We start from the raw sequence: 111,294 nt of genomic DNA, 5'->3' as shown, positions 1-111,294 counted from the left end.
CCTCGCCGGAGGCACGCGAGCCTCCGGCGAGCACAGGCACATCACAGCGCGAGCACGTCTCGGCGGGCCTCTGCGATGTCCTGCGCGAGAACCAGCCCCTCACGAATGGAGACATGTGCGTCCTCGGCCCAGCCTCGTAGTGCCCCTCCGAACGCAACCAGGTGGCGCTGAAGATCCGCGTCACGCTGCGCGACATCCCCGGAAGCCGAGCAGCGTACTGCTCTTGGCGACGCTGTTCGCCCTGTCTCTGACCTCCTCACCCGCCTCAGCGGCCCAGGTGGCCCAGGCGACCCCGGCGGCATGTATGCACGGCCAGAAGGATTCACGGGGCCGCTCGTCGGTGGACGGTGGTGAGATCGCGTGGGAGGACGAGTCCGTGTTCGACGATGCCCGCCGTCACGCTCACCGGGTGTGGTCGCAACGGGGTCTCGATCGGGTGAAGTTCCCTGCGGATGACCTCGGCCGGGTCGCTGATCTGGAATGGTCGGATGTGACCGCAACCCGTCCGCCGTGGAAGGGCGTCCTGGGACGTTGGAAGGGGATTCGCGGCACCGACCTCCTGAAGCTCAACAAGGCGTACCTCGGGCCAGGGAAGCGTTACGGGGACCGCGCATCGCGTCGCATGATCGCCGCGCACGAGCTGGGACACGCTCTGGGTTTCTGTCATAAGAACCCGACGACATACCGCTCACTGATGGCTCCGAACACGTTCGACATGCCCTCCAACGGCGCCCCCACTGCGCGGGACCGCAGGAACTACCACGCGCTGTGGGGCTGAGAGGCAGAACCATGAACTCCCTTCAGCGTCGGTTCGCGCTCGCCGCAGCGGCACTGACCGTCCTGGCCGGCACCGCATGGGGCATCCACCGCACCACGGGTGAGGCGCAGACGACGAGTGCGGGCGAGGCAGTGACGCTGTACGACGTGCGGGACGCCAGGCAGGTCGCCGGTACCGCCGACGATGTGTTCGCCGGCACGGTCGTGGACCGTACCGGACAGCGCGACATCGCCGGCATCCTCTCCGACCTCTACGAAGTTCGTGTCGAGCGGAGGTTCAAGGGCGACCTGCACGGCACGGTCACCGTCAGCAACGAGCAGGGAGCCACGTCACTCTCGCCAGGCAACTCCTACGTCTTCGCGACGGGCCGCGTGCCGGACCACCGCACACACGCCGTTCTGCTGGAGACCAGCCCGAGGCCCTTCACCAGCCTCACCGCTCCGATCCGGTTCGGAGGGGTCCCAGGTGAGGAGGGCGCGGTCCGGACGGTGGCTGAGTACTGGGCCTGGGCCGTCGATCACGAGGTCAACGTGTCCGGTTGAGACGGCTGAGACCCCCACATGCCTTGGTCTGGTCACCCAGCATCCCGGCGAGCCCGTCGCGTGACAACAGCCAGGCCGCCTTGGCCCGGCTGTCAGAGGGGCTACTCATAGATTTGCGCTGCCGAGAGTTGCAGAGCAACTGACCGCCAGGTGACTGGATCGAGTTCGGCGCGGAGTCTCGTGCTGTCCAGCCAGGCGGCCCAGGCATCGAGCACGTTGTACAAGAGGCCATGTGCCCAACTGCCTCCGTCACCCGCCCATTCGCCACGCCTGCGCTTGGCCTCGTATTCCCGCTGGTCGCGAGCGAAGTCGGTGGCGAGCGCAGCGATATACAGCCGCAGGTCGTGTGCGCTGTCCACTTTCTCCCACGCGGTGACCAAGTCGGCGGGAGCCGAGGCCGGTCCGGGAGGGGAAGTGCGAACGCGGTCCAACTGGTAGGCCAGACCCTGCCATCCGGGTCGGCCGGGAACCTGTTCGTGCAGCAGGTCGCTACCGTCGAGCCGGGTTTCCAGAAGCCGGACCCAGGCCCAGAGGAATCCGTCGACGGACTGATTGGTCCAACGCTGCGCCGCAGATGTACGGGGATCTTGCAGCACGGCACACGCGGTCTCGCAGTCGGCCGACAGCATGTGAAGGTAGGCGACGAAGTCCTGGCGGGACTCCACCTGTTGCCAGGAATCGATGTCTCGGGGTAGGGGCACCTCGAGAGAGTACGAGCTCCGCCGACCTGCGTCGACCGGATTGCAGGGCGCGCCTGCGCCCGTCGTTCCCACTCAGGCATGCCACCCATCCCGCGGGGGGGAGGTCAGCTCTGGGCGGTGGGTCGGACGACGATGTCGTTCACGTCGACCGTGGCGGGCTGTTCGATCGCGAAAGCGATGGCCCGAGCGATCGCGTCGGGCGGTATCGCGAGATCGTCCCGCATCTTCGTGATCTCTGCTCTGACCCTGGCTGTTGGTTGACGCCTCGGCGAAGTCGGTCGCAGTCGGACCAGGTGAGACGGTGGTCACCCGCAAGGAGTCTCCGGCTTCCTGGCGCAGTCCTTCGCAGATGGCCCGGACCGCGAACTTGGTGCCGGCGTAGACGGCCATGGTCGGCACGATGCGAAACGCGGCCGTGGAGGCGACGGTGATGAAGTGGCCGGTGCCCTGCGCCCGGAAGACCGGCAGCGCGGCGCCGATCCCGTGCAGCACACCCTTCACGTTGACGTCGACCATGTGGTCCCACTCCTCGACGCGCAGATCGTCGAGAGGCGAGATGGTGCCGACTCCGGCGTTGCTGACGAGGACGTCGAGTTGGCCGAAGCGCTCACGGGCCAGCGCGACCAAGCCCGCAGGTCCTCCCGCCGGGTGACGTCGGTGCGGATCTGCACGGCCGTGCCACCTGCCTTCTCGATCCGGGCCACCAGTTCCGCCAGACGTTCGGACCTGCGCGCGCCGAGGACAAGTCGCGCGCCGCGTTCGGCGAGCAGCAGCGCGGTCGCCTCGCCGATACCACTGCTCGCTCCCGTGATCGCCACCACTTTGCCCTTGATTCCGGACATGAGTTGCCCTCTCCATCTTCGGCACCGGGCCGTGGCCGGACTGCCGAGCGGCAGCAGGCTTGAACGAGCGTCGTCCAGAGCCATTGCGGACCGGACGGCCGGGTGCCGATGTAACCGTTTGAGGCCGTCGGTCATGCCGCGGCCCGTGCTCGCACACCAGTCTCCGAGAGACTTAGCCTGGTATCCAGACCGTGTTTATTCTGGAACTGAGTATTCTGGGCTGATGCCATCCGCCATGCCCACGCAGCCGGACCAACGCCGTCAGCTGAGTGCGTTCCTGCGCAGCCGGAGAGAGCGCCTGACCCCTGAACAGGTGGGCCTGCCCCAGACCGGCCGCCGTCGGACTCCGGGACTTCGCCGAGAGGAACTGGCGCTGCTGGCCGGGATCAGCGCCACTTGGTACACGTACCTCGAACAGGGACGAAAGATCCGCGCCTCCGAACAGGTGCTCTACGCCCTCGCCGCGGCGCTGCGGCTCGACCGGCACGAGCGCGATCATCTTCTCCGGCTCGCCGGTCACGCGTCCCCGGTCGAAACCGAGGAACACGAGCCGCTCACGGCCGAGGCGTGTGCCGTCCCCCTGTTGCTCCAGCCGAACCCGGCGTACATCATCGGCGGCAACTACGACGTCCTCAGCCACAACCAGGCAGCCCACGAACTGTTCCCGAGACTCATCACCGAGGCGGACCGGCCCGCCAACTTCGCCCGCTGGGTGTTCCTCGAACCGGTGGCCCGGGACATCCTGGTCGACTGGGAACCCGAAGCACGCGGCCTGCTCGGCCGGCTTCGGACACTAGCGGCACGTCATTCCGACGACCCGCGGTACACCCGACTGATCCAGGACCTGAACGAAGGCAGCCCTGAAGTGCGGGACTGGTGGCCGCAGTACGAGGTCCAGGCCCGACACAGCGGTCGCAAACGGCTACGACACCCGCAACGGGGAGCAGTCTATTACGCGTACACCGCTTTTCACTTGGCCGAACAACCGGAACAGACGCTGGTCGTCTATGTCGACAGCAGCGACCCCCGCGATGGGAGAGCAGGCGTGACCGGCGAATGATGGAGAAGGGCGGCGGCAGCACCAAGCCTCCCGTCACGGCTGCGGAGGGCCAGTAGCCATACGCCGAGTAACTGCCGAAGACACCGTGCCGGAGGCGTAGACGGCGATGGCGTCGAGCTCGGCCGGGTTCACTACAAGATCCCAACGCAGCTTGGAGGGCACCCACTTCGAGACGTAGCGGCAATGCGCGGCGGGCAGCGGCGGCAACCACTGGGCCGGGACCTCCACCACCACCCCGCCAGCTTCGTCGCCTTCGACTGCCTCATGCTCGACGGCCAGGGCCCTGCGTCCCCGCCCGTACGTCGAGCGGCGAGCAGCCCTGCTCGACGTCCTTGACGGAGTGCAGCCGCCGCTCCAGGCCTTGCCCGCGACCGACGACCGCGATACTGCGCCCGTGTAGTTCGAGCAGCTGCCCGCGCAGGGCATCCAGGGCATCGTCGCCAAGCGCGCGACCAGCCCGTACCGGCCGGCAAGGATCTGGCAGAAGGTCCGCCACAACGAGACCACCGACGCTGTCGCGGTCGGCTACGTCGGCCCCGCTGGCCGGCCGCGCCGTGCGGCCGTGCACCTGCCTGGTGGATCTCACGCGTGCGGCCGACGAGGTGCTGACCGCGATGCCGGACGACGTGCACGAGCACGGCGCCGGGCCGATGGTGGTGGCCGACGCCGTCCTGCGGAGGCGGTGCTGCATCGTCTACGCCGCACTGGGCGGGCTTCTCGTAGTGCTCGACGTCGGCCGGCCAACTGACGTCATCGGCTGCCGGTCAGCCCGAGTGAGAGCTACGAAGCGCGTACACGAGTGCGTCGCGAGAGAGTGTGAACTCGTGGCCGCAGAGGTTGAAGAGAACACGATCTCCGTCAGCATGTATGACGATGAGGTCGGGTGATTCCCCGCACTGGCCGCATACCGGCAGAGGAACGGCTGCCTTTCGTCCACATGCCCTCTCGTCCAGCAGCTCCTGCTGCTGAGTTTCGAATGCGATGAAGAGGCCATCTGCTGCTTGTGGTTCCAGGGCGTGCGCCATGGCTAGTTCCTTCTGTCGGAGCGCTGTTGCACTCACTGCCTTGGCGCGGGCTGAGCCCAAGGTACCGGCGGGCTGGCGATGTCTACGGGCCTCATGGGAAGTTCACGCGGCTACCCCGCCCTCCGTCCAGACCCGTCCACACCCAGAGCAGTGCGCGAGCGGTGGTCGGCCCTCGCCGCGGGCGTAGGCCATCGGGGGCGCTGTACGACGGCGGCGGCCTGGCCGGCGCAGTCGACGAGGGCGGCCTCGACGGCGCGCATCGTGTCCAGGACGGGGGCGGGGCGGTCGCCGAGTTGGTCAGTGGAGCGTTCCAGGCTGCGGAGGTGGGCGGCCTGCTGGCGGTTGCACTCCACCCAGCGGGTCCGCGGATCTCCGCTCCTCCAAGGACTGCCGGGCCAAGGCAGACCCCCGCATCCCGCTCGTTGGCGACTACCTCGGCGCGTCCGGCACCAACGGGGCGCTCCTGTCCGGTGAGGAAGCCGCCCGCCAAATCCTCGCCCACAGGGCACTACGCTCCTTCCATGTGGAGTGAGTCGAACAACTATGGCTTTGAGAACGAGCAGGACTACCTGCGGTCGATCAAGAAGGACGACAGCTATACGTTCACGTACCCGTTCGAGTACATCGCGAAGAACCACGGGAACGACAATTACGACATCGGCACAGCGGACATGGTGGTCCGGGTCCAGTGGAACGACACGGAGGCCGGGTACACGATGGCCTACGACGTCCCCGAGATGGACAAGATCAACCCCGCTGAGGGGAACGGCGATGCAGCGAGCTTCTACGAGAGCGACGTTTACTGGAGGATCGTGAGCGACCTCGACGGCATGGGCATCACCTTCGAGCTTCGTGCCAGCTAGTCACGCTCCGCTTGCCGTCGCAGATGCCAGGCTGTGAGCGGGACGGCAATCGGCTCCGCGGGGTGCCCACCCCCTTGTGAAGCCGGACACTGACACGGGCCCGGCAGCCAGAGCGGTGTCGTCCACGGTGGTTCTGGAGGCCCTCCGGTCGAGAATCGACAGCGGGCAGCTTGAGACGCGGCTGACCAGTTCGTCCGGACGGTCGCTGGCCTTCGTCACGAACACCGAGCGTGCGATGGTGACGCTGCTCGAAGAAGAGGACGATCCCGGCGAGCATGCCGTGGACCCCGGGGCTCAGAGGTCGAGCGGCGGGTTCGTTCTCTCCAACGGGCAGGACGACGAGTACCAGGATGAGGACACCATCCCCATCCGAGAGGCGTTCAGGCTCGTGAAGCACATCGTGGGCACGGGTTCCTGGCCGAGGGACGCGCGCTGGGTGGTCGATCGCTGAGCGGGTTATCGCTGCGGCCCGTTTGTGCGACACCGCTGCGCAGCCGGTGGGCGACCGCCGGCACGGCCTAGCCGCAGCCGATGGCCGGCCGACCTGGTCGGACGGCTGGGGAATGACAGCGCGGATCCCGCGTCGGCGAAGGTGACTCCGGATCGCGCGGGATGAATACGCGCGGTCCGCCAGGACGACGTCCGGGCGAAGCTGATCGAGCGCAGCGCCACATCCCGCGGCACGATCGAGGTGCCGGACCCCGGGCTCGTCGCAGTGAGCGGTGCCCACGGTGGCACATCGCGGTGGGGCTCTGTGCCCAAGTGGACGATGCGGCTGCGTCAGGGGTGATCGGCCGGTCCGGGGTCAGTCGGTGGTGAGGCTCCAGTACTGGGCGTTCAGCAGGAGGTAGCCGGGGCCGGTGACCTTGATGGTTTCGTGGGTGTGATCGGCAGTGGAGAGTTTTTCGCCAGTGCCGGCTTCGGGGCCGAAGAGGGTCAGTGAGCCCGCGTAGTCCCCCTTGTTCCAGGTGATGCGGAGACGCTTTGTGACGCCCTCCTCGATCCGCAGCACCCATGGCCCCTCCCCGGACATCGCACCGGCGACGGGTTCTATGTCCTGATCGGCCAGGCGCCTCACCCGCCAGCCGCCGAAGCCCGTGAAAGTGGCGTCGCCCGAACGTCGGTTCAACCGGAGGGAATTGAAGTCGGCAGGGAGTACGAAGCGCTGACGGGTCCGCCCGTACAGGGTGGATCCGTATCCCGCCGTGTGTGTCGATGCCGTGCGCTGGACCACGTTTGCGGCGAGGGTCGTGCCGAACACCCCTCGTATTTCCAACGGTATGGGCGCGATGTCGCCGGCCTCTCGGACGAGGATCTCGCCGCTGCGCCAGGATGACCATTGCGATGTCGGGTCGTTCACGGAATGCCCTCCCCAGGTTCGTGTTGTCCGGCAGATCATCGCCCGCCGGACCACGCCGCGGGTAGGTCAGGAGAAGAAAGCCGCCAGCTGTTCCGGGGAGGGCATGGGCGGGTCGGGGACGGGGGCGGGGGGCCGACCGGGGTGGGGGAATCGGCGTCCGGTGGGCGGGGGGTGACGGGGCGCGGGGCGGATTTCGTTAGATGTAGCCGCGCTTGTCGTAGCGGGTGGTCACGGGCCCGGGACTGCTTCAGCCCGTTGATCGCTCGTTCAACGGTGTTGCGCTTCTTGTACCGCTCTTCGTCGAAGCCTGTCGGCCGTCCGTCGTGTGAGCTTCTGCGCAGGCGGGTGGCCTGGCTGTCGGTCTTCTCCGGGGATGGTGTGCCGGATGCCGCGGCGCGGTAGGTATGCGCGGCGTGGGCCGTTGCTGTATGCCTTGTCGGCAGCGATGCTGTCGGGTTACGTGCGGGGCCGGCCCGAACCGGTTGTCGGGACGCGGATTTTGCCGGCACCGTCCGGAACTGGGTGCGACCCTGTGGGCATGGAGTTCTTCTGCTACCACCGCGACCGGCCCGGCTCCCTGCCGCTGCGTGACGAGCTGCTGGAAGATCATTGGTCTTACATGGACCGGTACGCGAAGGAGATGATCGCCCGGGGCCCGACCCTCGCCGACGACGGCGACACCCCCACCGGAAGCGTGCACATCGTCGATCTTCCCGATGCCGCCGCCGCCCGCGCTTTCGCCTTCGATGAGCCGAGCTACCAGGCCGGTGCCTACCGGGACGTGCTGCTGCGACGGTGGCACAACGCGCTGGGGCGCACCATGTGGGACTTCCCCGGCGGCCGGACCGGCGGCAACCGGTATCTGGTGCTCGGCCTCGGCACGGGGCAGGCTGCCGACCTCGCGGTGCCGCCCGACCGGGACGAGCTGATCGCCTACGGTCCGCTGCTGTCCGACGACGGCGCCACCTGGCTGGGTACGGCGGTGTTGCTCCGGGCACCGGACCCGGAGACGGCACGGGCGGTCCTCACCCCAAACGGGTATGCCGACATCGAGGTGCACAACTGGCAGTTCGGAGGGCGGCCCTCCTGATGGAGGACGTCCAGTCCGACGTCACCGCGGAAGTCCGTCGGATCGCTCGGCATCCGGCGTGTTCCACCCGAACCCGCAGGTGGGTCGGCCTGACGCATACTGGCGCACCCGTGTCTTCACGCTGAACAACTTTCAGTTTCCCCGGACCTACGGGGATCTCGGCCCCGGAGTCCCAGCCCGGACGCCGAGGGGCATGTAGCCCGCCGGTAGGTTCCGGGGCCCGAATGTCGGCGATGGGCCGTCACCTCGTTGGCTGGCGGTCGTTGGGCCGACATGAGGACTGTCCCGCTGGCCTGGATGCACGAGGTCGGCACAGCGGTGGTGGTCACCGCCCCGTGTCCGGCGTTCGGCGCGTGTGGGGTCGTCATCGGGTACGGCCCGGGCTTCGGCTTTGAGGCCGACTGTGCGGTGGAGATGGACTGTGGGCAGTGCCCGCGGCTGTGTGTAGGCAGTTGGAACCACGACTCCTTGGCCGCCAGGACGGTGGAGGTGAAGGTCCCGACGATCTGCTGCCTCCGCCGGTCGGCCCCGGGGCCGCCATCCGTCTCGCCGTCGAGATCGGCCTGGCGGCAAGAGCGTGGCCTGAACCTCGGGTCCGGGTCGTCCTCGATCGACCCCGTTCGTGCCCGATCCGACCCGAGTGGTCTTTATTCCAAGGATGCAAGTCATGCGAATGCACATTCTGGACGCGGCTTTGGCATTGCAGCAGGAGAACTCTGGCGTTCCATCCACCATCGGGTTGGTGGCTGTCTTTCCAGGTTCTGCGCCGACACCTGAGCAGTTGAACGATCGAGTGCAGCAGCGCCTCGGGCCGATTCCGCGACTGCGCCTACGGATGGAGACCGACGCCAGGGGGAGGCTGCGGCGACCGTACGTATGGCGTCTTGCGGATGAGCTGGACCTTGCCTGCCATGTGACGCACGATCACCTGCGAAGTGACCAGTCCTTGGAGGACTTGGCGGCCGATCTGATCGGCCAAAGTATGCCGCGCGTGGCCGGGGGGCCTTTGTGGGATCTTCATGTCGTGCATGACGCCACACCAGGGCACTTCGCGTTGGTACTCCGCACGCATCACGCTCTGCTGGACGGTTCCTCGATCTTCACCATTATGCGTCTGCTGGGTGACGAGAAAGCGGGCTCCGTGTCGCCCGTACCACGAGAGCTCGAAGCTGAACCGGCGGCCACAGGCGGCGTCCGAGAAATGGCACAGGCACTGCGAGGATTGAGGCATCGCGCGTACCAGTGCAGCGAGCCGGTGGCGGTCTCAGGGCGCACGGTGGTGTGGAGCACCATTCCTGCTGACGTCATGAACGCGGCCAGGAAGGCGCTCCCGGAAGGACGCACTTCGCCCAACAACGTCTTCCTTGCCGCCGTTACCTCGGCGGTACAAGCCTGCCCGGGCATCCTGGGAAGGGCACCGCGTCTGGACCGTGTATATGCGGGGCAACCGGTGGATCTGCGCGGCCCGAAGTATCGTCACGCACTCGGCAATTTCTTGTCAGCTGTGCGGGTGCGGTTGCCGCTGGAGACGATCGATCCGATGATGCGGCTGCGCGAGGTGGAACGCCAGATGGCTGACAACATGCGGCTGCGCGGAGCGCATGGCATGGCACGGTTCATGGATCACCTAGCCGGCCTCGGCGGGGTCGGGGCGCGGGCTCTGGCTCGTAAGTTGCGCCGCCCACTGGCCACCTTCTCCTGTAGCTTTCCCCGGTACGGCAACGGCACCGAGGAATTGATGTTCAATGGCCACAGCGCCGAGTCTCTCCTTGGTGTAACCAACCTCTCTGCGCGCATGGGTATCAGTGTGCTGCTTGTGCAGTACAGGAGGCAGTTTTCCCTGTGCCTCACCGTGGGTCATGCGCAAAGCGCCTCTGCCCGCCCATTTGTTGACGCTTTCATGGCTGAGGTGCGCGCGTTGGCCATGACTGGCTCACAGCGCTCGGCCGGCTCCGCGGCACAGCGGTCATGCGAGACAGAGCCACTCGCCGGCGGGATGCTGGCCAAGGATTCGCAGGTGTAGGCGATCGCCCAAAAGCGGTCAACTCTTTGCCCGGCGCGATGTCGCCGCCCAACTGGGTGTCTGCGCCGTCGGCTGTCTCCAGATCGTCGCCCGGACCGGTGGCCGACGGTGAGCACCGCATCGGCGGCGAGCACGTCGTTCACCGTGGCGACAATCCGAGCAGCAGTGAGCAGCCGTAATGGGGTGGCGTACGTGGGCGAGTCCGGGCACGGGTCCACATGCCCGCGCTCCGGGCAGAAGCCTACGGCCGTTGTGGGGCTCGGCAATTGCGGGGTCCCGGGCCCGGTCGGCTATCAGGTCGTACTGCTGGGCGCTCGCGTCCCACTTGATGGCCCGGCTCGTCAGCGAGCCTTCGAGCGCCAGCCGGCCGGGCAGGGTGTCGTCCAGGCGGCACAGGCGGATACTGCCAATGTTCAATGTTCTATAGCCTCCACAGCCGGCGGAAGTTCAGTAACTCGGCGAAGGCGAACCCGACCACGGGCGCGCCGTGCGTATCGACGTAGCTCGACTCGATCTCGGCGTCCGTACAGTGACGCAAAAAGCCCCTCGATCATCGCCACAACCTCGGCTGTGGACGATCGCGTAATTCCCCAGGCGGAAGTCGCACGAGAAGAACAAGTGCGGGACGGCCTCAAGGGCCGACGAACCAATCCTCTGAGAGGTGCTGCCTGCCCGCCCGCAGAGGTCAGCCGGTGCGGTGGTGAACGTACCGGCGCAGGAGTCCGGGAAGTCGCCGCGATTCCGCGTCCCGTTGCGCTCGCAGGGAGTTCAGCTCGTCCGCGTGCTCGACCACGGCCGCGTTCTGTAGCTCCGACTCGGCGGCGAAGTTGACGCCGAGAACGTTCGTCCGCAGTTTGCAGTCGACGTCGGCCTTGGCGACGGCCGTCTCCCCCCGGGCGGGGGTGGTGTTCTGGAGGTCCCATCGGGGGTCGTCGACCGCGGGGGCGGGATCGCGGTAAGGACGTCCAGCTCATCGTCGGCCGCAAGTTCCCCACGACGGTCCTCGCACGCGGCCAATACCACGTGCGCTGAACCGTCAGCCGCTCCACCCGCCCTCCGCCGGCTCGGCGCATGACCGCCCTGCCGGCGGAGTCACGCGGTCATGCGTTTCGGCGCGGCCTCAGGGTGGACGGCGTGATGGTCCACCGCCGTCGATGCAACAGACGGATCCAGTCCCCCTCCCCCGGCCCGCGCACGCGGAGCGCGCCGACGCGTACGTGTGGCTGGAGGCGCCTCGCGTCGTCCCCGCGTCCGCATGGCCGCAAGCCCTGCCCGGGCACCTGAGCGGTGACGCTCACCTCTGCGTGTCTTGGCGGCCGGCCAGCCGCGAAGCCCTGCCAGGTGTGGGAGTCGCGGGGCGCCATGTGGACCACGGTGGGTCTGCGCCGGTGCCGAGGCGATTTGCAGGGCCTGCCAGTCGAGGGTGAGTTCGCCGACGACCGGGTGCTTGAGGCGCTTGCGCCCGGAGATCACGCCCTGTACGTCCTGACGGTCCCACCAGCGGCGGAAGTCGGCGTCCACGCGCAGGCGCGCCACGAAGCTGCTCGCCACCTCTCCCCAGTCCGCTGACCCCGCCCGCACAACGCCTGCTCCCAGCCGGGTAGTTCGAGCCCCGCTCTGAGTGAGTACCGCTGTCCGCGTGAGTACGCGTACTCACGCGGTCGGCGGCCGGTTGATCAGAAACTGCTCCCATGAGACGACACCTTTCCTCGGCCAACGCGTTCGCCCGCCGCTCACGCCGCCCGTGGCTCGCCTGCGCGGCGACCGGCGTCGCCCTGCTGGCACTCGGCGCGTGCGGCACCGAGAACACTGCGACGAAGCACGACGGTGGAGAGCGGGCCGGGCGCACGGACACGGCCGGGAGCCGGTCCGAAGCGGCATTCCCGGCGATGCTGGAGAGGATCGCGCGGTCGTGCCCCCGGAGCGCACCGCCCAAGGCGCCGCCCGCCGAACCGGTGAAGCCGGCGTCGCCCGCCCCGGGGAAGACACCGTCGGACCGTCCCGTCGAACCCGTCACCCCCACGTCGGGGCCGGAAGTGGAGCTGAACGCCCGCGACTGGTGCGCGGCCGCCCGCCACGAGGAGCGCGTCACCCAGGCACTGTGGGATCTCGCCGACCCCACCCCCGCGAAGGTCAGGACGATCCTGAACGATCTCGGCTATATCGACGAGCGCATCCACGGTCTCAAGCGGACCGGGGCGACCACGCGGTTCGCCCTCGACCTGCGCGACAAGGGCGGACGACTCTGCGTCGAGGGCACCGCGGCCGCCAAGAAGACAATCGTCGAAGCATGCGTGGCCCCCGAGAGCGGCCCGTTCAAGTCCGCGGGGCAAAAGGCGTGAGAGAACGGTGAGTGGGGGGTGGTTCAAGACGCGGCCCGAACAGTTCGTCCTGGACCGCGCCATGGCGGCGAGCAGCTCGCCGCGCGGAACCACGCCGAGCCGCCGAGCCGGGCTCCTCCGCGTGCAGTCTCATGAGACATCGACTGATGTCTGGGTCCCCAGAAAGGATCAAGCATGGGAGGGGACTCATGTAAACGTGCTGGGCAGGCCCGATGTGCGCTGAGCTGCGCGCCCCGGCCGCTCCCGGCCTGCGCCGACGAGGACTCGGACGGAGCGGAGAGCTGACAGGAGCGGGTGCCGCGGACCGCGGCCCACAGCGCCTCCGCCGGCGCGACACCGAAGAAGGCCGCGCCGAGCCCAGGGGGTCAGCCGGTCAGGGTCGCGAGCGTGTCGTCCAGGTCGGCGGCCTTGGGCTGGTTGTGGGGGAGCTTGGCCAGGATCTTGGCCATGCCGCAGGTGTTGGTGAGGGCGGAGAAGACGAGGCCGCCCGCGACGCCGGCGGAGAGCCAGCGGGCCGCACTCCAGCGCTGTCCGGCGATCAGGCCGGTCAGGACCAGGGATCCGGCGGCGAGGCGGACCTGGCGGTCCATGGCCCAGGGGGTGCGGGTGCCGGCGGGGCGGTGGGTGTCGTGGCCGAGCTGTGTCCAGGCGGTGGTGCCGCCGGTGAGGGTTGCGGCGGTGATGCCCTGGTCGGCCAGGAGCCGACAGGCGGCCGCGGAGCGGGCGCCGGAGGCGCACACGATGAGGAGGTCGCCGCGGTCCGCGGCGGTCTTCAGGGCGGGCAGGGCGGCGTCGAGGTGGTCGAGGGGGATGTTGTGGGCGCCGGGCAGGTGGCCGGAGGCGTATTCGCCGGGCGTGCGCACGTCGATGACGGTCAGCTCGTGCAGGCGGGTCTTGGCCTGGTCGGCGGTGAGGGCGGTGGTGGGGGCCACGGGGATTTTCCTTTGCTCGGTTGGCGTTTCCCCCTTCGGTAGGATACCCAAGGGGGTATCTCGAAGGAGTGTGGGTTGTGGAACTGGCGATGGCGGCTGAGGAACTGAAGACGGTGGTCAACCGGCTGCGCCGGGCGCAGGGTCAGATTGCCGGTGTGATCAAGATGATCGAGGAGGGGCGGGACTGCGAGGACGTCGTCACCCAGCTCGCTGCGGCGTCCCGGGCTCTGGACAAGGCCGGTTTCGCGATCATCGCCACTGGTTTGCAGCACTGTCTGACCGATGCGGACATGGCCGCCTCCGGCGACCGGGAGCAGATGCGCACCCGGCTGGAGAAGCTGTTCCTGTCTCTGGCCTGAGCCATGGTGCCGCGGGGGGCGATCGTCCGCCTGACTCCTCAGGTGAGCGCGTCGACGAGCATGAAGGTGGCCACGGCCAGCAGCACGACGGCGAAGGTACGTTGCAGCAGGGTGCCGGTGACCTTGGCAGCCAGGCGTTTGCCGTCCCAGGCGCCGAGGATCGCCGCCCCGGTGAAGGGGCCGATGACCGCCCAGTTGACGCCGACGGTGGTGGCACCGCGCGTGGCCAGGGACGCCAGCGAGTTCGCCGAGATGACCAGCAGGCTGGTGCCGACGGCGGCCTGCATCTCGAAAGCCAGCACGGTCACCAGGGCCGGGACGGCCAGGAACCCACCGCCGACTCCGAGCAGTCCGGTCAGCGCGCCGAGCCCGGCGCCGGTTCCGGCGGCCTTGGCGGGCCTCGCCCCGCCGGTCGCCCGGCCGGTGGAGGTGCGGCCGGGGTGCAGCATCCTGACGGCGGCGAGTGCGGCGATGGCCGCGAACGCGGCGCTCAGTACCGGCTGAGGAAGGCGGGACGCGGCGGCTCCTGCCGCGGCCGCGGGCAGGAGTCCGGCCGCGGCGAACAGGGCGCCGGCTTTCCAGCGGACGTTGCCGGTGCGGGCGTGGGAGTACAGGGCGGTGAGCGAGGTGGCCGTGACGATGACCAGGCTGGCGGTGGCCGCGGCGGCCGGGGTGAAGCCGAGCAGGTAGATCAGCGCCGGGACGGCCAGGACGCTGCCGCCCCCGCCGAGCGCGCCGAGCGCGAGTCCGACCACCGCCCCCGCGATCAGGGCCAGGATCAGAGCACTCACGCTATGACGCCCTCGTCGCCGCTCGGGCCGATGACCGGCAGCCCCGCACGGGCCCAGGCGGTCATGCCGCCGGTGACGTCCGTGGCCTGAACGCCTGGTCCGGCCGGCAATGTGACGGCCCGTCGGGAGCGGTGACCGGAGCGGCAGATCGTGACTACCGGCCCGCCCTGCGCGGTCGTCGGAAGCGGCGCCCCTGCCGCAAGCCGGGAGAGGGGCAGGTGCAGGGCGTCGGGCGCGTGTCCGGCGTTCCACTCCGGGGTTTCGCGGACGTCCAGGAGGACGGCGGTGCCGTCGCTGGTCTGCTGGTGGGCACGTCGGGGGGTGAGGCGGCCGGGGCCGCGGCGGACAAGCGACAACATCAGATGATCACTTTCGTACGGGTGGCGCGGTAGGGCGTGTCAGTCGGTGCCGTCGGGGTGAGTGAGGGTCAGCCCTGCCTCGGTGGCAGCGTCGAAGCCGTCGTCGATGGCGACCACGTCGCGGCCGGCGGCGTCGAGCAGGGAGGCGGCGATCGCCGCGCGCATCCCGCCGGCGCAGTGCACCCACACCACCCCGTCCGGCACCTCGCCGATGCGGCCGTGCAGCTCGTGGACCGGGATGTGGACGGACCCGTCGATGCAGCCGCCCGCGCGTTCCGAGTCCCGGCGCACGTCCAGAACGATGACGTCGTCGCCGCGCCGACGGACATCGGCGAGGTCGGCGAAGCGGGCGCGGGGGAAGGACGCGAGCTGCTCGCCGTCGCGGATCCAGCCGGCCGGGTCGCCGGTGGCGGCGGCGGCCGGGCGGTCGATGCCCACCCGCGCCAGCTCCCGCTGTGCGGCGGCGATCTGCTCCGGAGTCCCGGCGAGCAGGGTGACGGGCTTGCCCCACGGGATCAGCCAGGCCAGGTAGGTGGCGAGCTTGCCCTCGCCTTCGAAGTTGAACGACCCGGCCACGTGCCCCTCGGCGAAGGCCACGCGGCTACGCAGGTCCACCACCCACTCCCCCGCGGCCAGCCGGGAGACGATCTCCTCGGCGTCCGCCCGCCTCGGCGGGGTGAGGTCGACCGGCGCGGGGCCCTCGGCGTTGGCCGGGCCCATGTGCGCGTAGTAGGCGGGCACGTCGTCCAGCCCGGCGAGCATCCGGGCGACGAAGGTGTCCACGTCCAGGGTCAGCGCCTCATTGGTCTCGCGCTCCTTGCCGATCGTGGTCGCGTCCCCCTCGGCCTGGGAGGAGGAGCAGAAGCTGCCGAACCCGTGGGTGGGCAGCACCGGAACCTCGTCGTCCAGCTCGTCGGCCAGCCGGTGGGCGGAGGCGTGCTGGGCGCGGGCCAGCTGATCGGTCAGCCGCGGCTCGACCAGATCGGGGCGGCCCACGGTGCCGATGAGCAGGGATCCGCCGGTGAAGGCCGCCACACCGCGCCCGCCCTCGGTCAGGGCGTAGGAGGTGTGGTGCGGGGTGTGCCCGGGAGTGGCGATGGCGCGCAGCACCAGGCCCTCGTCCACCGTCACCGTGTCGCCGTCGGCGACCGGGGTGCGGTCGTACGACACGTTCGCCCCGGCCGGCACCAGGTACCGGGCGCCGGTGATGCGCGCCAGCTCCAGACCGCCGCTGACGTAGTCGTTGTGCACATGCGTCTCGGCCACGAGAGCGATACGCACCCCACGTCGGGCCGCTGCGGCAATGACTTGGTCGATGTCCCGCGGCGGGTCTATGACCACCGCCGCACTGGGCCCGCCGGCCAGGTAGCTGCGGTTTCCCAGGCCGGCGAATTCAAGGGTGTCGACGAAGAACACGGCTCATGACTCCTTTCGGGCGATGTACCCCGGGGGGTATCTGACACTCAGCCTAACAGGAATACCCGGGGGGGTATTCCGGAGGCCGGAACAGCCCTCAAGGCTTCGCCTGACGCCCGGCAGGTACCCGGTGGCGTAGAGGGGGACCAGTCGTTCCGCACTATCCGGCACTGTCCGTGTCCTACGACCGCACCGTCCGCCTCGACGCCGACTTCGACACCGCCGTCACCGCCGTACGCGAGGCTCTGGCCGATCAGGGCTCGGCGTCCTCACCGAGATCGACGTCAAGGCCACGCTCAAGGCCAAGCTCGGCCACGACATGGAGGACTATCTGATCCTCGGCGCCTGCATCCCGCCGCTCGGCCCTCCAGCGGGTCTTGTCCCAAGCGGGTCGGGCGCGTGATCGTCATCGCCGTTTGCGTCGCACGATTGCAGCGGTCGCGGCGCCGAAGAGGAGCACACCGGTCGCTGTGAGGACCCTGGCCTTGCTCACAGCCGTGGAAGTGCTCGGGCCGAGTGCGTCGCGAAGCCGGTCATAGCAGCTCAGGGGCGCCCCGAGGAGCGCATTGCCGGGCGGCCGCCGAGGCACGGCGGGGTGCGGATGCGTGGGAGCACTCTGCCGTACGGCTTCCCAGGCGGCGCCGAGCCGGCGCAACTGACGGGTGTTCATGGAACTCCGGAGCCGGGGCAGAAGTTCGTCTTCCTCGTCCCGGATGTCCTGCCGTATCAGGGAGAAGAGTCGTCGTATCTTCTCCTCCCGCTCGGGATCGCCGGGGCCGAGTCGCTCGATGTCGGTGGTGAGATCGTTGATCTGCTGGTGCTCGCCCTCGACCAAGGCGGTCAGCGCTTCCGCGCTGTCGACGCAGCGCCGCGCAGCAGGCCACAACACGGTTTCCTCTGCGAACGCGTGGCTGAAGACGAGCTGGATGAGCTGCTTCAACGTGCACTCACGTTGCGTTCCCTCCGGCAGTGACCGATGCCGTGCCATCAGCCGGTCCATCTCGGCGTGGTCCCGGCGTTGCCGTGCCAGGACGCTCGCTTCGCCACCCAGTTCCTCGACGGTGTGATGGCTGATGCTCGTACCGGCATTCGTATGCATGGACATGCCGACCACCACCTCCTCAGTCTTCTCCGTGAGCCGTCTGGCCTTCCTCTTCCGCGTCGTCGCCTTCTGCTTGCGAGGGGGTGGGCAACTCCTGGACCCGGCGGGGCACGTGGACGCTCCAGGCGTGATCGCGAAAGTACCGCTTGACCTCTCCGACGATCGTGGGCATCGCGTACGAGACAAACGGTCCCTGCGCCGGGTCGTAGCGGTCGATGGCCTTGACTGGGCCGAGGGGCGCCACCTGCTCCAGATCCTCCAGCGGCTCACCGCGGTCCCGGAACCTGCCCGCGAGCCGATGGGCCATCGGGAGCCAGGCTTCCACCAAGTCTCGACCAGCCGTTGTCGCTCCGGACCCACCGACATCGCAGCCAGGCGCTCGGAAGCGGCGCTTGTGTGAGGGGTATCCGCCTCTCGGCGCACGTGTGCTGTCCTGCTCGGCATGGGGCCTCCCCTCGAACTGCTGGTGTCCGGCAGCACGGGACCACGACGGAACACACCGCGGGTGACCCCGCTAAGCCGCTCCCGTGAATGTGCCTGACTGCCCAAGCACGTCGAAACGCCGACTGTCCCGGATCGGTGCGGCCAAACGGGTAGGTCCGAGGGAAGGGTGTGGAAGCCATAGTGCGGCCCAAGCACCTTCCGCGCATTTCGGGAGGGGGCCGCCCGGGGGAGAGCCCATGAGCGCCCGGCGCGCCGTGTCCGTTTCCCGGTCGGCGGTCAGCAGTGGCCGAAAGTCTTCGGTTGCGTACAGACTCGTGAGCGGGCCTGTGCTCACCGCCGGTGACTGGGTACCTGGGGCCCTACACACTGCCCTGTTGCAGGAGGCATTTCCATGACGTTCAATCCGCTCGAACAACGAGGCATCCCCCTCGACCGCCAGCTCCGCAGCTGGCGGGAGCTCAACGTGGCGCCCATCGACCCGGATCACTGCGACCCGTACACCCGCTGCCGCATCATCGCGATGAATGGCATCGAGGTCGAGGCGATCATGTTCAGCCACCTGCTGGCCCGCAACACCGTCGACCCCGACGTCAAACGGCAGCTCGCCACCACCCGCTACATCGAGGCGCAGCAGCAGAAGGTCGTCAACTGGCTGCTGCCGGGTGTCTCCTCGGTGCTGGAGACGACCATCGCGTACGAGCAGGTGGCGGTGGACCTGACGGCCTGGGTCGCGCGGATGGAGCCGGACCCGTACCTGAAGCAGGCGTACCAGTTCGGCGTCCTGGAGGACTTCGACCATCTGTACCGGTACGCCAACCTGTACGAGATGATCGAGCACCGCAAGGCCGAGTCGATCGTCGACGGCCTGACCGAGGTCATGCCGGGCCGGCCCACCCGGTTCCACCACCGCGACCCGGTCGACAACGTCCGCGACCCCTACGACAAGGCCGCCACGAACCCGCTGTCCAAGCTGCACGCCCTGACGATCATGTCGGCGGAGCAGCAGACGATGAACTTCTACATGAACACCGGCCCCACCTACATGGAGCCGATCGCCCGGCAGCTGTACCAGGAGATCGGGCTCATCGAGGAGGAGCACGTCACCCACTACGAGTCGCTCGTCGACCCGGGGGAGACGTGGTGGGAGCAGCTGGTCAACCACGAGTACAACGAGTGCTACCTGTACTACTCGTTCATGGAGCAGGAGAGCGACCCCAGGGTCAAGGCGATCTGGGAGTTGCATCTGAACATGGAGCTGGAGCACCTGCACATCGCCTGCGACCTGATGCGCCGCCACGACGGCCGTGAGCCTCAGGAAGTGCTCGCGCCGGAGCTGCCGAACGTGCTCACCTTCGAGCCGAACAAGGCTTACCTGCGTGAGCTGCTCGACACCCAGATGGACCTGACCACGCTCGGTGCCGGATACGTCCGTGAGGCGCACGAGCGGTTCGAGGCGATGCAGGAGCGCATCCATGGCGGCGAGGCCCCGCCGAGCGACCGCGTGATGGTCGAACACGGCGAGATGTTCGGCCGCGAGTACCGGCTACAGACCGAGGGCGAGCACCCCGACCCGTCCCAACGTGAAAAGTGAGGCGGATATGTCCACACTCCACACCCCCCAGGCCGGTGACGACGGGGTCAAGGACATGGATGTGGTTTCCCTGCTGATGCGTCAGCACGGTGACATCCGCAACCTCTTCGACGAGGTTGAGCGGACCACGGCCGAGGAGCGAAGGGACGCCTTCCGCCGTTTGGTGCGGCTGCTGGCCGTACACGAGACCGCGGAGGAGGAGGTCGTCCACCCCTTCGCCCGGCGCGCGCTGCCCGGCGGCGAGCAGGTGATCAAGGACCGCCTGGCCGAGGAACGTGCGGCCAAGGAGACACTCGCCGCCCTGGACGACCTGGACACCGACGACCCGAAGTTCATGCCGCAGCTCCTGAAGTTGCGCAAGGACGTCCAGGAACACGCACGCGCGGAGGAACGCTACGAGTTCTCCCACATCCGGCGCAGCACCGACTCCGCCAACCTGGCGGCCATGGCCAAGGCCGTGAAGGCCGCCGAGGCCATGGCGCCCACCCGGCCGCACCCGGGGGTGGAGTCCGGCGCGGCCAACGTGGCCCTCGGCCCGGTGGCCGCCCTCATGGATCGCACCAAGGACGCCGTCCGCAAGGCCATGGGCAAGGACAGCTGACAGCGCATCGCCATGGCGGCCCGGCACCCTCAAGACGGGGGCCGGGCCGTCGGCTACGCATGGCGCACCGCCTTCCGCGGCTCACACCACAACGCACGCGCGCTGCGGGCCGCACCGAATGAGGGGTGAAGGCGTCGTGCCGAGTTACCGCGGCATGATGAAACGATCACTACAGCAGGGCCTTGTCGCGGGTGCTGCCGGAGGACTCATGATGACGTTGGGCGAGAAGATCGAACAGACGCTCACCCGACGCCCGGATTCCATCACTATGTGAACCACTGCGTCGGCAACGGCTGACGAGCCGCCGCACCCGCACGGAACCGTCGGAGCTCTCCTTCAGGGAAGAGCTTCAAGAGCATCACTCTCGCAACAGGCCTTAGTCCCCCGTCCGGGGGGACAGCAACCGCCCGCCTTCCCACGGCAGTCACCGCGGCGTACGTTCTCCTCATGAGCATCCCCACAGAGCCCATCGGCAGCATCCCCCGACCGCCCGCCCTGCTGGACGCCCTCGCTCAACACGCCCAAGGCCAGCTCTCCGACGCCGACTTGGCGAAGCTCCAGGCACAAGCCGCCGCTGACACGTTGGCGCATCTCGAGCGCATCGGCTGTCCTGTCCTCGTCGACGGCGAGCAGTCCAAGCCGAGCTTCGCCACCTACCCGCTCAGCGGCCTGGACGCGCTCGCGCCCGACGGCGCGGTCATTCCCTTCGCCGACGGGCACACCCGGCAACTGCCCCGCCTGACAGCCGGCCCCTTCCGCTACCAGAGTCGCGCCGACACTTACCTGCGCGAGGCCCAACGCCACACCGACAAGCCCGTCAAGCAGGCCGTCATCGCACCCTCCGCTCTCAGCCTGCTGTACCCGCCCGAGCCCCTTGCGGGCTACTCGCGCGAGGCGTTCCTGGCCGACCTGGTCAACGAGGCCGAGGCCGACATCCGAGGGTGCCTCGAGGCGGGCGCGCACGTCGTGCAACTGGACTTCACCGAGGGCCGGTTGTCGCTGAAGCTGGATCCCAGCGGTGGCCTCCTCACCAGTTTCGTCGACCTCAACAACCAGGTCCTGGACCGCTTCACCGACGCCGAACGGGCCCGAATCGGCATCCACACCTGCCCCGGCGGAGACCACGACTCCACCCACAGCCTCGACGTCGACTACACCTCGCTGCTACCCCACCTCTTCCGAATCCGGGCCGGCAACTTCTACCTCCAGCTCGCCAGCGAGCCCGACCCCGAGCGCGTACTCGACGTCGTCGCCTCCCACCTCCGGCCTGACCTGCGGGTGTTCATCGGCGTGACCGACCCCATCGATCCACGCGTCGAGACCCCCGAAGAGGTATGCGCCCGCATCCTGCTCGCGGCGCAACGCATTCCGGTCGCACAGCTGGGCACGTGCGACGACTGCGGCTTCTCCCCCTTCGCCGACGACACCTCCACCTCACGCGACATCGCCTTCGCCAAGATCGACGCCCGAATCCGTGGCACCGCCCTCGCCGCGCAAGTTCTTGGAAGGCTTCCCTGAGGGGTTCGGCCTGGTTGAGGAAGACCCCTGAGCCCTCTATTCGTAGAGCAGGACCCGCTTGCGGAGGAGTTCGAATCCTGCGCGGCCGAACATCTGCCGTCTGAGCATCTTGATCCGGTTGATGTGGCCTGTGCTGAGCGAATCAGCTGAGGCTGGGCCGATCGGCGGCGGCTCGGGCGGATTCGATCCACTGCGGCGGTCGCTCGCCTTGCAGTTCGGTGACCATGCAGGCAAAGGAGCGCACGTGCTCGGCCAACGCGGCCAGGTCTGGGCGGTTGGCCAAGACCACCTGGAGCTGAATCCGGTCACATTCAGCCAGGGTGTCGGGGTGGGTCAGGATCCAGCAGGTGACGGCGCGGGCCGATGGCGGGCGGGGGCCGACCGGCCGGGGCTTACCGCGGAGGTTCCTGCTGACGTATGTGCGGACGCCTGCGTAACCGCGGGGATAGCCCTGTTCCTTGATCTCCTCCCATGGTTTCCAGGCGTTGGTGCATCCTTCTTGCCAGCGTTGACCGAGGTAGGGCTTGTAGGCGTCGAGCCTGGTCGGACGGTTTTGCCACTGTCCGGTGAACATCTACTCCGGGGTGGGGGCGCGGGAGAAGCGCAGGATCGTGTTGAGCGTCATGCCGAGTTGCCGGGTGATGGACCGCTTGCTGTGTCCGGCTGCGAGGAGCGCATGGATGGCGGCGTGCTTGGCGCGGGTGCGTTCGGCGAAGCGGTGCCCTGTCGGCCAGGGCGATGACGCGGCCGGCTCTGGCTCGTCCTGGGGTCCCTCCGGCTTCGTGGCCCCCAAACAGAGGGCAACCGGGTCCACGTCGGCGTGCCGGACGATCTTCTCCACGGCCTGCTCGCCCCCCTGCCGCGCCTGCCCGGTCACCTTGGCATGCGCCGTCACGGCCGCCTGGAACGCCCCGGCGGCGTCGCCCCAGTGGCGGCACTGCGCCGCGTACTCCTCGCGTCGAGGAAACTTACGCTGGCCCGCTGGGTCGTATGCAGGGAGACTCCTGTGTCGTGAACATGGGAATCTCTGGTTTCGAGCCGTCCTTCCTGGTTGGGGTCGACGCGATTCGCCAGGTGCACGGCTCGCGCCTCGCTGCGCTCGCCGGTAGGCGGCTGGCGGGGTTTGCGCTGGTGCGGTTCGCCGAAGACGGGGACTGGTTTGCCGACTGTCCGGTGCTGCTGGACTTCGACGGGATCCAGGTGGAGGTCTGCCACTGGAAGTTCGACGAGCTCTCGATCAGCTGGGACACCATCGACACGGCAGCGACCATCACCGGGTGGGAGTCCTCGGACCTCACGCCGCGGTGGTCTCACAGCGATGAACGACTCGAACCGTTCGTCGGCCAGGAATTGCGAGAGGTCATGCTTCTGGAGTGGCGGCCGGCTGAACGTGACCTGGCGGCTGGAACAGTGGCTGTGGAGTTCGTCTTCGCCGACGACTGCCTGCGGATCGTCAATGGCCTGGACGAGAACCACTTTGAGGTCGGTACGGCTCACTCGGATTACGTTCGACGCAGGCTGGGTCGCTGAGCACACCCCATGGCCGGGCGGATGTCGACCTCCGTGGTGAGGTCGGGCCTGGGAGTCGACGTCCACGGCCATGACGTGTGCGGAGCCCGTTGTCTTCGGCCGATGGCGGCCCCGAGACCGACCGGCCCGTCTCAGAAGACGACGGCCCAGCCGGCGGTGCCCGCGCCGGAGCGGATCACCCCCGTGATGGGCGACAGTGATGGGCTCGTTCAGTCGGCCACGTGTCAGGGCAGGCAGGTAGGCAGGCAGGCGAACCACATCCCCGCACGCCAACCCCCTCCAGCTCCTCCCCGCTCCTTTCAGCGAAAAGGGGAGATGATTCCGTCATGTCAGACAAGCCGAAACTCCCCCTCAGCGAGCTCCACCCGGGCCAGACAGTGCAGGCAACCATCACCAGCCATCAGCCTTGGGGCATCACAGCGAATCTCGTGGCCCATGAGTCAGTCGGCGCATCACTGGACGTCATCCGTCGAGGCAGCGAGCCAGGTGTGAAGGCACTGGCACAGGACCTCCCACCTGTGGGAACGACCATCGATCTGAGCATCGGTGAATTGCGCTCCTGGCACCACGAACCGTGGGTCTGGGTCGACCTCACATGCCCCTGAACAATGTCGCGATGGAGCTCAGCGCGGCCAGCGACTGCAACTCACTGGCCGCCACGGCACCATGGCGGCCGCCGGACCAGCGATCAGCTGAACTGCCCGACCACCGCTGACCAGATCGGTCCGCTTCAGGACCCGATGCGGCCTGTTGCCGCCCCGTCCGGCGGCTCAGGCTTAGGGACATGACCCGAGCACTGATCGTCATCGACGTCCAGGAGTCCTTCCGCGCCCGTCCGCTCTGGGCGACCACCTCCGACCTGAAGATCACCGATCAGGTGAACCGACTGGTCCGGCTCTCCCGCCGGGCCGGGGACCTGGTGGTGTGGGTGCTGCACTCCGAGCCAGGCACCGGCGATGTCTTCGACCCGGCCCTCGGCCACGTACGGCTGATGGAGGAGTTGGAGAGAGAGGAGGGAGAGCCGCTGATCCACAAGACCTCGCACAACGCCTTCACCACCACCAACCTGCAACAGCTCCTCACCGGGCGCGGTATCCGCGACCTGACCGTGTGCGGCATCCGCACCGAGCAGTGCGTGGAGACCACCACCCGTGTCGCCAGCGACCTCGGTTACCGAGTGACCGTCGCCATCGACGCGACCGCTACCAATCCCATCCCGCACCGCGATGCTCCCGCCGACCAGAGCGTCGCCGAGCTGCTGGCCGACCCCCGCACGCTGCCCGCCGAAGAGGTCATCAGACGGACCGAGTACGCCCTCGCCGGACGCTTCGCCACCATCACGACCGTCGACCAACTGGAGGCCGCGGCAGGGCTTCCGGCATGATGACCGAATCGTGAGCCACGTCGTCTTCTTCCTGGTGCCCGGGGTGCATCTCCTGGATCTGGCCGGACCCGCGCAGGTCTTCTCCACGGCCGCCGGCTTCGGGCATCCCTATACGCTCTCGTACGTCGCGGAGCGGTCACAGGTCTCCACAGCCCAAGGGGTGCCGCTGGTGGCCGGGCTCGACTGGCCCGCGCTCGGGCCCGAGGATCTCATCGTGGTGCCCGGCTGGCGGGCAGCCGCCCTGGCCGATGCCCCGGCCATCGGCGCCGCCTCCCTCCAGGTCATCCGGGACCACCACGCCGAAGGCGGGACCGTGGCCAGCGTCTGTAGTGGAGCCGAGGCTCTCGGTCAGGCCGGCCTGCTCAACGGCCGGCGCTGCACCACCCACCACGACGTGCAGGACGAGCTGGCCCTGCGCCATCCCGGGGCTGTGGTCGTCCGCGACGTCCTGTTCACCGCCGATGACCGGGTGATCACCTCGGCGGGTATCGCCAGTGGTATCGATCTGGCCCTGCACCTGGTCGCGACCCGGCACGGCCCGGCCGCCGCCGCGCAGGTGGCCCGTGACATGGTCGTCTACGCTCGCCGCAACGGCCACGAGCCGCAGTCCAGCGCGATGCTCCGGCACCGGTCCCACCTCGACGACACCGTGCACCGTGCCCAGGACCTCATCGACGCCCGCTTCGACCAGTCGCTCCCGCTTCCCACCCTGGCGTCGGCCGTCGGCGTCAGTGAGCGCACCCTCACCCGCCTCTTCAGCCGTGCCACCGGGCTGACCCCGCTGCGCTACCAGCAGACCCTCCGCCTCGAACGCGCTCAGCATCTGATCAGCCACGGCGCCACGGTCGATGCCGCCGCCCGCTCAGTCGGTTTCGAAGACCCGCGTATGCTGCGCCGACTCCGCGCGCGTACGGCCTGACGGCGGTGGCAGGGAGTCGAATGCTGGTGGAGGGAGTCGAATGCTGGTGGGCAGGCGGCTGGATCGATATTGCATCGCGTGAGGTGGTCGCCCACTGGCACGCTGCCTCCATGGATCACGCGGAAGTGCTGCTCATCGGAGGACGAGCCGGTGTCGGGAAGACGACGGTGGGGTGGGAGGTCTCGGCGCTCCTGCGCTCCGAGGCTGTCGCTCACGCCATCATCGACGGGGACTTCATGGGGCAGGTCCATCCGGCTCCGGAGGGCGACCCTCACCGTGCGGAGATCACCGAGAGCAACCTGACCGCCGTCTGGGCCAACTTCGCCCGGCGCGGCTACCGACGCCTGATCTATACGAACACCGTGAGCGTGCTGGCAGAGACGGCGGGCATGTTTGAGCGTGCCATGGGGGCCGAAGTGCGGATCGTACGCGTTCTGCTCACCGCCTCCGATGCCACCGCCCGGCAGCGGCTGGTGGGACGGGAGCTCGGTTCGGAGTTGCAGCAGGAGCTGGAAGCCAGTGTCCGCAAAGCGCGGCTCCTGGACCAGCGTGCCCCTGCGGGGACCGTGCGAGTGGCTACGGATGGACGGCTCGTCGTCGACATCGCGCGGGAGGTGGTTGGCACCACCGGTTGGGTCGGACCTCACCTGGCTCGAAGATCATGATTGTTGCCGGAATGGCCCGGGTGACCACAACCATCGCCTGACACGCATGTGCCCGCTCACCAGCACTCGTCCGAGCGGCGTCCGAGGGGTTCCTGGGGCTGGAGTGTGGTGAGAGGCCCATGATCGGGCACGTGAAGGGGATGCCGGACGTATCAGCCCCCGTGATCAAACTGGTGCGGCGGACCACCGAGCCCGTCGCGGTGCAGACGCTGCGCTCCACTGCCGCCGCCGTCATCTCCTTCGTCGTCGCCCTGCTGGTCCTGCCCGCACAACCCGCTCCCCTGACAGCCCCACTGACCGCGCTCCTGGTCGTCCAGGTCACCCTGTACGCGACCCTCACCACCGGTATCCGGCGCGTGAACTCCGTCGTCGTGGGCGTCCTCATCGCCATCGGCTTCACCACCCTGGTCGGGCTGACCTGGTGGAGTCTGGGCCTGACGATCTTCACCTCGCTGATCATCGGCCGTTTTGTGCGCGTGAACGAGTTCGTGCCCGAGGTGGCGATCAGCGCGATGCTGGTCCTGGGGGTCGCCCAGGCCACGTCGGCGGCCTGGCACCGGGTGCTGGAGACCCTGATCGGTGCCGGGGTGGGCCTGCTCTTCAACCTGCTGTTCGCTCCCCCGGTCTGGACCCAGTCGGCGGGGACGTCCATCGACGGGCTGGCGCGCGGAATGGGCAACATGTTCCGCACCATGGGCGCGGAGATCGCCGCGGGCCACCTGCCCTTCCCGCACGCGGCCGCCCGGCTGCACGAGGCGCGGCGTCTCGACCACGACATCGTGGAGGTCGACGCCTCGCTGCGGCAGGCGGAGGAGAGCCTGCGCATGAACCCGCGCGTACGGGAAGGGCTCCTGTCCCGGGTGGTGCTTCGGACAGGGCTCGACACCCTGGAGATCTGTGCGGTGGTACTGAGGGTGCTGACCCGGAGCCTGACCGACCTGGCGAAGTTCCGTACGGAGGAGTCGCTGTTCCCACCGGACGTGTCGGCCGGCCTCCAGGAGTTGTTCGAGCAGCTCGCCGAAGCCATCGAGAGCTTCGCGCGGCTGATCACCACCCAGGTGGCCGCCAACGCGGAGCAGGCCGAGGAGCGGCTGACCGCCGCCCTGGCCACGAGCCGAGTCACCCGTGACCGGGTCGCCGACATGCTGCTGGAAGACGTACAGGAGCACCCCAGGCAGTGGCAGCTGCACGGCGCGCTGCTCGCCGAGGTCGACCGGATCCTCGACGAGCTGGACCTCGACAAGCGCACCGAGCGCCTCCTGGAGGAGCTGGACCGCCGTTCGGCGGAGCACAGCGAGCGCTACCCGAGGCTCGCGGCGCTGCGCCGCCGGCTGCGCGGCGACAGCGGTACGGAGCGGCGGCCGGCCGTGGAGACCTGAGTCCCCGTGGCCGCGCGGTACACACCGCCGTGAGCCCGCGCACCTCTCGGCGTGACTGCCGTCAGGCTCCGCTCCAAACCGGGGCGTCCGTCCCCCACCGGCCCGACGGGCGTGCCCAGTTCACCGGGCCCCCCTCGTACCACAGCGGCGGCAGCGCGTGTCGCAGTCGGCCCATGGGGCTGTCGGTCTCGGTCAGCCAGTGCTCGACGTCGAAGCCCTCACTCACCTCCGCACCCACACCCGGAGCGGACGCCACAGGCACCGCAGGCGCCAGACCATGCACCAGCCAGTGCGCCGTCTGTGTCAGCGCCACCCGGACCAACCGCGTGCCCCCCGTCCACTGCTGCTCCGTGAGCGCCCTCAGCACTCCGGCCGCGAGGAGATAACCGGTGCCGTGGTCGAGCGCCTGGGCGGGGAGCACGCCGGGCGAGTCCGGCGAGCCCTCCAGCTCGGCGATCCCGGTGGCTACCTGGACCAGGCTGTCGAAGCCGCGCCGCTCGTGCCACGGACCGTACCGGCCCCATGCGGAGAGCTGGGCGATCACGAGGCCCGGACGGCGTTCGGCGAGCGCCTCGGGCGTGAGTCCGAACCGGTCCAGCGCGCCCGGCCGGTAGCCGGTCACCACGACGTCTGCCTCGTCGAGCAGTTCTTCGAAGCGTCTGCGGTCGGTGGTTTCGCCGAGGTCCAGGGTGGTCGAGCGTTTTCCCATCCCTGTGTCGTTGTGGGCTTCCTGGCTCTCCGGCAGCTGTGGGGCGTCGATCCGCAGCACGTCGGCGCCGAGCAGCGCCAGCGTCCGGGTGGCGATCGGTCCGGCCAGCACGCGCGTCAGGTCCAGGACGCGCAGGCCGGCGCACGGCAGTGCGGCACCACCGAGCGTCCGGTCCGGGGCGTCACCGATGCGCGCCGTCGTCAGCAGCGGCTGCTCCGCGACCGCGATTCCCTGCTCGCTCTTGGCCCACTCCTCGGGGCTGCGTGCGGCGACGGCCAGACCGCCCGCCGCGTATACGGCCTCCTCCACCTCCAGCGCGGAAAGCCCCGCGATAGTCCGGCCCACCGCTTCCACCGCCGCCTCGTCCCCGGTGCCCTCCCGCACTCCGAGAGCGGCGAGCAGCCGGGCCTGGTGGTGCGGGTAGTTGGCGTGCGTACGAACCCATCCGTCGGTCGCCCGCCAGAACCGGGACAGCGGTGAGAAGGTCGACCACGCCTGCCCGTCGACGCGCACCAGCCGGTCGCTGAGGAACGCCGTGGCGACCGCCTCGTCGTCGACCCGGACACGTGGCACGGGGCGCCCCCCGCGTACGGAGGTGAGCTCGGCAGCCGCGAGAGAGCAGACCGCGACGGTGGCCCGTGCCAGCTCCATGACGGGCAGTCGCGCCGGCAGCCCGCCGGACGGACCGCCGTAGGACACCCGGCCGACCAGCGAAGCATCGGCACTCAGTGCCGCCCAAGCCTGCGATGTTCCGGAGGTGATGGGAGAGTTCATCTCCGCACTATGGCACTGAGTGCCACAGGAGGGAAGGTCGCGCCATGCAGCGGGGCGAAAGTCGTCCTCGCATGCATTGACCCGCGGCGCACTCCACGCTTTCATCGCGTGTGCCTCCGCACAGACCGTGCCGGGGCGTTACCGGGAGAGGCACGAGGGGTGGCCCGTTGGCCGTCCTCGGCCGAAGGGGGACCACCGTATGAGACTGAGACCTTCTTTACGCATCTCCGTGACCGCGGTCCTGGCGGCCGCCATCACCTGTCTCGGCCGGCCCGCGGGGGCGGCGATCGACGACCCGGCCCCGCGCACCGAACGCATCAGCGTGGCGCCCGACGGCACCGGCGGCAACTGGCACTCGGTGGATCCGACCGTCAGCGCGGACGGACGCGTCGTCGCCTTCATGTCGTCGGCGAACAACCTGCTGCCCGGCACCGACATGCCCAACAACGTCTTCTACCGGACGGCTCCCGGCGCACCCCTCCAGCGCGTGGAGGTGCCGGGTGAGTCGACGATGCGGCCCCGGCTGTCCGATTCGGGGCGCCACCTGTCGTTCGCCTCGTACTCGACCACGACCCACAAGTACTCCCTCCACGTGATGGACCTGAGCACCGGGCGCATCGAACCCGTGGCGCCCGCGCTGGGCGGCGGCTACCGCCCGTACGCCGGCATGGCCCCGCTCAGTGCGGACGGACGGTACATGGCCTTCGTGGCCCGGACCGACGCCGACGAGAACGGCAGGTTCCGTTGCCGGGTCATGCTCCTGGACCGCCGGACCGATCGGCTGTGGCGGGCCGGACCCTCCACGAGCCGCGAGTGCCAGGACATCACCATGAGCGCCGACGGCCGCAAGGTGGCCTACCGGGTCGGCTACCCGGGACCGTCCGACGACGACCAGGCGGACATTCTGGTGTACGACCGCGTGACCGGACGGACCGTGCAGGCCGATGTCACCCACAACGGAGCACCGGCCGACCGGTCGGCGATCGCCCCGGTGCTGAGCGCCGACGGCTCCAAGGTCGGCTTCAACTCGGTGGCCACGAACCTGGTCCCGGGCACCGACCCCAACGGGGACACGAGCACGTCCTTCAACGCCTTCGTCCGCGACCTGCGCACCGGTGCGCTCAAGCGGTACGACGGCCACTCCCCCACCGATCGCACCCAGGTGTCGGATCTGTCGGCGGACGGTTCGAAACTGCTCCTGAACACGGCCGACGTGAACGGCACGACGCTGGGCCTGATCCTGCGCGATCTGCCCACCGGCCGGGAGGAGTTGCTCTCACCCGGCCAGAACGGCAAGCCCGTCACCGTGGCCCGGGCGGAGTTGAGCACGGACGAATCGACGGCCGTCTTCTTCTCCTACCACCCCGGTCTGGTCCCTGACGACAACAACCTGATCGGAGATGTCTTCGTACGCACTCTGCGCTGAGCGTACGCACTCTGCGCCGAGCGAGCTCTACGGTGTGCGGAGCGGCGGGGGCGCGAGGGCGGCGAGAGCGGCGAACTCCCACGGGTCGTGCGCGCTGAAGACGGTGACCTCATCCCTGTGGTCGCGTCGCAGGGAACGCAGTCGGTCGCGGGTCGCCTCGCGAGCTGCGACGTCGGTCTGCGCTCCCTGCTGGACCGGGTCGAGGACGGGGTGGGACAGGGGCGGCGTGTGGTCGAGCTCGCCGTGGTACATGTACGCGTCGCCCGCGTGCAGCAGCCACCGTCCGTCGCCGTCGCGCACCGCGACACCCGAGTGTCCCGCCGAGTGGCCGGGCAGCGGCACCAGCAGCAGCTCGCATCCCAGCCCCTGCGGCCGTGCCACGCCGGGGAAGCCGAACCACTCCGTGCGCTCCGCCAGAGGCGCGGGTGTGAGCAGCGGGGTGTGCGCTCGGTGCGCCGGCATGAAGTGGTCCAGGCTGTGCCGGTGGTGCGCCGCTGTGGGGTCGGTGACGGCTCGGTACTCGTCGGGGTGCACATGCACCCGTGCGTGGGGGAAGTCCGGCAGCCCTCCCGTGTGGTCGCCATGCAGGTGGGTGAGCACGATGTGCCGTACGTCCTCGGGTTCGTATCCCAGGCGGACGACTTGGCGCAGGGCGCTCTCCTCGGGGTCCAGCGCGGGCCGGGCGTAGGCGACCCACTCCGCGCCCAGTGACCGGTCGGGGTGCTGCACGTCGGCGGTGCCGAGGCCGGTCTCGACCAGGATCAGCCCGTCCGAGTCCGTCTCGATGAGCAGGCAGTGGCAGACGACGGCCCGTTCGCCCGCGCGGTGCACGGCGCCGGCCGATCCCTCTGCTGCCGGCGCTTCCAGTGCTCCCAGTGGTGGAATCTTCCTGAGAGAACCGCAGTTGAGGTGGTGAATACGCACAAGGCCCCCTAGAGGCAAGCTGGTGGGGTGTTCTCGACGGACGTTAGGAGGGGCCTTCGTGACTCACCAAACGGTTGGACACGTCGCGCCGGATGACCAGGGCGGTCCGCTGGCGGACTGTCCGGACAGTGCACTCGTCCCGCCGGGCCACGAGCCGCGGTGCCCTGTCGACATCACCCTCGCCGCGCTGGCCGGCCGGTGGACGCCGCTGCTGCTCCGCGAGTTCCTGCGCCGCGGTCAGGCCACGTACTCCGAACTGTCCGCCGCCCTGCCCGCTCTCTCGGACAAGGTTCTCTCCGAACGGCTGACCCAGTTGACCGGTGCGGGCGTCATCGAGCGGCACCGCACGCCGGGCTGGCCTCCCCGCGTCCGCTACAGCCTGACGAGCCAGGGCCGGGCGCTCGAACCAGTGGTGCGCAGCATGTGGGAGTGGGGGACGGCACGGCGGGACGCCCTCGACTGAGAGAAGTCCCGTAGTTGAGGGGACGCCTCGGGCCCTGCGGCCCGCGCCCCGACATCGTTGTCGGAGCGCGGGCCGCGAGGACGGTTTACGGCGTGTAGACGGCGTTGCTGCCGTACAGCTCCCTGGTGAACGCGGAGACGTCGGCGCTGCGGTCGGAGCCGTCGAGGTTGTACGTCAGATAGACGCCGTACCCCTCGGCGACGGTGCGGCGGGCGAGGGCGGCGGAGGTGCTCTGCGCGGTCCGGCCGATCTCCACGGCCGCGGGCGACAGCTTCGACTTGGGCAGGGCGATGCGCGGGACCTGCCAGGTGCCGTAGTACGGGTTCCAGGCGTAGTCGAACTTGGAGGAGATGTCGACGCCGCCGTAGGAGAGGCGCGAGGCGGACGGGCCGATGTTGTAGAGGCTGATGATCTTGTTCGGCATGTTCGCGCGGAGCGCCGTCACCAGGTGGACGAACGAGCTGGCGTTGGGCTGGCCGGTGCCGTTGTTGCCGTACTCGGCGTACTCGTCGTCGAAGTCGATGCCGTCGAGGCCGTACTTGGACACGGTGCCCGAGAGCTGCTTCGCGAAGGCGGAAGCCGCCGCCTTGGTGGGGAAGTTGGCGAAGCCCGCGCCTTGGTGGTTGCCGAGCACCGAGAGGACGACCTTGATGCCCTTCTCCTGGAGCGGCCGTATCTCGGTGTCGGCGTTGTCGAGGACGCGCTGGACGTTCTCGTTGAAGTGCAGGTACGCCGCCTTCTTGGTCGTGTCGTAGTTGATGTTCGCTGCGAAGATCACGGCGACGTCGAAAACGTTGTCACCGCCGTTGGCGAGGGTGTATTTGCCGACGTTGCGCATGCTGTTGTCGTTCACCTCGACGTACGCCACCGAGGTCGGCCCCTGCTTCGCGGCTGCGGGGACGGGGGCAGGGGCGGGAGCGGGGGCCGCTGCCGCGCCGGTCGTGGCGGTGGTGCCGAAGGCGAGGGCCGCGACGGCCGAGAGGGCGAGCGCGGCCGTCCGCGCTCTGCTCCGTACCAGACTGAACATCGTTGATCGGTCTCCCATCGTGGGGTCGGCGCCCGGTCTGTTCGAAATGCCGAGCGAGCCTCAGAGTTTTCCGCGCTCGTGACCGAATCCTGAAGATCCAGGGCCAACTCTTCACGAGTCCCACGCAGTTGCGCCGCCGTCCGGCGGCCAGGCCGGCTCAACGAAGATCATTTTGTTGCGGCCGCATTGCGAGCCCTACCGCAATGTTGCGGGCTCGACGACAGCATTGCGAGCTCATGGCGGAACCGGGCACAACCTGGCGCGAGCGCCCAGTACGGACCAAGCTGACATTCGCCCCTTCGCGGCACCGTTCCCTACCCGTACGCAGGCAGAAAGCTCCACCACCCATGCACTCGACCTGTCTCTCCGACGCCGTCCCGGCGCACCTCACACATGCGGTGAGGGGGTGGACCGCCCCGTGCGTTATGTGATGCGCAAGGCGGGCGGCTGGCTCTTGATGATCGTGGTCGCGACCAACGCGACGTACTTCCTGTCCAGTTGGTTCCTGGACCCCCGATCGAACTTCAAGGAGCTGCGCCCCGCCCGCACCGAGGCACAGATCTCGCGGGCCCTCGCCCCGTACCACCTCGACCCCGGCGAGCCGCTGGTGCACCGGTGGTGGAACTGGCTCACCTCCGTGACCCTCCACTTCGACTGGGGGAAGTCGCCGACCGGCGTCTCCGTCAACGGCGAGGTGGGCTACCGCGCGCTGGTCAGCGCCCAGCTGGTCATCACGGCGACCATCCTGTCCGTCGTGATCGGTGTCGCGCTCGCCGTCTACACCGCCGCGCGCCAGTACGGCCTGGCCGACCGCGTCTCGCAAGCCATCTCCATCGCGGTGTGCAACGTCCCCACCTCCGTCGCCGCACTCGCCGTCGTCTTCGTCGCCATCTGGCTCAACGAGCACGCCGGCCTCGACTTCCTCTACGTCGCCGGGGAGAACTCCCCCGACGTCGAGGGGCTGCTCCCGACGATCGGCGACCGTCTCCTCCACCTGCTCCTGCCGACGCTCACCCTGACGCTGATGGGTTACGTCGGCTACCACCTGACGCAGCGTTCGCTGCTGCTCGACACGATCAACGCCGACTTCGTGCGCACCGCCCAGGCCACCGGCCTCACCCGCGCCCAGGCCGTCCGCAGGCACGCGCTGCGCGCCGCGCTGATCCCGACGGCGGCCTCCGTGGCATTCAGCGTGCCGGCCATCTTCACCGGAGCCGTCATCACCGAGACGATCTTCGGCTGGAACGGCATGGGCCGCTACTTCATCCAGACCATCAGCAAGAACGACGTGCACGGCACGGTCGCGACCGCCGCGTTCGCCGCGGTGCTCACCGCGATCGGCGCGATCCTCGCGGACATCGCCACCGTCTTCCTCGACCCGAGAGTGCGGGTGAACTGACATGGCACCCGTGACCGACACGAAGCCCCTGACCGACACGACGAAAGTGACCAACACGACGACAGTGACCGATGCCGCGACCGGCAAGGCGCACGCGGAGCTCGGGCGCGGCCGGCTCTACCTGCGGCGCTTCCTGCGCAACCGCCTCGCCGTCGGCGGCGTCGTGATCTTCGCGCTGCTCGTGCTGTTCAGCGTCTTCGGCGGCCTGTTCACGTCCTACACCCACACCGACGCCGACTTCACCGCCCTCACCCAGCCGCCGAGCGACGCGCACTGGTTCGGCACCAACCAGGGCGGCAACGACATCTACGCCAGTGCGGTGCACGGACTGCGCCGCTCGCTGGTGATCGCCGTGAGTGTGTCCGTCCTGACGGTCGTCGTCGCCGCGGTCATCGGCTCCAGCGCCGCCTACTTCGGCGGCCGCGTGGAGAGGCTGACACTCGCCGTCATCCACTTCCTGCTGATCGTCCCCTCGTTCCTCATCCTCGCCCTGGTATCCAACCGCCTTGCCGGTGACTGGCGCGTCCTCATCGTCGTCCTCACCGTGTTCGGCTGGATGTCCACCGCCCGCGTCATCTGGTCCGTGTCGACCTCACTGCGCGAACGGGACTACGTGACGGCAGCGGAGTTCATGGGCGTACGTCCCCTGCGCATCATCCTGCGCCACATCATCCCCAACCTCAGCTCCCTGCTCATCGTCAACCTGACGCTCGGCGTCGTCGCGACCGTACTCAGCGAAACCGCGCTGTCGTTCCTCGGCTTCGGCGTCCGGACCCCGGACGTCTCCCTCGGCACGATGCTCGCCGACGGAGCGACCACCGTCACCAGCGCTCCATGGCTCTTCGCCTTCCCCGCGGGTCTCGTCGTCCTGCTCACCGTCTCGATGACCTTCATCGGCGACGGGCTGCGCGACGCCCTCGACCCCACCTCTGTGACCGGCGCGGCGGGAGGCCGACGATGACACTCACCACCACCCCCCAGCGCGACACCGAGGCCTCCTCCGCCGGCGCCGCCCCCGTGCTCTCCGTACGCGACCTGCGCGTCTCCTTCCCCTCCGAGGCGGGGCCCGTCGAGGCGGTGCGCGGCGTCAGCTTCGACCTGCTGCCGGGCCGCACCCTCGGCATCGTCGGCGAGTCCGGATCGGGCAAGTCGGCCACCGCGATGGGCATCATGGGCCTGCTGCCACCCACCGCCGACCTGCGCGGTCAGGTGCTGCTCGGCGGTCAGGACCTGATCGGCCTCGACGACCGGGCCCTTTCGCGCGTACGGGGAAAATCCATCGGCATGGTCTTCCAGGACCCCCTGTCCGCGCTCACCCCCATCTTCTCCGTGGGCAGACTGCTCTCCGACGCGCTGCGGGTCCACCAGGACCTGTCCAAGAAGGCGGCCCGGGAGCAGGCCGTCGAACTGCTCGACCTCGTCGGCATCCCCGATCCCCGCAACCGCGCCTCTGCCTTCCCCCACGAGTTCTCCGGCGGCATGCGTCAGCGCGTGGTCATCGCCCTGGCGATCGCCAACCGGCCGAGCGTCCTCGTGGCCGACGAGCCCACCACCGCGCTCGATGTCACCGTGCAGGCGCAGATCCTCGACGTCCTGCGCCTCGCGCAGCGGGAGACCGGCGCCGGACTCGTCCTCATCACCCACGACCTCGGCGTCGTGGCCGGCCACGCGGACGACGTCGCGGTCATGTACGCGGGCCGCTTCGTGGAGAAGACGGACGTGCGCTCCCTCTTCCGTCGGCCGACGATGCCGTACACCGCGCGGCTCCTCGCCGCGGTGCCGACCGTGGACGGCGGGGTACGCCGCCCCCTCGTCCCCATCGGCGGCGAGCCGCCCGCCCTCGCGGGCCTGCCGGACGGCTGCCCCTTCGCGAGCCGCTGCGCCCTCGCCCTCGACGCGTGCCACGCCGATGAGCCGGAGCTGCGCCATGTCACGGGGCACGGAGATGTGGCGTGCCTGCGCGCGGCCGAGATCGCCGACGGCACACTGGACCCGGCCGCGGGTGCCGCACCCGCCGACTGGCGGACGGGCACGGCGAGCACCGAGCTCGGCGATGCCGATGACGACTGTGACTCCGATGGCGATGTTGTGCTGCGTGTCGAGGACCTCGTCAAGACCTTCCCCGTCACCAAGGGCGCGTTCGTCAAACGCCGGGTCGGCACACTGCACGCGGTCAACGGCGTCAGCTTCGAACTGCGCACCGGGGAGACGCTGGGCCTGGTGGGCGAGTCGGGCAGCGGCAAGACGACGACGCTGATGGAGGTCCTGCGGCTCAGACGGCCGGAGGGCGGCCGCATAGAGATCGCGGGGAGGGAGGTCGGCGCGCCGCCAGCCACGGACGCCGGTGCCGCTGCCAAAGCCGCGCCCAGTACCACGGCCGACGCCGGCACCAGTCGCCCACGCACCCTGCGCCACGACGTACAGATCGTCATGCAGGACCCGCTCGGCGCCCTGGACCCGCGCCTCACCGTCCACCAGCTCCTCGCCGAACCCCTGCAAGCCATCGGCCGCGACCGCGCCGCGATCCGCTCGCGCGTCCACGAACTGCTGACGCTCGTCGGTCTCGACCCCGCGGTGCGCGACCGCTTCCCCGCCGCGCTCTCGGGTGGCCAGCGCCAGCGCGTCGGCATCGCCCGCGCGCTGGCCACGGACCCGAAACTGCTCGCCCTCGACGAACCGCTCTCCGCCCTGGACGTATCGGTCCAGGCCGGGGTGATCAACCTGCTCGGCAGGCTCAAGCGGGAGTTGGGCCTCGCCTATCTCATGGTCGCGCACGACCTCGCCGTGGTCCGCTACATCTGCGACCGCATCGCGGTGATGTACCTGGGACACATCGTCGAGACCGGCGACACGGAGACGCTCTTCTCCGACCCGAAGCACCCCTACACACGGGCGCTGCTGTCGGCGATCCCCGTCCCCGACCCGGAGCGCGAGCGCACCCGCGAGCGGATCGTCCTGAAGGGCGAGCAGCCCAGCGCCACGAACCTGCCGAGCGGCTGCGTGTTCATCGACCGCTGCCCCTTGTACCGCCTGGCCGACGACGACGTCCGGGCGCGCTGCCGCACGGAGCACCCCGCGCCCAGGCCGGTGCCGGGACAGCCGGGCCACGCGTACGCCTGCCACGCCGCGTGACCGACTCCCACTCCCATCCCATCCCCCACCCACTCTCAACTCTCAACTCAAGGACGCCTTTCCATGCGCGCAAGACTGGCCCTGTCCGTCGCCCTCATAGCAGCCATCTCCGTCACCGCCACCGCGTGCCAGTCCTCGTCCGGGCCCGACGCGGCAGGCGGGAAGGGCACCCCGTCCGCCGCGTCGGGGGTCGCCGACTACAACCCGACGGCGTACGACAGGCTCAAGGACGGCGGGACCTACACGACGGCGGGGACGTTCGACGAGCAGGGCAACCCGTTCAACGTCAACAGCACTCTGACGGCGTCCCGGGTGTGGTCCTGGTACAACGCGAACGCGATCACCTTCTCGCCGACCGGTGAAGTGCGGTACAACCCGGACTACATCAGCGATGTGAAGGTGTCCGTGAAGGGCGGCAACCAGAAGGTCGTCCTGACGATCAACAAGAAGGCCACCTTCAACGACGGAACTCCGATCGACTGGACCGCGATCCAGGCCACCTGGAAGGCCAACAACGGTTCCGACAAGGACTACGCGGCCTCGACCACGGACGGCTACGACCAGATCACCGAGGTCGCGCGGGGCAAGGACGACAAGCAGGCCGTCATCACCTTCAAGGGCGTCAACGCCTCCTGGCCGAGCCTGTTCTCCACGTTCCTGCACCCGAAGGCCGCGAAGGTCGACAATTTCAACAAGGCGTACGTGAAGAAGGCGCACCCCGAGTGGGGCGCGGGCCCGTACACCGTCGGTAAGTGGGACACCCACTCGGGCAACATCACCTTCGTACGCAACCCGAAGTGGTGGGGCAGGAAGGGCAAGCTCGACAAGCGCGTCTACGTGAACCTGGAGTCGACCTCGGCGGTCAACGCCTTCAAGAACGGCCAGCTCGACTATGTCTCCGCGGTCGACGCCGAGAGCCTGAAGCAGGTGAAGGGCGTCAAGGGCACCGAGATCCGCAGCGGCGGCAGCCCGTTCGTGTACTCGCTCTACTTCAACACCAAGTCCTCGGTCCTCGGGGAGAGGGCGGTGCGCAAGGCGATCCAGGAGAGCATCGACCGTAGCCAGATCGCGAGGATCCAGTTCCAGGGCCTCGACTACAAGGAGCCGCTGCCCGGCTCCGGCCTGCTCTACAGCTTCCAGAAGGGGTACGAGGACAACGTCTCGGCCGTTCTCAAGTACGGGCCCGACCGGGCGAAGAAGGACCTCGACGCGGCGGGCTGGAAGCCCGGCGGCGACGGGATACGGGAGAAGGGCGGCAAGAAGCTGGAGGTCGGTTACACGCTGCTGGGCGACGACCCGCTGGACAAGGCCACCGCCGGCGCCCTCACCGCGATGCTGAAGCCGGTCGGTGTACGCCTCACCGTCAAGAAGGCCGACGACGCGGACTTCTCCAGCATCCTCAGCGAACGGAAGTTCGACCTGTTCCTCTCGGGCAACCGCTCCATGGACCCGTACGGGGCCCGCTACCTGTGCGAGATGTACTGCTCCGACCGCGACTCCAACCTCACGGGGGCCGGGTCTCCGGCGCTCGACAAGGAGATCCGCGCCACGTCGGACATCGCCGACCCTGCCAAGCAGGCAGCGGCCGCGAACAAGGTCGAGCAGAAGGCCTTCAAGGACTACGCCCGGCTTCCGATGTTCAGCGGCCCGTCGACGTACAGCGTCAGGAAGGGCCTGGCGAACGTGGGGGCGACCATCTTCCACAACCCACTGCCGGAGACGGTGGGCTGGGAGAAGTAGGCCTCCCGCGGGCGGACGGGTCCGCTCACTCCCGCGCTCCGCTTACTCCCGCACTCCGGGCGCCCCCGGCCCGGGCGGTGCCGCCGTCCCCGGCGCCATCGGGTCCGGGGGCGGCGGGGCCGGCGGGCCCACCGCCCCCTCGCGGAGGCGTTCGAAGACGAGGTCGAAGGTGAAGCCCGCCGTGAAGCCGAGCGGGATGGTGAAGAACAGCAGACGGCGCACGTCGAGGGCGTCGAGGAGCGTGGGCACGCTGAGAAGCTGGGAGGCGAAGTACAGCATGACCGAGACCAGGCCCGCGCCCAGCCCCCGCACCGACGCCCGGCCCCACCGCCCGTCGCCCTCGAACGAATTCCGGATGATGGCGCCCGCCGCCGCGGCCACCAGCGGGGCGCCCACCAGGACCACCAGGTCCTGCACGCGAGCCGGGCGCGGCGGACTGGCCGTCACCAGACCGGTCAGCGCCGTCATCAGGCAGACGGCTGCCGCGGCCATCCCGGTCGACGCTCGCCGTGTCGCCGCGCGCTGCTCGCTCTCGGCCTCCGCGAGGCGCCGCAGCTTCCGCTCGCGCTGGCGTTGCAGGCAGGCGACGAGCCGGGCGGCGGAGTCCGAGGACCAGTTGTCGCCCATGAGGCGGATGTCGGCGTCGTCCGCGTCGTTGCGCACCCGGTCGAAGTTGACCCACACCTGGCCCGCCCCGCCGCCGAAGGCCGCGACCGGGACCAGCGGCAGCCGCTGCGACAGGGCGACGATCCCCGCCACCCTGGTGGACTGCCCCCCGCCCATCAGCAGGACCCCGTCACACACCAAGAGCGTGCGGTAGAAGGCGACTTCCCACTCGCCGCTGGTGTCCCGCAGGATCTCCACCCGCACGTGCGCGCGCGGCGAAAGACCGAAGTCCACGTCACGGTGGCGCGGCGGGTACGCGGCCACCCGGCCCGGCAGCGCCTCGGTGCAGGCGTCCGCGTACCCGCGTACGACGTCGGTCTCGATGTACTCCGGGCTGCTGGAGAAGACCGCGACATCGCATCCCGCGCGGGCGAGCTCCGCGCCCAGCCGGCGGCAGGCCTCGGGCGCGAGGTGTGCCGCGACGAGCGGGTGGGCGAACGTACGGCCCGGGTCCACGCTGCCGATCACAGCGATGAGCGGACGCGGCGCGTGCGACGAAGGCATGCTCCAGTCTAGCCACGCGGGGTCGTGGGGAACCGTACGGCGGCAGGGCGCGTGAGCGGTTCACGAGCGTCCTCGACCCCCGTGCGCCCATGGTGTACTCCGCGCCGGAAACGGGGAGGGAAAGGAACATGTCCGGCAGTAGCCGCATCAGTCAACAGGCCCGTATCCCGGCCTATTTCAGCCACAGCTACTGGGCAGAGGACCGGGAGCTGAACGAATACTTCTGGGATGTCTTCTGGGACGAGGGCTTCACGTTCGCCGTCGACCCGAAGACCAATCCGCTGTCCCCCACCCACCTCGAACTGCTGATGCGGCAGAGCGCCTGCCTGGTGGGGGTGGTGACCCGTCGCGAGGAGGAACGACGGTACCGGGCCTCGCCGTTCATGGTCCACGAGCACGACCTGGCCCTTCAGGCGAGGAAGCCGCGCCTGGTCTTCATGGAGAACGGCGTCTCGGCCGGCTTCTTCCCGGTCGCCGACGAGCAGCGCATCGTCTTCAACCGGCGCCGTCTGCCGGACCCGGACGAACTGCGGCCCGCCATCGCGCGGTTGGCCGCACGCAGTGGACCGGAGGGCCATACGGCCAAGGGGCTGATCGGCACGGTCGGGCTGATCCTGCCGGACGATCCGGCGTACCGCGCCGCCCTGCCGCACATCCGCGAATCGATCGCCCTCGCGGGATACGCGTCACGGGAGATCCCGCTGGACTTCCAGGACGTGTTCGAGTTCCTGCTCGCGGTCGACGCCTGCGACTTCGTCATCCTCGACGTGGCCTCGCCCCGCGCCGCGGAGTGGGTCTTCCCCCTGCTGCACGGCCGGTTCGTCCCCACGCTCAAGCTCATCCACGAGCCGCCGGACGGGAGTTACGTGCCCCGTCCGTCGCCGCTGCTGAGCGGCGCCGCCCTGCGGGCCGTCGAGCAGGCCGACCGCATCGCCGTGTACTGGAGCCACCCCGAGCAGCTCGAGGGCCGGCTCCAGGAACTGGTGGACCGCTTCTACCGGCCGCGCCTCGAATTCGAGACGTACGAGGAGGGCCTCGGCTACTTCCGCAGCCTGGGCCGCGCCGAAGGCAGCGTCTTCCTCAGCAACGCCTTCGAGGACAACGCCCTCGCGCAGCAGGTGTGCCGCGCCTTCGAACTGCACAACCTCCCCTACTTCCACTATCTGCGCCGCAACTCCATCGAGCTCGGCGCGGACTGGCACAGCCAGCTGTCGGCGAACGTCGCGGCGTGCCGCGTCTTCGTCCCGTTGATCAGCCAGCGCTACTGGGACAGCAAGTACTGCCGGGAGGAGTACCGCATCGCCGAACGGCTGCGTGCGGATGGCCAGTTGGTGATCCTGCCGTACTTTCTGGAGGCCGGGGTCGCCGGGCAGGTCAGCTTCCAGGGGCGGTCCGTCGATCTGCTGAGCCGCGACGAGCAGGTCTCCGTCATCGGCCGGGACGTCGACCGCGAGTTCGTCGAGCGCCGCAGGCTCCGGGAGCGTCTGGATCCCGGGCGCTCCGTGGCGCCGGGCGGTGCCGTGGCCGGGCGGCACGCCGACATCGCCGTCATCAGCCTCCTGCCCGAGGCGCATCAGGCGGTGCGCCGGCATGTGGAGACCGTCGGTGCGCGTGTGGAGGATGTGCGGCGCGGCGCCGGTCGCACCTGGCTGCGGGCCGGGGTCGAGGCGGTCGGCCGCAGTACCGCGTACGAACTGGTGCTGACCGAGCCCTGGGGCGGCCCGGACGGCGTGGGGGCCGCGTTCGCCGCCACGATCGAGGAGTGGCGGCCGGCGGCGGTGGTCTTCGTCGGTGTCTGCTGCGGGCTCGCGGCGAATCTGGCGCCGGGCGATGTCGTGATCTCCAGCCGCGTCCACGGCTACACCCTCGACGAGCTCGACCAGACCTGTGTGCCGCGCACCGACCGCAGCCACCTGGCCCACGAGGGGATCATGGCCCTGGGTGAGAGCATGCACCTCAACCACGCCTCCTGGGCGGCGAGCATCTACGAACAGGCGCCCGCCGTGCCGCTTCGGGAGGGCGGGCCCGGCATCCTCGTCGGCGCCGTCGCCTCGGGCGGCGCCCCTGTCGGCGGCAGTGCGGACCCGGCGCTGCGCCCGCTGCTCGCCACCTGGCCCGAGCTGGCCGCGGTGGAGCTCGACGGCTCCGACGCGGCGGGGGCCATCACCCAGGTCCGCCGCGCCGGCCGCACCCATGTCCCCGTCTCGCTGGTGTGCGGGGTGGCCGGTACGGCCACAGCCGGTGCGGGGGCCGGTTCGCCCCGTCCGGACCAGGACAAACTGTGGAAGGCGTACGCCTCCGATGCCGCTGCCACGCTGCTCGTCGAAGCGATCCGACGGGCGTGGCCGAGCCCGCCGAGGAGGGCCGGATGAAATTCCGCAGGCGCGACACCCACAGCACTGGAGAGGGGAATTGGGCGCCCCATCCGGCGAAGACCGACGGTGTGGAGGTCCCCGAGAGCCTGCACGCGCTCGTCGAAGTCCTGGCGGAGCACGCGCACGACAACTGGGCGCGGCAGCGCCTGGCGGAGGGCTGGCGGTACGGCCGTCGCCGCAGCGACCGCCGGCGCACCCATCCGCTGCTGGTGCCCTACGCGGATCTGACACACGAGGAGCAGGAGACGGACCGCCTGCTGGCCCTGGAGACGGTCAAACTGATCCTGTTGTACGGCTACACATTCGAAGAACCGGACCCGGACAGGAAGTGACCTTGCGCAGTCTGACCTTCGTCATCGGAACGGGCAGAAGTGGCTCCACCGCGCTGTCGGGCATCCTCAACAGCCACCCCGACGTGCTCAGCCTCAACGAGTACATGGCGTCGATCGGAGACGCCGCCTTCCCGGAGGGCTCCGTGTCGGGAGCGGAGTTCTGGGAGGCCCTGTACCGGCCCACTCCGTACTTCGCGGGCATGATCCGCAGCGGGGTGCTGATGCCGGAATTCCTCTACACCCGCAGGCCGGGCCGGTATGCGGCCGATACCACGGGCATCCCGGCGCTCTCCCTCATGGTGCTGCCCCACCTCACCGACGACCCCGACGGTCTGCTCGACGAGATCCGTGCGGTGGTGCTCGGCTGGCCCGACCGCACCGCCGCGGCACACCATGAGGCGCTCTTCGCGTGGCTCGGCGGACGGTTCGGCCGCTCCCACGTCGTGGAGCGTTCCGGCTACTCGACGGGGTGGGCACCGGGGCTGCGCGCGGCCTTCCCGTACGCGAAGTTCGTGCACCTCTTCCGGGACGGGCCGGACTGCGCCCTGTCCATGAGCCGCCATCCCGGATACCGCGTGATCACCTTGATGCGTGAGATCCGGGAACGGACGGGTGTCGACGATTTCGCCGACCTGACGGCCGAACAGGTGCGGGCCCTGCCGTCGGATCTCGCACCCCTGCTCGGCGATCGCTTCGACCCGGCGCTCGTACGAGACCGTGCCATCCCCCTGCGCCGTTTCGGCACCCTGTGGTCCGAACTCATCACCGACGGGGTCCGGTTCCTCGACGACCTGCCGCACGGCCAGCGCATGGCGCTCGCCTACGAGGATCTCATCGACGCGCCGCGCGAGGAACTCACGCGCCTGGCCGCGTTCGTCGGGGTCGAGCCGTCCCCGCAGTGGCTGGACGGCGCGTGCGCCCGGCTCGACACGGGCCGCCGCGGCTCGGCCGAGAAGCAGCTGACGGCCACCGAACTCGAGGAGCTGAGGAGCAGCTGCGCTCCGGGCACCAGCGCCCTGCGGGAACGGCGGCCGGGCCGGCCGTGACCACCGCTCCCGTGAAGGAGCGGTGGTCACAGGGGCATGTGCCTGATTACGGCAGGCGGACCGACTGGGCGTGCCGGAAGATGTCCTTCGGGTCCCAGGCCGCCTTCGCCTTTTGCAGGCGGGCGTAGTTGCCCTTGTAGTAGAGGCTGTTCCACGCGGTCGACGAGGTGTTCCAGGCGGCGTCGCCGAGGTCCTTGTCGGGGTAGTTCACGTAGCAGCCGTCGTTGATGTCGTTCGGCACCGGAACTCCGCCGGTCTCCGCGTACACGTCCTTGTAGAAGTCGCGGATCCAGGCCAGGTGCCTGGCCTCGTCGGCCGGGTCGGTCCAGTACGTCTGGTACTGGAGCTTGAGCACCGAGTCGCGCTGCGGCACCGCGGTGTCGCCGGGCTTGACGCTGTTGATCCGACCGCCGTACGAGTCGACCTGGAGCAGCGCGTCGCCGTTGCTGTAGTCGGTGCGCGTCAGGTGCTTGTACATCGCCTGGATCTGATGGGCGGAGAAGCCCTTGCGCGCGTACGCCGACTTGTACTTGCCGTACAGCGTGGGGTTGCCGCCGCTGAGGTAGTCGGTGGCGATGTACCACGGCAGCGTGCGCGGCTTGGCGAACTGCGGCATGGCGGCGTGTTCACCGGAGCGCTGGGTCATCGCCCGGCGGGTGACGCCCACGCCCGCGGAGACGGCGGCCAGGTAGTCGTCCAGGAGGGCCTGGGCGTCGGGCACGGTCGCGTCCATCTGCGTGAGCAGGACGATCTCGGACCGCTCGGGGTTGGCGCGCTGGTTCAGCTTCAGCAGGCCGAACAGCGAGTTGTACTTGGAGTCCGGCGCGCTGTTCTGCTCGTGCCAGGTGCCCCAGTTCTGGAGGAGCCGGGTGAAGGACGCCTCGGTCATGTCCTTCCACGGGAAGGCCGTGGCGTGCACGAAGACCTCGGACGGCGGCTTCGGCAGGAGTTTGGAGGGGTCGCTGCCGGTGGCGCCGGGCGTGCGCAGCCAGTAGCGGGTGATCAGGCCGAAGTTGCCGCCACCGCCGCCGGTGTGGGCCCACCACAGGTCCCTGAGCGCGGCGTCGGTGGAGTCGCGGGTCGCGACGACGGCCTTGGCCGTGCCGTTCTTGTCCACCGTGACGACCTCGACGCCGTAGAGGTGGTCGACGGTCAGGCCGTGCAGGCGGGAGAGCAGGCCGTAGCCGCCGCCGGATATGTGGCCGCCGGCGCCGACGGAGGCGCAGGAGCCCGCCGGGAGCGTGACGCCGTACAGCTTGTAGAGCGTCTCGTAGATCTGGAGGTTGGAGGCACCGCCCTCGACCGCGAAGGCGTTCTTGGCGCTGTCGTAGTAGACCTGCGTCATCCCGGACATGTCGATGACGACTTGGACGTCCTTGTTGAAGACGAAGTCCTCGTAGCAGTGGCCGCCACTGCGGACGGTCAGCCGCTTGCCCGCGGCGACCGCGTCCTGGACGGCCCGCACGGCCTGGGCGGTGGTGGTGACCAGGCGGACGTAGTCGGGCTTGGCGACCCAGCGCTGGTTGATGCCGCGCACCAGGTCCGGGAAGCGGGCGTCACCCGGGGCGACGGTGATGTAGTCGGGCGTACCGACGGTGGTCTGCGCGCCGGTGGCGGCGGTGGCCGCGGCCACTCCCCCGGGGCGCGCGGGCGTCTGGGCGGCCGCGGGCGGGGCCGTGGTCAGGGCCGCTCCACCGGCGACCGCGGCGGCGCCGGCGAGAAGGGATCTTCGACCCAACGCTCCGCCCTGGTTCGCCGCACTCGGGTCGGTTGTCTTGTTTGTTCTTCTCATGGACACACTCCTCCAACAGGTCTGGCCGCAAAGGAAGTTGAAGACGCATCGAACGATGATCGATCACGACAGTAGCCCAGTGGGGCTGGGGTGAAGCAATAGCTTCATTGAGAAAACTGTCCGAACTGCCGGTCACGCCATGGTTGGTTGCAACATGTGCAACTATGCGCGCCCGACCGGACGTTCAGTCGCCTCTCAGGACGGGTCCCGGCCGGATCTGCGCCATGCCAGGGGCGGACTCCCTGCGTGCATTACCTCGCAGGTAATCGTCCCGGCGTGCCCGCACGGGCAGGCTTGGCGATCTCTCCGCGTCACGTGACGCGGGTCAGGACGGAAGGGCCAGTCATGTCCATAGCCGCGCCTACGGACACGCGCACCGTGGTGGAGGAGCTGCTGCGCAGAATTGCCGAGGGTGATCCTGAGCGCATCGCCGAGATCTATGCCGAGCAGGGCGATTGGAAGCTCGACTGGCCGGAGGCCGAGCACGGCCGTACTGCCACGCCGTGGATTCGCCACCGGTCCTCCCGGGCCGACGCGGCCGCCCACTATCGCGAGCTTGCCGAGTACCACGTGGCGGAGGAGGTGGCGACCGAGGTCGAGCGCATCCTCGTCGACGGAAACGACGCGGTCGTGCTCGGCGAGATCCGTCAGACCGCCCGGCCCACCGGACGTGCCTACAAGGCGCGGTTCGCTCTGCATCTCACCGTCGAAGACGGCCTCATCACCCGGCACCATGTCTATGAGGACAGCCTCGCCGTCGCCCAGGCTTTCGAGGCCGATCCTCGCTGAGGGGCACCGGAGTGGGCGAGCCGCTGGTGCTGTGCGTGGTAATCCATGATTCACGCGGCCTTGGACAAGGTGGACCGGTCCGGGCTCGGCGAAGGCCGGACGGGTGTCACAGGACTGGCGCCTGTTCCTTCTGCGTCGTGGCGCGGCCACAGGAGGAGCGCGCCGGTCGCTCCTCCTGTGGCGAGGACCGCGAGGACGGACCAGGTGAGGGCGAGGCCGGCGTTCGTCCCGAGCCACCCCGCGACGGGATAGGTGAGCAGCCAGGCCAGGTGCGACAGGGAGAACTGGGCCGCGAACACCTCAGGGATGGCGTTCCGTGCGACGGAGGCGCGCAGGACCTTGCCGGTCGGGGTGATGACCAGCGCCATGCCGATGCCGATCACGGTCCAGATGATCGCCGTACCGGCCCAGGTGGCGAGGCCGGTCGCGATGAGGGTCGTCGCGGCGGCCGTACCGGCGACGAGGACCATGGCGCCGGTCATCATGACGGCGCGGGCGGCGATCCGGTCGAGCACGCGGGGCAGTACGAGAGCGGCCACGAGGGTGCCGGTGCCGGAGGCGGCGAGCATCCAGGCGACGTCCGACTGCGAACCGCCGAGCCCGTCACGGACATGGTTGACGGTGTTGACGACGACGATCGAACCCGCCGCCGCGACCACGAGGTTGAGCGCCATGATGCCGCGCAGCCGTGGCGTCCTGAAGAAGGTCCTGATGCCTGATGCCGCCTTGTCCCAGGCCTTGGTGTGCGTGCTGGGGCGGGCGTCGGGGACGCGCGTCGACAGGACGAGCAGGGCGGAGATCAGGTATCCGGCGGAGGTGCCCAGGAACAGCAGGTCGAAGCTCATGAAAGTGAGGGCGACTGCTGCGAGCACCGGGCTCAGCAGGCTTTCCATGGTGGAGGCGACCTGGGAGGCGGAGAGCGCGCGGGTGTAGTCGGACTCCTCGGTGACGATGTCGGGGATGACGGCCTGGAACGTCGGGGTGAACGCCGCGGAGCCGGCTTGGAGCAGACCGATCAGGACGTAGATGTGCCACACCTCGGTGACCAGTGGCAGCGCCAGGACCACGGCGCCGCGGATCACGTCGAGGAGGACGAGGAGCGTTCTTCTGGGGAGCCGGTCGACGTACGCGGCGGCCAGCGGGGCTATGACCACGTACATGACCATCTTGATGGTCAGTGCGGTGCCGAGGACCAGGCCGGCGCGCGGGCCCGCGAGGTCGTAGGCGAGCAGTCCGAGGGCCACTGTGGTCAGGCCGGTGCCGAACAGGGCGATGACCTGGGCGCCGAACAGGTGGCGGTAGTCGCGGATGGCGAACAGTCGCATGGCGGGTTCCTTCCGTGTCCATGCGGCGGGGCACGGCCCCGGGGCGGCGGCCGTGCCCCGCGCGTACAGGCGGGGGTGTCTTTGCTACGCACGGGGGTGCCTTTGCTACGCATCGGTGTCGCTGTCCGGTGTGAGGCCGGCGAGCAGGTTGAAGGCGCCGGTGAGGACGTTGAGTGCGACGACGCCGACGACGTCGGCTATCGCACGGTCGCTGTGGCCGTGCTCCCGCACCGCGTCGACCTGGTCGTCGGTGATCGATGCCGGCTCGCGGTAGACCTGTAGGGCAAGGGCGACGACCGCCGCGATCGCGGGGTCGGCCGAGGTACCCGCGTGGGCGCGCTCGATCTCCTCCTCGGGCACTCCCAGGGCGCGGGCGGCACTGACGTGCGCTGCGAGGCACAGTCCGCATCCCTGGAGGGCCTGGACGGCGATCGAGATCCGTTCGCTGATGCGGCGGTCGAGTTTGGCGCGCCCCATGGCCCGGCTGAGCTGGAGGTAACCGCCGAGCACGGCTGGCGAGTGCGCCATCGTGGAGACCATGTCCCCGATCCGGCCGTGGCGTGAGACCAGGTCGGCGAGGAGGTCGCGTGAGGCGCCGACCGCCGTATCGGGAGTGAGTCGGGTCAGGCGTGGCATGACGCTCCTTCCGCAATTCCGCACTGTCGACAGGACGGTCAGTGGTGGGCGTGGTGGCTGCCGTACTCGGGGGCGGCTCCCTTGGTGCGCATCGTGAACTCGGCCGTCCGGACGACACCGTCGTGCTGAAAGTCCAGGTAGAGGCGGTAAGTGCCGGCCGAGGGCGCGACCGCCAAGAACGAGATCTCGGGCCCCGGCGCGGTGGTGCCGTCACCCGGTTCGCCCTCCGGGTGTACGTGGAGGTAGCCGAGGTCGCCCACTCGCAGGGCGACCAGGTGCCCGTACGCGGCCAGGTACGGCTGGAGGTCAGTGACGGGGCGGCCGTCGCGACTGACGGTGAGGGTCAGCTCGCTCGCCTCGCCGACCAGGAGTTCACCGTCGAGCACGACGGTGTACTCGCCGATTTGCGTGATCGCGGTGGCCTCGGGGAGCGGCTGCGGGACGTACTGCCCGGCGACCGCGACATCGATGCCCAGCGTCATGCTTCCCTCGTGGCCGACCGGGTGGATGTCGGTGAAGAACCTCCAGTCCCCCGGCTCCAGGGCCAGTTCGGTGCTCCAGGTGCCCTGCTCGTCCCGCACCGGGTGTACGTGCTGGAAGCCGGCTGTGTCGCGCCGGACGGCGATGAAGTGCAGTTCTCGCTCGTGCTCGGGCGCGAACTCGGTCACTGCCTGGCCGTCGGGACCTATCACCCGGAAGGTGACCCGCTGCACGCCTGCGGTGCGGATCGTCGAGTCGAGCTCAAGGGTGTAGCCGTGCGCGGAAACCGACAGCCCGCCGGGCTGAGCTCCGCCGTGACCGGCGTGGTGGGTCTTCATGACATCTCCCCTGTGTGATGTGCCTTGTTGGTGCTGCCCGTTCGGGCCGCTGATCGCCACCATATACCCCCCGGGGGTATATGGGAAGCCGTCGAGAAGGGCAGTCGGCTCATCCAGGAAGAAGGCTGCGCCTAGGCGCGCAGCGACCCCGTTTTCGGCGCACCATCGCCATGGAGAATGTCGATACGCGGATACAGATGCCGCCGGGAGGCCGTTGAAGTTGCGCGTTCTGCCCGGTAACGGCGGCGTCCGCCCCCGGTCACATTCAGCAGCACGCACGCGTCTGTGGGGAGTTGCCGCCGCAGGACGGCCTCACGCAGGCAGGCCAGGGCCACGGCTGCGGGACGTTCGATGTCAATGCCCTCCAGCGCCTCGAAAACCGACGCGGCTTCGTCGGCCTCGCTCGCTCCGGCGACCAGAACGTCCCCATGACTGTGCGTCAGGATGTCGCGGACACCTCCGTGTGCTTCATACGGAGGTGTGTCGTTCACCAGTTCCGGGGCGTAGATGTCCAGCGGCGCCCGCGCACCGGCATCCGCACGCGTGTGGTTCCACCGGTCGTGAAGCGGGGCGTATGCGGCGTTCTGGCAAAGGAGCAGCCGAGGCGAGGCGGCGGCGCCGTCCGTTGACCGGATGATGCGGAGGGCGGCCTCATGGGTGGCGATGGCGCCCGCCCCGCTGCCCACCGCTTGGACGTAATAGTCGGGAAGCCGGCCCATTTCCTCGTACGCCGCCAGAGTCACGGTGCCCAGCCCGTCCCGTCGGCCGACGTTGCGCACACCGCCCTCTTCGTAGAACTCCGGGCCCGCGTCGACGATCCGCCTGCTGTACGCGATGGCTTGGTTGTACGTGGCACCGGCCAGGGCGATGACACGGGCGCCGGGACCCGTCGCGATGCCGCTGACCGTGGGCAGGGCGCTCTCGGGGACGACGAGGACGCTCGGGGTGGGGAGGCCCCGGAAAGCGGAGAGGAACGCCGCGGCGGTATTGCCGGCGGAGGCAAGCACCATGGTCCCGGGGTTCTGCGGGAGCCGCGCGAGCACGCTGTACGCCTCCAGCTCCTTGAACGTACCGCTTTCCATGCGGCATCCGCGTTCGGGCCAGTAGCCGCTGAAAGAGACCCACAGGTCGCTCAGGCCGATGGCCTCGCCGAGCCGTGTGCTGCGATACACGTGGGGCGCGCTCGAGCCGGGTACTTCGCGGCGGGCCGGCAGCCAGAAGCCGTATCTGAAGATGCCCTCGGCGGTGGGCCGCGGCCGGAATCGCTGCGGGCCGTAGTCGGTCCGCAGGAGGGAAGCGTCCGCGCATGCCGGGCACCTCAGGGCGGTACCGTCGTCGCCGAGCCGCAGCCCACATCCCGTACACACGAGTCGGTACGCTTCCGCGCCCTTGGCGGCTCCGGTCGTCATCGAGCGCTCTTCGGCGCGGTCACCGGCGAGGCAGGTGCGCTGCCGCCGATCACATGCTCCGGATAGACCCGACGGACACTGGTGCCGAGGCGGCTGATGTCCGCTCCGTATACATGAATGGAGATGGCCCGGCCCGGCCCGGGGTTGTGCACCCGGTGGATGTCGCCCGGTGGGGTGAAGCCGTTCGCGTGCCCGGTCTCATTGACCGACTGCTCGGTGGCGGCCAGTTGCCGACGGCCGCCGCAGGACACGGCCCGGTAGCGCTGCTCGGTCTCCCGGCCCTCGTAAACACCGCTCACGCACCAGGAGACGTGGTCGTGCACAGGGGTCTGCTGTCCAGGGCGCCACACGAGCGCCACGATGGAAAACAGCCCGTCCGAGTCCACATGCAGCAAGTGCTGCCGGTAGCCGTCGGCGCTCGTCCGGCGCTGGTGCGCTGCCAGCAGCCCCTGGTCGGCCAGGAAGGGCCGCAACCGTTCGCAGATCGCGGCGACTTTGCGCGCGGCGGTGCCTTCTGCGCCGACCGCCTCATGTACGGCTGCCACAAGTGACGCCAGGGGCGTGTCCGCTGCCGCGGAGTCAGGTGAGGATCCCGAACCGATCACTCATGTCACGTTAGACAGCCTGGTGACAGCGCGCCCGTGTTGTTCGACCGAGCGAGGGCCACTACGTACGCTCCCCCGGATGGTCGAGGCGGCGCGCGATGCAGCGGACGATCGCAGGGACCACCGTCGTCATGTCCGGCCGCCATCCGGGCACCGCGTTGACCTCACAGATCACGTCCGCTGCCGCGGAGGAGAACATGAGGTCCACACCGGCGACGGCGAGCCCCATGGCCCGGGCGGCCTCGACGGCCAGGGACTCCGCCTCCGGGAAGCGCCCGGGGCACACCGTGGCCGTGCCGCCACGGGCGAGGTTGGAGGCAAGAGCGCCGTTGGCCGAGGTGCGCACCTCCGCGGACACGGGTTCGCCGTCGACCACGATCACCCGCAGATCGCGGCCGTGCGACGTCTTCACGTACTCCTGGAAAAGAGCCGGCACGTCCTGTGCGAGAGCGCCGACCATGTCACGCAGCAGATGCCCGTCCGGGGCGAGGAAGACCCGTCGGCCTTTGTAGCCGTTCACGAACTTGACCACGCACGGCGTATCGAGGCCGCGCGAGCGCACCACGCCCTCAAGTGGCGCGGTCGCGTAGGAGAGGGTATCGGGGATCGGCAGCCCGGCCAGGGCCAGCTCCTGCATCTGCCAGACCTTGTTGCGGCACCTCATGTGCGCTTCGAGGGGGTTGACGAGGACGGCTCCCATGCGCTCCAGGTGACGCAGCAGAGAGACCTCACGGTCGTAGTGCATCGTGCCCGGTAGCTGGCGTACACAGACCACTTTCGGGACGGGTACGTCAGCGCCGCCCAGCGTGCGCAGGAACAGCCGTCCGTCCTGGACACCGAGAACGAATTCGTCGGTATGCCAGACGGCGAACCGCTCACCGTAGACCGCCCTGAGCGCGTCCGCGAGTTCGTTGGTCGGGCGCACGAGAGGGGCCGGATGCTGGCGCACCAGCAACCACACGTCGGCACCTGTGGGCAGCACGTCAGATGACACGCGCTTTCACCTTTCGTCCGCGAGGTCGCTCACGCCTGGCCTGCGCCGCCCCATGTACCGCTCAGCTCGCCCGCCCCAGGTTGCACGTGTGTTGATTGTAGGTACGCCTCCGCCGCTGTAGGTACGGCTCCGCCGCGGTGGTCTTCACCCTCCCCGAGGTGGACCGCCCCGAGCAACAGAGCCTGGTCACTCCTTCGGGTGCAACACCCACACACATCGTGCAGCAACGACACCGACAGGGGCGGCGCCCAAAACGGACGCCGCCCCTTTCTTGGTCGGCCGGGAGTTACTTGACGTTGACGCCGGTCCAGGCGGCGGCCACGCGCTTGTACTCCGTGGAGTTCGCGCCGTACAGGTCCTTCGCGGCGCGCAGCGTGCCCTTACGGGCCGCCTTGTAGTTGGTGGTCGACGTGAAGTACGTCGTCAGGGCCTTGTACCAGATCTTCTCGGCCTTGGCGCGGCCGATGCCGAGGACCTTGGAGCCGTCGGCGGTCGGCGAGTTGTAGTTGACGCCGTTGATCCGCTTCTTGCCGCTGCCCTCGGAGAGCAGGTAGAAGAAGTGGTTGGCGATGCCCGACGAGTAGTGGACGTCGACGTTGCCGGCGTTGGCGCTCCACTTGTCCAGGGAGCCGCCGTCCTTGCTCGGCTTGTCCATGTACCGCAGCGGAGTGCCGTTGCCGTTGATGTCGATCTTCTCGCCGATGAGGTAGTCACCGACGTCCTTGGGGTTCTTGGCCTTGAACTCCACGGCGGTGGCGAAGATGTCGGAGGTGGCTTCGTTGAGGCCGCCGGACTCGCCGCTGTACTCCATGTTGCCGGTCGCCGAGGTGACACCGTGCGTCATCTCGTGGGCCGCGACGTCGATCGAGGTGAGGGGCTTCTTGTTCCCCTCGCCGTCGCCGTACGTCATGCAGAAGCAGCTGTCGTCCCAGAAGGCGTTGACGAAGTTGTTGCCGAAGTGGACGCGCGACGTCGCGCCCTTGCCGTCGCCGTTGATGCCCTTGCGGCCGTGGACCGACTTGTAGTAGTCCCAGGTCAGCTGGGCGCCGTAGGCGGCGTCGACGGCCGCGGTCTGCGCGCTCGACGGCTTGCCGTTGCCCCAGACGTCGTTGGCGTCCTTGAAGAGCTTGCCCGAACCGCTCTCCGCGTGCTTCAGGTCGTAGGTGCGGTGGTTGCCGCGCGCCTTGTCGGTCAGCTCGTAGCCGCTCGCGACCTTCTTCGAGCCGACCGTGACCTTGCCGCTGTACTGGCTGTTGCCCTTGCCGTTCTCGATGGCCTGGTACTGGTACAGCTTCTTGCCGGTCGCCGCGTCGGTAATGACGTGGAGCCGGCTGGGCGTGCCGTCCTTCTGCACGCCGGTGACGACGGTTTCGTACGCGAGGACGGGCTTGCCGGAGGCGGCCCAGATCACCTTGCGCGGCGACTGCGCATCGGCATCCGCGGTCTTCGCCTTCGCGGCGGTCGACTCGGCGGACCTGGCGACGGAGGACTTGCCGAGCTTCGCGTCCGTCGAGGCGACCTTCACGGTGGCCTCGGTCGCCTTGGTGACGCTCTCCACCTTGCCGCTCTTGGCGGTGTGCACGACGAGGTCGCCGCCGAGGACGGGCAGGCCGTCGTAGGTGCGCTCGTAGCGGGTGTGGGTGGTGCCGTCGGCGTCCTTGACGACGTCGCGGACGACCAGCTTCTCCTTGGCGCCCAGGCCGATTCTGTCGGCGGTCGCCGATCTGTCGGCGTTCGCGTCCTGGAGGAGGTCCGCGCGCGCCGACGCCGACAGGGCGACGGGAGAGCCCGACGGCTCGGTGTCGTTGTCCGGCTGGGCGGAGGCGCCGGTGGTCAGTCCGGCGGTGAGCAGCGCTCCGGCGGCAACGGCGGTGGCGATCGTGAGCGTCGAACGCTTACGGGATATGTGAGAGGTCACGCGGGCTCCATCTGTGGGGACCCGGGAGGCAGGAACGACCCCCCGGAGTAGAAAAAGACGCGATGCGGGCGTGCAGCGAGTTGCCGTACGTGCAGCGTGTTGCGTGGAAGCGTGTCATTCGAGCCAGGTACATGTCAGCATTTGGGCTGGATGTTGGCTGAATATGGTCCGTTGAGCGATGGTCGACATACGCAATGCGAACAGGTCGTGAACGCGGGCGGCGTCGACAACGCGTGCGCCGCCCCGGGGAGTTGGGATCCGGGGCGGCGGCGTGTCTGGGTGAGGGCGGATCCTTCGCGCGAGGCGAGGTTTACGAAAAGGTGACCTTCTGGCTACTGATGCAGCCCGCGCCCGAGACAGAAAGGGACGAAGTGGCCGGAAGCCCCTGCTCGGTGGGGGTGGTTCAGTCCTGGTGGAGTTCGTTGCGGCCCGGCCCGCCGGACAGCGTGTCCGTGCCCGTGCCGCCCCACAGGACGTCGTCGCCGCTGTTGCCCCACAGCGTGTCGTTGCCCGCCTCGCCGTACAGCTTGTCGTTGCCCTTGCCGCCGTAGAGGACGTCGGCACCGCCCTTGCCGCGCAGGACGTCGTTGCCGTCCTCGCCGTGCAGCGTGTTCTCCTCGCCGGTGCCGGTCAGGGAGTCGTTGCCGGGACCGCCGAAGCAGTCCTGGCTGCAACGGGTGAGGGTGTCGTTCCCCGCGTCGCCCCACGGGCCCATGCCCATCGGACCGCCGCCGCCGTCGAGGCGGTCGTCGCCGTCGCCGCCGTGCAGGAGCGCGGACGCCGACGCCGTGATGACATCGTTGCCCTTGCCTCCGTAGACCCCGGCCCAGGCATGGCTGTCCGGTTCGAGGGTCGCGGTGTCGTTCATGTCGCCGAGGTCGATGTCGTAGCTGTCGGAGTCGTCCGAGTTCTCCGGGATCTTGACCGCGCATCGCACGGCGGTGCGGTCGCCCTCCTCGGGGTACACACACTCGTCCCACTCCGCCGCCTCGGCGGAGATGGCGATGTCGTACTGGTCGTGGAAGGTGAGGACGTAGTACGAGTCGTGGTCGCCGCGGGTGTCGATCTCTTCGTCGACCGTCACCTTGTTCTCCTGACCGGGCGCCGCCTTGTACCAGAGCTCGCCGTCCGCGACGACGACGGAGGCCGGGGCCGGGGCCGGAACGGCGGACGGGGCAGCGGCTTGGACGGTCGACGCCGTTAAGGCGGCCGTACCGAGCGTCAGGGCAAGGGTGGCGGTGGCTGCGATGGTCCGGTGAATGCGCATACGGAAGTGGCCTTTCAGCATGTTCGTGTGCGGTGGTGCTTCTGGTCACCCGGTTAGACAGGAGGCCCTAGAAGGGAGTTGCCCGGCGCCTCGTGAACAGCGGTGGACAGTGTGGTGACCGGTACGTGGACGACGCCGCCGCGAGGACCGGCCAGAGCACCACCGGCAGGTCGGCAGGAGCAGTTCTGGAACGAGGAGCTGGACGGCTCTTTCAGCTTTTCTGATCTCGCAGGCCTCGCGCGGAACGCTTCTGCTCAACAGGCTCTCTCACTACCTGTACGGCTGTACCACTTCGGCCGTACCCCTGTGAGAGGAGTTGTTCCGCACAATGCGTCGCTTTCGTGTACTGCTGCTGACCGCCTTGGTGTTGGTCGCGGGCTCGGTGCTGTCGTCCCCTCCGGCCTTCGCCGTCATCGGCGGAGCGAAGAGCACGTACGGTCCGTGGGCGGTACGCATGCTCGTTGACGGTGAACCGGCGTGCACCGGGACCGCGGTCGCCCGCCAGTGGATCCTCACCGCCTCGCACTGCTTCTACCAGCAGGCGCAGCCGGTCGCCGACAAGCGGATCTCGTTCCGGGTGGGCAATCTCGACATGCGGAGGGGCACCACGGTCCGCCCCCTCCGCGGCAAGCGCGTGGGCAGCGCGCACGCCGACATGATGCTCGTCAAGGTTCCGCCGATGAACATCCCCACGGCACGCCTGGCCACGGTCGGTGCCAAACGCGGCCAGGCCGTGCGGGTGTACGGGTGGGGCGCCACCTGCACCACGGACGAGAGCGCCTGCCAGTCCCCCGTCCTCAAGCAGTCGAACCTGAAGGTCGTCCGGCACAACGACCCACTGTGCGCGGGCCACACCCCGCCGGGCGGCCCCGACTTCTGCATGAAGAAGGTGTCCGGCATCCCCGCCGGCGGCGACTCCGGAGGCCCGGTGATGACCGTCGGCCCGCGCGGCACGGAAACCCTCCTCGGCGTCTTCAACGGCTCCGACCGTGAGAAGGGCGCCCAGGCCGGGGAGGTGTCCCAGCAACTCTCCTGGATCCGCTCGGTCATTCGCCGCTAGCGCGGCGCGTGACGCGGCGCCGGCATGACACCGGCGCCGCGTCGAGGTCTTCGGCCAGCCGTTCCCCGAGCCGCTGCCCCGATGGGACGACATCACCGAGCGCGGCACCGACATGTGGGCCACCGAGTACGAGACGCGCGAGGAGATCATCGGCCGCTACCGCCGGGTTGGGGAGCACTCCGACGCGACGATCACCAGTCTCGCCATCGACTCCCCCGGCCACGTGCCCTGGTGGCCCCGCCCCGACGTGCAGCTGTTCAACATCCTGGTCCACATGCTCACCGAGACCAGCCGGCATGCCGGGCACGCCGACATCCTGCGTGAACAGCTCGACGGCGCGACAGGGACAGCAGCCGAATACGCGGCCCAGCAAGGCGACGCAGTCTTCTGGGAAGCCCACCGAGCGACGATCGAGCGAGCCGCCAGAGCCGCCGAGGCCACAACAGCCGGCGTCGAAGGCTGACTGCCGCTGTGGTCCTAGGTCGTCGGACGGTGGGCAAGAGGCGCGGTGGCGTCACAGGATGGGTGGCGTGACTTCTCGTAGCAGCTTCGACGTGGACACGTTCTTGCAGCGGCCGCTCACCGCTCGCTTGGCGACCGACGGGCCCACCGTGCGCCCGGTCTGGTTCCTGTGGGAGGACGGCGCGTTCTGGGTGCTGACGGGCCCGTGGACCCGCTTGTTCGACCGGGTGAAGAACGACCCCGACGTCGCGCTCGTCGTGGACGAGTGCGACCTCGCGACGGGGCGCGTTTAGCAGGTGATCGCCCGGGGACGGGCCGAGCTGGTGCCGTTCGACGTGCCGAGGGGCCGGCGTAAGCTGGCCCGCTATCTGGGGGCGGACGAGGCTCTGTGGGACTCACGGTTCGTGAGCTATCTGTACGACGATCCGAGTGAGCGAGGCACGACGTGGCTGCGTCTGGTGCCCGCCTCGCTCACCGCCCAAGACCTCAGCTATGCCGTCGCTCCGCCCCGAGACCGATCGGCTGCCATGGATCAGGTGCCCGGCTTGCGGCCGTAGACGAAGACGTCGTCGCCCTTGCGCAGCATGTTCCAGTACTTCACGGCGTCCTTCTTCGTCATGTTGACGCAGCCGTGGGAGCCGGGCGGCGACCAGACGCTGATACCGACCGAGTGGAATGCCTGGCCGCCGTCGAAGAACTGGCTGTAGGGCATCGGCACGTGGTAGATGCTCGACACGTGGTCGATGTTGCGCCAGTAGACCTTCTTCAGGCCCGTGCGGGTCTCGTGGCCGTTGCGGCCGGTGCGCACCGGGACCGGGCCGTACTTGAGGTTCTTGCCGTCCTGGATCCAGCTGAGCTGGAGGGTGAGGTCGACACAGGCGATGCGCCCCTTGTTGGTCGGGCACTTGCCCGCCTTGTTGGGGTTGTCGCCCACCGCCTTCTGCTTGTTCATGAGATTCATGACGCCCCAGGTGACGCTGCCCGCGTACCCGGCGTTCGGGCTGATCTTGTGCTTGGTCTGGAAGGCCTTGATGGCCTTGCAGTCGGCCGGCGACTGCTTGCCGTCCACCGGGCGGCCGAGGAACTTCTCGACCTGCTTCTGGTACGGCCCGGTCTGCGTCGAGCACGATGCGGCCTGAGCGCTACCGGTGCCCACCGCCATCGTGAGCGGGGCCACCAGCATGGTGATCCCCAGTGCCACGGCGCCTGATCTGCGTATGTCCCCCACTGCTGCCCACTCCTCGTTTGTCATGCGTCACTCGTCCTGCGTCATTCGTCCATGGGTCGGACTCCACCTGCTAGACAGGCCGGGGCCGAAGTTCGTTGCAGGGCAAATTGACACAGGTGTGTAACGAAGGGCGATTTGCGCAGATGTCCCGAACCTGTACGGCGTCCGGTCTCGGTGCCCCCGAACTACTCGCGAGTTCCACGTATCGGCGGCTGCCGGGGGACGACGGCGGAGCCACCCTCGGCCTGGCACTCGAAGTCGTACAGGAGGCAGCTCGCCGCCGGGGACGTGGCGGTGGGCTCGCGGGACGACTCGGGGGCGGGCGTGGTGCCGCCGCCGAACACGGCGATCGAGGCGATGACGACGCCGACTCCTACGATGGTGAGCACCGCGCCCATCAGTAAGCCGACAGTGCGGCGGGAGGGCGGTGGGAGGTTCACAGCGTTCCTCTCGAGGGGGTGGCTGGGGCGGAGGGCTGGGGTGCCGGGTGTCCGAACCTACGACGGAGTCGGCGGAGAGGTCACCTGCCGGAGAGGAGCGATACAGGCGGCCCTGGCCGGTTTTCGTTCCCCTGGTGGGGGCGCGCCAGGCCACAGGATGACGTAATTCCGCAACGTACGTGATTCCGCAACGGCCCCGCGCCGGGACCTGCCATGCTGAACACGTTCGAGTCGATCCTCACGCCCTGGAGGTTTGATGCGTGCAGGCGTCGTCGTCGCCGCGCAGCCCGGTGTGGAGGAACTCGCCGTGCGGGCCGAGGAGTTGGGATTGCACAGCTTCTGGGTCTACGACACCCCGATGGTCCATGGCGACCCCTTCGTCGCTTTGAGCCTGTGCGCGAAGGCCACCAGCCGCATCAGGCTCGGCATCGGTGTGACCTCACCGGCGCTACGCTCGGCCCCGGCCGCCGCGAGCGGCCTCGCCAGCCTCAACGCGCTTGCACCGGGCCGGCTCAGTTGCGGAGTCGGCACCGGGAACACCGCACGGCGCACCCTGGGCATGCGGCCGACCACGGCGGCCAGGCTGGAGAACTTCACCGCGGCGCTGCAAAATCTGTGCGCCGGACGTTCGACCGAGTACCGCGAGGGTGACCGGGTCCGGGACATCCGGTTCCTGCACGCCGGGGCGCAGGTGAACACCGCCGACCCGATCGAGTTCGTCGTGGCCGCGCTGCTCGGGCCGAAGGCCGCCGCCGTCGCCGGCCGACGCGGCACCGGTCTCATCTCCGTCGGCCTGCTGGACCCCACCGCCTGGCAGGCGCTGCACGAAACCCGCCACCACGCCGCCCAGAGCACCCCCTGCGCCCCCACCGACTCCCGGGCGAACTCCTACCTGGTCACCGCGCTCCACCTGCTCGACGAGAACGAAAACCCCCACGGCGACGCGGCCCGGGACGCGACGGGCCACCTCGTCCTGTCGCTGCTCGCCTTCGCCGCCGACACGGCCGCCGAGGCACCCGCCTTCTCCGAGCAGCTCGGCCCCGAGGAACGCGACGCGGTGCGGCGGCTCCTCGACCGGCGCGGGACCACCGCCACCGCGCCGGACCGGCACACCAAGCTCTATCCCAACTACCTCGGCCACATCGCACCGCAGGACCGGGACCTGGTGCTGCCCTCGCTGATGGACGCCTTGGCTCTGGTCGGCACGCGTGACGACGTCCTCGCCCGCATCACCACCCTGGAACAGGCAGGCGTCGACGAACTCCTCATCCAGCCGGTGATCGACCCACCCACCGAGATGGCCCGGCTCGCGAAGCTCCTCACCTGAGCAGAGGACGACGGGGTGGACGGATCGACAGGTTGATCATCAGCAAGCTGAACAGCCCGTGCGAGAGAGGTCGACGCCGCCGTCGACCGTGTCCGGCTGATCCAGCAGCTGTACGCCGCCGGGCTGCCGAGCAAGTCGATCGCGGAGCTGTTGCCGTGCGTGGTGGACGGCGAGGCCACGCCCGAACTGCTCGACCGGCTTTCGGCGGAACGGGAGCGCATCGACAGCCGGATCGGCGATCTGGTGGACGCGCGGGACAGGCTGAGCACTGTCATCGCCGCCGCCTCCGCGAACTTGCGGACAGGCCGGCACTGCCGACCGCGGTAGTCAGCGCCTTCTGTGCTGGTTGGCGTTGAAGCGCGCCTTCTTCTGGCGATTCCCGCACGTGTTCATGTCGCACCATTTGCGGGTGCGACTGCGACTGGTGTCGAAGAAGGCGGCTCGGCACGTCGGCGACGCGCACAAGGCCAGTCGTCCGTCCCGCTCGCCCGCGATGACGCTGACCGCGTCGGCGGCGATCACGCCGAGGGCATCCTCCAGACGGGAAGCCGAGCCGAGCTGCCAGCGCCGCTCGCCCTCGGGTGTCAGGATCGCCGCGGCCCGCCCCTGAGCGCTGCGGGCGTTGATGACTTGGACGGCAGCGGCAGGAAGAGCGTCCCCGGTCGCGGCCGCCGTCGCCGCGGCGTGGATCGACTCCCTCAGTTCCCGCGCGAGATCGAGCTGGGCCGGGGTGCAGGAGTCCACGTCGAGGCCGCTCACCGCCAGCCAGTCGACGAGGCGGCCCGGCGTGGGAATGCGCTCCACGGCGTCGCCATGACGCTCCGACAGAGTGCCCGTGAAGCTGGTCGCCAGCACATTGCCGAGACGGAAGTCGGGGAACGCGGCACTCATGGAACCACCTTAGCCGGTTGCGGTGCGGCTCGAAGTGCTGCTAGAGCTAGAACCGTCATTGCCGGTTCCCGTGATGGATGCGATGGATCCATGGGATGGATTTCGATGCATCGGGGCCGGTTCCGCGCCGGCCAGGAGGTCTCATGCCCCGTCCGACCAGCGACGTACAAGCATTTGAAGCCCACGCAACCGACGCGGAGCTCGACGATCTCCGCGCGCGGCTGGCCGCGGCGCGACTGCCGGAGGCCGAGACGGTCCAGCGCGCCGCGCCCGGCCCTCGCCGATGGGAACAGGGTGTTCCGCTCGCCGACCTCGTCGATGTCGTCGACTACTGGCGTACCGAATACGACTGGCGCCCTTTCGAAGAGCGCCTCAACCGAATCGGTCAGTTCCGTACGACCATTGATGGCCTGGGAATTCATTTCCTGCACCGCCGGTCCGCCCGCGCGGATGCCACTCCCCTGCTGATGACGCACGGCTGGCCGGACAGCATTGTCCGTTTCAGCGATGTGGTGGACGAGTTGGCGGATCCGCGGGATGCGGACGCGCCGGCGTTCCACGTCGTGGTTCCCTCGCTGCCGGGATTCGGCTACAGCGACAAGCCGACCACCACCGGGTGGGGCACCGAAAAGATCGCGGCCGCCTGGGTGGAGCTGATGGGAAGGCTCGGCTACCGCAGGTTCGCGGCCCACGGCGGCGACTGGGGAGGCAATATCACCACGATTCTCGGCGGCAGGTTCCCGGCGCACGTACTCGGCATCCACAGCACGTTCGCGGAGGCGCCGCCCGGGGTGACGACCGACGGGCTGACAGCGGTCGAGCGCGAGTGGGCCGAGGAGACCCGCGATTTCTGGCGCCACCGCGCGGCGTACGCGAAGCAGCAGGCGACCCGGCCGCAGACCATCGGCTACTCGCTCGTCGACTCACCGGTCGGGCTTCTCGCCTGGATTCTGGACAAGTTCGCCGAGTGGACGGACACCCAGGACAGCCCGTTCGAGACGATTTCCATGGATACCATTCTCGACAATGTCACCCTGTATTGGCTTACGCGAACCGGTGCGTCTGCGGCCCGCATCTATTACGAAAGCCACAACTCGCTGGACCCCGATCTCCGGGTCGATGTCCCGTCGGCACTCACCATGTATCCCCGCGACGTCGAGAAGTGTCCGCGCCCCTGGGCGCAACAGCGGTACCGACAGATCGTCCGATGGACGACGCCCGAAAGCGGCGGGCATTTCCCGTCGCTGGAGGTTCCCGAGTATTTCGTCAAGGATCTGCGTGAGGGCCTCGCGGCAGTGCTGGCTGCCCATCGGTGAACGGGCGACGCACCCTTGCGGCGCGTTGGAATGTCCATGACCATGGGCCGCATGTCGCAGCAGACGGGCACTTCCCGGCGTACCGTCCTGGCCGCAGCAGCGGCCGCCACCACGGCCGGAGCCGTCGGCCTGCAAGCGGGCCCCGCCGCCGCGCACGACGGCCCCGGCCCCACAGCCCAGGAACCGCCACGCGAACTGCGCGCCATCCTGCGGGAGATCGACCACCGGCGCATCGAGGCGACGGTGCGGCGGCTCGCCGCTTTCGGGACCCGGCACACGCTGTCCTCGCAGGACGACCCCGTACGCGGCATCGGCGCCGCCCGCGACTGGATCCTCGCCGAGCTGCGGCGCCACGCGCGGCGCTCGGGCGGGCGGATGACCGTCGAGCTCCAGTCGTACGTCCAGGAGCCGGGCCCGCGCATCCCTGCTCCGACGCGCATCACCAACGTCGTGGCCACCCTGCGCGGCTCGGCGTCCCCCGACCGTCTGTACGTCGTCTCCGGGCACTACGACTCGCGCGCCAGCGACGTCATGGACTTCACGAGCGACGCGCCCGGAGCCGACGACGACGCCTCCGGGGTCGCGGTCGTCATGGAGCTCGCGCGGGTCATGGCGACCCGGCGCATCGGCGCGACGCTCGTCTTCGCGGCCGTCGCGGGCGAGGAACAGAGGCTGTTCGGCGCGGCGCACATGGCGGAGCAGTTCAAGCGGCGCAAGGCCGACGTCCAGGGGATGTTCACCAACGACATCGTCGGCAGCTCCACCGCCGACGACGGCACCCGCGACCCGCGGACGATCCGCCTCTTCGCGGAGGGCGTGCCCTCGTCGGAAACGCCGGAGGAGGCCGCCGTCAGGCGTTCGGTGGGCGGTGAGAACGACTCGCCGGCACGCCAGCTCGCCCGCTTCGTCAAGGACGTGGCCGCGAACGACGCCACCGGGATGCGGGTGCGCGTCGTGTACCGCCGCGACCGCTATCTGCGCGGCGGAGACCACATCCCCTTCCTCGAACGCGCCTACCCCGCAGCCCGGTTCACCGAGCCCGCCGAGGACTTCGCCCACCAGCACCAGGACGTCCGCGTGGTGGACGGCAAGCAGTACGGGGACCTGCCGGAGTTCTGCGACTTCCCGTTCGTCGCGCGCGTCGCCCGCGTCAACGCCGCCGCCCTGTGGAGCCTCGCCCAGGCGCCCGGCACCCCGCGCGGCGCGAAGATCCTCACCGCTGCCCTGACCAACGAGACCGAGCTGGTGTGGGAGCGCGGCACCGAGGCCGATCTCGCCGGGTACGAAATCGTGTGGCGCGAGACGACCGACACCGACTGGACCCATGTGATCGACGTCGGCGACGCCACCCGTCACACCGTCGACCTGTCCAAGGACAACGTCTTCTTCGGCGTACGCGCGGTCGGCCGCTCCGGCCTGCGCAGCCCCGTGGCGTTCCCCGCACCGCAGCGCTGAGGCGCCGCGAGGGCGGCCAGAGCCGCGTGGGACGGCGTGCCCTGTTCGGCCGCGTACGTGACCAGGACCTGGTCGCCCTCCTCGGGCAGACTCAGCGTCTCGCGGCGCAGGGTCAGCTCACCGGCCGCGGGATGGCGGAGCCGCTCGATGCCGTGGGCGTGCGCGCCCACGTGGTGCTCGGCCCACAGCGCGCGGAAGTCCTCACTGCGCACCGACAGTTCGCCGAGGAGGTCGCACAGCCGGTCGTCGCAGGAGTGCCGGCCCAGGTCCATCCGCAGGGCCGCGACGGTGCCGCGCGCGGTCTCCTCCCACGCCTCCCGGTCCGGGTACAGGCCGCGCACGGCCGGGTCGAGGAAGAGGAGCCAGGCCGCGTTGCGCTGCCCGGGCGGCAGGGCGTCGAAGTCGGTGAACAGCGCCCGGGCCGGCCGGTTGGAGGCCAGGATATCCAGCCGCCGCCCCAGCACGTACGCGGGCACCTCGCCGAGCGCCGTGAGCAGCACCTGCACGCCCCTCCTGACCGGCTGCGGGGCGGAGGGCGTGGACGCCGGGTGGCGCAGGGCGCGGGTGAGGTGACCCAGGTGGGCGCGTTCGGCTTCGTCCAGGCGCAGGGCTCGGGCGACGGCGTCCAGGACGGTGTCGGAGACGTTGTGGGTACGGCCCTGTTCGAGCCGTACGTAGTAGTCGACGCTCACCCCCGCCAGGTCCGCCAGCTCTTCCCGGCGCAGGCCGGGCACGCGTCGACGGCCGCCGAACGGGCGTACGCCGAGGTCCTCGGGGCGCAGCCGGGCGCGGCGGGAGCGGAGGAACGCGGAGAGCTCGGTGCGGAAGTCCATGGGTCAAGTGTCCGTCACAGGGTGGTTCTGCTGGACCCAGGGTGGAGCGGAGCCCTGGGTCGGTACGTGGATCTCCTTCAGAGTCAGTACCGCAAGGCACCGCGGGACCCGCAGGGGACCGCGGAGGCCGCCCGCAATGACACGACGCACTTCCGTGGAGACCACCATGACCATCACCACCGAGACCACTGGGACCACTGGGACCACCGAGCCCGCCCGGCAGGCGGCCTCCCTCACCCGCCCCCTCACCGGCCGGGTGGCCGTCGTGACCGGAGCCTCCAGCGGCATCGGCGAGGCCACCGCGCGCCAACTGGCCGCGCAGGGTGCGCGCGTCGCCCTGCTGGCCCGGCGCGCCGACCGTCTGCGGGAGCACGTGGCCCGGATCGAGGCGGCCGGCGGCACCGCCCTCGCCGTGCCGACCGACGTGACCGACCCGGCCTCGCTCACCGCGGCCGCCGCCGGCATCCGCGCCCGCCTCGGCCGCGTGGATCTCGTCGTCAACAACGCCGGGCTCGCCCTGCCCGACCTCCTGGACGGGGACGGGTCGGTCGGCGCCAACTGGCAGCGGATGATCGACGTGAACGTCACCGGCGCGTTCGCCGTCGTGGAGGTGTTCGTCCCCGACCTGCTCGCGGCGGCCGCCGAGCGGGGCCACGCGGACCTGGTCAACATCTCCTCCGCGGCCGCCCAGTCCGTCCTGCCCGGCTTCGCGGGGTACGCCGCCTCCAAGGCCGCCTTCAGCCACCTCTCCCGCAATCTGCGGGCCAGGCTCAGCCCTGCCGACGTACGCGTGACGAACATCGAACCGGGCACCGTCGACACCGAGTTGCGCGACCACATCGACGACCCGGCCATCAGCGCCGCCGTCCAGGAGGCCGTGGGCTCCATCGAGGGCATCCCCTCCGGAGACGACGTCGCCGAACTCATCGCCTTCGCCGTCGGACGCCCGCGGCACGTCAACCTGTCCCAGATCTCCGTACTCCCCACTCGGGAGGCGTAATTGGCGGTCCGCTCGTCCGCACCGACTGCTGGGGTTTTCCCCCGGCCGGTTCGGGCGGACAGCACCAGCGCGCCCTGCCACCCGTCCGAGCCATGATCACTTCGACGCCCCTGCGGACCACCGAAGCGAGGAGAGATCATGACGCCCGTTCAGAGGTCGGCGCCAGGCCGACGGAAGGTGCTGGCCGCGGCGGCCGGAGTCGCCGCCACCGCCCTACTGGCTCCGGCAGCCCACGCCGAAACCATCGCCGGCTCGAAGCGTCCCGCACCCGGCGGCCCGAAGCGTTCCGCACCCGGCGGCCCGACGACGAAGAGCGGCCGGGCCGCCGCGGTCCGGGCGCTGGAGCGCGCCGCGCGCCCCCTGAGGTCGACGGAACCGGGCGGGCGCGCCGCGGACCTGCGCGCGCTGGGCACGATGATCGGCGATGCGGAGGTCGTCGGCCTGGGCGAAGCCACCCACGGTTCGCACGAGTTCTTCGCCATGAAGGAGCGAGTCTTCCGGTACCTCGTCGAGGAGAAGGGCTTCGGCACGTTCGCTTTGGAGATGAGCTGGACGGCCGGTCTGCGCATCGACGAGTATCTACAGGGCGGCCCCGGCTCCGCCCGGCAGGTCGCCAAGGAGGCGCTGGCCGGATCCCCCTGGGAGCGCGAGGAATTCGTCAGCCTCCTGGGCTGGATGCGCAGGCACAACGACCGCCACCCCCGTCGCCGCGTCCACTTCATGGGCAATGACGTCGGGGCACCCAGGCTCGGCAGCGCCATCTTCGAGCGGGTCCTTTCGTACGTCCGCGTGCACCGTCCCCAGGACCTCACCCGCCTCGAAACGCTGTACGCCCAACTGCCTCCGCTCGACGACATCTTCGCCTACCTGAGCAGGCCCCTCGCCGAACGGCGCCGCGCCGCGGACATCGCCCAGCAGGCGTTCGCCCTGGTCGCCGCGGTCGCCGTGGGGAAGGGGGCGGGCGGTGACGCCCACGAGTGGGCCGAGCAGCACGCCCGCAACATCCACCAGACCTTCGCGTTCGCCTCGCTCGACCTGTCCGACCCGGAGTCCGTCTCCGCGGCGGAGCACCTCCGCGACAAGGCCATGGCCGCCAACACCGCCTGGTGGCACCGCCGTACCGGCGACAAGATGCTGCTGTCGGCGCACAACGGGCACGTGGGCTACCTGTCCACCGACCCGGTGATGTACCCCACGACGCAGGGCGTCTACCTGCGCGACACCCTGGGCAGCCGCTACGTCGCCATCGGCTTCACCTTCAACCGCGGGTCCTTCCTCACCGCCACCACCCTCGGCAGCCCGTGGAACAAGGTCACTGTCCCGCCCGCCACCGCCGACATGCAGGAGTACACCCTCGACCAGGTCCACCACCGCGACTACTACGTCGACCTGCGCACACTCCCGGCAGCGGCCCGCGACTGGCTGGACACACCGCGTCCCGTGTACGACGCCGGCTCGTCCTTCAAGAACGACCCACTCCCCACTCTCGCCATCAAGAAGGCCTACGACGTGCTCATCCACCTCCACCGGGTCCACGAGGCCGTCCCTGTCTGATGCCTCTGATCCCTCTGATCCCCCCCGTACTGCCGTGCGCCCGGCAGAATGTTGCGCAGTTCGGTGGACCGGGGACGAAGGAGAATCCAGCATGGCGATTCAGCGGATGGACAACGTCGGCATCGTCGTCGAGGACATGGACGCCGCCATCGCGTTCTTCGTGAAGCTCGGGATGGAGCTGGAAGGCAGGTCGGAGATCGAGGGCCCCGTCGCCGACCGGTGCACCGGACTCGACGGCGTCCGCTGCGACATCGCGATGATGCGGACGCCGGACGGGCACAGCCGACTGGAGCTGGCGAGGTACCGCAGCCCCGCGGCGGCCGGCGCCGGGCCGCGCGACCGGCCGCACAACATTCTGGGCACGCACCGCGTCATGTTCGCCGTCGACGACCTCGAGGACACCGTCGACCGGCTGCGCCCGCACGGGGCCGAACTCGTCGGCGGGATCGCCCGGTACGAGGACAGCTATCTGCTCTGTTACGTCCGCGGCCCGGAGGGCATCATCGTCGGGCTGGCCGAGGAGCTGCGCTGAAGAACTGCGCTGACCGACTGCGCTGGACAATCGCGCCGAGCGCACTTAAGGGCGGGGCGGGGTTGACCGATGGCTGAGGTATGCACTCGCTTTCCGTGATCAGAAATCGCCGCCCTCTCGCCCGGCGCATGCTCGGGACGGCCGCCGGGCTGTCCGCCGTCCTGCTGTGGACCCTCGAGCAGGGTCCGGCGGCCGGACCGGCCCAGGCGACCACGCCGCGACCGGCGGCGACGGCGGACAGCAAGGGGCTACGAGCGCTGTTCGGCTCGGAGAACCGGGTGATCCGTACGCGCGAGCGGGTGGTCGCCGTGACGTTCAACGCGGCCTGGAACGAGGCCGGCCTGGACAGCATCCTCGGTGACCTCGCCCGCCGTCGCGCGCCCGCCACGTTCTTCCTGACGGGTGACTTCGCCGACCGCCACCCCGCAGCGGTGAGGAAGATCGCGACAGCCGGCCACGGCCTGGGCAACCACTCCTTCAGCCACCCCTACTTCAAGGATCTGGACAAGGCGGGACGACAGCGCGAGGTGATGACGACGGACGCGGCCCTGCGCGCGGCCGGGGCGGGCCGCGCGGTGACGCCGTTCTTCCGGTTCCCGTACGGCGAGACCAGTCCCGCTCACATCAGGGAAGTCAACGCCCTCGGGTTCGCCGACATCGAGTTCACCACCGACACCAACGGATGGAAGGGGACCGAGGGCGGCATGACGGTGGGCCGCGCGGTGCAGAGGGCACTGGACGCCCTGCGTCCGGGAGCGATCCTTCAGATGCACGTCGGCGCGTCACAAGGGCGCAAGGAGGTCATCGACGCCCAGGCCCTGCCCCGTATCCTCGACGCGATCACCGCGCGCGGCTACCGCGTCATCGACCTGCGCACGCTGCTCACGCCCTGAGACCCCACGCTCGCGTCGGGGGAAACCCCCGACTGCTCCGGTGCCGAGTCCAACCGCTCCACCGGGTAGAAGATGTCGATGTCGACCTCCTCGCCGCCCACGATCTGTGTGTCCCACGCACCGCTGCGGACCAGTGTGTACAGGGTCTGACTGTGCAGCGTGTCCAAGTGTTTCAGCAGTGTCGCGTCGTCCGGCATGCCGGGGACCCGGGGCGCCAAGCGGCCCCGTATCGCACGCAGTTGACCCATGAGCGCTTCGAGGTCGGCTTCGCGGTCCAGGTCACGCCCCTGCTCCAGGGACTCGGAAATGCTCTCCTGGATCTTGTCCTTGATGGCCCGCGTCACCCCGTCCTCATCCGTGGTGATCATGGAGTTCCAGGCGCGGCTCTTGTGCCGGTACTGGAGCATCGACATGGCCGCCTCGTGGCGGACGAAGTCCGCGTCGCGGAACGGGCGCCCGCGCCAGGTGCCGCTGAGGGACCGGGCGAGGGAGATGACCGATCCCCAGCCGCTGTTGAGGCCGCGCCCCGGCCAGAAGTGGATGGCGTTGGCGGCGTCCCCGAGCAGGAACCCGTACGTACCGGGGCCGGCGGATGTCCTCGGATACAGCCGTGCGGTGAACCGCGGCCGCTGCACCATGTCGAGCCGGAACGCCGTGACGGCAGTCAGGTCCGACTCGGGCACGGCGAAGAGCGCCAGGCCCTCCTTGACCCGCTTCCACAGCGCCGACCCTTTGATCAGGGCGGGCAGGAAGAGGGTGCTGTGGGTGTCGCAGCAGAAGTCGCCGTCCTCGCTCCGGTTCATCACGCACGGGCGTGAGGCGATGCACTGCTCGAACACCTGCCGGACGGGGTCGATCCCCACGACTTCCTTGGCCTCCTCGTCGGTCAGCCGCATGTTGAGGAAGCCCTCACCGCGCAGGGAGTTGAGGAGGAAGCGGTTCTGCGCCACTGTCAGCAGTACGGACATCGGATCCGGAAGCCGCGACTTCACCTTCAGGCCGAGCACTACGTCCTGGAGATGTGCGCCTTCGAGGGAGTAGATGGACTTGTCGGCCTGTCCGAACTTCTCGGCGAAGTGCTCGCGGGTCCGGGAACGGCCGCCTTCGCAGATGGCGAGCACGTGGTCCGCGGACACCGTCTTCTCGTGCTGGAGCGCGTCGAACCGCTCCGGGACCAGGCGGATGCGGTCCGGCTTCTCGTTGGCCATCTCGAGGAGGGTGTCCTCTACGTAGGCGATGCGGATGTTGCGGGGGTTGTGCCCGTCGATCGAGTCGGGGCCCGCCGGCCACATCTCGCTGTACGCGCCCTCCTTGAACAGCCTCGCCTGGACGTCCTCGGGCAGGCCCAGATACTGGCGGCTCTGGACGGTGACGACCTGCTGCCGCCGGACGTTCCCCTGCTTCGCGTCCTTCCAGACGACCCTGTCTCCTCCGGCCCGGGTCCAGCGACCGTCGTAGACCGTGATGGCGACCCGCGGGCCCAGAAGGGATTCGAGCAGCAGGGCGAAGGCCAGCCCGACGGGGCCGCCGCCCGACACCGTGACCTTCAGCACCGGCACCGGCTGCTCGGCGGGGGGAGGCGTGAGCGCCTGCAACACGGAGAGGTCGATGATGGTCTCCATCGGATCCGCCGCCTCGAAGCGGAAGGTTTCCTTTCCGATGGTGATCAGGTCACCGGGTTGCAGAACGTGGGAGGTGGCGCGCTCCCCGTTGACGTAGGTGCCGTTGCTGCTGCCCAGGTCGTACAGCATGAAGCCGTGCCCCTCACGGCGCACCTCGGCGTGGAACCGCGAGATGCTCACGTCCCGGATCACCACGTCGTTCGTCGGTTTGCGGCCGAACGTGAGGGGTTTCGTACCGATCCGGAACCGCTCTCCGGCCAGGGCGCCTTGACGACTGACGATCTCAGGAGGCATGGGTCCTCGGATTCCCTTCACTCGACGAGCCGGGACGGGCAGCAGCGAAGGCGGCCGAACGGGGCCGCCGTGTGTCACTGAGTTCATACGGCTATACGGCAGGGTGCGGTAGTGCGTTCAACGGAACATTTCGATTGCCCGAGAACCGAGGCCATGCCCCTTGTAGGTTGCGAGGATGTCTGAGCAGAGCGAGATGGAGCAGGTCACCGCAGTGTGGGGCCGACTCACCGGATGGCTGGCGGAGCGGGCGCCTCTCTCGTACGCCTCGTTGCTTCCTCCGGCGGCTGCGGAGGCCGTCTCCGCTGCGGAGGCCGTCTCCGCTGCGGAGGCGAGCCTGACGCATGCGCTCGACTTCGGCTTCCCTCCCGAGCTGAAAGCTCTCTGGCAGGTGTGCGGCGGTGTCCAGGATGTGGAGGTGCCGGGCAACAAGGACTCGGCACTGTGGGCGGGCGCGTTCCTGCCCGGGGGGATCTTCCTCGGCCCCGAAGCCTCGCTCTGGCAGCGTCTGCGCTTCGGGCCGGACGAGGACGACCCGTGGGAGGGGGCCGACTTCGTGGCGTTCCTCGACGCCGAGGAGCCGAGCGGTGCAGGTGAGTTCGGCATGTACGTCTCGTCCTCGGCGGATCCGACACTGCGGGGTGTCGGGCGCTGGTCGACCATGACCGGCCCGGATCTGTCACCTCCGGCCTGGCCTTCCGCGGCCGCATACCTGGAGGCGGTCTGCGAGCTGCTTCAGACTGGCGATGGCCCCTTTCTGGATACGGCCGACTGGCGACGACCCGCGCTGTCGCTGGGGTGCTTGGTGTGGATCGACCCGGAGGACGGTCTGGAGGTTCCCTGGCGGCCCCTCCACCCGTGACGGGCCACATTGGAACGGTAGACGTCTTGTAACGGTAGACGTCTTGTACTCGCCATCAGGGGGAATGGGGCTGTGAAAGTCGGGGCGGCACGTTCCGCCGCAAGCCAATGGGTCGAACGGTATGCCCGATCCGAGGCCGGCTATCGAGGTGCGTTCTTCAGCGGCTCGACCGTCGGGCTGCCGGACGACGTCGAGTTGCCGCCCTCCTCCGACGTCGACATCTCCGTCGTCACCGCCGCCGAATGCCCACCGGCCAAGCCGGGGAAGCTTCGCCACCAGGGCGCCCTGCTGGAAGTCAGCCATCTGCCGTGGGCCGAGCTCGCCTCCGCCGACGCGGTCCTCGCGTCCTACTACCTGGCCGGCAGCTTCCGCACCGACACGGTCATCGACGACCCCACAGGCCATTTGCGCAGGCTGCACGGACACGTCTCGCCCCGGTTCGCCGCCCGGCCCTGGGTCCGTCGCCGGTGCCAGGATGCCCGCCGCCGGGTCGAAACCCGTCTCGCGGCGATCGACACCTCGGCGCCGTTCCACGAGCAGGTGGCCGCCTGGTTGTTTCCCACGGGCGTGACCTGCCACGTGCTCCTCACCGCCGCCCTGCGCAACCCCACCGTCCGCCTGCGCTACCCGGCCGCGCGCGACGTCCTCGCCACCTACGGCCACCTCGACCTCTACCCGGCCCTCCTCGACCTCCTCGGCTGTGCACGCCTGTCCGCGCACCGCGTCCAGCACCATCTGCGCGAACTCGCCGCGACATTCGACGCCACCGCCCGGGTGGCGAAGACGCCGCACTTCTTCAGCAGCGACATCACGCCCGCCGCACGGCCGATCGCCATCGAGGGAAGCCAGTCCCTCATCGATGCCGGCGACCACCGCGAGGCGGTTTTCTGGATCATCGCGACCTTCGCCCGCTGCCACACCATCCTGGCCGCCGACGCTCCCCCGCTGCACGAGTCTCTCGCCCCGCCCTTCCGGGCAGCCGTCGCCGACCTCGGCATCAACTCCACCGACGACATCCTTCACCGGGCCGGCGAAGTCACCCGGTTCCTGCCGCGGCTTTGGCAGACCGCCGAGGACATCCTGGCCGGAAACCCTGAGATCCCGGCGCCTCCGTGACCGACGGGACGAGAATCGGCACGGTCAGCGCAGCCCGAAGCGTTCGGACCAGGCGGTCACATCGGCGGTCGTCGCGTTGCCGCCGCAGACCACCAGGCCGAGCCTGGCGCCCTCCCCGACACGCTCCAGCACCTGGCGTGCCGCGGGCAGCAGACATCCGGCGGCGGGCTCGGCCCAGACCTTCGCGTGGTCGGCCAGGTCGAGGGTGCCCTGCACGGCCTCGGCGTCGGTCACCGTGAGCACATCGGTGACCAGCGCCGAGACATGTTCGTACGTGAGTTGTGAGGCGCTGGGCGCGCTCAATGTCGAGACGATCGAGGACAGTTCGGCCCGCACCGGCCCGCCGGCGGCCAGGGCCTGCGACATGGCTCCGGCGCCTTCGGTCTCCACACCCCAGACCCGTACACCGGGACGGCGCGCGTGGAGCGCGGCGGCGACCCCGGAGATCAGCCCTCCGCCGCCGATACTGACGAGTACGTCGGTGACGTCCCCGGCGTCGTCCGCGAACTCCAGGCCGACCGTGCCCTGGGCGGCGATGACGACGGGGTCGTCGAAGGGATGGACCGGGGTGAGCCCTTTGGCCTGCAAGTCGTCCACCAGGGCGAACGCGCCGTCCATGGTGTCGGCGACGATGACGCTCGCCCCGGCGGCCTCGGCGATGTCCACGGCGTGGCCGGGGGCGGACCGTGGCATGACGACCGTCGCCTTGACGTCCAGCGCACCGGCCATGACCGCGACCGCGATGGCGTGGTTGCCCCCGCTCACGGCCACGACCCCCGCGGCGCGTTCAGCCTCGGTGAGGGTGAGGAGCTTCGCCACCGCACCGCGCGCCTTGAAGGAGCCGGTGCGTTGCAGGAGTTCCAGCTTCGCGGTGACGTGCGCGCCCAGGAGCGCGGACAGGCCGGGGCTCGGCACCGTCGGGGTCCGTATGACGTGCCCGTCGATCTGCTCGGCTGCGGCTTCCACGTCCGCGACAGTGATCAGCACCTTCGCCTCCGTCACATCGTCCGAGCCGCAGGGATGTCGGGTTCTACGTATCTTCCACGGCAGCGGGGCGGCGACCGCGTGGACGCCGCGCGCACGAGCGCACGACGATCAACCGCGCGCCGGTTCGATGATCCTACGCCGCCCGCGCCCTGGCCGACACGGGCGCCGCGATCCAGCTCGCGAAGGCGCGCGGCACCCGTGTGATCACGAGCGCCGACCGGGGGCAAGCAGTAGGTTCGTGCCGCTGAAGGCCTGAGTGGGTGGGGGTACTGAAATGTTCACGCTGCGGAAGATCGCCGATGATCCGTCACTTCTGACACGCCGCTTGCCACGGATCGACGGTGCGGATGTCGTCTTCCGACCTCTCACGCGAGCCGACCCTGAGCTTCTCGCAGGTTTCCTCGCCGGCCTGTCGCCCGAATCGAGGCGACTGAGCACCTTCGACGGATACGGCCTCGCAACCGCGCAGGAGCTGTGTGACGCGATCGCGCGCTACGACAAGCTCAGGCTGGTGCTGGAGGAAGTGCCGTCCGGCAGGATCGTCGGCCTCCTCGAGTTTAGTCTCGATCTCCACCCCGACGACATCGCGCGCTATCACGAGGCCGGCATTCGGCTCACTGCGACCGATTGCCGCTTCGGCCCTACTCTGGCCGACGACTACCAGGGAAAAGGAGTGGGCACGCAGGTCTTCCCTCTCCTCGCGGACGTAGCACGGGGTTTCGGTAAGAGAAGAATCATTCTGCTGGGCGGCGTTCTCACCGACAACGCTCGCGCCATTCGCTACTACAAGAGGAACGGGTTCCAGGCGGTCGGCTCCTTCACCGGGACCAACGGTTTGGAATCGCTCGACATGATCCTTGACCTCGATCCGCCGCTCGGGCCGTGACGGCCATCGCTCACGATGTCCGGGAAGGCAGTACGTCGTGTGAGGCCGGGGGCATCGTCGAACGTGGGGGTGGGCGGGACCTCGTGTCGCCTCGTGACGCCTGGCGCCGTTTCCCTTGCAACGGTTGTGTCGTTGGCCGGTTCTGGATCGTGTGGTGGGGTCGGGCTTCCGTAGGCTCGGCAGGACAGGACTCGCCTGTCACACGAGTAGCCCTGGGGGTTGTCGTGCTGTACGCATTCGCCTTTGAGCGGGTCGGCGTCGTGGTCAGTGACCTCTACTTTCTGAACCCGAAACCGCTGCACGGCCAGGAGTCCCCCGAGCGCGGAGTGCGGTTGGAACTACGAGTTTTCGAGAGCGGCGAGTTGCCGGGTTCCATGTACTCGGCACGTCCCATCACGATCGGCCGCCCCCTGTGGCGGGTGGATCTCCTCCAAGACGCGAACGCCGCCCCGAACACCTTCGACCGCACACACCATCACCCCGACATCGTCGGCTGGGAGCCCGGCCCGCGCACTTTCGTCGAGGAGTTGTCCGACGAACCGCTGGGCTGGCTGACCGGGAAACTTACCGATATCTCCAGCCTTTTGGACGAGGCCGGCATCTCTCCGGATGAGATTTCGGCAGCCGATGCGGACGGTCTCCGCACAGCTGCCCCCGAGATCGTGGGAACCATCAGCCGGATGCTGGAGCGGGTATGGGCCGGCGAACTGGGTCTTCCTGCGGGCGACGTGGACGCCGGAGCGGTGACCAGCATGCGAGCCGGCTGGCTCTAGTAGCTCCAATCCGCCTGGGAGGGGCGAGGCACGGAGCCGGGTCCGAGTTGCTCCGGAGCCGAGCCGGCGGCCGAAGTCAGTCATGCTGCGGCTGAGCCGTCCACAGACGGAGCTTGTGGGGGTTGCGGATTGCCCAGATGTGCGTGATCCGGTCGCCGGTGCCGTCGAACGCCACCACCGTCACGGTGACGCCGTCCCGCTCCGCCACCAGGCCGGGCCGGCCGTTGACCATGCGTTCCAGGATGGTCAGGCCCGAGAGCCTGCGGGCGACGTCGATGAAGCCGAGCGCGATGCCTTCGGCGTCCTCGACGGGACCGGAGGTGCCGACCAGGCCGCCCGTGTCGGCGATCGCCTTCACGTCGGGGTCGAGAAGCGCGACGAGCGCCTTGATGTCCTGGGCCTGCCATGCCTGCTTGAACGCCCGTACGAGGCTTGCCTGTTGCGTGATCGGGGCGGCGGGAGGCTGCGCGGCCCGGATCCGGCGGCGGGCCGAGGATGCCAGGTGGCGGCAGGCCACCGGCGTACGGCCGAGGATCCCGGCGATGTCGGCGAAGGGGTAGCGGAAGACGTCGTGGAGGACGAACGCGACACGTTCGGCCGGAGTCATCGAGTCCAGGACCACGAGGAAGGCCATGCTGACCGACTCGTCCAGCGTGACGCGGTCGGCGGGGTCGACGGTGACGCCCTCGATCGGCCCCATGTCCCTCTCGGTGAGGCCGGGCAGCGGCTCGGGCAGCCAGTCCCCCGTGTAGCGCTCACGCCGGACCCGGGCCGAGCGGAGCACGTCGAGGCAGATGCGGCTGGCGACCGTCGTCAGCCAGCCGCCGACCGACTCGACGTCGTCCCGCTGCTGCTGGGACATGGCATACCAGCGTACGTACGTCTCTTGCACGACGTCCTCGGCGTCGGTCAGTGAGCCGAGCAGCCGATAGGCGAGGTTCGTCACCTGTCGCCGCTCGCTGATGAGCGCGTCCAGGCTCTCGTCGGTGTGCTCGTGCCCCGGCTCGGATGTGGTGGTCATGGTTCCGTCGACTCCCTCGATGGCAGATGGAAGATGTCAGGTGGCGGATCGCGGTCGCGGATCGCGGAGGTGGCTTGCAGGTGGCGGCTGTCTTACCCCTACGACGAGACGCCGCCCCGAACTGTGCCGTCGCCCACCCCCATCCCTCTCCCCGTCGCACATTCCGCGACCCCGCCTCGTCGGAAGGCCCAGACACCGACCAGCCACCCAGAAAGGGATGATCATGGCAACACAGAGCGCGGCTTCCGCGCCTGGAACTGGGCCGTACTCCGGAGGAACCGCGGATCCGAAACCGAGCGCGCACCCCAGGCGCTGGCTCGTCCTCGCCGTCATCTGCTGCGCCTACCTCATGGTCGGCCTCGACCTGGCCGTGATGAACCTCGCGCTTCCGGACGCGCAGCAGGATCTCGGCTTCACGGACGGCGACCGGCAGTGGATCGTGACCGCGTACGCGCTGCCGCTGGGAAGCCTGCTCCTGTTCTGCGGGCGGCTGACCGACTTGATCGGGCGCAAGCAGGCCTTCCTCGTCGGCCTCGCCGGATTCGCGGTCGCCTCCGCCGTCGGGGGTGCCGCGGACAGCTTCGGCACGCTGGTGACGGCCCGGGCCTTCCAGGGAGCCTTCGCCGCACTGCTGTCGCCGGCCTGCCTGTCCGTGGTGTCCACCACCTTCACCGACCCGAAGGAGCGCGGCAAGGCCTTCGGTGCCGTCGGCGGTGTGATGGCTGCCGGTGGCGGCCTGGGGCTGATCATCGGCGGTGCGCTGACGGACAGCCTCGACTGGCGCTGGTGCATGTACATCAACCTGCTCTTCGCCGGTGTGGCGTTCGTCGGCGGCGTGACGCTGCTGACCAGGCAGCCCGGGGTGGGGGCCCGGATGGACATCCCGGGTGTGGTCACCGCGTCCGGCGGTATGTTCTGCCTGGTCTACGGCTTCGCCAACGCCGAGGACGGTTGGGGCCGGGCCTCGACGTGGGGCTTTCTCGTAGCCGGTGCCGTACTGCTGTGCGTCTTCGGGGTGTGGCAGACACGTGCCGGGAATCCGCTGCTGCCGCCGCGGGTCGTCGCGGACCGCAACCGCGGCGGCGCCTATCTCACCATGCTGTTCGTCGGGGCCGGCTTCTTCAGCCTGCTGCTCTTCCTCGTCTACTACATGCAGACCGTGCTGGGGTACTCGGCGGTCGTCGCGGGCTGCGCCATGCTGCCGATGGTCGCGTGCACCATCCTGGTGACCGGCGTCGGGGGCTCGAAGCTGGTGCCCAAGTTCGGCCCCAGGCCGCTGATTCCCGCCGGTCTGGTGGTCAGCGGTGTCGGTATGGGGTGGCTGTGGTACATCGAGGTGGACTCCAGCTACGCCGGGGCTCTGCTCGGACCGCTCGTCGTGATCGGCGTCGGCACGGGTTTGATCTACTCCGCCGTGGCGAACACCGGCACCTCCGGCGTGGCGCCCGAGGACGCCGGGGTCGCCTCGGCGTGTGTCAACACCGGGCAGCAGATCGGCGGGGCCGTCGGTACCGCGCTGTTCAACACGATCGCCGCGGACAAGACCACCAGTTGGCTGACGAGCAACGTCCAGGGCCGCCCGTCCGCCGGTGAACTCCGCCAAGCGGCGCTCGAAGGCTACGCAGCGGTGTTCTGCTGGGCCGGTTACGCCCTGGTCTTCGCCGCCATCGTGGCCGCCGTACTGCTGCGCAGCGGTCCCCTGCCCACTCCGCCGGACCGTTCCGGGGAGCCGTCCGAGCCGCTTGCACCAGAACGAGTCTGACCGGCTGCACCCGCTTACAGACACCCGCTCACAGACACCCACTCACCGACATCCATCACAGTCGGTCGGTGAGGGTGAACGCTCCGTCGACGAGGACAGGGACCGCGGCGCAGGCGTCCACTTCTGTGGCGACGGCGACGTCCTCGGCGTACCCCTCTCTGATGAGCTGGCGCCCGGAGGCGCTTGCGGTGACCGCGGCGGCGACATCCGGTGTCGTCCGGAAGGCGGCCGCTGCCATGGCCGCCTCCGGCGACAGCGCTTCGCCGAGTTGGGACAGCAGTCCGGAGATGACGGCTCCCGCGCCCAGGAAGTCCTCCATGGCGGGCCTGAGGCTCCCGTCCGGCCAGCGTTCGCCGGCGGCGATCACCGCGACGGGGCGCTCGGCCGTCCCGTAGCCCTGGTGGCAGAGCCACCGGCTCACAGCTGTCGCGTTTCTGAGGGATCCGGCTATCACGGGGGATTCACCGGCCGAGGCCGCGATGGCGGAGCCGTTGGGTGAGGGAAGCACCAGGCGGGGGGTGAAGGGGGCACGTCGCAGAGCGGCGGGAGAGAGGGACCAGGGGGACGACTCGGTGGTCATGCGGCGTCCGACCGCCAGGTCCGCCCCCACGCGCTCGGCGAACGCGGATGCGGTCGCGTCGCGCCACCGGTAGGGGAAGACCCGTGTCCCCGCCTCAACGGCGACCGTCACCGAGGTGGTGAACGAGAGCACGTCCACGACCACCACGCAGGCGACATCCGCCGCCAGCCGTTCCGCGCCGGCGGACCCCCACTCGAACCGGACCCCGTGCCCTGTCTGTAGATACCAGTCGTCGCTGTCCATGGCCGACGATGATTGCAGCGGAGCGGCCTGCCGGCCCTCCACCCGGATCCAAACCGGATCTAAAGGGGTGGAGGATCAGAGCCCGGTGAGGCAAGCTCGCCCCATGGTCTCAGAGTTGCAGAACGTGGCGATCGACTGTGCGGATGCCTATCAACTGGCGTTGTTCTGGAGCGAGGTGACGGGGCGTCCGTTGCATCCGGAGGACAAGCCGGGCGACAAGGAAACCCAGGTGATGCTGGAGACGGGGCCTGTGCTGTTCTTCAATCAGGTGCCCGAACCCAAGACGACGAAGAACCGGCTCCACCTGTGCCTGCGCCCGGACACCACGCGTGAGGCGGAGGTCGAGCGGCTGCTGGGTCTCGGCGCCACCCTGGTCGGCGACCATCGGGAACCGGACGGCTCGGGGTGGGCCGTCCTCGCGGACCCGGAAGGCAACGAGTTCTGCGTCCTGCGCAGCGCGTCCGAACGCGCGGCCGCCGCTGTCTGACGTCAAGCGGCGGGCATCAGGCTCACCCGATTCCTTTGCCCGTAAACGCACCGGTGAAAGCGCACTGGTCAAATCGCACCGGAGAAGTCGAACGAGAACCTACAAACCGTGACACCGGCCTGCACCGACGTCTTCCATCGGCAGCCCGACGGACCATACTGGTCGGGCCCCGATCGCCTACAGAACGAATCCATGGCCAAGAACAGCACCTCATCGACCGTCGTCCCCGACACCGCGTGGCTCGGGCGCGGGCGCCACCTGGGGCCCGAACCCGAGCAGGACGTCCGGCGCAACCTGATCGCCCTACAGGCGGCCGGGGTGCTCGACGACTTCCTGGACCTCGACCCCGTGGAGGCCGCCACCTCCACCGTCCTGCACCCGCGCGACGAGTCCGCCGACCCCGGCCCGTCGGCCCGCCGCCTCTTCGAGGCCCGCTGGCGCGTCGCCGACGACGTCACGGTGCGCGCACAGCTGACCACGTACGACCCCGAGACCCGCCGCAAGGAAGACGAGGGCGTCACGTGGGTCCTCGCGGCCGAGGCGGAGCAGGCGTGGGACGACCGGTGGCCCTCCCCCGCCCTCATGTTCTGGCCCGACAGCGATCAGGTCGCCTGGGATCACGACACGGTGGCGGGCGTGCGCCTGCGGTCGACGAATCACCTGCCGAAGGACGACGACGAGCTGCGCCACCTGCTGCGGGACTGCACCCGGCAGAGCTGGTTCATCCACGTCGTGGTGCACGAGGCGATGACTCCGGACGCGAAGGGGCAGCAGCCGATCTCGACGTTCCTGCCGCCGAGCCTGCGACACCAGGTGGTCGAGCACCGGGGCACGCCGGAGCAGGCGCAGATCGCCGACTTCGCGATGAAGCGCGAGCTGAGCGTGCGGATGCCGCGCGGCGGTGGCGTCGTCCTGCCCACGGAGCCGCGGAGTCCCGAGTACGACCCGGAGCGTTTCACGGTACGCACGGTCTTCCTGGACGGATCCGAACCGACCGAACTCCTCGACAGGGTCCAGGACTTCGCCGCGCTCCCCCGGCCCATGCCGCCCGAGGCCGAGCGGGCCCTGACGCGGCTGCGCCAGGGCTGGCATCTGCTCACCCCCGAGGAGGAGCTGGCCCACGCCCAGGACATGGTCACCAAGTACGCCGAGGCGCTCGATGCCATGACGACCTCCCGCGATCTGTACCGGGAGGCGGCCGAGGCGGCACAGGCGGCACTGGCCGAGGTGACCGGCGGGGACGGGGTGCCCGGGCCGCCCGCGGCGGGCCAGACCAAGGCGGAAGGCTCACCGCTGAGCGCGCTCACGAAGGCTTTCGGCCGCTTCCGGGAGCCGAAGAAGTAGGGCCCGCCAAGACGTAGGGCCCATCAAGACGTAGGGCCCGCCAAGACGTCGGCCCGTCAAGAAAAGCCGGTGCGGGCGGGGCGGCCTGCCTTCGTATACTCGTGCGAGCTCAGAGGGCCGGGGGGCTCGAAGGAAAGGACGGGGGGAGACGGTGAAGCTTGCCGAGGCGCTGGCGGAGCGCGCGGAGGCGACGCGCCGCGTGGAGCAGCTGCGGGCGCGCGTCGTCAGCAGCGCGCGGCACCAGGAGGGTGAGACTCCTCCGGAGGACGCGGCCCAGTTGCTGGCCGACACCGGTGAGGTGCTGGACACGCTCGAGTCGTTGATCCGGCGCATCAACCGGACCAACGCGTCCGTGCACCTGGGAGAGGACGGCACGCTCACCGACGCGCTCGCGCGCCGGGACGTGCTGCGGCTGCGCCACTCGGTGATCACCGCGGCCGCGGACGCCGCAGCGGGCACGGGCGAACGGGGTTACGGGCGGCAGCTGCGGTCCGAGCTGGTGATGCTCTCGGCCCTCCCGGTCGCGGAACTGCGCGGTCAGGCGGACGCCCTCGCCCGCGAGATCCGTGAGATCGACGTGCGCATCCAGCGCGCGAACTGGGAGGCCGACCTCCTGGACTGAGCGGACGGTCCGGCCGTACACCGTACGGACGATGGGGAGCAGGTAGCTGTTCCGGAGGCGTGCACACACCGAGGGCCGGCGGTTCCGGCCCACTCCTGGCGCGTGAAGAGCAACGCGGGGGTTCGACTCCCCGATGACAGTGCAGCTCAGCACCGCGTACAGGTGACAGTGCACATCGCACAGCACATCACCACGTGCAGATCCGGGCGGTGAGGGCGGGTTCGGGGTCTCCCCCATCGCACGTCTCCGGCCGTCGCCGCGCAGGCATCAGACCTCTCCCACCTGCGTGATTCGTTCGTCCCCGAGCTTTTTCTGGACGTCTTCGAGGAGCAGTCCCAGCAGCTCGGTGAGGTGTGCCTGCTGGTCGGACGTCAGGCCGCCGACCAGGTCGGCCTCCCTGCCCAGCACTTGGTCCACCGTCGCCTCCACGAGGGCGTGGCCCGCCTCGGTGAGGGTGACCTCGACCGTACGGGGCCGGCCTTCCCCGGGGCGGCGGGTGACCAGGCCCTCGCGTTCGGCACGGGCCACCCGCTGGGAGACCGCGCCCGCCGTGACCATCGACAGGTGACCCAGTTCGCGGGTGGTCAGGGTGTAGGGCGCGCCGCTGCGGCGCAACACGCTGAGCAGGTCGAGTGTCGCCGTGTCCACGCCGGCGCGGGCGAGGACGCGACGGCGGTCGTCGCCGAAGAGCTTGGCCAGTTGCCAGATCGGCGTGACGATGCCGATCGAGGTGGCGGGGGTGCCGGGGCGTTCGCGCTGCCAGGCGGCGGCGATGTCCCGTGCGGTGTACGCGGAGGTCCCGCCCGGGAGGGCGCCGCGCTCCTTCTGTGCGGTTTCTTCCACTCGCTCCGAGCCTGCACCTGCTGTGCCTGCTGTGCCTTCCGTCTGCACGTCCAGCCTGTCCCCCATGTCCCGCCTCTCCAGTGATACGTTACGTTTAGCTCTAAATTTAGGCCTCAATGGATGTTCGGAGTTCAGCTTATGACACGCACCATCCTGATCACCGGCGGCGGCACCGGAATCGGCCGCGCGACCGCCCGGCACTTCGCGGAGCGCGGCGAGACCGTGTTCGTCACCGGCCGCCGTCCCGAACCCCTCCACCTGCTGGCGACGGAGACCGACGTACGCGGCGTGGTGTGCGACCACACCCGCCCCGAGGCGCTCACCGCGCTCCTCTCCGAGTTGCCGGAGCGGATCGACGTCCTCGTCAACAACGCCGGCGGGAACACCGACTTCGACGCCGGTCCGCAGCAGGACCTCGAAGTCGGCGAAGAGGCCGATCTCGTCGCGTACGGGCAGGCCTTCCGCGACAACCTGGACGCGAACCTCGTCGGCGCCGCGCTGACGACCAGGGCGGTGGACAGCCGGCTCGCGGCGGGCGGAGCCGTCGTGCACATCGGGTCGATCGCCGGCGCCCGGGGGTCGGGGGCCGGGGCCTACGGCGCCGCCAAGGCCGGACTCGCCGCCTGGAACCTGGACCTCGCCCGTACGCTCGGGCCGCGCGGCGTCACCGCCAACGTCGTCGCGCCCGGCTACATCGCGGACACCGAGTTCTTCCGGGACCGCCTCGCGGACGAACGGCGCGAGCAGCTCGTGGCCGCGACCTCGACGGGGCGCGCCGGGTCGCCGGAGGACATCGCGGAAACGGTCGCGTTCCTCGCCTCCCCCGGCGCCCGTCACATCACCGGTCAGGTACTGCACGTCAACGGGGGCGCGTACATGACCCGCTGAGAGCGGGGGGTTTCCTCGTGAACTGATGTGCGCGACACGGCTGTTGCGACGTAGGTTGTGCGTCGAACAGTCCACGCCACGGTTGAAGACGGACGGTACCCATGACCGACCACGCCACGACGCCCGGTCCGGCGGCGCACCAGAAGATCGACACATCGGTGCCGCACTCGGCCCGGATCTGGAACTACTGGCTGGGAGGCAAGGACAACTACCCCGTCGACGAGGCGGCGGGCGACGCGTACAGTGCCGTCTTCCCCGGCATCGTCACCGTCGCCCGCAGCAGCCGTGCCTTCCTGCGCCGCAACATCACGCACCTGGTCTCCGAGGCGGGCATCCGGCAGTTCCTGGACATCGGGACCGGGCTGCCGACGGTGGACAACACGCACGAGGTCGCCCAGCGCCTCGCCCCGGAGGCCCGGATCGTCTACGTGGACCACGACCCGATGGTCCTCACCCACGCCCGCGCGCTGCTCACCTCCACCCCGGAGGGGGCGACCGCCTACATCGACGCCGAACTGTCCGACCCCGACCGCATCCTGGCAGCCGCCGCCGACACACTGGACCTCGGCCGCCCCACCGCTCTGATCCTCAGCAACATCCTGGGGCACATCGCCGACTACGACGAGGCACGCGCGATCGTCGCCCGGCTGATGGACGGTCTGCCGTCCGGCAGCTACCTCTCCGTCAACGACGGCTCCCGGGGCATCGACGCGGCGTACGAAGCGGCCCAGGACGCCTACAACGCGTCCGGTGCCGTCCCGTACTTTCTGCGCCCCGTCGACAAGATCGAGGCGTTCTTCGAGGGCCTGGAACTCCTGGAGCCCGGGGTCGTGTCAGTCCCCTTCTGGCGCCCCGACCCCGGCTCCCCCGCCCAGGAGCCCATCGGTGAGCATGGGGGCCTCGCCCGCAAACCGTGACGCCCACCAGGTCACACAAAGAGGCAGACGGAGCCTCAGACGGCCCCCAAGCCTTCAGACGTTACCCAGGTCCGACGAGTACCAGTGCTCGGGCCGCAGGTAGTAGACGGCCTGTTCGCCGTGGTCCTTCCAGGCCGTCTCCACGTACGACTCGACCTTCTCGGCCGGAAGGTAGCGCGCCGACATCTCCCGCAGCCGCTCGATGGTCGCGTCCTCGGAGCGGACCACCGGGCCCTCCACGGAGACGTACCGGATGGTCGGCTCCAAGCGCTCCACCATCAGCGAGAAGCGTCCCGCGGCGGCGATCAGCCGGCCCTTCTTGGAGTGCCGGCCCGTCATCACCCACAGCTCACCGCCGGGGGTGTACTGGTACCAGATGGGCAACGTGAGCGGCCCCCTGCCCTCACCCGCCACCACGGCCAACGCTCCGATGTGCGGCTCGGCAAGGAACTGTTCACGCTCTTCGACGCTGAGCGGCATGGCATCTCCTTCGACGGCTTCTACTGGTGGTGATCCCCAACTCGCCTGTGGGGGTGGGTATTCCGCGGGCATGCGAAGCATTGCGGTTCGGGTGGCGCTCCATCACCAGGTCGGTGACATTGAACCTGGTCGCACCACGCTGCCGTGGAGCGACAAGTCCTTCGCGGACGTGTTCACCTCGTCCGTCCCTGACCCGGAGCGTCTTCGCCAAAACGACCCTCCTACTTCGACACATGTCTATGTTGACGTTCATCGAATCAGGTGGGACCCTTGTAGCACAGCACATCGACAGACGTCGAAACAAGGGAGTCACCGTGACCGCGCCGCTCAACCCCGTGACCGCCTCCACCGAGCTGCCCGTCGTGGTTGTCGGGGCCGGTCCCATCGGTCTGGCTGCCGCTGTTCATCTCGTCGAGCGCGGTATCACGCCGCTGGTCCTGGAGGCCGGGGCGTCCGCGGGTGCCGCGGTGCGGGAGTGGGCGCATGTGCGGCTGTTCTCGACCTGGGGGGAGGTCATCGATCCGGCCGCCGAGAAATTGCTGGCACCCGTCGGCTGGGCCAAGCCGGACGCGGGCTCCTACCCCTCCGGTGGCGACTGGGCCGAGCGGTATCTCCAGCCCCTCGCCGAAGCCCTCGGCGAGTACGTCCGGTTCGGCGCCACCGTCACCGGCGTGTCCCGCGCCGGCCGCGACCGCGTCGTCGACGCCGGCCGCGAGACCCAGCCCTTCGTCGTACACGTCACCACCGCTGAAGGCCGGGAGGAGCGCGTCTTCGCCCGCGCCGTCGTCGATGCTTCGGGCACCTGGGCCACGCCCGGCCCGGCCGGCGGCAGCGGTCTCCCCGCCCTCGGCGAGAAGGCGGCGAGCGACCGGATCTCCTACCGCGTCCCCGACCTCAAGGATCCCGCCGTCCGCGCCCGGTACGCGGGCAGGCGCACCGCCGTGATCGGCTCCGGCGCCTCCGCCTTCACCGCGCTCGCCTACCTCGCCGACCTCGCCACGTCCGAGGACGGCGCGGGCACGAAGGCTGTGTGGATCCTGCGGCGGGGCATCTCGGGCGCCACCTTCGGCGGCGGCGAGGCCGACCAGCTCCCGGCACGCGGCGCCCTTGGCCTGGCGGCGAAGGCCGCCGTCGACGGCGGTCACGCGGACGCGGTCACCGGCTTCCGCACCGAGGGGATCGAGCGCGCCGCCGACGGCCGCCTCATCCTGATCGGCGAGGACGGGCGCCGCCTCGACGCGGTCGACGAGGTAATCGTGCTGACCGGCTTCCGCCCCGACCTGTCCTTCCTCGACGAGCTGCGCCTGGGCCTCGACGAGCGCCTCCAGGCGCCGGTCGATCTTGCGCCGCTGATCGACCCCAACCAGCACTCCTGCGGCACCGTCTACCCCCACGGTCACCGCGAGCTGTCCCACCCCGAGGCCGACGTGTACCTGGTCGGGATGAAGTCCTACGGCCGCGCCCCCACGTTCCTGGCCATGACCGGTTACGAGCAGGTCCGCTCCGTCGCCGCCGCGATCGCCGGTGACCTCTCCTCCGCCGATCGCGTCGAGCTCACCCTTCCCGAGACCGGAGTGTGCGGCGGAGCCGGTCTGTTCGACGGCGCCGACGGCCTCGAGGCCCGGCTGGAAAACACAAGCGGTTGTTGCGGCTCGTGACGCGGCAGACTGCGGGCATGAGCCGATACGCCGAGGTCATCGTCCTTGCCCGCGATGCCGAGGAGGTGATGGAGCCGCTGACCCGCCCGGCCTCCGAGCGCGAGTGGTACCAGTGCTTCACCCCCGTCGACAACTCCGTCTTCGCGGGCGCCGAATCCAGCTCGCGAGAGTGTTACGCCTGGGTCGTCCAGTTCACCCGGCACAACTGGTACGGGCTCCTGCCCCATCTGGAGTCCCTGCCGTGGCCCGACCCGTACTCCGTCCAGGTCCTCGTCCGCGACGAGGAGGACGACTGCTTCGGGCTCTGGATGCTCCACGACGGCAGGCTCACCGAGGTCCCCCTCCCGCACACATCCCGACACCTCGCTCCCGGCATCAGTGTGACCGGGACGCTGAGCAGAACCGACCGGAGCCGGACCGACCGGAACTGAACCGGACCGTGCCGTACCCACCACCGACTCATCCTTCTGGTCCAACTGGCCCAACTTTGCCTGCGTGACGTGCGAAGCACGGTGTATGCATCACCCCTGAGAAGAATGTCGCGTAAGTGCAACGGGGGGTGCGGTCGGGCATGTGTCGACGACGGAACGTGATCCGGCCCTGGGCAAGTTCCCCGGGACGTCGGCGCCGGGCAGCGCTGCTGGTGGTGGTCGCCGCCGCCGTCGCTGCCCTGCTCGGCGTCGGATCGGGGACGGCACCGGCGGCCCACCGCGGCCCCTCGCCCACCCCGCCCGAGTTCACCGAGTACGGCCCGCCGCTCACGAAGACGACCATCGGCGGCGACGAGTTCATCATCGACGCGAACGGTGTCCCACACCGCATCGATGAGGAAGGGGACAAGAACTCGACCCCCGCCCGCGACTTCATGAACGAGCAGTTGAAGAAGGCAGGGCTGGCCTACGACAGGAGGACGAGGACCGGTTTCGATTACATCTTCCAGGACGACCACAAGAAGCAACCACTGGTCCCCAAGGGGCGGATCGCCTCGGGCGCACTCGCCGGAACGACCAGCGACCTGCTGAAGCTCGCCTGGAGCGATGGGCGGCTCGTGAGTGTGGACATCGTCGACGCGACGGGCACCTCCCGCGACTCCATCGACCCCACAGACATCCGCCGCCACATCGGAACCATCAACAAGAAGCTGCCCGGCAACGACAACCAGGCCGACAACGTGGTGTTCGTCGCGAAGAACAGAGCACAGGCCGAGTTGCTCGCCAAGGTGTACCAGGGCAACCCCCATGTCCGGATCATCCACCCCGACTCCCAGTTCGACACCGGGGAATTCGAAGCCGGGACCGCTGCGCTGAAGCAAGCGGCCGGGCACCTGTTCACCGCTCGGCCGTCGGACTGCCCGCCGACACCGGCGCACGGCGTGCGACACCCCGCCACCGGCTCCGGCGTGCAGCGAGCCGCCTTCACAGTGAGCCGCGTCGCAGGCTGCGGCGGCGAGCAGAGCCCGCAGAAGCCCGGTGGTCTCGCGCAGGAGCTCGCGGCCGGCACCCGGGACGCAGGCGGGATCGACTTCACCCGGCTCGAACTGCGTTACCTGGCCGATCCGGGCCCGGGCAACGGCCTGCGGTACGCCTTCCAGGCACCCGTCGAAACTCGTGGTGCGTCATCCGGCGAAGCGTCCGGCAAGGGCGGTTCACTCACGGGTCTCGCCAACGCGCGGAAGGCGTCCGACTCCTTCTTCACCTGGCTTCAGCTGAACCCGTCGACGTTCTGGGTCAACCTCAACCCCAACGAACCCGACCGCATCATCGACTCCCGGCTCGGCCGCACCGACACAGGGCGGGTGCTGCTGGAAGCGGACCTCATGCTGAAGAGGACCACCGGCAAGCTGATCCACCCGGACACGGAACGAGGCGCGGCATACTGGCGGTCGCTGTCCGGCTCGTGCACGTCCTTCCGCACCTGGATCGTGCCTGCACCCGCGACGGTGTACACCAGGGGCGACCAGCTGCACATCCTCAAGTCGCCGCTGGACGTGCAGATGGAGACGCAGTACCTCAAGCGGCACGACGGCTCGGGCAAGGCCACGTGCCCCCAGCAGTCCGCACAGGTACAGGAGCACAACGAGTCCCAGTTCCGGCAGAGGATCCTGCCCCACGTGGTCAAGGCGGTGAACACCGCTCCCGACTACGCCGAGCTGCGGCGCGTGTACCTGAGCAGGGTCGCCGCCGAGTGGTACCGGGAGCTGAGCCTGCGCAAGAGCACGGCTTACGGGTCGTTGATCGACGAGGGCGACGTCGACGCGTACGTCACGCGAGAGAAGTGGAAGCCGAGGGACACCTTCGACGCGTACGTGCGGTCGTACACCAAAGGCGAGTTCAAGGTGGTGCACCGTACCCGCGAGGACGATCGCGAGTACACGAAGACGTACATCTACGGCGGCGTCGACTTCACCGACGTACGGCTCACCTCCCTGAGCTCCGACCGAGTGAAGGCTTCCTGGCCCGGGCTGACCCGAAGCGTCAGCCAGTCACTCGACGAGCCCATGAGAGACCGGGTGAAGGGACAGGCCTGGCTCGGCGGGGGCGTCCCGGCAAGGGGTGGCGGCGGCGGTAAGGACAAGAACCGCGAGGACGAGGGCGGTGGCACGTCCGAGGCCCTGGTGTCGCCCGTGCGGGAGGACGACGAGGGCTTGGTGGCCGTGGTGGGGCGGTGGCTCGGAGTCGCGGGCCTCACGCTGTTCGGGGTGATGGTGCTGAGTTTCCTGATCCGTCGGCGACGCGCGAGGCGACGCGTCGACGGATGGGACTTCCGACGATCCGCGCGACGAACAAAGGACAGCGCATGACAGTGGCTCAGGGCATCTTGGTGGCGATCGTGACAGCCCTGATCGGGGTGCCCTTCGTGGGAGTGGTCGCTGCATGGGCGACCGGGGAGAAGGAGACCATGGCGGGCGTCACGTTGGAAAAGGACACGACGGACACGCCCAACGGATGGGACAGTGAGGCGACAGCGGGCTGCTGCGTCCTCCTCGTCGTCACCCTGGCCATCGTCCTGGTGGAAGTGGCGGTGGCCGACCCGGGCCCCAACAACGGCTATGTATGGACGATCACCGCATGCGCCGTGGCGATGGTGGCGGCAGTGCCGGTCGTGCGGTACCGCAAGGGCGTACGCGGGTTGCCGCTGGCACAGCACGTGTCGGGCGCGCTGACGCTGGCGGCGGGCTGCCTGAGCATCGGTGCTTTCGTCATCGAGCCGTGGGCCTTCGGACTCGGGCTGGCCATGCTCGCCGTCGTCGTGGCAGGCGCGGCGACCGCTTCCGTCCTGACTCTGGTCCGGGCCGAGGTGACGCTCACCGTGGTACCGGTCGCTGTCGCCGTGCTCCTGGCCGTGTTCGGTGGCATCGCACACTCCGTCTACGACTCGGCCGAATACGCGATGCGCTACGGACACCCGGTGCGTATGGGGCTGCCCACCAACTGCGTGGGAAATGAGGGGATGACCTGCGGCATCACGTGGAACCAAACGGACCACGAGCCGACCCCCGCCTTCGAGTACGGCCAGGGCGTCACCGTCCACTTCAGCCCCGAGGCCCGGTCCCGTTACGCGCAGTACTACAGGCTCGGCGGTTTCTACAAGCCGGGCGACGAGAACGACCCCAACCTGGTCTCCCTGGACACCCGGGCCATCGAGGACAACGCGTACGTGACCATCGGCTACGAAGCGGACTCTCTGACGCCGTTGGGCCGCTTCCGTCTGCCGTGGCCGGTCTGGGCGTCCCTGCCCCTCCTCCTGGTCCCGCTGGCGCTGCACCTGTACCTCGTCAGGGAGAGGGCGTCGCATCCGCTGCGGCGCCGGACGCGCGGGGTCGATCAGACCATGTGACGCGTTCGCTCGTCCCGTCCGACAGAAAGGCCGCCACCGCCGCGCCCTCCTCCTCGACTTCGGCGTGCTCCGCGCGGGAGAAGCGCCGCAGCGCGGTCACCAGCACGGTGTCCTGCTGCACGGTCCACGTCGCCGAGACCCGGCCGTCGACCAGGACCACGCGCTCTCCGGCGACGGACAGGCCGCGGTGGGCGTCGTCGATGATCCTGCTGCGGTCGTCGTAGCCGAGGATCGCGTTGTCGAACGCGGGCAGGAAGCGCACCGGCGCGGGGGTGTCGGGGTCCGGTCGCGGGGCTTCGGGCAGGTCGAGGAGTTCGCGGCCGCGCTCGTCGCGGAAGGAGACCAGTTCCGCGCGGGTCTCGGCGACCGCGGCCGGGAGTCCGGCGAGACCGCTCCAGGCGCGCAGGTCTGCCGTGGCGGCGGGGCCGTAGGCGGCCAGGTAACGACGCACCAGGGTCTGGCCCACCGGATCGGAACCGTCCGGGGAGGGCGGGTCGATGTCTCGTCCCAGCCAGGAGGAGAGCGGGGCGTTGCGCACGCCGCCCTTCGTGCGCCACAGGCCGCGTGGCGGCACTTGGACCATGGGCACGAGGCCCGCGATCAGCATCTCCCCCAGTGCGCGCGGCGCCGTCGTCGGCCAGCGGTCGGCGACGGCTCGCGTGAGCTCGGCCATGGAGCGCGGCTCCCCGTCGGCCAGCACCGCCCGGCCCGCGGCGGCGAGTTCGTCGAGGTCCACGCCGTCGAGGTCGCGGCGGTACACCCCGAGCACCCGCTGGCGCAGCATCGCGTCGTGCCGGGAGCGCCAGGCCAGGGCGTCGTCGGCGGTGACGAGGTGGACCGTGCGGCGCATGAGGTGCGTACGGACCACACGTCGCTCGACGAGCAGGTCGGAGAGGGTGCCGGGCGCGAAGGCGCGCAGCCTCGACCAGAGTCCGACGAACGGCTCCTGCGGTTCCTGCGCCTGTAGGCCGCAGAGGTGCGCGACCGCGTCCAGGGCCGGCATGGCGGCGCGGTCGAGGAGCAGTTGACGGGCGAGCGTGGCGCGGCCGAGGGTTCGGGCGTCGAGCACGGTGGGGGCGTGGGTGGGCATGGGCCGCTCCTGGGGTCTCTCGGGTCGAGGACCACCCTCGCAGGAGACGCGGTCAGGTTCTGTCCTCCACTTGCCGTTTCCGCCGCCGGAACGCTGTACGCCAAGAGGGTGCGGGCGGAAGCACGCGGGGGTCCATGTGCGGGCACCGCTCCCCCTTCGGCGGGAAGGCGACTCCCGTCTCGTCCTCCATGGCGGCGAAGAAGTGGCGCCCCTCGCACGACTGCCGCGACGTGGACCAGGAGTACTCCGCGCCTGCGGTGAGGGCCGTGTGGACGGCGTGCCGTCCGAGGCCCTGGCCCTGCCAGTGGGTGGCGACGGCGATGTTGCCGATGTGGCCGAGCCTGCACGGGTGGCAGATCTGGTACTCCAGGCTGCCTACTTGGCGGTCGTCCTGGTCCAGCATGGTGACGGCCCGGCGGCCCGCCGGCAGCGTCTCGACGACGTGCTCGAAGTGGATGGCGGGCGGCCGGGCCGGACGACTCACTCGACTCTGCCCTCTCGCCCCGGCTTCTTTATACGCGTCCTGGCGTGGGCCCTTCTGTTCGGCGCACCGGCCCCTGCGGCGAGCGCGGTGGCGTCCTGTTTGAAGGCCCACGTCATCTTCGGCTCCATGGCGAAGCGGAACATCCGCTGTATGGGTGACGTACACAGAAGGGTGATCACGGTTCCGGCGATGAGGGTCACCGTGATCTCACCGAGCGGCCGGTGGATCCAGTCGGCCTCGTACCAGTCCCAGAAGCGGGAGCCCTTGGCGAGGAAGCCGTGCAGGAGGTAGCCGTAGAGCGTGCCGGCGCCCAGGGCCGTGAACCACAGCTTGCGCCCCGGCACCCAGGCGAAGAAGCAGGCGACGAGTACCAGGGAGCAGCCGAAGAGCGCGAGCGTCATGACGGCGCCGGTCCAGCCGGGCGCCGCCAGTTCCTGGGCGCTGTCGCGGCGGTAGAACCACGCCGCGTTCATGCGCGGGGCGGCCCAGTAGGCGAAGGCCAGCGCCGCGGCGAAGACGGGTACGGCCAGGATGCGAGTCTCGCGGCGGCGCACCAGCTGGAAGTGCTCCGGCTTGAGGACGAGGCCGAGGACGAAGAAGGGGAGGAATTGCAGGACGCGTTGCAGGTCGAGGTCGTCGCCGATGTCCGGGGAGACGGAGGCGAGCGCGGCGATGGCCAGCGCGAGCGGCAGCGGCCAGCGCACGATCTGCCAGAGCGGGGTCGTGAGCCGCCAGATGAACAGCGCTGCCAGGAACCAGGTGAGGTACCAGGGGTCGAGCAGGCTGATGGGGTGGCCTGGGTCGCCGTCCGCCCACCGCTTGAAGAGCGTGTACGCGACTTCGAAGATGACGTAGGGCACGGCGATGCCGGTGACCAGGCGTCTGATCCGGTCGGGGCCGGCGTCGAAACTGCGGGAGAAGTAGCCGGAGATGACGATGAACGCCGGCATGTGGAAGGTGTAGACGGTGATGTACAGGGCGGCGGCGGCCCTGCTGTCACCGCGGAGCGGTTCCCACGCGTGCCCCATGGCGACGAGGACGATCGCCAGGTACTTGGCGTTGTCGAAGAACGCGTCGCGCTGCTTGGCGGGCTTCGCCACCCGCCGGGACGCGGTCGGGGCCGTACGCGCGGCCGGGGCGGGCGAAGGGGACGGCGGGTGCTCGATGGGCCGCAGGGGAGGCAGGGGCATCGCATGCCGATGGCGACCCGTCGGCCGTGAGGTCTCAGTCAAGGTGCCTCCCCCAGGGAACCCGGGACTGCGAGATCGCGTCTAACGTCAGATGCGGGTGTTGCGCCGTCGCAGAACATCTCGGGCACCCTAGCGACACTTCTACAGTCGCGTAAAACCCCACTGGTCATGGCCCTCCCCGCCCGGTGCAGGCGTCACGAGTACCCAGAAAGCCAGGCAAAGAACAGGGCCGGCCCGACACCTGAGGTGTCGAACCGGCCCTGTATGCCCGCGATAAGAGGCATCAGCCCCTCACGAGCGAGGTCAGTCCGTGCCGAACTCCATCGCGGCGCGATCCAGCAGCTCGTCATCCGCGGAGACCCGGCCGCGGGAGGCGATGGCCTCGGCGCCGCCCTCCGGCATCTCCGGCATCGTGCCGATCAGGCCCGTCGCGGCGGCCTGCGCGGCGCCGATGGGCGTGCCCGCGGCGGTGCCGATCAGCCCGAGGCCCGCGTACTGCTCCAGCTTGGCGCGCGAGTCGGCGATGTCGAGGTTGCGCATGGTGAGCTGGCCGATCCGGTCCACCGGGCCGAACGCCGAGTCCTCGGTCCGCTCCATGGAGAGCTTGTCCGGGTGGTAGCTGAACGCCGGTCCCGTGGTGTCGAGGATCGAGTAGTCCTCGCCGCGCCGCAGCCGCAGCGTCACCTCTCCGGTGACGGCCGCGCCCACCCAGCGCTGGAGCGACTCGCGCACCATCAGCGCCTGCGGGTCGAGCCAACGGCCCTCGTACATCAGCCGGCCGAGGCGCCGTCCCTCGTTGTGGTACTGGGCGAGGGTGTCCTCGTTGTGGATCGCGTTGACGAGGCGCTCGTACGCGGCGTGCAGCAGGGCCATGCCGGGCGCCTCGTAGATGCCGCGGCTCTTGGCCTCGATGATCCGGTTCTCGATCTGGTCCGACATGCCCATGCCGTGGCGGCCGCCGATGGCGTTGGCCTCCATCACCAGGTCGACGGCGGAGGCGAACTCCTTGCCGTTGATGGTGACCGGGCGGCCCTGGTCGAAGCCGATCGTGACGTCCTCGGCGGCGATCTCGACCTCGGGGTCCCAGAACCGCACGCCCATGATGGGCTCCACGGTCTCCACGCCGGTGTCCAGGTGCTCCAGCGTCTTGGCCTCGTGGGTGGCGCCCCAGATGTTGGCGTCGGTCGAGTACGCCTTCTCCGTACTGTCGCGGTAGGGCAGCTCGTGGGCGAGCAGCCACTCCGACATCTCCTTGCGGCCGCCGAGCTCGGTCACGAAGTCGGCGTCCAGCCAGGGCTTGTAGATCCGCAGCTGCGGGTTGGCCAGCAGGCCGTAGCGGTAGAACCGCTCGATGTCGTTGCCCTTGAAGGTGGAGCCGTCGCCCCAGATCTGCACGTCGTCCTCGAGCATCGCCCGGACCAGGAGGGTGCCCGTGACGGCGCGGCCGAGCGGCGTGGTGTTGAAGTACGCGCGGCCGCCCGAGCGGATGTGGAACGCGCCGCAGGTGAGCGCGGCCAGGCCCTCTTCCACCAGCGCCGCACGGCAGTCGACCAGGCGTGCGATCTCCGCGCCGTAGGTCTTGGCGCGGCCGGGCACCGAGGCGATGTCGGGCTCGTCGTACTGCCCGATGTCGGCCGTGTAGGTGCACGGGACGGCACCCTTGTCGCGCATCCACGCGACCGCGACCGAGGTGTCGAGACCGCCCGAGAAGGCGATGCCGACGCGCTCGCCGGCGGGGAGGGAGGTGAGGACCTTAGACATAGGAAGAGTATGCATCATCGCGCATGGTCATGCAAAGATGGGCGTGGCCGGCCGTCACCGGAGCAGGTGCCCGGGTGCGTAGGCGCGTAGGCGCGCGGGTGCGTGCGTGCGGGGCGGGGGTCAGGCCGCGCCGTCGAACGGCGTGATGCGGCGGTACGCGGCCCGGGCGTACCACACCCGGGCCGTCGCCGTGCCGATGAGGGCGGCGGCCAGCAGGCACGCCACCCAGCCGGGATCCCGGTGCCCGGCCCAGGAGAGCTCTCCGACGGGGTGGGTGGCGAAGACGTTCAGGAGGGCCCAGCACAGCAGGGCCGTGCCCGGCGCCGCGACGAACCTGCCGAGCATGCCGACCAGCGCCGCAAGCACGGACAGCGCTGCGAGGGCGAGGCCGGTGCGGTCGAGCGCGCCGAGCAGGTCGAACGTGATCACCAGCACCAGGGAGCCCGAGCAGGCCGTCGTCCAGACGAACGGTGTACCCATGGGTTCGGGAACGGCTCTTGCCCCCTTGGCGATGTACCGCCACTCCAACACCGTCGATCCCTCCCCACACCGGGCGCCGGACGTGTCACCGGCCCCCGGCCTCTCCCCGGCCGAATCCTCGTACGACGCGACCGTCGCGCCGCACCGGCAAGGAGCGGGGCGGGGGTCACGGTCCGTCGGCCGATTCTCCCACCCCTTTCCGGAAAAGCCGAGGTCGGTCCCGGCGGCCGATGCCGTGCGCGGGGTCCCGCCGGGACCGAGGAGTGGTGGAGATGTCGATAAATCAGTACAGCTTGTTCACGGCCGTGGCGGTCGTGGTCTTGAAGTCGGCGACCTGGGCGTTCGCGAAGTCGCCCATCTGGCCCCACTGCACGAGCGTCACGGTGTTCCCGTCGCGGCCGACGGAGAACATGTTGATGTCGGAGGCTCCCCAGGTGGCGGTGGTGTGGACGCCGTAGACGTGCGCGCCCTCCTCGGCGTTCACCTTGCCGTAGTACTTCTGCTTCGCCGTGATGTCGGGGTACTGCTGCATCACCTTCTTCGCGCAGCCGTCGAGGTTCTTGCGCAGGAGGGCGGCGAAGTCCTTGGCCCGCTGCTCGCTGCGCTCGACCACGGTCACCTGGAGGGCGCCGGTGTCGAGGTCCGTGCGGTAGGCGCGGTGCACGGAGATCGACGGCAGCGCCTCGCCGACGCACATCGGCAGCGGGTCCGGCTGCCCTGCCGTCACCGGGCCCGCGGTCCACGCGGACGAGGAGTGCGGCGGCAGTTCGGACGGCGACAGGAAGCGGGGGGTGGCGGCTGCGGCAGCCGGCACCGTCCCGGCGGCGACGCCGGCCGCCGCCAGCACGGCCCCCATGACGAACATCCCCCTGGTGCCGCGCCTGTTCATCTTCTTCATCTCCACGGTTTGCCCCATCTCACTTGGTCAGAGTGCCTGTTCGGGCGATCGACGCCGCCCTTTGGTCCCACGCCACATACGACCAGCGACCCCACACGCTCGTTGCCCTCCCCGACGTCACAGCTCTGTCCGCCATGTCACCGAACGGCAACAGCCCGCTGCCACAAGGGAGTCACCCCGCACGCAGCCACTCCTCCAGCGCGAGGAAATCCGCGTCCCGGAGGCCGTACCGCGCGTCGACCCGGCACAGCAGGGCTCGCCCGGGGTGACGCGCCGCGACCCAGGCATCATCGACATCGCCGATCTCGTCGTCGACCCACGCGAAGTCCCGGCCCGCCGCCCACTCCACGAGCGTCGGCGTCTTCCAGTGCAGCCCGCCCCGTCCGTCCGCTTCCGACGGCTCCGGCCAGTCCACCAGCGGCAGCCGGGGCAGGCCGAGCCGCGGCGCCACGTACTCGTTCGCGTCCGTCATCCAGGTCGTCGCCCACACCAGGTCGAACGGCAGCCTCAGCAAGCGGGCGCCCAGTCCCGGATCGACCCTTGCCAGCAGCGGATTCGCCCCGGCGTCCCGCGCCGCGGGGGTGACGGGATACGTCGGATAGCCGCCGGGCATTTCTTGCGGCGTGGCGCCGAACGGGATGAGGGGGCCGTCGACGTCCAAAAAGAGGAGGGGGCGCTGTTCCGGGCTGATCACGGGGGCACGTTACCCGTGGGTCCCGGCGGGCGGGAGTGGCGGGCGGGAGGTGCGCCGCGGAGCGGCGGGTCAGGCTGCTCGGCTGTGACCATCGGAGGATTCACTCGTTTGACGTAGGTCAGGACGTCACACCGTCAGCCTTCGGAAGGCCCTTCGATCGATGAGCACTTCGCAACGGCGCCGGGCGAAGGGATCCGAGCCGGTGACCCTCGAGCGTGCCGAGGCCGTCATCGTCGACCAGTACACCCGGCTCGTACGCCTCGCCTATCTCACCCTGCCCAGCGCTCTCAGCCGGCACCGGCGCGTCCTCGCCGCGCATGCCCTCGTGCAGCGGGCGCTGCCCGGCTTCGGGCCGTGGCGGGCGCCGTCGCCGGTGCCGCGGCCGAGGGCGGCCGACCACACCCGGGAGACGGCGTGGATGACCGCTCGTGTGCTGGGCGCGGCGTTGGCACGTGAGCGCCGGCCGCGGGGGTGGCCGAAGCGCCTGCCGCCACCCCGTGCGCTGCGCCCCACGCTGCCGGTCGTCTGGGGCCTGCGGCTGTTTCCCCGCGCCGGTGGTATGGAGGAGATCGCGCTGGCGCAGACCCTCTCCCGGGTCTCCGCGCCCGCTCGCGCCGCGTTCGTGCTGGGCAGCCTGGACGGCCTCGCCCGCTCCGAGGTCGTCGAACTGCTCACGGCCGCCGAGGTGTCCGATCCGGAGGAGGCCGTGCGTGCCGCCTGCCGTGTCGAGGAGGCCGTGGGGGACTCGGCGGCCGCGCTGCTGCGGTCGCAGGAATTCGACGCCTGTTCCGTCCAGACGCGCCCCACCGATCTGCTGCGCCGCAGGCGCCGGTGCCGGCTGGGCTGGTGCGTCGCGGGGATCACCGCGCTCAGCTGCGCGGTGCTGACGACGCTCGACTCCGTGCCCGTGCCGGGAGGCGACCCGTCGCGGCCCCCGGGTGGCCGCCCCGCGATCAGCGCCGACGCGTTGCTGCGCACCTCGCCCGACGTGTGGGCGGACACCTCGCGGGTGGACTTCACCGCGTGGCCGGCCCGCGGTTCCCGCGTCGGCGACCGCGCCCTGCTCACGCGCGCGCTCTCCGCGTGGACCGACCCGCCGCGCGGCACCCGTGTCCGCGCCGCCCGTGCCACGACCACCGAACCGCCGCTCAGGACGACCCAGTTGCTGTACGCCGGTGTCGTGGGCGGAGAGGCGGTCGTGCTGTTCCACGACGGCCGGCGCGTGGTCCGGTACGGCGAGCCGCTCTCCGTGACGGAACCGGCGTCCCTGGATTTCTCCCGCGCCGACGACGCCGACGTCACCACCGCGGCGGCGCTCGCCGTCAGCCGGGCCGGCGGCAGGGCCCGCTATCTCACCGCTCCGTGGATCGCGGAGGCCCGGACACGTGACCTGCTGCGGCCCGACGCGCCCGGCCGCCCGCTCGACGTGTCCGGTGAGGGACTCACCGACGCGGTCGCCGCCCCGTCGGCCGCGGGTCCGTGCGACAGCCTGCCCGTGCTGCAATTGCGGTCCTCCGCAAGGATCGTGGAGAAGCACGCCTTCCTCGTCGCCGACCTCGGCGAGCTCACCCCTGCCCACCTCAGTTACACCCCCTTGCCCGATACCGGGGCGCCGGCCCGTCAGCCGCGTGAGGCCACCAGCGGTACGGCTCTGGCGGCCTGGGCGCGGGGCGCGTGCCACCTCGCCGAGCTGCGGGGCGACGGGGTACGGGCCGTCAATCAGTGGGACTTCGCCGCGCAGGAGCTGCCCGAGGACGGCGGTCGCGCCGTCTGGTCCTGCACGCGCGCGTCGACGTGGCGCGGACCCGGCAGCGTACTGCTCGGGTTCCGCACGCCCTCGGAGTCCGGGCCGTCGCGGGTCGTCGGGCGGGCCGGACCGACCGCCGCGTGCAGCCGGTTCGGCCGGCACGTGGTGGCCGGCACCCGGTGGACGGCGGACTCCGGACACCGGTACGTCCTCGCCGCGGGCAGCCGCGAGGTGACCCGGATCTCCGCGACGTCCGTCAGAGGTGAGGTCGACGCCGAGAAGCGCGGCCGCTTCCTGGCCGTGCGTGCCCCCGAGGACGCCCGGGTGACGGTGCGGGCGCGTCTGGCGGACGGCGGGACGCTGGCCGAGGTGGGCGCCGGCGCGCCCCGGGGGCAGGGGCGGGCCAGCGCGGGTGGCGGGCGTCGATGACGTAGTCGTGCGCGTGCCGCCAGCCGTGCGGTCCGGCGTGGGCGTCGGCGAGGTGGGGGTCGTCGGCCGGCAGGGTCGTGTGCAGGTGGTCGAGGCGGGCCGGGTCCCGGGCCGGCCACAGCAGCGCGGCCACGGTCGCGGCGGCGAGCGCGATGCCGGTGAGCGCCGCGGCGGCCGTCGTCATTCCGGCGGCGGAGGCCAGCCAGCCCGCCAGGGGGTAGGTGAGCAGCCAGCAGCCGTGGGTGAGGGCGAACCGGGCGGCGAACACGGCCGGCAGGTCGGCGGGCGCTGCGGACCGGCGCACCAGCCGCCCCGCCGAGGTCAGGACCATGGAGGAGCCCATGCCGAGCAGGCACCAGGCGATGAGGAGGCCGGTCCAGGACCGCGTGCCGTGCGCGAGGCCGATGGTGGACGACGCGAGGACCGCGCCGAGCACGAAGCCGCCGGGCAGCATCACCGGGCGGTCGCCGAACCGCTCCACGGCGCGCGGCACGAGCAGGGCGGCCACCATGGAACCGGCGCCGAACGCGCCGAGGGCCAGCGACACATCGCCCGCCCCGCGGTGCAGGTGGTCACGTACGAGCACCACGGTGTTGATGACGACCATGGAGCCACCGGCGGCCGCGGCGAGGTCGAGCGCCAGCAGCGCGCGCAGCCGGGGTGTGGCCCAGTGCAGCCGCGTGCCGAACGTCGCCCTGCCGCGGCCGCCGCCGCGCTCGACCGGGAGCGGCGCGGGCAGGACGACCGACATGACCAGTGCGGCGGAGGCGAGAAAGCCGAGGGCGGTGCCCGCGAACAGCCAGTTGTAACTGATCAGCACGAGCAGCCCGGCCGCGAGGACGGGGCTGAGCAGACTCTCCAGTTCGTAGGCGAGCCGGGCGAGGGACAAGGCGCGGAGGTAGTCGCGTTCGGCGGGCAGGATCTCGGGGAGGGTGGCCTGGAAGGTGGGGGTGAAGGCGGCGGACGCGGCCTGGAGCAGGAAGATCAGGACGTACACCTGCCCCACGTGGCCGACGAACGGCAGGACGAGCGCGACGCCGGCCCGGATGCTGTCCATCGCGACCAGCAGGGCCCGGCGGGGCACGCGTTCGGCGAAGGCGCCGATCACCGGGGCGAGACCCACGTAGGCGACCATCTTGATGGCCAGCGCGGTGCCCAGGACCGCGGAGGCGTTCCCGCCCGCGAGGTCGTACGCCAGCAGGCTGAGGGCGACGGTCGCCAGGCCCGTGCCCACCAGGGCCATGACCTGAGCGGTGAACAGACGGCGGTAGACGCGGTTCTGGAGCACTGAGCGCATGGGGGTGCCCCCTGGGTCGGTGGCCCGGACCCCCTCACGGTAGACGACGTGTGCGCACGTGCGCACACGTTTTAGGGATCAGGGGTGCCAGGGTGCCCCGGTGACCTGGTGGTCCGCGTGGTTCAGCGCCTCGGTGACCAGGCGGCGCAGATGGCCGTCGCGCAGGGAATAGACCATGCGGCGGCCGTCCTTGCGGGCCTGGACGAGACCGGCGAGCCGCAGCTTCGCGAGATGCTGGCTGACGGCGGGCCGCGCCGCCTCGCTCACCCTGGCCAGTTCGGTCACGTCCGCCTCTCCCCCGGCCAACAGCCACAGCAGATGCAGCCGGGTCGGGTCGGCGAGCAGCGCGAACACGGTCGTGGCGGTCTCCAACTGTTCCTTGCCCGGACTCTGTTGGTGCCCATGGTGTGCAGGTGAGGATGTGGCGCGCTCCGGCATGGCCTCATCGTAGGGGGGATTCGGACGTGGCGGCTCTGGCGCCGATGCGGTCGTAGATGCGCGCCGCCTTCCGCAGATCGGCCATCGCGCCCTCCAGGTCTCCCATGAGGAACCGGCTGCGCGCCGCACCCTCCAGCGCGGTGGCCTCGTCGAGCGGGCTGCCCGCCCGGCGTGCGAGGTCCAGCGCCGTGCGGTGGGCGGCGAGCCCGTCCGCGGCGCCGCCGGCAGCGGTGCGGAGGGCGCCCACGCTGTTCCAGACCTCCGCCTGGCCCTGGGGGTCGCCGACTTGCTGGAAGAGTGCGAGGGCCTGTTCGTAGAGGTCGGCCGCGGCCGGGTACTCACCGGCCGCGTGATGGGCGCGTCCGAGGTCGTGCAGGGCGTTGCACCGGCCGTGGGCGTTTCCGATCTCCTCGAAGAGGGCCAGTGCGTGCCGGTGGAGTTCGGCGGCTGCCGCGTGGTCGCCGGTCGCGTACCGGACGCGGCCCAGGTTGTTCAGTCCGTTGGCCCGGCCGTGCCGGTCCGCCAGTTCCTCGAAGAGGCGCAGCGCCCGCTCGTGCAGCGCCGCGGCCGCCGCGTAGTCGCCCAGTACGAAGCGGACGCGGCCCAGGTTGTTCAGTCCGTTGGCGCGGCCGTGCCGGTCGCCGAGCTCCTCGAACAGTTCCAGCGCCCGTTCGTGCAGCGACGTGGCCGCGGCGTACTCCCCCACGATGAAGCGGACGCGCCCGAGGTCCTGCAAGGCGTTGGCCTGTCCGTGCCGGTCGCCGAGTTCCTCGTACAGGGTCAGCGCACGCCCGTGGAGATCGGCCGCCTCCTTGTACTCACCCGTCAGGTACCGGACGAAGCCGAGGCTGAGGAGCGTGCCGCTCTGTCCGCGGCGGTCGCCCAAGGCGTCGAAGAGCGCGAGTGCGCGCCCGCTGAGGTCGGCCGAGGCCGTGTAGTCCGCGGTCATGTACCGGACGCGGCCCAGGCCGTGGAGGGCGTTGGCCTGGCCGTGCCGGTCGCCCAGTTCCTCGTACAGGGTCAGCGCGCGCTCGTGGTACGCGGTGGCCGCGGCGTAGTCGTCGGCCGTGGCGCGGACGCGGCCCAGGCCGTGGAGTGCCTGTGCCTGCCCGTGCCGGTCGCCGATCTCCTCGAAGAGGGTCAGCGCGCGCTCGTGGAAAGCGGTCGCCACCGCGAAGTCGCCGGTCGCGTACCGGACGAAGCCGAGTTCGTCGAGGGCGTGGGCCTCGCCGTGCGGGTCCTCTGTCCGGCGGGCCGCCTCGACGGCCCGCTCGTGGAGCGCCACGGCCTGCGCCCAAGGGCCTTCGCGGAGCAGGAAGGGGGCCATGGCCGCGGTCAGGCCGACGACCTGTCCCGGCCGGTCGTGGTCGGCCGCGTGGTCGAGGCAGGCGAGGACGTTGGCCCGCTCGGTCCGCAGCCAGGTCACGGCGCGCGTCGCGTCGGGCAGTCCGGGGGCGCCCGGGCGGCGTGCCGAGATGATGTCCTCGGCCAGTTCGACGGTGTGCCGGTAGTACGCCGTCAGGCGTGCGAGAGCGGCGTCGCGGTCGGCGTCGGCGTCCTCCGCGGCGCAGCGGCGGGCGGCGAACTCCCGGAGGAGGCCGTGGAGGCTGTACCGCCGCGGAGCCATCTCCTCCAGCAGATGGTCGGTGTACAGGGCTTCGAGGCCGTCCCTGGCCCGGGCTTCGGAGATGCCGTCGAGTGCCGCAGCGGCACGCGGGTCGATGTCCGGCCCCGGATGCAGGCCGAGCCCTGCGGAACAGTCGCCTCCTGGCCGGGGGCAGGTCGCGGTAGGAGAGCGTGAAGGCGGCGTCGACCGCGCGCTTGCCCGCGACGAGGTGGACGAGCCGGTCCGCCGTGGCGGTGAACTCGGCGGCGAGGTCGGCGGGCGTCCAGGTGGGCCGGTGGGACAGGCGTCCGGCGAGCAGCACGATGGCCAGGGGCAACCGGCCGCACAACTCCACGATGCGGTCGACCACTTCGGTGTCGGCGGGGTCGTCGGGGGTGCCGTGCGCGGCGCGCTGCGCCAGTCGTCCGAACAGCGTCATCGCCTCGGCGTGGGACAGCGTGCCGAGGGACCAGGGCGTGCCGCCGTCGAGGTCGACCAATCGGCTGCGGCTGGTCACCAGGGTCAGGCAGCTCGGCCCGCCGGGCAGCAGCGACTCGATCTGGTCGCTGTCGGCGGCGTCGTCCAGGACGAGCAGGACACGGCGTCCGGCGAGCCGGTCGCGCCACAGGCCGCTGCGTCCGTCCAGGGAGGTGGGCAGGCTGCGGGGGTCTATGCCCAGTCCGGCGAGGAGCGTGGCGAGCACGTCCAGCGGGTCCGCCGCGGCCTGTCCCGGTGAGTGGGCGCGCAGGTCGACGAAGAACTGCCCATCGGGGAACCGGTCGGCGAGGAGGTGCGCGGCCCTGGTGACCAGGGCCGTCTTGCCGACCCCCGGCATCCCGTCGACGGTGTGGATCCGCGCCTCGCCCGACGTGGTGGCCCCGAGCAGACGCCCGAGCTCCTCGTCACGGCCCGTGAAGCAGAGGGTGTCTCTGCGCAGCCCGTGGATGACGGTGGGCCGCACGGGCGCCGGGGCCTCGTGCACGTGGGTGGTGCGATGGACGTCGCGGCCCGCCTGGGTGGTCTCCCCCGCGCCTTCCGCGGTGGCGTGCTGGCCGATCCGCGGATCCATCTCCCACCCCCACCGGAGAAGCGCACCGGAGAAGCCCTGTTGCCACTGTAGAAGGCGGGAGGGGGCGGCGGGAGCGAACGGCCGGATGCGCCCCTCGGTTCAGGCGCTGCGCGCCGGTTGTCCGCCGGACAAGCGGGCCGTCTCAGCTTTTCATCCTGAGGTGGCCCGCGATGATGTCGCGGGCGACGTCCTTCAGCGGCCGGTCGTGGCGCCAGGCGTAGGCGCGCAACCGCAGCAGGGCCTGGTCGATGGGGAGTTCGAGGTGGACGCTGCGCATGCCGGCCGGCGGCCTGGTGGACCTCGGCGCGGTGGATGTGACGACGCCCAGGCGCAGGGAGGTGGTGATCACGGCGCGGGCCGGGGTGCGGGCGGCTGCGGGGTGAAGGCGGGCCAGCGGGTGTCGGGTACGGCTTTCAGGTCGGGGACGGGGACCGTTTCGCTGGTGCGCAGGGCGTCCCAGGCGGGGCCCTCGCCGAGGGTGTACTGAAGGTCGTCCAGGGCGGGCCGAGGGTGTCGGTCGGGTCGTACCACAGCAGTTCGAGGCTGCCCTGGGCGGAGTGCAGGCTCAGCGTGAGGGAGTGCAGCTCCAACAGTGGCGCGAGCCCCGCCGCCCGTGCGGGGCCGTACAGCTGGGTCAGGGGCATCGGCCGCCGGGTGCGGGAGGCGTCGAGGCAGGGGCCTTCGTTCAGGTCGATCTGGGTCTCCACCAGGTGGCGGGAGCGTTCGTCGGAGGCGGTGACGTAGGTGACCTCGTCGTCGCCGTTCATGGGTTCCAGGACGGTGATGCTGCCGCCGCGCACCGGAAGCAGGGCGCACGCGTGCGCGGTCAGGCCGTGCAGGAGCTCCAGCGGGTCGAAGCCGGGAGGGCGGCGGGCCAGGTCCAGGACGGCGTCGGCGATGGTCAGTTCGCGGTCGGTGGTGGGCATGAGGAGCCTGCCGATCGGCTGGCTCCCGCCCTCGTGAAGGGCAGCGGTCCAAAGGCCCTGTCCGAAAGGCGGGAGGGGGAGATCGGCTTCGAAGCCGGGAGTCACGCCCGCTGACGGGGGGAGCGCTGCTCGCCTCTTTCCCGGGGAGCCCATCCGGGGCCGTGGTGCTGGCCGGTTCCGCCCGGGGATACGGCCCTACGGTACGACCGGCGACCACCCGCCTCGCCGACGCTGCAAACACGAGCTGCCACAGGGGGCTTTCCGGTTACGCCCGGGGTGTTGCCGCGGGTGAGTCGGCGGGCCATGAGCGGTGACGCGGCCGATGGGAGCAGCGGAAGCTGCTCGCGGAGTCGGGGGCGCCGGTGCCGGTGTATTCCGGCCAGGAGGGGTGGGCGCACAAGGGCCGGGTCCGGCCGTGGGCGGTGGGGTTGGCGTCGGTGACGACCGGTCGTGAGGGTGCTGTGCCCTTCTCCGCCCAGTCCTCCAGGGCGCTCAGCGAGTCCCAGCTCGCCGCGAAGGCGGCGTCGATGTTGACGTGGTTGGCGCCGGGGACGAGGTAGAGCCGGGCGAAGTCGTTCGTCGCGTGCTTGCCCATGCGCTGTCGCATGCGCTGGAAGTAGTCGACGGTGGAGCGGTGGCTGACGAGTTCGTCGGCCGTGCCGTGCAGGAGGAGGAGTTTGCCGCCTGCTTCGGCGAACGGGGTGAGGTCGGCGTCGCTCGCGTCCTGGAGCGCGGACAGTTCGCTGACGCGCTGTCGCCAGGCGCCCGGGTGGCGGGGGTCCACGGTCAGCGGGTCGTGCCCGGGGTCGCGGGTGACGAAGTACCGCACCCACTGGTCCCAGAACTGGACGCCGTAGCCGCTGTCCTTCGGCATGGGGTGGCCGGGGGGCCGAGTGCCCATGCCCAGCAGGGGCGTGGTCATGTCGGCGCCGGAGAGGAAGGGGAACCCGGGGTGGCCGGTCTCGCCGCCGGCGAGACGTTGGCCGAAGCGCAGCGGGGAGGACAGGGCCCGTACGGCGTGGATCTGGGCGTCGGACAGACAGTGGTCGGCGGTCTCCAGGCCGTGCGGGCAGCGCAGGGTGCGCGGGTCGAAGCGGCAGCCGCGTTCGTCGGAGATGACGCCGTCGCGCAGCCCGTCGTCGCCGTCGCAGGCCTCGATGACACGGCGGTGGAGCAGACGCTGCTCGGCGGTGTTCAGGAAGGCTCCGGGGCGGGAGAGGACGCGGGCCTCGTGGCCGAAGAACAGGTTGAGGGCGACGGCGTTCCAGGCCGGGTAGACGGCGATGACGCCGTCGAAGTCCGTGGGCCACCGCTGGGCCACGGCCAGTGCTTCGCGGCCGCCGCTCGACCCACCGGCGAAGTAGCTGTGGGTGGGGGCGGCACCCGCGTAGTGGCCGCGCATGATGAAGCGGGCGGCGTCGCTGGTCTTCTTCAGCGCGTCACCGGCGAAGTTGCGTACCGCTTCGTCGTTGACGCCGAAGGACCCGTCCAGCGAAGGGACGGGCTTGAAGTCGGGTGCGGCCTGATGTCCGGAGTCGCCGGCGAAGGTGGCGTATCCGCGGCTCAGTGGCCGGGGCGCGTCCGTCGGGCCGAAGGGGACGTTGCCCGTGATGTCGGGGATGGTGCCGTCGTAGCCTCCGCCGCCGAACATCATCGCCTTGCCGTTCCACCGCTCCGGGAGGGCGACCCGCATCCTGATGTCCGGAGCGTGGGGGTCCACGGAGTGCAGGGTGGCGTCCGCCCGGCAGTAGGGGCCGGTCGCGGTGGTGCCGCTGCCTGTCGCGGGGACCGGGTGCGCCGCGGTCACCTCTCCCCCTCTCGTGGCCAGGCCGATCGCCGAGGCGGGGATCTTGAGGCCGAGCAGGTCATTGCAGGCCGCGGTGGGGGGCGTGGCGGCTGCGGCCGGCGGACAGGTGCCACCGACCAGGGTGAGCGTGAGCCCTGTCGCTGCGACGAACTTTCTCATGGGCGTCTCCATGGGGTGCGCCTGTGACTGCGGGCGCACAGGCTATGGAGTCCGTCACGCGGGAGGGTATGGCCCTGAGCCACACTCGGACGGCCCGCGCGGTGTGTGTCCGACGCTCCGACATCGCCGCTAGGAGTTGCTGACCTTCAGCAGTCGCAGGGCGACCTGGATCTCCAGCAGTCTCTCCGGGGCCCGCCAGTCGTCGCCGAGGAGGTGACTGACGCGGGCGAGGCGCTGGGAGACGGTGTTGACATGCAGGTGGAGCATGCGCGCGGTGTTCCTGGCGTGCTGACCGGTCCGGCAGTACACATCGAGCGTACGCACCAACTCGGAGCGGCGCCCCAGGTCGTAGTCGAGCACTGGGCCGAGGACGGAGCGGATGAAGGACTCGATGGCCGGCCGGCCGCTGAACAGGGCACCGACGAATCCCAGACCGCGGGTGTCCGCGACCTCTCCGGTCCTGCCCAGGGCGATCAGGGCGCGCAGGCAGTCGTCCGCCTCCCGGTAGGCCGCGGCGATGCCCGCGATGTCGCCGGCCTGCGCGGTGCCGGCGGTGAGGGAGTGCCGTGCGGGGCGCGCCAGTTCACGCGCGGTGGTGCGTGCCGCTTCCAGGGCGTCTTCTCCGGGCAGCAGCAGGATCACGGTGTCGCGTCGGAGGGTCGCCAGGCCGTGGGCGCGTCGGGCGAAGGCCGCGGTGGAGGCGTACGTCCGCTCCCGTGGCTCGTCGTGCAGTTGGGCCACCACGACGATCCGGCACGCGTCGAGGTCCACGTCGATCAGAGCCGCTCGTTGCCGCAGGAGGTCGTAGTCCTTGGGGTGGGCCGCGAGCAGGTCGCTCAACAACTCGCCGCGGACGCGGGCCTCCGCCTCGGCCATGCGCCTGCGGGTGACGAGGACGAGCGAAGCGACCAGGGCGGCCCGCTCCAGGATGCGGCGGTCGGTGGTGCTGGTCTCGGCCCCCGCACCGGCGAGGACGATGGTGCCGAGCGCCTCGGTTTCGGTGACCAGGGGGACGGCGCACTGTGCGCCGCGGACCACCGTGCCCCCGGCCTGCCACGCGTCCGCACCGATCGCCCGCAGCTCTTCGACCGGCGTCGCTCCGGGGCCGTGCGACCGTGCCGCGACGTCGCCGTCCTCGTCGAAGACGACGACGGTGCCGGACAGGGAGGCCGCCGTCGCCTGTGCCACCTCGTCCACTCCCTTGCCCTGGATGACCAGTCGGGTCAGACGTTCGTGGACATCGGCGGTGCGCTCCAGGTCGGCCATGTGGGCGCTGATCGTGTCGTGCGCGACCTGCACTTCGGCGACGGCAGCCCGGGCGGCGCCGAGCAGGCGCGCGTTCTCGATGGCGACGGCCGCGTGGGCGCCCAGCATGACGAGCACGCTGATGTCGCGGCTGCTGAATCCGCGTTGGCTGCGGTGTGCGGCGAGCAGGACCCCGATGACCTCCTGGTTGCGTTTCACCGGTACGCCGAGCAGGGATTCGATCCGTTCCGCGGCGACTGTCCTGTCGATCTCCGCGGTGTGCGTGAACGAGTCGTCGTCGAGGTAGGAGGTGACGGCGCAGGGCTCGCCGGTCCGCGCGACGATGCCGCCGACGCCGGTCCCGACCGGCAGCCGCAGCTCGCGCAGGAGACCGGAGATGTTGCCTGCCGCCGCCTTGATGTAACTGTCGCCCCGCCCTTGGTCGCTGAGGCTGATGTAGGCGAGGTCGCACTCCAGCAGACGCCGTGCGCGATCGGATATCGCCTGGAGGATGGAGTCCAGGTCCCGGAGGGAGGCCAGGTCGTTGGCGGTGTCGTTGAGGAGCTGGAGCTCTGCCTCGTTGCGACGGTGCCGCAGGTGTCGCTCGCGCAACCGCAGGGCGACCGCGCGTTCCTCCTCCAGCTCCGCGAGCCGGTCGGGCGGCTCCCCCGCGGCCCGCGCCGCCGCCAGTACGTCCTCGAAGGCGCTGATGTCGGCGTCCTTGAGCAGCAGGTCCAGGAAGATACCGCCGTTCGTCCCTGCCATGGCTCCTCCGTCAGACAGCGTTACGGCGTCGGCCTGCCCTGCGGCGAGGCGAGATTGTAACGGATGCCGGTGTCCAGACGTTGGGATACTTCCTCGTCACGGCCGGCCGGCCAGGGCAGCAGCCCCGCTCCGGCGGCGCGGCCCAGGTGGCCGGCGCGGATGAGCTTGTCCAGGACGGGGAAGTGGTCCGACCGCTCCGCCAGGTGCGGGCTGAGGCTGCTGAGGATGTCCCTGGTCAGTTCCAGCCCGATGAAGTCGGCGTTCTCCATGGGGCCCACGGACGGCCAGCGCAGGCCCAGGCTCGCCCGTACGACCGTGTCGATCGTCACCGCGTCGCACACGCCCTGCTCCAGGAGGTGCAGCGCTTCGCGTACCAGCGCGAACTGGAGCCGGTTACCGATGAATCCGGGCACGTCCCGGGTGAGCCGCACCGTCGTCTTGCCGAGACCGTCCAGCACTTCGCAGGCCTCCTGTACGAACCGGTGGTCGGTCCTCGCTCCGGGGGCGACCTCGACCAGCGGGATGACATACGGCGGGTTCCACCAGTGGACTCCGACCAGGCGCTGTGGATGCCGCATCTCCATGGCTGTCTCGGTGAGCGACAGCACCGACGTGTTGGTCCAGATCGGCGTCGCGGCAGAGACACTTTCCTCCAGCGCGGCCAGTACCTGGTGCTTGACCCGCAGACGCTCGGAGACGGCTTCCACGACGATGTCGGAACGCTGAGCGAGCTCCGGCAGGGTCGGTGCCGCGCTGACCCGTTCCGCCACGGCCCGCATGTCGTGCGGAGCCATGCCGCAGCGCTCAAGCGCGTGGACGACCCGTTCGCCGAGACTGGCCAGTGCCGCGGGATTCGTGTCGTGGACGACCACGCGGTGGCCGGCCTCGGCCAGGGCGACGGCGATCCCGTGCCCCATGAGCCCACCGCCGACGATTCCGAACCGGAACATTTCCCATCCTCCCGAGCTGCTGGACATCAGCGTCTTCAGGCCCGGCGCAGCGGACGAGCCGCCATGACGCTAGGGCGCCGCCGAGAGCGGGAACGAGGGGAGCAGCGCACATACCCGGGCCGGTCCGTACGTGCGCGGCGCACTGTCCGCGCATGTGGCGGCGGAGGGGGGGCGGCCCCGGTCCCCGCGAGCGAGCGCAGCAGTCCCCTCTGACCCTCCCGAGCAACTCAGCGGGAAAATGGGTGGAGTTGACACACAAGCGACACAACTATGTGTGCGCCTCCCATCAGATGGCCGCAGGACGCGGTTCTACGGTGCTGCCGTCCAGACCCCCCGAGGAGCTCGTCGGCAGCCGCTCGGCGCGAGCCGCACCACATCGCCGGGCACACCGCACGACGGGCAAGGAGGCACCATGCTGTTCCGCTCTTCACCATCCGCTGTCACCACGCCGTCCGGGACGACACGGGCATCGGCAGGCGTACGACGGTGCTCACGGTCCCGTCGGACACTGTCCGCCGCGATCGCGGCCGCACTGACCACCGGCCTGCTGGGGCTGGCGTCCCAGACCTCCGGCGCCACACCACACTCACCCCACTCCCCCGCCACAGCGGCAGCCGGTGAGCACGACCCCGTCATCATGATCCCCGGAATGACGGGATCGACGAGCTCCATGAACTCGATGAAGTCCAACCTACAGACCAACGGCTGGCCGGCGAGCAGGCTGTTCACCTGGACCGACACCAGCAAGATGACGCAGGACCTGGCCAAGGCCGCGCAGGAACTCTCCGCGAAGGTCGACGAGGTCCGCAGCCGGACCGGAGCGTCCAAGGTCGTCCTCGCCACGTGGTCCGCCTCCACCCTGGCCGCCCGCTACTACATCAAGAACCTCGACGGCGCCGACAAGGTCTCCCAGTACATCGGCTTCGCCGGACCCCAGCACGGCACCACCAACAACGGCTGCCAGTGGTACGTCTCCTGCCAGCAGTTCGCCTCCCCCAACACGCCCTTCCTCAGGGCGCTCAACTCCTCCACCGAAGTCCCCTTCAACGAGAAGATCGACTACCTGACGATCAGGTCGACCAACGACATCAACGCCGTTCCCGTCGACACCGCCATGCTCGCCGGCGCGGACGAGAACTACCTCATGAGCGGCCCCATGGCCCCCAACCACCTCCAGATCGTCTCCAACAGCACGGCTCTGGCCAAGATGCGCTCGTTCATCACGGCGCACGAAACCGCCTGATCCGGAGCCGCCGCGCAAGACGCTCCCTAGTCCGGCGCGGTCAGCCGGTCGAGTTCACCGGTGATCTCCGCCCGCAGCCGGCCGTGCCGTGACGTCAGCGCATACCGTTCGTCGTGCCAGTTCTCACGGGGGTGGAGCCAGACCGGCATCCGCTCCAAGGAACTGGACGTCCCCGATCGCCGCGAACCCCGCCGTCAACCTCCGCAACACGGTGGGGTTCTCACCACGCAAGGCACTTCCGATGCGGTCCGTACGCCAGTCAACCGTCATGACGGCAACCTATGCCGTCGCCTAGGTGATCCCGGCATCGGGCCGGCCGCCGCGGCCACCGCGGTCAGCGGTGGTGCGCGATCAGCATGCGTGCCATCGACTGGGCGCGGAGGGCCGCGTCCGTGTCTCCTTCGGCCGCCGAGATGATCGCGCCCTTCATCAGGATGTGCCACGACCGGGCGAACGATTCGGCGTCGCGCAGCTCCGCTTCCTCGGCCATACCGCGTACGAAGGAGCGGATGTTCCCCAGGTATGTGATGCAGGCCAGTCCCAGCGGGTGCTCCGGGCCCATCTCCAGCAGGACGTTGATGAACGTGCAGGCGTCGAACTCGTCGCTGCGGAACCACTCGTCGAAGACGTCGAAGATGGCGAGCAGCCGCTCCTCGGGCGTGCCGCCCCTGCCGTGGGCGCCCGCCGCGACGAGGCCCAGCGTCCACTGCTGCTCCCGGCGGGCGAGGAAGGCGAGCACGAGGTCGTTCTTCGACGGGAAGTGCCGGTAGAGAGTCGCCTTGGCGACTCCGGAGCGCGCGATGACCTCCTCGACGCCGACATCACGAATACCGCGTCGCGAGAAGAGCTCGTACGCGGTCCTCAATATCCGTTCACGAGGCGACAGTTGGTCCGCCCCCGTCGGCGATTCACTGTCCATCACCGTCCAGAATAGCCCTGGACAGAGCCTCCGCCCGCTGCCATGGTCTAGGCAGTAGCCACGAGACAGACCGGTCTTTCTGTCCCCTCTGAGCCGTGGCGTTCCGCCCTGACCACCACCCCCGGTCCCGGTGTACGCACCGACCGGCAGGACAGCCGACGCGGGAGAGACCGGCGCCTGCCCTTCATCGGGACCCGGCCC

105 protein-coding genes and 9 pseudogenes are annotated in these 111,294 nt (G+C 69.9%); 57 read left to right on the top strand and 57 right to left on the bottom strand.

Going from position 1 to position 111,294, the window contains the following annotated elements; all coding sequences use genetic code 11:
- The first annotated feature begins 223 nt into the window (after nt 1–223).
- Together ACZ4Z4_RS35810 and ACZ4Z4_RS35805 are read left to right on the top strand one after the other, a co-directional pair.
- The gene (locus tag ACZ4Z4_RS35810) at nt 224–778 is read left to right on the top strand and encodes a hypothetical protein (RefSeq protein WP_468337121.1); all 555 of its coding nucleotides are present in this window, start codon (nt 224–226) and stop codon (nt 776–778) included.
- A gap of 11 nt (nt 779–789) precedes the next feature.
- Nucleotides 790–1,320, top strand: a complete 531-nt coding sequence (locus ACZ4Z4_RS35805; protein ID WP_468337118.1) for a hypothetical protein — start codon at nt 790–792, stop codon at nt 1,318–1,320.
- A 101-nt stretch (nt 1,321–1,421) separates the two neighbouring features.
- Here ACZ4Z4_RS35805 and ACZ4Z4_RS35800 read toward each other — a convergent pair whose 3' ends face one another.
- Nucleotides 1,422–2,021, bottom strand: a complete 600-nt coding sequence (locus ACZ4Z4_RS35800; protein WP_468337115.1) for a hypothetical protein — start codon at nt 2,019–2,021, stop codon at nt 1,422–1,424.
- A gap of 104 nt (nt 2,022–2,125) precedes the next feature.
- Nucleotides 2,126–2,863: pseudogene (locus tag ACZ4Z4_RS35795) on the bottom strand (SDR family oxidoreductase).
- Between the two features lie 235 nt (nt 2,864–3,098).
- Between ACZ4Z4_RS35795 and ACZ4Z4_RS35790 the strand changes: the two are divergent.
- The gene (locus tag ACZ4Z4_RS35790; protein WP_468337113.1) at nt 3,099–3,923 is read left to right on the top strand and encodes a helix-turn-helix transcriptional regulator; all 825 of its coding nucleotides are present in this window, start codon (nt 3,099–3,101) and stop codon (nt 3,921–3,923) included.
- A 575-nt stretch (nt 3,924–4,498) separates the two neighbouring features.
- On the top strand, nt 4,499–4,810 hold the full coding sequence (locus tag ACZ4Z4_RS35785) for a hypothetical protein (RefSeq protein WP_468337110.1): 312 nt from the start codon (nt 4,499–4,501) through the stop codon (nt 4,808–4,810).
- A gap of 248 nt (nt 4,811–5,058) precedes the next feature.
- Here ACZ4Z4_RS35785 and ACZ4Z4_RS35780 read toward each other — a convergent pair whose 3' ends face one another.
- Nucleotides 5,059–5,301 (bottom strand): hypothetical protein, encoded by a 243-nt coding sequence (locus ACZ4Z4_RS35780; protein ID WP_468337107.1) that lies wholly within the window; start codon nt 5,299–5,301, stop codon nt 5,059–5,061.
- A 168-nt stretch (nt 5,302–5,469) separates the two neighbouring features.
- On the opposite strand from ACZ4Z4_RS35780, the gene ACZ4Z4_RS35775 reads away from it, so the two are divergent.
- Nucleotides 5,470–5,811, top strand: coding sequence for a hypothetical protein (locus tag ACZ4Z4_RS35775; RefSeq protein ID WP_468337104.1), 342 nt, complete (start codon nt 5,470–5,472; stop codon nt 5,809–5,811).
- 76 nt (nt 5,812–5,887) lie between these two features.
- Entirely contained in the window at nt 5,888–6,262 is a 375-nt protein-coding gene (locus ACZ4Z4_RS35770; RefSeq protein ID WP_468337101.1) for a hypothetical protein, read from the top strand.
- A gap of 32 nt (nt 6,263–6,294) precedes the next feature.
- Here the strand turns inward: ACZ4Z4_RS35770 and ACZ4Z4_RS35765 are convergent.
- Nucleotides 6,295–6,463: pseudogene (locus tag ACZ4Z4_RS35765) on the bottom strand (IS5/IS1182 family transposase); the annotation flags it as partial.
- Nucleotides 6,464–6,616: 153 nt separating this feature from the next.
- Nucleotides 6,617–7,171, bottom strand: a complete 555-nt coding sequence (locus tag ACZ4Z4_RS35760; RefSeq protein WP_468337098.1) for a hypothetical protein — start codon at nt 7,169–7,171, stop codon at nt 6,617–6,619.
- 538 nt (nt 7,172–7,709) lie between these two features.
- Here ACZ4Z4_RS35760 and ACZ4Z4_RS35755 point away from each other — a divergent pair.
- On the top strand, nt 7,710–8,261 hold the full coding sequence (locus ACZ4Z4_RS35755) for a YciI family protein (protein WP_468337096.1): 552 nt from the start codon (nt 7,710–7,712) through the stop codon (nt 8,259–8,261).
- 667 nt (nt 8,262–8,928) lie between these two features.
- Nucleotides 8,929–10,284, top strand: coding sequence for a wax ester/triacylglycerol synthase domain-containing protein (locus ACZ4Z4_RS35750; RefSeq protein WP_468337093.1), 1,356 nt, complete (start codon nt 8,929–8,931; stop codon nt 10,282–10,284).
- Nucleotides 10,285–10,705: 421 nt separating this feature from the next.
- On the opposite strand, the gene ACZ4Z4_RS35745 is transcribed toward ACZ4Z4_RS35750, so the two are convergent.
- Together ACZ4Z4_RS35745 and ACZ4Z4_RS35740 are read right to left on the bottom strand one after the other, a co-directional pair.
- Nucleotides 10,706–10,822: a Tn3 family transposase gene (locus tag ACZ4Z4_RS35745; RefSeq protein ID WP_468337090.1), complete on the bottom strand. Its 117-nt coding sequence runs from the start codon at nt 10,820–10,822 to the stop codon at nt 10,706–10,708.
- Nucleotides 10,823–11,376: 554 nt separating this feature from the next.
- A complete protein-coding gene (locus tag ACZ4Z4_RS35740; protein ID WP_468337087.1) occupies nt 11,377–11,865 on the bottom strand; it encodes an MmyB family transcriptional regulator in 489 nt (162 codons plus the stop codon).
- 110 nt (nt 11,866–11,975) lie between these two features.
- Between ACZ4Z4_RS35740 and ACZ4Z4_RS35735 the strand changes: the two genes are divergently transcribed.
- The gene (locus ACZ4Z4_RS35735) at nt 11,976–12,626 is read left to right on the top strand and encodes a hypothetical protein (protein WP_468337084.1); all 651 of its coding nucleotides are present in this window, start codon (nt 11,976–11,978) and stop codon (nt 12,624–12,626) included.
- A 365-nt stretch (nt 12,627–12,991) separates the two neighbouring features.
- Here the strand turns inward: ACZ4Z4_RS35735 and ACZ4Z4_RS35730 are convergent, their stop codons facing one another.
- Entirely contained in the window at nt 12,992–13,558 is a 567-nt protein-coding gene (locus tag ACZ4Z4_RS35730; RefSeq protein ID WP_468337081.1) for a rhodanese-like domain-containing protein, read from the bottom strand.
- Between the two features lie 77 nt (nt 13,559–13,635).
- On the opposite strand from ACZ4Z4_RS35730, the gene ACZ4Z4_RS35725 reads away from it, so the two are divergent.
- On the top strand, nt 13,636–13,917 hold the full coding sequence (locus ACZ4Z4_RS35725) for a metal-sensitive transcriptional regulator (protein ID WP_010358257.1): 282 nt from the start codon (nt 13,636–13,638) through the stop codon (nt 13,915–13,917).
- 38 nt (nt 13,918–13,955) lie between these two features.
- Here ACZ4Z4_RS35725 and ACZ4Z4_RS35720 read toward each other — a convergent pair whose 3' ends face one another.
- The 3 genes from ACZ4Z4_RS35720 to ACZ4Z4_RS35710 are packed head-to-tail and all read right to left on the bottom strand — an operon-like array spanning nt 13,956 to nt 16,483.
- Nucleotides 13,956–14,708, bottom strand: coding sequence for a sulfite exporter TauE/SafE family protein (locus ACZ4Z4_RS35720; protein ID WP_468337078.1), 753 nt, complete (start codon nt 14,706–14,708; stop codon nt 13,956–13,958).
- A complete protein-coding gene (locus ACZ4Z4_RS35715) occupies nt 14,705–15,067 on the bottom strand; it encodes a rhodanese-like domain-containing protein (RefSeq protein WP_468337075.1) in 363 nt (120 codons plus the stop codon). Before ACZ4Z4_RS35715 ends, ACZ4Z4_RS35720 begins: the two co-directional genes overlap by 4 nt.
- Before the next feature lie 39 nt (nt 15,068–15,106).
- Entirely contained in the window at nt 15,107–16,483 is a 1,377-nt protein-coding gene (locus ACZ4Z4_RS35710; protein ID WP_468337072.1) for an MBL fold metallo-hydrolase, read from the bottom strand.
- Nucleotides 16,484–16,659: 176 nt separating this feature from the next.
- Between ACZ4Z4_RS35710 and ACZ4Z4_RS35705 the strand changes: the two are divergent.
- A pseudogene (locus tag ACZ4Z4_RS35705) lies at nt 16,660–16,844 on the top strand (DUF302 domain-containing protein); the annotation flags it as partial.
- A gap of 45 nt (nt 16,845–16,889) precedes the next feature.
- On the opposite strand, the gene ACZ4Z4_RS35700 reads toward ACZ4Z4_RS35705, so the two are convergent.
- Both ACZ4Z4_RS35700 and ACZ4Z4_RS35695 read right to left on the bottom strand, forming a co-directional pair.
- Nucleotides 16,890–17,588, bottom strand: a complete 699-nt coding sequence (locus ACZ4Z4_RS35700) for a hemerythrin domain-containing protein (protein WP_468337069.1) — start codon at nt 17,586–17,588, stop codon at nt 16,890–16,892.
- 16 nt (nt 17,589–17,604) lie between these two features.
- The gene (locus tag ACZ4Z4_RS35695; RefSeq protein WP_468337066.1) at nt 17,605–17,892 is read right to left on the bottom strand and encodes a sigma factor; all 288 of its coding nucleotides are present in this window, start codon (nt 17,890–17,892) and stop codon (nt 17,605–17,607) included.
- Between the two features lie 528 nt (nt 17,893–18,420).
- On the opposite strand from ACZ4Z4_RS35695, the gene ACZ4Z4_RS35690 reads away from it, so the two are divergent.
- The 3 genes from ACZ4Z4_RS35690 (at nt 18,421) to ACZ4Z4_RS35680 (ending at nt 21,739) form a co-directional block, all read left to right on the top strand.
- Nucleotides 18,421–19,620 (top strand): hypothetical protein, encoded by a 1,200-nt coding sequence (locus ACZ4Z4_RS35690; RefSeq protein ID WP_468337063.1) that lies wholly within the window; start codon nt 18,421–18,423, stop codon nt 19,618–19,620.
- Nucleotides 19,621–19,627: 7 nt separating this feature from the next.
- Nucleotides 19,628–20,221: a hemerythrin domain-containing protein gene (locus ACZ4Z4_RS35685; RefSeq protein ID WP_468337061.1), complete on the top strand. Its 594-nt coding sequence runs from the start codon at nt 19,628–19,630 to the stop codon at nt 20,219–20,221.
- 447 nt (nt 20,222–20,668) lie between these two features.
- Nucleotides 20,669–21,739, top strand: coding sequence for a cobalamin-independent methionine synthase II family protein (locus tag ACZ4Z4_RS35680; RefSeq protein WP_468337059.1), 1,071 nt, complete (start codon nt 20,669–20,671; stop codon nt 21,737–21,739).
- A gap of 142 nt (nt 21,740–21,881) precedes the next feature.
- Here ACZ4Z4_RS35680 and ACZ4Z4_RS35675 read toward each other — a convergent pair whose 3' ends face one another.
- Both ACZ4Z4_RS35675 and ACZ4Z4_RS35670 read right to left on the bottom strand, forming a co-directional pair.
- The gene (locus tag ACZ4Z4_RS35675) at nt 21,882–22,313 is read right to left on the bottom strand and encodes a hypothetical protein (protein ID WP_468337217.1); all 432 of its coding nucleotides are present in this window, start codon (nt 22,311–22,313) and stop codon (nt 21,882–21,884) included.
- Nucleotides 22,314–22,634 carry a hypothetical protein gene (locus ACZ4Z4_RS35670; RefSeq protein ID WP_468337057.1) on the bottom strand — a complete coding sequence of 107 codons (321 nt, stop codon included), beginning with the start codon at nt 22,632–22,634 and terminating at the stop codon, nt 22,314–22,316.
- Nucleotides 22,635–22,756: 122 nt separating this feature from the next.
- Between ACZ4Z4_RS35670 and ACZ4Z4_RS35665 the strand changes: the two genes are divergently transcribed.
- The 5 genes from ACZ4Z4_RS35665 to ACZ4Z4_RS35645 all read left to right on the top strand — a co-directional run bounded on the left by ACZ4Z4_RS35665 (nt 22,757) and on the right by ACZ4Z4_RS35645 (nt 27,616).
- A complete protein-coding gene (locus tag ACZ4Z4_RS35665; RefSeq protein WP_468337208.1) occupies nt 22,757–23,269 on the top strand; it encodes a hypothetical protein in 513 nt (170 codons plus the stop codon).
- Between the two features lie 784 nt (nt 23,270–24,053).
- Nucleotides 24,054–24,653 carry an isochorismatase family protein gene (locus ACZ4Z4_RS35660; RefSeq protein WP_468337055.1) on the top strand — a complete coding sequence of 200 codons (600 nt, stop codon included), beginning with the start codon at nt 24,054–24,056 and terminating at the stop codon, nt 24,651–24,653.
- Between the two features lie 10 nt (nt 24,654–24,663).
- Nucleotides 24,664–25,572, top strand: a complete 909-nt coding sequence (locus ACZ4Z4_RS35655) for a GlxA family transcriptional regulator (protein ID WP_468337053.1) — start codon at nt 24,664–24,666, stop codon at nt 25,570–25,572.
- A 110-nt stretch (nt 25,573–25,682) separates the two neighbouring features.
- The gene (locus ACZ4Z4_RS35650) at nt 25,683–26,237 is read left to right on the top strand and encodes an AAA family ATPase (protein ID WP_468337050.1); all 555 of its coding nucleotides are present in this window, start codon (nt 25,683–25,685) and stop codon (nt 26,235–26,237) included.
- A gap of 140 nt (nt 26,238–26,377) precedes the next feature.
- Complete coding sequence (locus ACZ4Z4_RS35645; RefSeq protein ID WP_468337205.1) at nt 26,378–27,616, top strand: FUSC family protein; 1,239 nt, start codon at nt 26,378–26,380, stop codon at nt 27,614–27,616.
- Between the two features lie 61 nt (nt 27,617–27,677).
- Here the strand turns inward: ACZ4Z4_RS35645 and ACZ4Z4_RS35640 are convergent, their stop codons facing one another.
- Nucleotides 27,678–29,099, bottom strand: coding sequence for a CoA transferase (locus tag ACZ4Z4_RS35640; protein WP_468337047.1), 1,422 nt, complete (start codon nt 29,097–29,099; stop codon nt 27,678–27,680).
- 199 nt (nt 29,100–29,298) lie between these two features.
- Between ACZ4Z4_RS35640 and ACZ4Z4_RS35635 the strand changes: the two genes are divergently transcribed.
- Complete coding sequence (locus ACZ4Z4_RS35635) at nt 29,299–30,525, top strand: hypothetical protein (RefSeq protein ID WP_468337044.1); 1,227 nt, start codon at nt 29,299–29,301, stop codon at nt 30,523–30,525.
- Nucleotides 30,526–30,552: 27 nt separating this feature from the next.
- Here ACZ4Z4_RS35635 and ACZ4Z4_RS35630 read toward each other — a convergent pair whose 3' ends face one another.
- On the bottom strand, nt 30,553–31,356 hold the full coding sequence (locus tag ACZ4Z4_RS35630; protein WP_468337041.1) for an MBL fold metallo-hydrolase: 804 nt from the start codon (nt 31,354–31,356) through the stop codon (nt 30,553–30,555).
- Between the two features lie 151 nt (nt 31,357–31,507).
- Here ACZ4Z4_RS35630 and ACZ4Z4_RS35625 point away from each other — a divergent pair, with 151 nt between their 5' ends.
- Nucleotides 31,508–31,912, top strand: a complete 405-nt coding sequence (locus tag ACZ4Z4_RS35625; protein WP_468337038.1) for a winged helix-turn-helix transcriptional regulator — start codon at nt 31,508–31,510, stop codon at nt 31,910–31,912.
- An 85-nt stretch (nt 31,913–31,997) separates the two neighbouring features.
- Here the strand turns inward: ACZ4Z4_RS35625 and ACZ4Z4_RS35620 are convergent, their stop codons facing one another.
- Complete coding sequence (locus ACZ4Z4_RS35620; RefSeq protein ID WP_468337036.1) at nt 31,998–32,939, bottom strand: endo-beta-N-acetylglucosaminidase H; 942 nt, start codon at nt 32,937–32,939, stop codon at nt 31,998–32,000.
- 430 nt (nt 32,940–33,369) lie between these two features.
- Here ACZ4Z4_RS35620 and ACZ4Z4_RS35615 point away from each other — a divergent pair, with 430 nt between their 5' ends.
- From ACZ4Z4_RS35615 to ACZ4Z4_RS35600, 4 genes are all read left to right on the top strand, one after another.
- Nucleotides 33,370–34,338: an ABC transporter permease gene (locus tag ACZ4Z4_RS35615; RefSeq protein ID WP_468337202.1), complete on the top strand. Its 969-nt coding sequence runs from the start codon at nt 33,370–33,372 to the stop codon at nt 34,336–34,338.
- Nucleotides 34,339–34,402: 64 nt separating this feature from the next.
- Entirely contained in the window at nt 34,403–35,299 is an 897-nt protein-coding gene (locus ACZ4Z4_RS35610; protein ID WP_468337199.1) for an ABC transporter permease, read from the top strand.
- Nucleotides 35,296–37,470 carry a dipeptide ABC transporter ATP-binding protein gene (locus tag ACZ4Z4_RS35605; RefSeq protein WP_468337033.1) on the top strand — a complete coding sequence of 725 codons (2,175 nt, stop codon included), beginning with the start codon at nt 35,296–35,298 and terminating at the stop codon, nt 37,468–37,470. The genes ACZ4Z4_RS35610 and ACZ4Z4_RS35605 overlap by 4 nt, the downstream gene beginning before the upstream one ends.
- A 63-nt stretch (nt 37,471–37,533) precedes the next feature.
- On the top strand, nt 37,534–39,210 hold the full coding sequence (locus ACZ4Z4_RS35600; RefSeq protein WP_468337030.1) for an ABC transporter family substrate-binding protein: 1,677 nt from the start codon (nt 37,534–37,536) through the stop codon (nt 39,208–39,210).
- 42 nt (nt 39,211–39,252) lie between these two features.
- Here ACZ4Z4_RS35600 and ACZ4Z4_RS35595 read toward each other — a convergent pair whose 3' ends face one another.
- On the bottom strand, nt 39,253–40,380 hold the full coding sequence (locus tag ACZ4Z4_RS35595) for a hypothetical protein (RefSeq protein WP_468337027.1): 1,128 nt from the start codon (nt 40,378–40,380) through the stop codon (nt 39,253–39,255).
- Between the two features lie 128 nt (nt 40,381–40,508).
- Between ACZ4Z4_RS35595 and ACZ4Z4_RS35590 the strand changes: the two genes are divergently transcribed.
- Genes ACZ4Z4_RS35590 through ACZ4Z4_RS35580 form a run of 3 tightly spaced genes read left to right on the top strand, consistent with a single transcriptional unit; the run spans nt 40,509 to nt 44,133 of the window.
- Nucleotides 40,509–42,752, top strand: coding sequence for a TIR domain-containing protein (locus tag ACZ4Z4_RS35590; protein WP_468337024.1), 2,244 nt, complete (start codon nt 40,509–40,511; stop codon nt 42,750–42,752).
- Nucleotides 42,749–43,087: a RyR domain-containing protein gene (locus tag ACZ4Z4_RS35585; protein WP_468337021.1), complete on the top strand. Its 339-nt coding sequence runs from the start codon at nt 42,749–42,751 to the stop codon at nt 43,085–43,087. The genes ACZ4Z4_RS35590 and ACZ4Z4_RS35585 overlap by 4 nt, the downstream gene beginning before the upstream one ends.
- On the top strand, nt 43,084–44,133 hold the full coding sequence (locus tag ACZ4Z4_RS35580) for a sulfotransferase (protein ID WP_468337018.1): 1,050 nt from the start codon (nt 43,084–43,086) through the stop codon (nt 44,131–44,133). Before ACZ4Z4_RS35585 ends, ACZ4Z4_RS35580 begins: the two co-directional genes overlap by 4 nt.
- 46 nt (nt 44,134–44,179) lie before the next feature.
- Here the strand turns inward: ACZ4Z4_RS35580 and ACZ4Z4_RS35575 are convergent, their stop codons facing one another.
- Nucleotides 44,180–45,925, bottom strand: coding sequence for an FAD-binding oxidoreductase (locus tag ACZ4Z4_RS35575; protein ID WP_468337015.1), 1,746 nt, complete (start codon nt 45,923–45,925; stop codon nt 44,180–44,182).
- Nucleotides 45,926–46,270: 345 nt separating this feature from the next.
- On the opposite strand from ACZ4Z4_RS35575, the gene ACZ4Z4_RS35570 reads away from it, so the two are divergent.
- On the top strand, nt 46,271–46,714 hold the full coding sequence (locus tag ACZ4Z4_RS35570) for a nuclear transport factor 2 family protein (RefSeq protein WP_468337012.1): 444 nt from the start codon (nt 46,271–46,273) through the stop codon (nt 46,712–46,714).
- 50 nt (nt 46,715–46,764) lie between these two features.
- Here ACZ4Z4_RS35570 and ACZ4Z4_RS35565 read toward each other — a convergent pair whose 3' ends face one another.
- The 8 genes from ACZ4Z4_RS35565 to ACZ4Z4_RS35530 form a co-directional block, all read right to left on the bottom strand.
- Nucleotides 46,765–48,039, bottom strand: coding sequence for an MFS transporter (locus ACZ4Z4_RS35565; RefSeq protein ID WP_468337009.1), 1,275 nt, complete (start codon nt 48,037–48,039; stop codon nt 46,765–46,767).
- Nucleotides 48,040–48,144: 105 nt separating this feature from the next.
- A complete protein-coding gene (locus ACZ4Z4_RS35560) occupies nt 48,145–48,675 on the bottom strand; it encodes a carboxymuconolactone decarboxylase family protein (protein WP_468337006.1) in 531 nt (176 codons plus the stop codon).
- Between the two features lie 38 nt (nt 48,676–48,713).
- Nucleotides 48,714–49,493, bottom strand: a complete 780-nt coding sequence (locus tag ACZ4Z4_RS35555; RefSeq protein ID WP_468337003.1) for a hypothetical protein — start codon at nt 49,491–49,493, stop codon at nt 48,714–48,716.
- Nucleotides 49,494–49,624: 131 nt separating this feature from the next.
- Complete coding sequence (locus ACZ4Z4_RS35550) at nt 49,625–50,902, bottom strand: cysteate synthase (RefSeq protein ID WP_468337000.1); 1,278 nt, start codon at nt 50,900–50,902, stop codon at nt 49,625–49,627.
- On the bottom strand, nt 50,899–51,507 hold the full coding sequence (locus ACZ4Z4_RS35545; RefSeq protein WP_468336997.1) for a cysteine dioxygenase family protein: 609 nt from the start codon (nt 51,505–51,507) through the stop codon (nt 50,899–50,901). The genes ACZ4Z4_RS35550 and ACZ4Z4_RS35545 overlap by 4 nt, the downstream gene beginning before the upstream one ends.
- A gap of 61 nt (nt 51,508–51,568) precedes the next feature.
- On the bottom strand, nt 51,569–52,501 hold the full coding sequence (locus ACZ4Z4_RS35540; protein ID WP_468336994.1) for a RimK family alpha-L-glutamate ligase: 933 nt from the start codon (nt 52,499–52,501) through the stop codon (nt 51,569–51,571).
- A 286-nt stretch (nt 52,502–52,787) separates the two neighbouring features.
- Nucleotides 52,788–54,419 (bottom strand): M4 family metallopeptidase, encoded by a 1,632-nt coding sequence (locus ACZ4Z4_RS35535; protein ID WP_468336992.1) that lies wholly within the window; start codon nt 54,417–54,419, stop codon nt 52,788–52,790.
- Nucleotides 54,420–54,822: 403 nt separating this feature from the next.
- Complete coding sequence (locus ACZ4Z4_RS35530; RefSeq protein WP_468336990.1) at nt 54,823–55,686, bottom strand: calcium-binding protein; 864 nt, start codon at nt 55,684–55,686, stop codon at nt 54,823–54,825.
- A 328-nt stretch (nt 55,687–56,014) separates the two neighbouring features.
- Here ACZ4Z4_RS35530 and ACZ4Z4_RS35525 point away from each other — a divergent pair, with 328 nt between their 5' ends.
- From ACZ4Z4_RS35525 to ACZ4Z4_RS35515, 3 genes and pseudogenes are all read left to right on the top strand, one after another.
- Nucleotides 56,015–56,746 carry a S1 family peptidase gene (locus tag ACZ4Z4_RS35525; RefSeq protein ID WP_468336987.1) on the top strand — a complete coding sequence of 244 codons (732 nt, stop codon included), beginning with the start codon at nt 56,015–56,017 and terminating at the stop codon, nt 56,744–56,746.
- Between the two features lie 43 nt (nt 56,747–56,789).
- Nucleotides 56,790–57,209, top strand: a pseudogene (locus ACZ4Z4_RS35520) (mycothiol transferase); the annotation flags it as partial.
- Nucleotides 57,210–57,267: 58 nt separating this feature from the next.
- Nucleotides 57,268–57,765 (top strand): annotated as a pseudogene (locus tag ACZ4Z4_RS35515) (pyridoxamine 5'-phosphate oxidase family protein).
- On the opposite strand, the gene ACZ4Z4_RS35510 reads toward ACZ4Z4_RS35515, so the two are convergent.
- Both ACZ4Z4_RS35510 and ACZ4Z4_RS35505 read right to left on the bottom strand, forming a co-directional pair.
- Nucleotides 57,741–58,436: a L,D-transpeptidase family protein gene (locus ACZ4Z4_RS35510; protein WP_468337196.1), complete on the bottom strand. Its 696-nt coding sequence runs from the start codon at nt 58,434–58,436 to the stop codon at nt 57,741–57,743. The pseudogene ACZ4Z4_RS35515 and the gene ACZ4Z4_RS35510 sit on opposite strands and share 25 nt — an antisense overlap.
- A 185-nt stretch (nt 58,437–58,621) precedes the next feature.
- On the bottom strand, nt 58,622–58,825 hold the full coding sequence (locus ACZ4Z4_RS35505) for a hypothetical protein (RefSeq protein ID WP_468336984.1): 204 nt from the start codon (nt 58,823–58,825) through the stop codon (nt 58,622–58,624).
- Nucleotides 58,826–59,132: 307 nt separating this feature from the next.
- Here ACZ4Z4_RS35505 and ACZ4Z4_RS35500 point away from each other — a divergent pair, with 307 nt between their 5' ends.
- Nucleotides 59,133–60,203, top strand: coding sequence for an LLM class flavin-dependent oxidoreductase (locus ACZ4Z4_RS35500; protein WP_468336981.1), 1,071 nt, complete (start codon nt 59,133–59,135; stop codon nt 60,201–60,203).
- Nucleotides 60,204–60,296: 93 nt separating this feature from the next.
- Nucleotides 60,297–60,530, top strand: a pseudogene (locus ACZ4Z4_RS35495) (MerR family transcriptional regulator); the annotation flags it as partial.
- Here the strand turns inward: ACZ4Z4_RS35495 and ACZ4Z4_RS35490 are convergent.
- Nucleotides 60,531–61,094, bottom strand: coding sequence for a CGNR zinc finger domain-containing protein (locus tag ACZ4Z4_RS35490; RefSeq protein WP_468336979.1), 564 nt, complete (start codon nt 61,092–61,094; stop codon nt 60,531–60,533).
- A 143-nt stretch (nt 61,095–61,237) separates the two neighbouring features.
- On the opposite strand from ACZ4Z4_RS35490, the gene ACZ4Z4_RS35485 reads away from it, so the two are divergent.
- Nucleotides 61,238–62,410: an epoxide hydrolase family protein gene (locus ACZ4Z4_RS35485; protein WP_468336976.1), complete on the top strand. Its 1,173-nt coding sequence runs from the start codon at nt 61,238–61,240 to the stop codon at nt 62,408–62,410.
- A 51-nt stretch (nt 62,411–62,461) separates the two neighbouring features.
- Complete coding sequence (locus ACZ4Z4_RS35480; protein WP_468336973.1) at nt 62,462–63,865, top strand: M20/M25/M40 family metallo-hydrolase; 1,404 nt, start codon at nt 62,462–62,464, stop codon at nt 63,863–63,865.
- On the opposite strand, the gene ACZ4Z4_RS35475 is transcribed toward ACZ4Z4_RS35480, so the two are convergent.
- Nucleotides 63,763–64,698: a helix-turn-helix transcriptional regulator gene (locus tag ACZ4Z4_RS35475; RefSeq protein WP_468336970.1), complete on the bottom strand. Its 936-nt coding sequence runs from the start codon at nt 64,696–64,698 to the stop codon at nt 63,763–63,765. The two genes, ACZ4Z4_RS35480 and ACZ4Z4_RS35475, sit on opposite strands and share 103 nt — an antisense overlap.
- A 166-nt stretch (nt 64,699–64,864) precedes the next feature.
- On the opposite strand from ACZ4Z4_RS35475, the gene ACZ4Z4_RS35470 reads away from it, so the two are divergent.
- From ACZ4Z4_RS35470 to ACZ4Z4_RS35455, 4 genes are all read left to right on the top strand, one after another.
- The gene (locus ACZ4Z4_RS35470) at nt 64,865–65,698 is read left to right on the top strand and encodes an SDR family oxidoreductase (protein WP_468336967.1); all 834 of its coding nucleotides are present in this window, start codon (nt 64,865–64,867) and stop codon (nt 65,696–65,698) included.
- 138 nt (nt 65,699–65,836) lie between these two features.
- Nucleotides 65,837–67,252: an erythromycin esterase family protein gene (locus tag ACZ4Z4_RS35465; RefSeq protein ID WP_468336964.1), complete on the top strand. Its 1,416-nt coding sequence runs from the start codon at nt 65,837–65,839 to the stop codon at nt 67,250–67,252.
- A 91-nt stretch (nt 67,253–67,343) separates the two neighbouring features.
- Entirely contained in the window at nt 67,344–67,784 is a 441-nt protein-coding gene (locus tag ACZ4Z4_RS35460; protein ID WP_468336961.1) for a VOC family protein, read from the top strand.
- A gap of 95 nt (nt 67,785–67,879) precedes the next feature.
- The gene (locus ACZ4Z4_RS35455) at nt 67,880–68,677 is read left to right on the top strand and encodes a polysaccharide deacetylase family protein (protein ID WP_468336958.1); all 798 of its coding nucleotides are present in this window, start codon (nt 67,880–67,882) and stop codon (nt 68,675–68,677) included.
- Here ACZ4Z4_RS35455 and ACZ4Z4_RS35450 read toward each other — a convergent pair.
- Nucleotides 68,638–70,593 (bottom strand): FHA domain-containing protein, encoded by a 1,956-nt coding sequence (locus ACZ4Z4_RS35450; RefSeq protein ID WP_468336955.1) that lies wholly within the window; start codon nt 70,591–70,593, stop codon nt 68,638–68,640. The two genes, ACZ4Z4_RS35455 and ACZ4Z4_RS35450, sit on opposite strands and share 40 nt — an antisense overlap.
- A gap of 175 nt (nt 70,594–70,768) precedes the next feature.
- On the opposite strand from ACZ4Z4_RS35450, the gene ACZ4Z4_RS35445 reads away from it, so the two are divergent.
- Nucleotides 70,769–71,452, top strand: a complete 684-nt coding sequence (locus ACZ4Z4_RS35445) for an SMI1/KNR4 family protein (RefSeq protein WP_468336952.1) — start codon at nt 70,769–70,771, stop codon at nt 71,450–71,452.
- 72 nt (nt 71,453–71,524) lie between these two features.
- Nucleotides 71,525–72,568, top strand: a complete 1,044-nt coding sequence (locus ACZ4Z4_RS35440; protein WP_468336948.1) for a hypothetical protein — start codon at nt 71,525–71,527, stop codon at nt 72,566–72,568.
- 24 nt (nt 72,569–72,592) lie between these two features.
- Here the strand turns inward: ACZ4Z4_RS35440 and ACZ4Z4_RS35435 are convergent, their stop codons facing one another.
- Nucleotides 72,593–73,552, bottom strand: a complete 960-nt coding sequence (locus ACZ4Z4_RS35435; protein WP_468337193.1) for a threonine/serine dehydratase — start codon at nt 73,550–73,552, stop codon at nt 72,593–72,595.
- 277 nt (nt 73,553–73,829) lie between these two features.
- Between ACZ4Z4_RS35435 and ACZ4Z4_RS35430 the strand changes: the two genes are divergently transcribed.
- Both ACZ4Z4_RS35430 and ACZ4Z4_RS35425 read left to right on the top strand, forming a co-directional pair.
- Nucleotides 73,830–74,441: a GNAT family N-acetyltransferase gene (locus ACZ4Z4_RS35430; RefSeq protein ID WP_468336945.1), complete on the top strand. Its 612-nt coding sequence runs from the start codon at nt 73,830–73,832 to the stop codon at nt 74,439–74,441.
- Between the two features lie 224 nt (nt 74,442–74,665).
- Nucleotides 74,666–75,214: a hypothetical protein gene (locus ACZ4Z4_RS35425; RefSeq protein ID WP_468336942.1), complete on the top strand. Its 549-nt coding sequence runs from the start codon at nt 74,666–74,668 to the stop codon at nt 75,212–75,214.
- Between the two features lie 76 nt (nt 75,215–75,290).
- Here ACZ4Z4_RS35425 and sigJ read toward each other — a convergent pair whose 3' ends face one another.
- The gene (sigJ, locus tag ACZ4Z4_RS35420) at nt 75,291–76,235 is read right to left on the bottom strand and encodes an RNA polymerase sigma factor SigJ (protein WP_468336939.1); all 945 of its coding nucleotides are present in this window, start codon (nt 76,233–76,235) and stop codon (nt 75,291–75,293) included.
- 223 nt (nt 76,236–76,458) lie between these two features.
- Here sigJ and ACZ4Z4_RS35415 point away from each other — a divergent pair, with 223 nt between their 5' ends.
- A complete protein-coding gene (locus tag ACZ4Z4_RS35415; RefSeq protein ID WP_468336936.1) occupies nt 76,459–77,997 on the top strand; it encodes an MFS transporter in 1,539 nt (512 codons plus the stop codon).
- A 55-nt stretch (nt 77,998–78,052) separates the two neighbouring features.
- Here ACZ4Z4_RS35415 and ACZ4Z4_RS35410 read toward each other — a convergent pair whose 3' ends face one another.
- Nucleotides 78,053–78,820 (bottom strand): 2-phosphosulfolactate phosphatase, encoded by a 768-nt coding sequence (locus ACZ4Z4_RS35410; RefSeq protein WP_468336933.1) that lies wholly within the window; start codon nt 78,818–78,820, stop codon nt 78,053–78,055.
- Nucleotides 78,821–78,923: 103 nt separating this feature from the next.
- On the opposite strand from ACZ4Z4_RS35410, the gene ACZ4Z4_RS35405 reads away from it, so the two are divergent.
- The 3 genes from ACZ4Z4_RS35405 to ACZ4Z4_RS35395 all read left to right on the top strand — a co-directional run bounded on the left by ACZ4Z4_RS35405 (nt 78,924) and on the right by ACZ4Z4_RS35395 (nt 81,273).
- A complete protein-coding gene (locus ACZ4Z4_RS35405; protein WP_468336930.1) occupies nt 78,924–79,307 on the top strand; it encodes a VOC family protein in 384 nt (127 codons plus the stop codon).
- A 192-nt stretch (nt 79,308–79,499) separates the two neighbouring features.
- Nucleotides 79,500–80,651, top strand: coding sequence for a hypothetical protein (locus ACZ4Z4_RS35400; protein WP_468336927.1), 1,152 nt, complete (start codon nt 79,500–79,502; stop codon nt 80,649–80,651).
- A gap of 151 nt (nt 80,652–80,802) precedes the next feature.
- The gene (locus ACZ4Z4_RS35395) at nt 80,803–81,273 is read left to right on the top strand and encodes a DIP1984 family protein (RefSeq protein ID WP_468336924.1); all 471 of its coding nucleotides are present in this window, start codon (nt 80,803–80,805) and stop codon (nt 81,271–81,273) included.
- Nucleotides 81,274–81,540: 267 nt separating this feature from the next.
- Here the strand turns inward: ACZ4Z4_RS35395 and ACZ4Z4_RS35390 are convergent, their stop codons facing one another.
- On the bottom strand, nt 81,541–82,116 hold the full coding sequence (locus tag ACZ4Z4_RS35390) for a MarR family winged helix-turn-helix transcriptional regulator (protein WP_468336921.1): 576 nt from the start codon (nt 82,114–82,116) through the stop codon (nt 81,541–81,543).
- Between the two features lie 138 nt (nt 82,117–82,254).
- On the opposite strand from ACZ4Z4_RS35390, the gene ACZ4Z4_RS35385 reads away from it, so the two are divergent.
- Nucleotides 82,255–83,004 carry an SDR family NAD(P)-dependent oxidoreductase gene (locus ACZ4Z4_RS35385; protein ID WP_468336918.1) on the top strand — a complete coding sequence of 250 codons (750 nt, stop codon included), beginning with the start codon at nt 82,255–82,257 and terminating at the stop codon, nt 83,002–83,004.
- Between the two features lie 101 nt (nt 83,005–83,105).
- Nucleotides 83,106–83,921, top strand: a complete 816-nt coding sequence (locus ACZ4Z4_RS35380; RefSeq protein WP_468336915.1) for an SAM-dependent methyltransferase — start codon at nt 83,106–83,108, stop codon at nt 83,919–83,921.
- Nucleotides 83,922–83,975: 54 nt separating this feature from the next.
- Here the strand turns inward: ACZ4Z4_RS35380 and ACZ4Z4_RS35375 are convergent, their stop codons facing one another.
- The gene (locus ACZ4Z4_RS35375) at nt 83,976–84,401 is read right to left on the bottom strand and encodes a pyridoxamine 5'-phosphate oxidase family protein (RefSeq protein WP_468336912.1); all 426 of its coding nucleotides are present in this window, start codon (nt 84,399–84,401) and stop codon (nt 83,976–83,978) included.
- A 233-nt stretch (nt 84,402–84,634) separates the two neighbouring features.
- Between ACZ4Z4_RS35375 and ACZ4Z4_RS35370 the strand changes: the two genes are divergently transcribed.
- The 4 genes from ACZ4Z4_RS35370 to ACZ4Z4_RS35355 all read left to right on the top strand — a co-directional run bounded on the left by ACZ4Z4_RS35370 (nt 84,635) and on the right by ACZ4Z4_RS35355 (nt 89,896).
- On the top strand, nt 84,635–86,059 hold the full coding sequence (locus ACZ4Z4_RS35370) for an NAD(P)-binding domain-containing protein (protein WP_468336910.1): 1,425 nt from the start codon (nt 84,635–84,637) through the stop codon (nt 86,057–86,059).
- A 17-nt stretch (nt 86,060–86,076) separates the two neighbouring features.
- Nucleotides 86,077–86,490 carry a hypothetical protein gene (locus ACZ4Z4_RS35365; RefSeq protein ID WP_468336907.1) on the top strand — a complete coding sequence of 138 codons (414 nt, stop codon included), beginning with the start codon at nt 86,077–86,079 and terminating at the stop codon, nt 86,488–86,490.
- Between the two features lie 212 nt (nt 86,491–86,702).
- Entirely contained in the window at nt 86,703–88,859 is a 2,157-nt protein-coding gene (locus tag ACZ4Z4_RS35360; RefSeq protein ID WP_468336904.1) for a hypothetical protein, read from the top strand.
- Nucleotides 88,856–89,896, top strand: coding sequence for a hypothetical protein (locus tag ACZ4Z4_RS35355; protein ID WP_468336901.1), 1,041 nt, complete (start codon nt 88,856–88,858; stop codon nt 89,894–89,896). Before ACZ4Z4_RS35360 ends, ACZ4Z4_RS35355 begins: the two co-directional genes overlap by 4 nt.
- Here ACZ4Z4_RS35355 and ACZ4Z4_RS35350 read toward each other — a convergent pair.
- The 7 genes from ACZ4Z4_RS35350 to ACZ4Z4_RS35320 all read right to left on the bottom strand — a co-directional run bounded on the left by ACZ4Z4_RS35350 (nt 89,835) and on the right by ACZ4Z4_RS35320 (nt 96,493).
- Nucleotides 89,835–90,986: a winged helix DNA-binding domain-containing protein gene (locus tag ACZ4Z4_RS35350; protein WP_468336898.1), complete on the bottom strand. Its 1,152-nt coding sequence runs from the start codon at nt 90,984–90,986 to the stop codon at nt 89,835–89,837. The two genes, ACZ4Z4_RS35355 and ACZ4Z4_RS35350, sit on opposite strands and share 62 nt — an antisense overlap.
- 52 nt (nt 90,987–91,038) lie before the next feature.
- Nucleotides 91,039–91,470, bottom strand: a complete 432-nt coding sequence (locus ACZ4Z4_RS35345; protein WP_468336895.1) for a GNAT family N-acetyltransferase — start codon at nt 91,468–91,470, stop codon at nt 91,039–91,041.
- Nucleotides 91,467–92,660 carry an acyltransferase family protein gene (locus ACZ4Z4_RS35340; protein WP_468336892.1) on the bottom strand — a complete coding sequence of 398 codons (1,194 nt, stop codon included), beginning with the start codon at nt 92,658–92,660 and terminating at the stop codon, nt 91,467–91,469. Before ACZ4Z4_RS35340 ends, ACZ4Z4_RS35345 begins: the two co-directional genes overlap by 4 nt.
- A gap of 303 nt (nt 92,661–92,963) precedes the next feature.
- Entirely contained in the window at nt 92,964–94,421 is a 1,458-nt protein-coding gene (gene argG, locus ACZ4Z4_RS35335) for an argininosuccinate synthase (protein ID WP_468336889.1), read from the bottom strand.
- A 120-nt stretch (nt 94,422–94,541) separates the two neighbouring features.
- A complete protein-coding gene (locus ACZ4Z4_RS35330; RefSeq protein WP_468336886.1) occupies nt 94,542–94,901 on the bottom strand; it encodes a hypothetical protein in 360 nt (119 codons plus the stop codon).
- 283 nt (nt 94,902–95,184) lie between these two features.
- Nucleotides 95,185–95,799, bottom strand: a complete 615-nt coding sequence (locus ACZ4Z4_RS35325; protein ID WP_468337190.1) for a hypothetical protein — start codon at nt 95,797–95,799, stop codon at nt 95,185–95,187.
- A gap of 172 nt (nt 95,800–95,971) precedes the next feature.
- Nucleotides 95,972–96,493: an HAD domain-containing protein gene (locus tag ACZ4Z4_RS35320; RefSeq protein WP_468336883.1), complete on the bottom strand. Its 522-nt coding sequence runs from the start codon at nt 96,491–96,493 to the stop codon at nt 95,972–95,974.
- 160 nt (nt 96,494–96,653) lie between these two features.
- Here ACZ4Z4_RS35320 and ACZ4Z4_RS35315 point away from each other — a divergent pair, with 160 nt between their 5' ends.
- Complete coding sequence (locus tag ACZ4Z4_RS35315) at nt 96,654–98,669, top strand: hypothetical protein (protein WP_468336880.1); 2,016 nt, start codon at nt 96,654–96,656, stop codon at nt 98,667–98,669.
- On the opposite strand, the pseudogene ACZ4Z4_RS35310 reads toward ACZ4Z4_RS35315, so the two are convergent.
- The 4 genes and pseudogenes from ACZ4Z4_RS35310 to ACZ4Z4_RS35295 all read right to left on the bottom strand — a co-directional run.
- A pseudogene (locus ACZ4Z4_RS35310) lies at nt 98,653–99,966 on the bottom strand (MFS transporter); the annotation flags it as partial. The gene ACZ4Z4_RS35315 and the pseudogene ACZ4Z4_RS35310 sit on opposite strands and share 17 nt — an antisense overlap.
- 78 nt (nt 99,967–100,044) lie before the next feature.
- Nucleotides 100,045–100,404, bottom strand: coding sequence for an ArsR/SmtB family transcription factor (locus tag ACZ4Z4_RS35305; RefSeq protein WP_468336878.1), 360 nt, complete (start codon nt 100,402–100,404; stop codon nt 100,045–100,047).
- A gap of 4 nt (nt 100,405–100,408) precedes the next feature.
- On the bottom strand, nt 100,409–102,031 hold the full coding sequence (locus ACZ4Z4_RS35300; protein WP_468336875.1) for a tetratricopeptide repeat protein: 1,623 nt from the start codon (nt 102,029–102,031) through the stop codon (nt 100,409–100,411).
- A gap of 457 nt (nt 102,032–102,488) precedes the next feature.
- Nucleotides 102,489–102,845: pseudogene (locus ACZ4Z4_RS35295) on the bottom strand (AfsR family transcriptional regulator); the annotation flags it as partial.
- On the opposite strand from ACZ4Z4_RS35295, the gene ACZ4Z4_RS35290 reads away from it, so the two are divergent.
- Nucleotides 102,747–103,130 carry a hypothetical protein gene (locus tag ACZ4Z4_RS35290; protein ID WP_468336873.1) on the top strand — a complete coding sequence of 128 codons (384 nt, stop codon included), beginning with the start codon at nt 102,747–102,749 and terminating at the stop codon, nt 103,128–103,130. The pseudogene ACZ4Z4_RS35295 and the gene ACZ4Z4_RS35290 overlap by 99 nt on opposite strands.
- Nucleotides 103,131–103,221: 91 nt before the next feature.
- Here the strand turns inward: ACZ4Z4_RS35290 and ACZ4Z4_RS35285 are convergent, their stop codons facing one another.
- From ACZ4Z4_RS35285 to ACZ4Z4_RS35265, 5 genes are all read right to left on the bottom strand, one after another.
- Entirely contained in the window at nt 103,222–103,428 is a 207-nt protein-coding gene (locus ACZ4Z4_RS35285) for a hypothetical protein (RefSeq protein WP_468336870.1), read from the bottom strand.
- Nucleotides 103,429–103,492: 64 nt separating this feature from the next.
- Nucleotides 103,493–104,005 carry a hypothetical protein gene (locus ACZ4Z4_RS35280; protein WP_468336867.1) on the bottom strand — a complete coding sequence of 171 codons (513 nt, stop codon included), beginning with the start codon at nt 104,003–104,005 and terminating at the stop codon, nt 103,493–103,495.
- Nucleotides 104,006–104,270: 265 nt separating this feature from the next.
- The gene (locus ACZ4Z4_RS35275) at nt 104,271–105,971 is read right to left on the bottom strand and encodes a tannase/feruloyl esterase family alpha/beta hydrolase (protein ID WP_468336864.1); all 1,701 of its coding nucleotides are present in this window, start codon (nt 105,969–105,971) and stop codon (nt 104,271–104,273) included.
- Nucleotides 105,972–106,100: 129 nt separating this feature from the next.
- The gene (locus ACZ4Z4_RS35270) at nt 106,101–107,981 is read right to left on the bottom strand and encodes a helix-turn-helix domain-containing protein (protein WP_468336861.1); all 1,881 of its coding nucleotides are present in this window, start codon (nt 107,979–107,981) and stop codon (nt 106,101–106,103) included.
- 20 nt (nt 107,982–108,001) lie between these two features.
- A complete protein-coding gene (locus ACZ4Z4_RS35265) occupies nt 108,002–108,931 on the bottom strand; it encodes a 3-hydroxyacyl-CoA dehydrogenase family protein (protein ID WP_468336858.1) in 930 nt (309 codons plus the stop codon).
- A 649-nt stretch (nt 108,932–109,580) separates the two neighbouring features.
- Here ACZ4Z4_RS35265 and ACZ4Z4_RS35260 point away from each other — a divergent pair.
- Nucleotides 109,581–110,174, top strand: coding sequence for an esterase/lipase family protein (locus ACZ4Z4_RS35260; protein WP_468336855.1), 594 nt, complete (start codon nt 109,581–109,583; stop codon nt 110,172–110,174).
- Between the two features lie 26 nt (nt 110,175–110,200).
- Here ACZ4Z4_RS35260 and ACZ4Z4_RS35255 read toward each other — a convergent pair whose 3' ends face one another.
- The 3 genes and pseudogenes from ACZ4Z4_RS35255 to ACZ4Z4_RS35245 all read right to left on the bottom strand — a co-directional run bounded on the left by ACZ4Z4_RS35255 (nt 110,201) and on the right by ACZ4Z4_RS35245 (nt 111,093).
- Nucleotides 110,201–110,323: a hypothetical protein gene (locus ACZ4Z4_RS35255; RefSeq protein WP_468336851.1), complete on the bottom strand. Its 123-nt coding sequence runs from the start codon at nt 110,321–110,323 to the stop codon at nt 110,201–110,203.
- A gap of 7 nt (nt 110,324–110,330) precedes the next feature.
- A pseudogene (locus ACZ4Z4_RS35250) lies at nt 110,331–110,444 on the bottom strand (diadenosine tetraphosphate hydrolase); the annotation flags it as partial.
- Between the two features lie 64 nt (nt 110,445–110,508).
- On the bottom strand, nt 110,509–111,093 hold the full coding sequence (locus tag ACZ4Z4_RS35245; protein WP_468336848.1) for a TetR/AcrR family transcriptional regulator: 585 nt from the start codon (nt 111,091–111,093) through the stop codon (nt 110,509–110,511).
- Nucleotides 111,094–111,294 lie beyond the last annotated feature (201 nt).

The sequence above is a fragment of the Streptomyces sp. NPDC030245 genome (genome assembly GCF_055572995.1).
This window is presented reverse-complemented; position numbering and strand designations above follow the sequence as displayed.

Bases quoted from the DNA above. Each gene is read 5' to 3' on its own strand.
- ACZ4Z4_RS35465 (WP_468336964.1), top strand. From the start codon at position 65,837: ATGACGCCCGTTCAGAGGTCGGCGCCAGGCCGACGGAAGGTGCTGGCC.
- ACZ4Z4_RS35550 (WP_468337000.1), bottom strand. From the start codon at position 50,902: ATGACGACCGGAGCCGCCAAGGGCGCGGAAGCGTACCGACTCGTGTGT.
- ACZ4Z4_RS35270 (WP_468336861.1), bottom strand. From the start codon at position 107,981: ATGGCAGGGACGAACGGCGGTATCTTCCTGGACCTGCTGCTCAAGGAC.
- ACZ4Z4_RS35445 (WP_468336952.1), top strand. From the start codon at position 70,769: ATGTCTGAGCAGAGCGAGATGGAGCAGGTCACCGCAGTGTGGGGCCGA.
- ACZ4Z4_RS35690 (WP_468337063.1), top strand. From the start codon at position 18,421: ATGACGTTCAATCCGCTCGAACAACGAGGCATCCCCCTCGACCGCCAG.
- ACZ4Z4_RS35430 (WP_468336945.1), top strand. From the start codon at position 73,830: ATGTTCACGCTGCGGAAGATCGCCGATGATCCGTCACTTCTGACACGC.
- ACZ4Z4_RS35645 (WP_468337205.1), top strand. From the start codon at position 26,378: ATGCCGGACGTATCAGCCCCCGTGATCAAACTGGTGCGGCGGACCACC.
- argG (WP_468336889.1), bottom strand. From the start codon at position 94,421: ATGTCTAAGGTCCTCACCTCCCTCCCCGCCGGCGAGCGCGTCGGCATC.
- ACZ4Z4_RS35405 (WP_468336930.1), top strand. From the start codon at position 78,924: ATGGTCTCAGAGTTGCAGAACGTGGCGATCGACTGTGCGGATGCCTAT.
- ACZ4Z4_RS35715 (WP_468337075.1), bottom strand. From the start codon at position 15,067: ATGTTGTCGCTTGTCCGCCGCGGCCCCGGCCGCCTCACCCCCCGACGT.
- ACZ4Z4_RS35385 (WP_468336918.1), top strand. From the start codon at position 82,255: ATGACACGCACCATCCTGATCACCGGCGGCGGCACCGGAATCGGCCGC.
- ACZ4Z4_RS35265 (WP_468336858.1), bottom strand. From the start codon at position 108,931: ATGTTCCGGTTCGGAATCGTCGGCGGTGGGCTCATGGGGCACGGGATC.
- ACZ4Z4_RS35275 (WP_468336864.1), bottom strand. From the start codon at position 105,971: ATGAGAAAGTTCGTCGCAGCGACAGGGCTCACGCTCACCCTGGTCGGT.
- ACZ4Z4_RS35460 (WP_468336961.1), top strand. From the start codon at position 67,344: ATGGCGATTCAGCGGATGGACAACGTCGGCATCGTCGTCGAGGACATG.
- ACZ4Z4_RS35245 (WP_468336848.1), bottom strand. From the start codon at position 111,093: ATGGACAGTGAATCGCCGACGGGGGCGGACCAACTGTCGCCTCGTGAA.
- ACZ4Z4_RS35375 (WP_468336912.1), bottom strand. From the start codon at position 84,401: ATGCCGCTCAGCGTCGAAGAGCGTGAACAGTTCCTTGCCGAGCCGCAC.
- ACZ4Z4_RS35370 (WP_468336910.1), top strand. From the start codon at position 84,635: ATGTCTATGTTGACGTTCATCGAATCAGGTGGGACCCTTGTAGCACAG.
- ACZ4Z4_RS35790 (WP_468337113.1), top strand. From the start codon at position 3,099: ATGCCCACGCAGCCGGACCAACGCCGTCAGCTGAGTGCGTTCCTGCGC.
- ACZ4Z4_RS35595 (WP_468337027.1), bottom strand. From the start codon at position 40,380: ATGCCTTCGTCGCACGCGCCGCGTCCGCTCATCGCTGTGATCGGCAGC.
- ACZ4Z4_RS35480 (WP_468336973.1), top strand. From the start codon at position 62,462: ATGTCGCAGCAGACGGGCACTTCCCGGCGTACCGTCCTGGCCGCAGCA.
- ACZ4Z4_RS35500 (WP_468336981.1), top strand. From the start codon at position 59,133: ATGCGTGCAGGCGTCGTCGTCGCCGCGCAGCCCGGTGTGGAGGAACTC.
- ACZ4Z4_RS35555 (WP_468337003.1), bottom strand. From the start codon at position 49,493: ATGAAGACCCACCACGCCGGTCACGGCGGAGCTCAGCCCGGCGGGCTG.
- ACZ4Z4_RS35365 (WP_468336907.1), top strand. From the start codon at position 86,077: ATGAGCCGATACGCCGAGGTCATCGTCCTTGCCCGCGATGCCGAGGAG.
- ACZ4Z4_RS35300 (WP_468336875.1), bottom strand. From the start codon at position 102,031: ATGGCTCCGCGGCGGTACAGCCTCCACGGCCTCCTCCGGGAGTTCGCC.
- ACZ4Z4_RS35330 (WP_468336886.1), bottom strand. From the start codon at position 94,901: ATGGGTACACCGTTCGTCTGGACGACGGCCTGCTCGGGCTCCCTGGTG.
- ACZ4Z4_RS35585 (WP_468337021.1), top strand. From the start codon at position 42,749: ATGAAATTCCGCAGGCGCGACACCCACAGCACTGGAGAGGGGAATTGG.
- ACZ4Z4_RS35325 (WP_468337190.1), bottom strand. From the start codon at position 95,799: ATGAAGAAGATGAACAGGCGCGGCACCAGGGGGATGTTCGTCATGGGG.
- ACZ4Z4_RS35355 (WP_468336901.1), top strand. From the start codon at position 88,856: ATGACAGTGGCTCAGGGCATCTTGGTGGCGATCGTGACAGCCCTGATC.
- ACZ4Z4_RS35665 (WP_468337208.1), top strand. From the start codon at position 22,757: ATGGGAATCTCTGGTTTCGAGCCGTCCTTCCTGGTTGGGGTCGACGCG.
- ACZ4Z4_RS35600 (WP_468337030.1), top strand. From the start codon at position 37,534: ATGCGCGCAAGACTGGCCCTGTCCGTCGCCCTCATAGCAGCCATCTCC.
- ACZ4Z4_RS35675 (WP_468337217.1), bottom strand. From the start codon at position 22,313: ATGTTCACCGGACAGTGGCAAAACCGTCCGACCAGGCTCGACGCCTAC.
- ACZ4Z4_RS35570 (WP_468337012.1), top strand. From the start codon at position 46,271: ATGTCCATAGCCGCGCCTACGGACACGCGCACCGTGGTGGAGGAGCTG.
- ACZ4Z4_RS35350 (WP_468336898.1), bottom strand. From the start codon at position 90,986: ATGCCCACCCACGCCCCCACCGTGCTCGACGCCCGAACCCTCGGCCGC.
- ACZ4Z4_RS35560 (WP_468337006.1), bottom strand. From the start codon at position 48,675: ATGCCACGCCTGACCCGACTCACTCCCGATACGGCGGTCGGCGCCTCA.
- sigJ (WP_468336939.1), bottom strand. From the start codon at position 76,235: ATGACCACCACATCCGAGCCGGGGCACGAGCACACCGACGAGAGCCTG.
- ACZ4Z4_RS35700 (WP_468337069.1), bottom strand. From the start codon at position 17,588: ATGTCCATGCATACGAATGCCGGTACGAGCATCAGCCATCACACCGTC.
- ACZ4Z4_RS35650 (WP_468337050.1), top strand. From the start codon at position 25,683: ATGGATCACGCGGAAGTGCTGCTCATCGGAGGACGAGCCGGTGTCGGG.
- ACZ4Z4_RS35380 (WP_468336915.1), top strand. From the start codon at position 83,106: ATGACCGACCACGCCACGACGCCCGGTCCGGCGGCGCACCAGAAGATC.
- ACZ4Z4_RS35470 (WP_468336967.1), top strand. From the start codon at position 64,865: ATGACCATCACCACCGAGACCACTGGGACCACTGGGACCACCGAGCCC.
- ACZ4Z4_RS35315 (WP_468336880.1), top strand. From the start codon at position 96,654: ATGAGCACTTCGCAACGGCGCCGGGCGAAGGGATCCGAGCCGGTGACC.
- ACZ4Z4_RS35685 (WP_468337061.1), top strand. From the start codon at position 19,628: ATGTCCACACTCCACACCCCCCAGGCCGGTGACGACGGGGTCAAGGAC.
- ACZ4Z4_RS35735 (WP_468337084.1), top strand. From the start codon at position 11,976: ATGAGACGACACCTTTCCTCGGCCAACGCGTTCGCCCGCCGCTCACGC.
- ACZ4Z4_RS35615 (WP_468337202.1), top strand. From the start codon at position 33,370: ATGCGCAAGGCGGGCGGCTGGCTCTTGATGATCGTGGTCGCGACCAAC.
- ACZ4Z4_RS35255 (WP_468336851.1), bottom strand. From the start codon at position 110,323: ATGCCGGTCTGGCTCCACCCCCGTGAGAACTGGCACGACGAACGGTAT.
- ACZ4Z4_RS35750 (WP_468337093.1), top strand. From the start codon at position 8,929: ATGCGAATGCACATTCTGGACGCGGCTTTGGCATTGCAGCAGGAGAAC.
- ACZ4Z4_RS35450 (WP_468336955.1), bottom strand. From the start codon at position 70,593: ATGCCTCCTGAGATCGTCAGTCGTCAAGGCGCCCTGGCCGGAGAGCGG.
- ACZ4Z4_RS35660 (WP_468337055.1), top strand. From the start codon at position 24,054: ATGACCCGAGCACTGATCGTCATCGACGTCCAGGAGTCCTTCCGCGCC.
- ACZ4Z4_RS35635 (WP_468337044.1), top strand. From the start codon at position 29,299: ATGAGACTGAGACCTTCTTTACGCATCTCCGTGACCGCGGTCCTGGCG.
- ACZ4Z4_RS35605 (WP_468337033.1), top strand. From the start codon at position 35,296: ATGACACTCACCACCACCCCCCAGCGCGACACCGAGGCCTCCTCCGCC.
- ACZ4Z4_RS35620 (WP_468337036.1), bottom strand. From the start codon at position 32,939: ATGTTCAGTCTGGTACGGAGCAGAGCGCGGACGGCCGCGCTCGCCCTC.
- ACZ4Z4_RS35775 (WP_468337104.1), top strand. From the start codon at position 5,470: ATGTGGAGTGAGTCGAACAACTATGGCTTTGAGAACGAGCAGGACTAC.
- ACZ4Z4_RS35680 (WP_468337059.1), top strand. From the start codon at position 20,669: ATGAGCATCCCCACAGAGCCCATCGGCAGCATCCCCCGACCGCCCGCC.
- ACZ4Z4_RS35485 (WP_468336976.1), top strand. From the start codon at position 61,238: ATGCCCCGTCCGACCAGCGACGTACAAGCATTTGAAGCCCACGCAACC.
- ACZ4Z4_RS35305 (WP_468336878.1), bottom strand. From the start codon at position 100,404: ATGCCGGAGCGCGCCACATCCTCACCTGCACACCATGGGCACCAACAG.
- ACZ4Z4_RS35590 (WP_468337024.1), top strand. From the start codon at position 40,509: ATGTCCGGCAGTAGCCGCATCAGTCAACAGGCCCGTATCCCGGCCTAT.
- ACZ4Z4_RS35755 (WP_468337096.1), top strand. From the start codon at position 7,710: ATGGAGTTCTTCTGCTACCACCGCGACCGGCCCGGCTCCCTGCCGCTG.
- ACZ4Z4_RS35695 (WP_468337066.1), bottom strand. From the start codon at position 17,892: ATGGCCCATCGGCTCGCGGGCAGGTTCCGGGACCGCGGTGAGCCGCTG.
- ACZ4Z4_RS35400 (WP_468336927.1), top strand. From the start codon at position 79,500: ATGGCCAAGAACAGCACCTCATCGACCGTCGTCCCCGACACCGCGTGG.
- ACZ4Z4_RS35260 (WP_468336855.1), top strand. From the start codon at position 109,581: ATGACGGGATCGACGAGCTCCATGAACTCGATGAAGTCCAACCTACAG.
- ACZ4Z4_RS35525 (WP_468336987.1), top strand. From the start codon at position 56,015: ATGCGTCGCTTTCGTGTACTGCTGCTGACCGCCTTGGTGTTGGTCGCG.
- ACZ4Z4_RS35805 (WP_468337118.1), top strand. From the start codon at position 790: ATGAACTCCCTTCAGCGTCGGTTCGCGCTCGCCGCAGCGGCACTGACC.
- ACZ4Z4_RS35565 (WP_468337009.1), bottom strand. From the start codon at position 48,039: ATGCGACTGTTCGCCATCCGCGACTACCGCCACCTGTTCGGCGCCCAG.
- ACZ4Z4_RS35410 (WP_468336933.1), bottom strand. From the start codon at position 78,820: ATGGACAGCGACGACTGGTATCTACAGACAGGGCACGGGGTCCGGTTC.
- ACZ4Z4_RS35530 (WP_468336990.1), bottom strand. From the start codon at position 55,686: ATGCGCATTCACCGGACCATCGCAGCCACCGCCACCCTTGCCCTGACG.
- ACZ4Z4_RS35490 (WP_468336979.1), bottom strand. From the start codon at position 61,094: ATGAGTGCCGCGTTCCCCGACTTCCGTCTCGGCAATGTGCTGGCGACC.
- ACZ4Z4_RS35415 (WP_468336936.1), top strand. From the start codon at position 76,459: ATGGCAACACAGAGCGCGGCTTCCGCGCCTGGAACTGGGCCGTACTCC.
- ACZ4Z4_RS35280 (WP_468336867.1), bottom strand. From the start codon at position 104,005: ATGCCCACCACCGACCGCGAACTGACCATCGCCGACGCCGTCCTGGAC.
- ACZ4Z4_RS35475 (WP_468336970.1), bottom strand. From the start codon at position 64,698: ATGGACTTCCGCACCGAGCTCTCCGCGTTCCTCCGCTCCCGCCGCGCC.
- ACZ4Z4_RS35575 (WP_468337015.1), bottom strand. From the start codon at position 45,925: ATGAGAAGAACAAACAAGACAACCGACCCGAGTGCGGCGAACCAGGGC.
- ACZ4Z4_RS35340 (WP_468336892.1), bottom strand. From the start codon at position 92,660: ATGCCCCTGCCTCCCCTGCGGCCCATCGAGCACCCGCCGTCCCCTTCG.
- ACZ4Z4_RS35640 (WP_468337047.1), bottom strand. From the start codon at position 29,099: ATGAACTCTCCCATCACCTCCGGAACATCGCAGGCTTGGGCGGCACTG.